This is a genomic window from Phyllobacterium calauticae (assembly GCF_019991125.1).
Taxonomy (GTDB): Bacteria; Pseudomonadota; Alphaproteobacteria; order Rhizobiales; family Rhizobiaceae; genus Phyllobacterium; species Phyllobacterium calauticae.
Window position 1 is genome coordinate 687,057 of sequence record NZ_JAGENB010000002.1, and the last position, 111,709, is coordinate 798,765.

At 58.8% G+C, this 111,709-nt stretch carries 112 protein-coding genes and 4 pseudogenes (2 of these 116 only partly in view); 55 read left to right on the forward strand and 61 right to left on the reverse strand.

Going from position 1 to position 111,709, the window contains the following annotated elements:
- From J1W56_RS09235 to J1W56_RS09245, 3 genes are all read left to right on the forward strand, one after another.
- Positions 1–76 carry the final stretch of an NTP transferase domain-containing protein gene (locus J1W56_RS09235; RefSeq protein ID WP_223612988.1) on the forward strand. 1,544 nt of this gene lie to the left of the window's left edge, so only the last 76 of its 1,620 coding nucleotides appear in the window; the start codon falls outside the window, past its left edge; it ends in the stop codon at positions 74–76.
- 15 nt (positions 77–91) lie between these two features.
- The gene (locus J1W56_RS09240) at positions 92–970 is read left to right on the forward strand and encodes an alpha/beta hydrolase family protein (protein WP_404928113.1); all 879 of its coding nucleotides are present in this window, start codon (positions 92–94) and stop codon (positions 968–970) included.
- 128 nt (positions 971–1,098) lie between these two features.
- A complete protein-coding gene (locus J1W56_RS09245) occupies positions 1,099–1,545 on the forward strand; it encodes a hypothetical protein (protein WP_223612989.1) in 447 nt (148 codons plus the stop codon).
- 47 nt (positions 1,546–1,592) lie between these two features.
- Here the strand turns inward: J1W56_RS09245 and J1W56_RS09250 are convergent, their stop codons facing one another.
- Complete coding sequence (locus J1W56_RS09250) at positions 1,593–2,504, reverse strand: diacylglycerol/lipid kinase family protein (protein WP_223612990.1); 912 nt, start codon at positions 2,502–2,504, stop codon at positions 1,593–1,595.
- Positions 2,505–2,573: 69 nt separating this feature from the next.
- The gene (locus J1W56_RS09255; protein WP_223612991.1) at positions 2,574–3,878 is read right to left on the reverse strand and encodes a glucoamylase family protein; all 1,305 of its coding nucleotides are present in this window, start codon (positions 3,876–3,878) and stop codon (positions 2,574–2,576) included.
- A 154-nt stretch (positions 3,879–4,032) separates the two neighbouring features.
- Between J1W56_RS09255 and J1W56_RS09260 the strand changes: the two genes are divergently transcribed.
- From J1W56_RS09260 to J1W56_RS09285, 6 genes are all read left to right on the forward strand, one after another.
- Positions 4,033–4,728 carry a fumarylacetoacetate hydrolase family protein gene (locus tag J1W56_RS09260; protein ID WP_223612992.1) on the forward strand — a complete coding sequence of 232 codons (696 nt, stop codon included), beginning with the start codon at positions 4,033–4,035 and terminating at the stop codon, positions 4,726–4,728.
- Positions 4,729–5,044: 316 nt separating this feature from the next.
- Positions 5,045–5,527 carry a hypothetical protein gene (locus tag J1W56_RS09265; protein ID WP_223612993.1) on the forward strand — a complete coding sequence of 161 codons (483 nt, stop codon included), beginning with the start codon at positions 5,045–5,047 and terminating at the stop codon, positions 5,525–5,527.
- A 297-nt stretch (positions 5,528–5,824) separates the two neighbouring features.
- The gene (gene mprF / locus J1W56_RS09270) at positions 5,825–8,356 is read left to right on the forward strand and encodes a bifunctional lysylphosphatidylglycerol flippase/synthetase MprF (RefSeq protein ID WP_223612994.1); all 2,532 of its coding nucleotides are present in this window, start codon (positions 5,825–5,827) and stop codon (positions 8,354–8,356) included.
- Positions 8,353–9,747: a virulence factor family protein gene (locus tag J1W56_RS09275; protein ID WP_223612995.1), complete on the forward strand. Its 1,395-nt coding sequence runs from the start codon at positions 8,353–8,355 to the stop codon at positions 9,745–9,747. The genes mprF and J1W56_RS09275 overlap by 4 nt, the downstream gene beginning before the upstream one ends.
- A 146-nt stretch (positions 9,748–9,893) precedes the next feature.
- Entirely contained in the window at positions 9,894–10,778 is an 885-nt protein-coding gene (locus J1W56_RS09280; RefSeq protein ID WP_223612996.1) for a LysR family transcriptional regulator, read from the forward strand.
- A gap of 84 nt (positions 10,779–10,862) precedes the next feature.
- On the forward strand, positions 10,863–12,026 hold the full coding sequence (locus J1W56_RS09285) for a TDT family transporter (protein ID WP_223612997.1): 1,164 nt from the start codon (positions 10,863–10,865) through the stop codon (positions 12,024–12,026).
- Here J1W56_RS09285 and J1W56_RS09290 read toward each other — a convergent pair.
- On the reverse strand, positions 12,023–13,048 hold the full coding sequence (locus J1W56_RS09290) for a bile acid:sodium symporter family protein (RefSeq protein ID WP_223612998.1): 1,026 nt from the start codon (positions 13,046–13,048) through the stop codon (positions 12,023–12,025). The genes J1W56_RS09285 and J1W56_RS09290 overlap by 4 nt on opposite strands.
- Before the next feature lie 92 nt (positions 13,049–13,140).
- On the opposite strand from J1W56_RS09290, the gene J1W56_RS09295 reads away from it, so the two are divergent.
- Positions 13,141–14,001 carry a LysR family transcriptional regulator gene (locus J1W56_RS09295; RefSeq protein ID WP_223612999.1) on the forward strand — a complete coding sequence of 287 codons (861 nt, stop codon included), beginning with the start codon at positions 13,141–13,143 and terminating at the stop codon, positions 13,999–14,001.
- Here the strand turns inward: J1W56_RS09295 and J1W56_RS09300 are convergent.
- From J1W56_RS09300 to J1W56_RS09315, 4 genes and pseudogenes are all read right to left on the reverse strand, one after another.
- Positions 13,998–15,797, reverse strand: a pseudogene (locus J1W56_RS09300) (GGDEF domain-containing protein). The gene J1W56_RS09295 and the pseudogene J1W56_RS09300 sit on opposite strands and share 4 nt — an antisense overlap.
- Before the next feature lie 147 nt (positions 15,798–15,944).
- Complete coding sequence (locus tag J1W56_RS09305) at positions 15,945–17,738, reverse strand: chloride channel protein (protein ID WP_223613000.1); 1,794 nt, start codon at positions 17,736–17,738, stop codon at positions 15,945–15,947.
- A 98-nt stretch (positions 17,739–17,836) separates the two neighbouring features.
- Positions 17,837–18,139, reverse strand: coding sequence for a hypothetical protein (locus tag J1W56_RS09310; RefSeq protein WP_223613001.1), 303 nt, complete (start codon positions 18,137–18,139; stop codon positions 17,837–17,839).
- A gap of 223 nt (positions 18,140–18,362) precedes the next feature.
- Positions 18,363–18,983, reverse strand: a complete 621-nt coding sequence (locus J1W56_RS09315) for a hypothetical protein (RefSeq protein ID WP_223613002.1) — start codon at positions 18,981–18,983, stop codon at positions 18,363–18,365.
- A 293-nt stretch (positions 18,984–19,276) separates the two neighbouring features.
- Here J1W56_RS09315 and J1W56_RS09320 point away from each other — a divergent pair, with 293 nt between their 5' ends.
- Both J1W56_RS09320 and J1W56_RS09325 read left to right on the forward strand, forming a co-directional pair.
- On the forward strand, positions 19,277–20,191 hold the full coding sequence (locus tag J1W56_RS09320) for a GntR family transcriptional regulator (RefSeq protein ID WP_223613003.1): 915 nt from the start codon (positions 19,277–19,279) through the stop codon (positions 20,189–20,191).
- 339 nt (positions 20,192–20,530) lie between these two features.
- Complete coding sequence (locus J1W56_RS09325) at positions 20,531–21,907, forward strand: aminotransferase (protein ID WP_223613004.1); 1,377 nt, start codon at positions 20,531–20,533, stop codon at positions 21,905–21,907.
- A gap of 62 nt (positions 21,908–21,969) precedes the next feature.
- Here J1W56_RS09325 and J1W56_RS09330 read toward each other — a convergent pair whose 3' ends face one another.
- Both J1W56_RS09330 and J1W56_RS09335 read right to left on the reverse strand, forming a co-directional pair.
- A complete protein-coding gene (locus J1W56_RS09330; protein WP_223613005.1) occupies positions 21,970–22,920 on the reverse strand; it encodes a hypothetical protein in 951 nt (316 codons plus the stop codon).
- Positions 22,921–23,059: 139 nt separating this feature from the next.
- Entirely contained in the window at positions 23,060–24,169 is a 1,110-nt protein-coding gene (locus tag J1W56_RS09335; RefSeq protein ID WP_223613006.1) for an OmpA family protein, read from the reverse strand.
- A 245-nt stretch (positions 24,170–24,414) separates the two neighbouring features.
- Between J1W56_RS09335 and J1W56_RS09340 the strand changes: the two genes are divergently transcribed.
- A complete protein-coding gene (locus tag J1W56_RS09340; RefSeq protein ID WP_223613007.1) occupies positions 24,415–25,347 on the forward strand; it encodes a LysR family transcriptional regulator in 933 nt (310 codons plus the stop codon).
- 50 nt (positions 25,348–25,397) lie between these two features.
- On the opposite strand, the gene J1W56_RS09345 is transcribed toward J1W56_RS09340, so the two are convergent.
- Both J1W56_RS09345 and J1W56_RS09350 read right to left on the reverse strand, forming a co-directional pair.
- A complete protein-coding gene (locus J1W56_RS09345) occupies positions 25,398–27,275 on the reverse strand; it encodes a TRAP transporter large permease (RefSeq protein WP_223613008.1) in 1,878 nt (625 codons plus the stop codon).
- Positions 27,276–27,283: 8 nt separating this feature from the next.
- Complete coding sequence (locus J1W56_RS09350) at positions 27,284–28,297, reverse strand: TRAP transporter substrate-binding protein (protein ID WP_223613009.1); 1,014 nt, start codon at positions 28,295–28,297, stop codon at positions 27,284–27,286.
- A gap of 329 nt (positions 28,298–28,626) precedes the next feature.
- Between J1W56_RS09350 and J1W56_RS09355 the strand changes: the two genes are divergently transcribed.
- The gene (locus J1W56_RS09355) at positions 28,627–29,301 is read left to right on the forward strand and encodes a GntR family transcriptional regulator (protein WP_223613010.1); all 675 of its coding nucleotides are present in this window, start codon (positions 28,627–28,629) and stop codon (positions 29,299–29,301) included.
- Positions 29,302–29,304: 3 nt separating this feature from the next.
- On the opposite strand, the gene J1W56_RS09360 is transcribed toward J1W56_RS09355, so the two are convergent.
- Genes J1W56_RS09360 through J1W56_RS09365 form a run of 3 tightly spaced genes read right to left on the reverse strand, consistent with a single transcriptional unit; the run spans position 29,305 to position 31,165 of the window.
- A complete protein-coding gene (locus J1W56_RS09360) occupies positions 29,305–30,597 on the reverse strand; it encodes an MFS transporter (protein ID WP_223613011.1) in 1,293 nt (430 codons plus the stop codon).
- 41 nt (positions 30,598–30,638) lie between these two features.
- The gene (locus J1W56_RS25960; protein WP_264319109.1) at positions 30,639–30,764 is read right to left on the reverse strand and encodes a hypothetical protein; all 126 of its coding nucleotides are present in this window, start codon (positions 30,762–30,764) and stop codon (positions 30,639–30,641) included.
- Positions 30,761–31,165 carry a VOC family protein gene (locus J1W56_RS09365; RefSeq protein ID WP_223613012.1) on the reverse strand — a complete coding sequence of 135 codons (405 nt, stop codon included), beginning with the start codon at positions 31,163–31,165 and terminating at the stop codon, positions 30,761–30,763. The genes J1W56_RS25960 and J1W56_RS09365 overlap by 4 nt, the downstream gene beginning before the upstream one ends.
- A 149-nt stretch (positions 31,166–31,314) precedes the next feature.
- Here J1W56_RS09365 and J1W56_RS09370 point away from each other — a divergent pair, with 149 nt between their 5' ends.
- Positions 31,315–31,986, forward strand: a complete 672-nt coding sequence (locus tag J1W56_RS09370) for an HAD family hydrolase (protein ID WP_264319111.1) — start codon at positions 31,315–31,317, stop codon at positions 31,984–31,986.
- 169 nt (positions 31,987–32,155) lie between these two features.
- Here the strand turns inward: J1W56_RS09370 and J1W56_RS09375 are convergent, their stop codons facing one another.
- The gene (locus tag J1W56_RS09375) at positions 32,156–33,697 is read right to left on the reverse strand and encodes a malonate--CoA ligase (RefSeq protein WP_223613013.1); all 1,542 of its coding nucleotides are present in this window, start codon (positions 33,695–33,697) and stop codon (positions 32,156–32,158) included.
- Between the two features lie 162 nt (positions 33,698–33,859).
- On the reverse strand, positions 33,860–34,168 hold the full coding sequence (locus tag J1W56_RS09380) for a PsiF family protein (RefSeq protein ID WP_223613014.1): 309 nt from the start codon (positions 34,166–34,168) through the stop codon (positions 33,860–33,862).
- 438 nt (positions 34,169–34,606) lie between these two features.
- Between J1W56_RS09380 and cml the strand changes: the two genes are divergently transcribed.
- Positions 34,607–35,812, forward strand: a complete 1,206-nt coding sequence (cml, locus tag J1W56_RS09385; protein WP_223613015.1) for a CmlA/FloR family chloramphenicol efflux MFS transporter — start codon at positions 34,607–34,609, stop codon at positions 35,810–35,812.
- Positions 35,813–35,874: 62 nt separating this feature from the next.
- Here the strand turns inward: cml and J1W56_RS09390 are convergent, their stop codons facing one another.
- Entirely contained in the window at positions 35,875–36,396 is a 522-nt protein-coding gene (locus J1W56_RS09390; protein ID WP_223613016.1) for a hypothetical protein, read from the reverse strand.
- A gap of 304 nt (positions 36,397–36,700) precedes the next feature.
- Here J1W56_RS09390 and J1W56_RS09395 point away from each other — a divergent pair, with 304 nt between their 5' ends.
- The 3 genes from J1W56_RS09395 to J1W56_RS09405 all read left to right on the forward strand — a co-directional run bounded on the left by J1W56_RS09395 (position 36,701) and on the right by J1W56_RS09405 (position 39,384).
- Positions 36,701–37,546, forward strand: a complete 846-nt coding sequence (locus J1W56_RS09395) for a MetQ/NlpA family lipoprotein (RefSeq protein WP_223613017.1) — start codon at positions 36,701–36,703, stop codon at positions 37,544–37,546.
- A 118-nt stretch (positions 37,547–37,664) separates the two neighbouring features.
- Positions 37,665–38,747 (forward strand): methionine ABC transporter ATP-binding protein, encoded by a 1,083-nt coding sequence (locus J1W56_RS09400; RefSeq protein ID WP_223613018.1) that lies wholly within the window; start codon positions 37,665–37,667, stop codon positions 38,745–38,747.
- Positions 38,728–39,384, forward strand: a complete 657-nt coding sequence (locus tag J1W56_RS09405) for a methionine ABC transporter permease (protein ID WP_223613019.1) — start codon at positions 38,728–38,730, stop codon at positions 39,382–39,384. The genes J1W56_RS09400 and J1W56_RS09405 overlap by 20 nt, the downstream gene beginning before the upstream one ends.
- Here the strand turns inward: J1W56_RS09405 and J1W56_RS09410 are convergent.
- The 6 genes from J1W56_RS09410 to trhA all read right to left on the reverse strand — a co-directional run bounded on the left by J1W56_RS09410 (position 39,381) and on the right by trhA (position 45,457).
- Complete coding sequence (locus J1W56_RS09410) at positions 39,381–40,703, reverse strand: LLM class flavin-dependent oxidoreductase (RefSeq protein ID WP_223613020.1); 1,323 nt, start codon at positions 40,701–40,703, stop codon at positions 39,381–39,383. The genes J1W56_RS09405 and J1W56_RS09410 overlap by 4 nt on opposite strands.
- Before the next feature lie 65 nt (positions 40,704–40,768).
- The gene (locus tag J1W56_RS09415; protein ID WP_223613021.1) at positions 40,769–41,521 is read right to left on the reverse strand and encodes an ABC transporter permease; all 753 of its coding nucleotides are present in this window, start codon (positions 41,519–41,521) and stop codon (positions 40,769–40,771) included.
- The gene (locus J1W56_RS09420; RefSeq protein WP_223613022.1) at positions 41,518–42,459 is read right to left on the reverse strand and encodes an ABC transporter ATP-binding protein; all 942 of its coding nucleotides are present in this window, start codon (positions 42,457–42,459) and stop codon (positions 41,518–41,520) included. The genes J1W56_RS09415 and J1W56_RS09420 overlap by 4 nt, the downstream gene beginning before the upstream one ends.
- Positions 42,456–43,613: an ABC transporter permease gene (locus J1W56_RS09425; protein WP_223613023.1), complete on the reverse strand. Its 1,158-nt coding sequence runs from the start codon at positions 43,611–43,613 to the stop codon at positions 42,456–42,458. The genes J1W56_RS09420 and J1W56_RS09425 overlap by 4 nt, the downstream gene beginning before the upstream one ends.
- Positions 43,614–43,684: 71 nt before the next feature.
- Positions 43,685–44,596 (reverse strand): glycine betaine ABC transporter substrate-binding protein OsmF, encoded by a 912-nt coding sequence (gene osmF / locus J1W56_RS09430; RefSeq protein WP_223613024.1) that lies wholly within the window; start codon positions 44,594–44,596, stop codon positions 43,685–43,687.
- Between the two features lie 210 nt (positions 44,597–44,806).
- A complete protein-coding gene (trhA, locus tag J1W56_RS09435; RefSeq protein ID WP_404928124.1) occupies positions 44,807–45,457 on the reverse strand; it encodes a PAQR family membrane homeostasis protein TrhA in 651 nt (216 codons plus the stop codon).
- A gap of 453 nt (positions 45,458–45,910) precedes the next feature.
- Between trhA and J1W56_RS09440 the strand changes: the two genes are divergently transcribed.
- Positions 45,911–46,603: an antifreeze protein gene (locus tag J1W56_RS09440; RefSeq protein ID WP_223613025.1), complete on the forward strand. Its 693-nt coding sequence runs from the start codon at positions 45,911–45,913 to the stop codon at positions 46,601–46,603.
- A gap of 55 nt (positions 46,604–46,658) precedes the next feature.
- Here the strand turns inward: J1W56_RS09440 and J1W56_RS09445 are convergent, their stop codons facing one another.
- The 5 genes from J1W56_RS09445 to J1W56_RS09465 all read right to left on the reverse strand — a co-directional run bounded on the left by J1W56_RS09445 (position 46,659) and on the right by J1W56_RS09465 (position 50,670).
- Positions 46,659–46,964 (reverse strand): hypothetical protein, encoded by a 306-nt coding sequence (locus tag J1W56_RS09445; RefSeq protein ID WP_223613026.1) that lies wholly within the window; start codon positions 46,962–46,964, stop codon positions 46,659–46,661.
- A 339-nt stretch (positions 46,965–47,303) separates the two neighbouring features.
- Positions 47,304–48,047: a GGDEF domain-containing protein gene (locus J1W56_RS09450; RefSeq protein ID WP_223613027.1), complete on the reverse strand. Its 744-nt coding sequence runs from the start codon at positions 48,045–48,047 to the stop codon at positions 47,304–47,306.
- 111 nt (positions 48,048–48,158) lie between these two features.
- On the reverse strand, positions 48,159–49,394 hold the full coding sequence (locus J1W56_RS09455) for a sensor histidine kinase (protein ID WP_223613028.1): 1,236 nt from the start codon (positions 49,392–49,394) through the stop codon (positions 48,159–48,161).
- 2 nt (positions 49,395–49,396) lie between these two features.
- Positions 49,397–50,014 carry a hypothetical protein gene (locus J1W56_RS09460; protein WP_223613029.1) on the reverse strand — a complete coding sequence of 206 codons (618 nt, stop codon included), beginning with the start codon at positions 50,012–50,014 and terminating at the stop codon, positions 49,397–49,399.
- 38 nt (positions 50,015–50,052) lie between these two features.
- Positions 50,053–50,670: a response regulator gene (locus J1W56_RS09465; protein ID WP_223613030.1), complete on the reverse strand. Its 618-nt coding sequence runs from the start codon at positions 50,668–50,670 to the stop codon at positions 50,053–50,055.
- A gap of 219 nt (positions 50,671–50,889) precedes the next feature.
- Between J1W56_RS09465 and J1W56_RS09470 the strand changes: the two genes are divergently transcribed.
- The 4 genes from J1W56_RS09470 (at position 50,890) to J1W56_RS09485 (ending at position 52,806) form a co-directional block, all read left to right on the forward strand.
- On the forward strand, positions 50,890–51,264 hold the full coding sequence (locus J1W56_RS09470; RefSeq protein ID WP_223613031.1) for a hypothetical protein: 375 nt from the start codon (positions 50,890–50,892) through the stop codon (positions 51,262–51,264).
- 110 nt (positions 51,265–51,374) lie between these two features.
- The gene (locus J1W56_RS09475) at positions 51,375–51,869 is read left to right on the forward strand and encodes a hypothetical protein (RefSeq protein WP_223613032.1); all 495 of its coding nucleotides are present in this window, start codon (positions 51,375–51,377) and stop codon (positions 51,867–51,869) included.
- Positions 51,870–51,986: 117 nt separating this feature from the next.
- Positions 51,987–52,577: a TetR/AcrR family transcriptional regulator gene (locus J1W56_RS09480; RefSeq protein WP_223613033.1), complete on the forward strand. Its 591-nt coding sequence runs from the start codon at positions 51,987–51,989 to the stop codon at positions 52,575–52,577.
- A gap of 10 nt (positions 52,578–52,587) precedes the next feature.
- Positions 52,588–52,806: a DUF1127 domain-containing protein gene (locus J1W56_RS09485; protein ID WP_223613034.1), complete on the forward strand. Its 219-nt coding sequence runs from the start codon at positions 52,588–52,590 to the stop codon at positions 52,804–52,806.
- Between the two features lie 86 nt (positions 52,807–52,892).
- Here J1W56_RS09485 and J1W56_RS09490 read toward each other — a convergent pair whose 3' ends face one another.
- Positions 52,893–53,534, reverse strand: coding sequence for a glutathione S-transferase family protein (locus J1W56_RS09490; RefSeq protein WP_223613035.1), 642 nt, complete (start codon positions 53,532–53,534; stop codon positions 52,893–52,895).
- 313 nt (positions 53,535–53,847) lie between these two features.
- Between J1W56_RS09490 and J1W56_RS09495 the strand changes: the two genes are divergently transcribed.
- Entirely contained in the window at positions 53,848–54,456 is a 609-nt protein-coding gene (locus tag J1W56_RS09495; protein ID WP_223613036.1) for a PadR family transcriptional regulator, read from the forward strand.
- Positions 54,457–54,513: 57 nt separating this feature from the next.
- On the opposite strand, the gene ftsZ is transcribed toward J1W56_RS09495, so the two are convergent.
- Positions 54,514–55,548 carry a cell division protein FtsZ gene (ftsZ, locus tag J1W56_RS09500; protein ID WP_223613037.1) on the reverse strand — a complete coding sequence of 345 codons (1,035 nt, stop codon included), beginning with the start codon at positions 55,546–55,548 and terminating at the stop codon, positions 54,514–54,516.
- A gap of 307 nt (positions 55,549–55,855) precedes the next feature.
- On the opposite strand from ftsZ, the gene J1W56_RS09505 reads away from it, so the two are divergent.
- The 4 genes from J1W56_RS09505 to sugE all read left to right on the forward strand — a co-directional run bounded on the left by J1W56_RS09505 (position 55,856) and on the right by sugE (position 58,385).
- Complete coding sequence (locus tag J1W56_RS09505) at positions 55,856–56,680, forward strand: mechanosensitive ion channel family protein (RefSeq protein WP_223613038.1); 825 nt, start codon at positions 55,856–55,858, stop codon at positions 56,678–56,680.
- Positions 56,681–56,753: 73 nt separating this feature from the next.
- Complete coding sequence (locus J1W56_RS09510) at positions 56,754–57,068, forward strand: PepSY domain-containing protein (RefSeq protein ID WP_223613039.1); 315 nt, start codon at positions 56,754–56,756, stop codon at positions 57,066–57,068.
- Between the two features lie 221 nt (positions 57,069–57,289).
- Complete coding sequence (locus J1W56_RS09515) at positions 57,290–58,039, forward strand: F0F1 ATP synthase subunit A (RefSeq protein ID WP_223613040.1); 750 nt, start codon at positions 57,290–57,292, stop codon at positions 58,037–58,039.
- Positions 58,040–58,067: 28 nt separating this feature from the next.
- Positions 58,068–58,385 (forward strand): quaternary ammonium compound efflux SMR transporter SugE, encoded by a 318-nt coding sequence (sugE, locus tag J1W56_RS09520; protein WP_223613041.1) that lies wholly within the window; start codon positions 58,068–58,070, stop codon positions 58,383–58,385.
- Positions 58,386–58,419: 34 nt separating this feature from the next.
- On the opposite strand, the gene J1W56_RS09525 is transcribed toward sugE, so the two are convergent.
- The gene (locus tag J1W56_RS09525; protein ID WP_223613042.1) at positions 58,420–59,352 is read right to left on the reverse strand and encodes a DMT family transporter; all 933 of its coding nucleotides are present in this window, start codon (positions 59,350–59,352) and stop codon (positions 58,420–58,422) included.
- 63 nt (positions 59,353–59,415) lie between these two features.
- Between J1W56_RS09525 and J1W56_RS09530 the strand changes: the two genes are divergently transcribed.
- From J1W56_RS09530 to J1W56_RS09540, 3 genes are all read left to right on the forward strand, one after another.
- Positions 59,416–60,297: a LysR substrate-binding domain-containing protein gene (locus tag J1W56_RS09530; protein ID WP_223613043.1), complete on the forward strand. Its 882-nt coding sequence runs from the start codon at positions 59,416–59,418 to the stop codon at positions 60,295–60,297.
- 72 nt (positions 60,298–60,369) lie between these two features.
- Positions 60,370–61,212 carry an NAD(P)-dependent oxidoreductase gene (locus tag J1W56_RS09535; protein WP_223613044.1) on the forward strand — a complete coding sequence of 281 codons (843 nt, stop codon included), beginning with the start codon at positions 60,370–60,372 and terminating at the stop codon, positions 61,210–61,212.
- 146 nt (positions 61,213–61,358) lie between these two features.
- On the forward strand, positions 61,359–62,207 hold the full coding sequence (locus tag J1W56_RS09540) for a universal stress protein (protein WP_223613045.1): 849 nt from the start codon (positions 61,359–61,361) through the stop codon (positions 62,205–62,207).
- Between the two features lie 39 nt (positions 62,208–62,246).
- Here the strand turns inward: J1W56_RS09540 and J1W56_RS09545 are convergent, their stop codons facing one another.
- The 5 genes from J1W56_RS09545 to J1W56_RS09565 all read right to left on the reverse strand — a co-directional run bounded on the left by J1W56_RS09545 (position 62,247) and on the right by J1W56_RS09565 (position 69,439).
- Positions 62,247–63,389, reverse strand: a complete 1,143-nt coding sequence (locus J1W56_RS09545; protein WP_223613046.1) for a PQQ-dependent sugar dehydrogenase — start codon at positions 63,387–63,389, stop codon at positions 62,247–62,249.
- A 102-nt stretch (positions 63,390–63,491) separates the two neighbouring features.
- The gene (locus tag J1W56_RS09550) at positions 63,492–63,902 is read right to left on the reverse strand and encodes a DUF2147 domain-containing protein (RefSeq protein WP_223613047.1); all 411 of its coding nucleotides are present in this window, start codon (positions 63,900–63,902) and stop codon (positions 63,492–63,494) included.
- Between the two features lie 194 nt (positions 63,903–64,096).
- On the reverse strand, positions 64,097–67,210 hold the full coding sequence (locus J1W56_RS09555) for an efflux RND transporter permease subunit (protein ID WP_223613048.1): 3,114 nt from the start codon (positions 67,208–67,210) through the stop codon (positions 64,097–64,099).
- Positions 67,207–68,448 (reverse strand): efflux RND transporter periplasmic adaptor subunit, encoded by a 1,242-nt coding sequence (locus tag J1W56_RS09560; protein ID WP_223613049.1) that lies wholly within the window; start codon positions 68,446–68,448, stop codon positions 67,207–67,209. The genes J1W56_RS09555 and J1W56_RS09560 overlap by 4 nt, the downstream gene beginning before the upstream one ends.
- Before the next feature lie 289 nt (positions 68,449–68,737).
- Positions 68,738–69,439, reverse strand: coding sequence for a response regulator transcription factor (locus J1W56_RS09565; protein ID WP_223613050.1), 702 nt, complete (start codon positions 69,437–69,439; stop codon positions 68,738–68,740).
- A 131-nt stretch (positions 69,440–69,570) separates the two neighbouring features.
- On the opposite strand from J1W56_RS09565, the gene J1W56_RS09570 reads away from it, so the two are divergent.
- Both J1W56_RS09570 and J1W56_RS09575 read left to right on the forward strand, forming a co-directional pair.
- Complete coding sequence (locus tag J1W56_RS09570; protein WP_223613051.1) at positions 69,571–70,254, forward strand: response regulator transcription factor; 684 nt, start codon at positions 69,571–69,573, stop codon at positions 70,252–70,254.
- Positions 70,241–71,632 (forward strand): sensor histidine kinase, encoded by a 1,392-nt coding sequence (locus tag J1W56_RS09575; protein WP_223613052.1) that lies wholly within the window; start codon positions 70,241–70,243, stop codon positions 71,630–71,632. The genes J1W56_RS09570 and J1W56_RS09575 overlap by 14 nt, the downstream gene beginning before the upstream one ends.
- On the opposite strand, the gene J1W56_RS09580 is transcribed toward J1W56_RS09575, so the two are convergent.
- The 5 genes from J1W56_RS09580 to J1W56_RS09600 form a co-directional block, all read right to left on the reverse strand.
- Positions 71,617–72,357, reverse strand: a complete 741-nt coding sequence (locus tag J1W56_RS09580; protein WP_223613053.1) for a polysaccharide deacetylase family protein — start codon at positions 72,355–72,357, stop codon at positions 71,617–71,619. The two genes, J1W56_RS09575 and J1W56_RS09580, sit on opposite strands and share 16 nt — an antisense overlap.
- Positions 72,358–72,476: 119 nt before the next feature.
- Complete coding sequence (gene bamA / locus J1W56_RS09585; RefSeq protein ID WP_223613054.1) at positions 72,477–74,855, reverse strand: outer membrane protein assembly factor BamA; 2,379 nt, start codon at positions 74,853–74,855, stop codon at positions 72,477–72,479.
- Positions 74,856–75,067: 212 nt separating this feature from the next.
- Entirely contained in the window at positions 75,068–75,625 is a 558-nt protein-coding gene (locus J1W56_RS09590) for an invasion associated locus B family protein (RefSeq protein ID WP_223613055.1), read from the reverse strand.
- Between the two features lie 283 nt (positions 75,626–75,908).
- Positions 75,909–77,168 (reverse strand): ATP-binding protein, encoded by a 1,260-nt coding sequence (locus tag J1W56_RS09595; protein WP_223613056.1) that lies wholly within the window; start codon positions 77,166–77,168, stop codon positions 75,909–75,911.
- The gene (locus J1W56_RS09600) at positions 77,165–77,890 is read right to left on the reverse strand and encodes a response regulator (protein WP_223613057.1); all 726 of its coding nucleotides are present in this window, start codon (positions 77,888–77,890) and stop codon (positions 77,165–77,167) included. Before J1W56_RS09600 ends, J1W56_RS09595 begins: the two co-directional genes overlap by 4 nt.
- Positions 77,891–78,107: 217 nt before the next feature.
- Between J1W56_RS09600 and J1W56_RS09605 the strand changes: the two genes are divergently transcribed.
- Entirely contained in the window at positions 78,108–78,746 is a 639-nt protein-coding gene (locus tag J1W56_RS09605) for a hypothetical protein (protein ID WP_223613058.1), read from the forward strand.
- Positions 78,747–78,792: 46 nt separating this feature from the next.
- Entirely contained in the window at positions 78,793–78,954 is a 162-nt protein-coding gene (locus tag J1W56_RS09610; protein WP_223613059.1) for a hypothetical protein, read from the forward strand.
- A gap of 96 nt (positions 78,955–79,050) precedes the next feature.
- Here J1W56_RS09610 and J1W56_RS09615 read toward each other — a convergent pair whose 3' ends face one another.
- Positions 79,051–79,524, reverse strand: coding sequence for a VOC family protein (locus J1W56_RS09615; RefSeq protein WP_223613060.1), 474 nt, complete (start codon positions 79,522–79,524; stop codon positions 79,051–79,053).
- Between the two features lie 52 nt (positions 79,525–79,576).
- Here J1W56_RS09615 and J1W56_RS09620 point away from each other — a divergent pair, with 52 nt between their 5' ends.
- Complete coding sequence (locus tag J1W56_RS09620; protein WP_223613061.1) at positions 79,577–80,368, forward strand: pentapeptide repeat-containing protein; 792 nt, start codon at positions 79,577–79,579, stop codon at positions 80,366–80,368.
- Between the two features lie 77 nt (positions 80,369–80,445).
- Here the strand turns inward: J1W56_RS09620 and J1W56_RS09625 are convergent, their stop codons facing one another.
- Positions 80,446–81,375: a LysR family transcriptional regulator gene (locus tag J1W56_RS09625; protein WP_223613062.1), complete on the reverse strand. Its 930-nt coding sequence runs from the start codon at positions 81,373–81,375 to the stop codon at positions 80,446–80,448.
- A 134-nt stretch (positions 81,376–81,509) separates the two neighbouring features.
- Between J1W56_RS09625 and J1W56_RS09630 the strand changes: the two genes are divergently transcribed.
- The 8 genes from J1W56_RS09630 (at position 81,510) to J1W56_RS09665 (ending at position 89,211) form a co-directional block, all read left to right on the forward strand.
- On the forward strand, positions 81,510–82,025 hold the full coding sequence (locus J1W56_RS09630; protein WP_223613063.1) for a hypothetical protein: 516 nt from the start codon (positions 81,510–81,512) through the stop codon (positions 82,023–82,025).
- 32 nt (positions 82,026–82,057) lie between these two features.
- Positions 82,058–82,336 (forward strand): metal-sensing transcriptional repressor, encoded by a 279-nt coding sequence (locus J1W56_RS09635; RefSeq protein ID WP_223613064.1) that lies wholly within the window; start codon positions 82,058–82,060, stop codon positions 82,334–82,336.
- A gap of 13 nt (positions 82,337–82,349) precedes the next feature.
- A complete protein-coding gene (locus J1W56_RS09640; protein ID WP_223613065.1) occupies positions 82,350–83,669 on the forward strand; it encodes an MFS transporter in 1,320 nt (439 codons plus the stop codon).
- 162 nt (positions 83,670–83,831) lie between these two features.
- The gene (locus J1W56_RS09645; RefSeq protein ID WP_223613066.1) at positions 83,832–84,650 is read left to right on the forward strand and encodes a chromate resistance protein ChrB domain-containing protein; all 819 of its coding nucleotides are present in this window, start codon (positions 83,832–83,834) and stop codon (positions 84,648–84,650) included.
- Between the two features lies 1 nt (position 84,651).
- Positions 84,652–86,058: a chromate efflux transporter gene (gene chrA / locus J1W56_RS09650; protein WP_223613067.1), complete on the forward strand. Its 1,407-nt coding sequence runs from the start codon at positions 84,652–84,654 to the stop codon at positions 86,056–86,058.
- Positions 86,059–86,149: 91 nt separating this feature from the next.
- Entirely contained in the window at positions 86,150–87,598 is a 1,449-nt protein-coding gene (locus tag J1W56_RS09655) for a metal-dependent hydrolase family protein (protein WP_319025532.1), read from the forward strand.
- Positions 87,599–87,901: 303 nt separating this feature from the next.
- Positions 87,902–88,522: a 3'-5' exonuclease gene (locus J1W56_RS09660; protein ID WP_223613068.1), complete on the forward strand. Its 621-nt coding sequence runs from the start codon at positions 87,902–87,904 to the stop codon at positions 88,520–88,522.
- Positions 88,523–88,938: 416 nt separating this feature from the next.
- The gene (locus J1W56_RS09665; protein WP_223613069.1) at positions 88,939–89,211 is read left to right on the forward strand and encodes an usg protein; all 273 of its coding nucleotides are present in this window, start codon (positions 88,939–88,941) and stop codon (positions 89,209–89,211) included.
- Between the two features lie 40 nt (positions 89,212–89,251).
- On the opposite strand, the gene J1W56_RS09670 is transcribed toward J1W56_RS09665, so the two are convergent.
- Both J1W56_RS09670 and J1W56_RS09675 read right to left on the reverse strand, forming a co-directional pair.
- Entirely contained in the window at positions 89,252–89,458 is a 207-nt protein-coding gene (locus J1W56_RS09670; protein WP_223613070.1) for a hypothetical protein, read from the reverse strand.
- Positions 89,459–89,831: 373 nt separating this feature from the next.
- Complete coding sequence (locus tag J1W56_RS09675; protein ID WP_223613071.1) at positions 89,832–90,485, reverse strand: hydrolase; 654 nt, start codon at positions 90,483–90,485, stop codon at positions 89,832–89,834.
- A gap of 154 nt (positions 90,486–90,639) precedes the next feature.
- On the opposite strand from J1W56_RS09675, the gene J1W56_RS09680 reads away from it, so the two are divergent.
- Positions 90,640–91,527: a LysR family transcriptional regulator gene (locus tag J1W56_RS09680; RefSeq protein WP_223613072.1), complete on the forward strand. Its 888-nt coding sequence runs from the start codon at positions 90,640–90,642 to the stop codon at positions 91,525–91,527.
- 254 nt (positions 91,528–91,781) lie between these two features.
- Here the strand turns inward: J1W56_RS09680 and J1W56_RS09685 are convergent, their stop codons facing one another.
- Positions 91,782–92,144 carry a ribbon-helix-helix domain-containing protein gene (locus tag J1W56_RS09685; RefSeq protein WP_223613073.1) on the reverse strand — a complete coding sequence of 121 codons (363 nt, stop codon included), beginning with the start codon at positions 92,142–92,144 and terminating at the stop codon, positions 91,782–91,784.
- Between the two features lie 26 nt (positions 92,145–92,170).
- Positions 92,171–92,728 (reverse strand): DJ-1/PfpI family protein, encoded by a 558-nt coding sequence (locus J1W56_RS09690; protein ID WP_223613074.1) that lies wholly within the window; start codon positions 92,726–92,728, stop codon positions 92,171–92,173.
- A gap of 854 nt (positions 92,729–93,582) precedes the next feature.
- On the opposite strand from J1W56_RS09690, the pseudogene J1W56_RS09695 reads away from it, so the two are divergent.
- Positions 93,583–93,936, forward strand: a pseudogene (locus tag J1W56_RS09695) (acyl-CoA thioesterase); the annotation flags it as partial.
- 413 nt (positions 93,937–94,349) lie between these two features.
- Positions 94,350–94,763, forward strand: a complete 414-nt coding sequence (locus tag J1W56_RS09700) for a hypothetical protein (protein ID WP_223613075.1) — start codon at positions 94,350–94,352, stop codon at positions 94,761–94,763.
- A 20-nt stretch (positions 94,764–94,783) separates the two neighbouring features.
- Here J1W56_RS09700 and J1W56_RS25965 read toward each other — a convergent pair whose 3' ends face one another.
- The 4 genes and pseudogenes from J1W56_RS25965 to J1W56_RS09715 form a co-directional block, all read right to left on the reverse strand.
- A complete protein-coding gene (locus J1W56_RS25965) occupies positions 94,784–94,906 on the reverse strand; it encodes a hypothetical protein (RefSeq protein WP_264319127.1) in 123 nt (40 codons plus the stop codon).
- A gap of 16 nt (positions 94,907–94,922) precedes the next feature.
- Positions 94,923–95,153: pseudogene (locus J1W56_RS09705) on the reverse strand (transposase domain-containing protein); the annotation flags it as partial.
- A 116-nt stretch (positions 95,154–95,269) separates the two neighbouring features.
- Positions 95,270–96,148 carry an MBL fold metallo-hydrolase gene (locus J1W56_RS09710; RefSeq protein WP_223613076.1) on the reverse strand — a complete coding sequence of 293 codons (879 nt, stop codon included), beginning with the start codon at positions 96,146–96,148 and terminating at the stop codon, positions 95,270–95,272.
- Positions 96,141–97,601, reverse strand: coding sequence for an aminotransferase class V-fold PLP-dependent enzyme (locus J1W56_RS09715; protein ID WP_223613077.1), 1,461 nt, complete (start codon positions 97,599–97,601; stop codon positions 96,141–96,143). The genes J1W56_RS09710 and J1W56_RS09715 overlap by 8 nt, the downstream gene beginning before the upstream one ends.
- A 135-nt stretch (positions 97,602–97,736) precedes the next feature.
- Here J1W56_RS09715 and J1W56_RS09720 point away from each other — a divergent pair, with 135 nt between their 5' ends.
- The gene (locus J1W56_RS09720) at positions 97,737–98,246 is read left to right on the forward strand and encodes an Lrp/AsnC family transcriptional regulator (protein WP_223613078.1); all 510 of its coding nucleotides are present in this window, start codon (positions 97,737–97,739) and stop codon (positions 98,244–98,246) included.
- A gap of 146 nt (positions 98,247–98,392) precedes the next feature.
- Here J1W56_RS09720 and J1W56_RS09725 read toward each other — a convergent pair whose 3' ends face one another.
- Positions 98,393–99,199 carry a YdcF family protein gene (locus J1W56_RS09725; protein WP_223613079.1) on the reverse strand — a complete coding sequence of 269 codons (807 nt, stop codon included), beginning with the start codon at positions 99,197–99,199 and terminating at the stop codon, positions 98,393–98,395.
- Positions 99,200–99,409: 210 nt separating this feature from the next.
- Here J1W56_RS09725 and J1W56_RS09730 point away from each other — a divergent pair, with 210 nt between their 5' ends.
- Both J1W56_RS09730 and J1W56_RS09735 read left to right on the forward strand, forming a co-directional pair.
- On the forward strand, positions 99,410–100,291 hold the full coding sequence (locus tag J1W56_RS09730) for a DMT family transporter (RefSeq protein ID WP_223613080.1): 882 nt from the start codon (positions 99,410–99,412) through the stop codon (positions 100,289–100,291).
- A 253-nt stretch (positions 100,292–100,544) separates the two neighbouring features.
- A complete protein-coding gene (locus J1W56_RS09735) occupies positions 100,545–100,982 on the forward strand; it encodes a VOC family protein (protein ID WP_223613081.1) in 438 nt (145 codons plus the stop codon).
- A 249-nt stretch (positions 100,983–101,231) separates the two neighbouring features.
- On the opposite strand, the gene J1W56_RS09740 is transcribed toward J1W56_RS09735, so the two are convergent.
- The 9 genes from J1W56_RS09740 to J1W56_RS09780 all read right to left on the reverse strand — a co-directional run bounded on the left by J1W56_RS09740 (position 101,232) and on the right by J1W56_RS09780 (position 106,812).
- Positions 101,232–101,954 (reverse strand): cytochrome c biogenesis CcdA family protein, encoded by a 723-nt coding sequence (locus J1W56_RS09740; protein ID WP_223613082.1) that lies wholly within the window; start codon positions 101,952–101,954, stop codon positions 101,232–101,234.
- A 10-nt stretch (positions 101,955–101,964) separates the two neighbouring features.
- Positions 101,965–102,369: a thioredoxin family protein gene (locus tag J1W56_RS09745; RefSeq protein ID WP_223613083.1), complete on the reverse strand. Its 405-nt coding sequence runs from the start codon at positions 102,367–102,369 to the stop codon at positions 101,965–101,967.
- Positions 102,370–102,394: 25 nt separating this feature from the next.
- A complete protein-coding gene (locus J1W56_RS09750) occupies positions 102,395–103,066 on the reverse strand; it encodes an NrsF family protein (RefSeq protein WP_223613084.1) in 672 nt (223 codons plus the stop codon).
- Positions 103,063–103,725 carry a sigma-70 family RNA polymerase sigma factor gene (locus J1W56_RS09755; protein WP_319025533.1) on the reverse strand — a complete coding sequence of 221 codons (663 nt, stop codon included), beginning with the start codon at positions 103,723–103,725 and terminating at the stop codon, positions 103,063–103,065. Before J1W56_RS09755 ends, J1W56_RS09750 begins: the two co-directional genes overlap by 4 nt.
- Positions 103,726–103,804: 79 nt before the next feature.
- A complete protein-coding gene (locus tag J1W56_RS09760) occupies positions 103,805–104,233 on the reverse strand; it encodes a DoxX family protein (RefSeq protein WP_223613085.1) in 429 nt (142 codons plus the stop codon).
- An 83-nt stretch (positions 104,234–104,316) separates the two neighbouring features.
- Positions 104,317–105,120, reverse strand: coding sequence for an HvfC/BufC N-terminal domain-containing protein (locus J1W56_RS09765; RefSeq protein ID WP_223613086.1), 804 nt, complete (start codon positions 105,118–105,120; stop codon positions 104,317–104,319).
- The gene (gene bufB, locus J1W56_RS09770) at positions 105,104–105,994 is read right to left on the reverse strand and encodes an MNIO family bufferin maturase (RefSeq protein ID WP_223613087.1); all 891 of its coding nucleotides are present in this window, start codon (positions 105,992–105,994) and stop codon (positions 105,104–105,106) included. Before bufB ends, J1W56_RS09765 begins: the two co-directional genes overlap by 17 nt.
- A 64-nt stretch (positions 105,995–106,058) precedes the next feature.
- A complete protein-coding gene (locus J1W56_RS09775) occupies positions 106,059–106,403 on the reverse strand; it encodes a BufA1 family periplasmic bufferin-type metallophore (protein ID WP_223613088.1) in 345 nt (114 codons plus the stop codon).
- Between the two features lie 187 nt (positions 106,404–106,590).
- Positions 106,591–106,812, reverse strand: a complete 222-nt coding sequence (locus tag J1W56_RS09780) for a GDCCVxC domain-containing (seleno)protein (protein ID WP_223613089.1) — start codon at positions 106,810–106,812, stop codon at positions 106,591–106,593.
- 164 nt (positions 106,813–106,976) lie between these two features.
- Between J1W56_RS09780 and J1W56_RS09785 the strand changes: the two genes are divergently transcribed.
- From J1W56_RS09785 to J1W56_RS09795, 4 genes and pseudogenes are all read left to right on the forward strand, one after another.
- Positions 106,977–107,378, forward strand: coding sequence for a MerR family transcriptional regulator (locus tag J1W56_RS09785; protein ID WP_223613090.1), 402 nt, complete (start codon positions 106,977–106,979; stop codon positions 107,376–107,378).
- An 11-nt stretch (positions 107,379–107,389) separates the two neighbouring features.
- Positions 107,390–107,602: pseudogene (locus J1W56_RS26135) on the forward strand (Chromate resistance protein ChrB); the annotation flags it as partial.
- A gap of 75 nt (positions 107,603–107,677) precedes the next feature.
- A complete protein-coding gene (locus J1W56_RS09790) occupies positions 107,678–108,496 on the forward strand; it encodes a class I SAM-dependent methyltransferase (RefSeq protein ID WP_223613091.1) in 819 nt (272 codons plus the stop codon).
- Positions 108,497–109,059: 563 nt separating this feature from the next.
- Positions 109,060–111,709, forward strand: the 5' portion of a protein-coding gene (locus J1W56_RS09795; protein WP_223613092.1) for a hypothetical protein. It continues 857 nt past the right edge of the window; 2,650 of the gene's 3,507 nt are visible here — the first part of the coding sequence; the start codon lies at positions 109,060–109,062; its stop codon lies off the right edge, out of view.

The following is a 111,709-nucleotide window of genomic DNA, read 5'->3' on the forward strand; positions in this document are numbered from 1 at the left end:
AGCGGCGGCCATTGACGTCGACACGCCCGATATGCTTCGGCTGGCCGGCGGCACCATCGTGGCAGCGGCACGATAATCAGGGGATTTGCATTTGTTCAGGACTATTTTTCTTGGCGCGCTGGCTGCCATCGGTCTTTCCAGCGCGACATTTGCCGCGCAGCTTGCGCCCTTCAAGGACGACTTGTTTGCCTATCCCGGCATCATGAAGACGGCCGATGGCGGCGACTACACCGTGGTCGATTACAATGAGATGCGCGATATCAATGGCCGCGACGATGTGCCGGAACTGCGGGTCAAACGCCGGTATATCGATCTTGCCGCCAAGCGGATGCAGAAGGATCTGGTGGTGACCACCGCCAGCGGTCCGGTCAAGGTGATGGCTGCCGGGAAAATCGAACCCGGCGCATCCGTGATCACGATCTATCTGCACGGACAGGGCGGCAACCGCCAGCAGGGCATGAACGATTTTACCTTCGGCGGTAATTTCAACCGCATCAAGAACCTGATGGTTCTCAATGACGGGCTCTATCTCACGCCCGATTTCCGCGACTTTGGTGACAAGGGTGTGGCGCAGGTTGCCGGGCTCATTGCCTACTTCAAATCGCAATCGCCGCAGGCAAAGCTGTTCGTCGCCTGCGGTTCCATGGGCGGCTCGCTCTGCTGGGGACTGGCGCAGGATGCGGAAGCAGCGAAAAACATTTCCGGCTTGGTAATGCTGGGTTCCCTGTGGGAGGACAAGTTCATCGGTTCGCCCGCCTACAAGCGGCGCATACCGGTTTTCTTTGGTCACGGCAGCCGCGATCCGGTGTTCGCGATCGACAATCAGGAAGCGTTCTACCAGAAAATACGCAGTACGACGAAAGGTTATCCGGTGCGGTTCGTCCGTTTCGAGACAGGCAACCACGGAACGCCCATCCGCATGTCGGATTGGCGCGGCGTTCTGAACTGGATGCTCACCGTTACACCATAAGGAGCGATCTGGGGATTGTGGCAATAAAGTCCCATTGTGGCGATTGTGCCACTAGACAAATGGGTAAAAGCGAATAGTTTCCGGCCTAAACAGACATCATCCTGCGACGAGACTTTGCGGAGAAAGCCATGCGCCTGCCTACCTCTATTCTAAGCCGGATTGCCCCCCTGGCAGTTCTCATTCCCCTTGCCGCATGTTCCACAACCGGCGAGCCGAGTGCAGGCCCGACATTCGCAACATTCTCTCCGGTCCGCCCGCCCGTCAGTTCGGAACTCGCAGCGCCGTGCATTGCTGCCGCAGCGAGCAAATACGTGCTTTCGGCGAGCAATATCAAGGCCGTCGATGAACGCGCTGTCGGTGGTGGCGTCAACGAAGTCTCCCTGAAAGTCGATATCCGCAATGCGCTGTGCACAGTCACCGACAAGGGCAAAGTCCGCTCCGTCGTCGACACAATGCCGAAAAGCGCCGACCAGGTTGCGGCGGAAGAGGCGGCTGCTGCCAAGAAAGCCGCTGGCGACACGGCCGCTCCAGCCAAGAAGTCGAAGAAGAAGCAGGCGCAACAGCAGGAAGGCTGATTGCCTCCAGCTTTCGTTCAAACGGCGTGGCGAGAGTCACGCCGTTTTCATTTGGGTGAAGGCTCTGCCGGAACCAGCACCCGCAACGCGCCTGCATGCACCTTGATGACGACGTCGCGCTCCAGCGGGATGAGCTCGCCATCTATGGTGGCTCTTTTACGGCCATGAAGATGCGGAAAATGCAGATCGACCTCCCCGGCCAATATCTCGTCCACGTCGTTGTTGTTGCGCCATGACCCCATCAGGACGGTGGCGGCCAATTTGGCGAGGGATGAAAGCGATATCCGGTCGGCGATGTACACGCCAAGCTTCCCCTGATCCAGGCTGTCGGCGATCGGCAGCAAGCCCCGGCCATAGGGGTTGTTGGAGACGGAAATCGCCGAGACTGTCCGCTCGGTTGATGCGCCGTCGATGGTCAGCCGGACGGCAAAGCGGGGCGGCCGCCCTATCACCTTGGCAAATGCCCGCATGCTGGCCAGGCGCTTTCCCCACTGGGAACTGTATTCCAGCGTGTTGCGCAGCTTGATCATCCGCGGTTGAAAGCCGATGGCGAACTGGTGCACGAAAGCGCGCTCATTGGCGGTCGAGATATCGGCTGCGCTAATCACACCGCTGGCGAGGCTCTCGAGCGCCGCATTCAGCTCAAGCGGTATTTTCAGCGACCGGGCGAAAAGGTTCATGGTTCCGGCGGGCAGCACTGCCAGCGGAATTCCGGTCTTCCAGGCGACGGCTGCAGCGGCGGAAATGGTTCCATCGCCGCCACCGGCCATCAGCACGCCGTCCCGATCCCTCGCGGCCGCATTCTCGAGCGCCTTCACGATATCCTTGCCGGCCACAACATCGCTTTGGAAGGCATGCCCGTGCTGTTCGAAGATTTCTTTCGCCTTCAGGGCGAATGCCGCAATGTCGAGGGTGCGAAAGGTGCCGCCATCGCGGTTGAAAACGGCATGAACCTGCATGAATACTCCCCGATGGCTGCCGCGATCCGGCAGAATGTGGCCGGCTGCTCCGCTTGTGGCAATGCACAATCAGCCCAATGGTTCCAAAATTTCCTGCCGGGCAGCGGCGAGATGCGGGCTGGAAAAACCGAGTGTGCGCAACCCGTCCTGAATTTCCGGGGCGCTCATGAACAGGTTCCACAACAGGCCGGTGCGATGGTTCTCGATCATGGCAACCACGGGTCCCTGATCGATACCGAGATAGGTACGGGCAAACCATCCGCTGGTCTGTGAAAACGCATCGACAAAGCCAAAGCGCCCCCATACCTTTGCCTGGGGCAGCTGGAAAAAGTACCGCAAGGCATTCATGGCCTCCTCGGGCAGATAGGGCAGGCTGCAAAGGGCGGCCGTGGGCGCGATCAGGCCGAAATCCGAGGCCGGAGAGCTGACGACATAGCCGGTGGGGCCGTGGCTCGAGGTCAGGCCCCAGCTGTCCGGGCCATAGCCGCGATACCCATGCGGGTTCTCGACGCAGTGCTGGTAATTGATGCGGGCATGGTTGCAGTTCTGCTGCCAGTAATCGGCATAGCGGTCGGAAAGCCCGCGCGGATCGAGGCCGCAGAACGAATAATGGGCGAAGAACAGCGGCCCGCCATAGTCGGGGCCGAGCGGCAGGGTGATACCGTAATAATCCCGCCCGTTGATGAACTGGCTGCCGGTGGCAAAGCCCTCGTGATAGATGTCGGCATCAATGCCGTGCCTGGGGGCACCTGCCGCCAGGACATAGGCGATCAGCGCTTCATTCCAGCCGCGGATCGGTACATTGCGGGCGAAGTGATAGCGGGGGCTGTGATGCCAGTACAGGACCTTTTCGTCATGCTTGAGGTGTGCAGTCCACTCGACGGCGTGCCAGAGATGGTTGATCCGGTCGCGCAGCGCCGTCTCTTCCGGGGCTGGCGCGGCAAAATACTGCCGCACGCAGATCAGACCCTGCAGCAGGAACGCGGTTTCGACCAGATCGCCGCCGTCATCGCGCATGGAAAAGGGGATGGTGGACCCGTCGCCGCCATGGAAGAAATGCGGAAACACGCCGTGATGGCGTTTGGTCTGTTCCAGCGCCGTCAGCATTGTTCCGATCCGGCCGAGGGCCGCTTGCCGCTCGATCCAGCCGCGCTCGGTGGCCACAAGAATGGCCATGAAACCAAACCCGCTCGCCCCTGCGGCAACGAGATCGTTCTTCGGGTCGGCATTTTTACCGGTGCGGTCGCGGGCCAGCCCGCTTCGGGGATGAGCACCATCCCAGAAATACTGGAAGCTCGCATGCTGGACCCGGTCCAGCAACCCCGCGTCATCATCCGTGACGCCTGTTCTTTCATGCACGAATCTTTGATCCATAAAGGCTGAACATTCCTGCTACAGGGCACAATGACGCTGCATTTGCCGGATTGCATTGGACGATTGTCTGACTTCTATACCATGTGTAGCGTGCCAAACAGCTTGCCAAGATCGAATCCGATCACGGTCATCAATCTCAAGTGAAGGGCCCATAATGCCGAACGATCAATTTGTTTTCCAGCCCGTTTCCCAGCCGGTTTTGCATGTGACCGGTTCGGAAAAGCTGTTCCCCGTGCACCGGATTTATTGTGTCGGGCGAAACTACGCCGATCACGCCATCGAAATGGGTCATGATCCGAACCGCGAGCCACCGTTCTTCTTCCAGAAGAATCCGGATGCGCTGGTCACCGGCAATGGCGATTTTCCCTATCCCAGCGGCTCCAGCGATGTTCACTATGAGATGGAAATGGTCATTGCACTGGGGAAGGGCGGAACCGACATCGCCGTCGACAGCGCACTCGATCACGTCTTCGGCTACGCGGTCGGCCTCGATATGACCCGGCGCGACTTGCAGGGGGAAGCCAAGAAACTGGGGCGTCCGTGGGACGTGGCCAAGGCATTCGAGGCTTCTGCACCCTGTTCCGATATTGTTCCGGCTGCAAAAATCGGCCATCCGTCGTCCGGTGCCATCTGGCTCAAGGTGAACGGTCAGGAACGCCAGCGTGGCGATCTCAGGCAGCTGATCTGGAATGTCCCGGAAACCATCGCCTATCTCTCGACATTGTTCACGCTCCAGGCGGGCGACCTGATCTTTTCCGGCACGCCTGCCGGTGTGGGCGCCATCGTCCGCGGCGATGAAATGCATGGCGGCGTCGATGGCATCGGCGAGATTCGGGCGCGGGTCGTCTGATCTCAAGACCCGTTGCGCTGAATTTTGCCAGCGAAGGGAAGTGTTTTCGCGGTGTCAGCAGCGAAAACGTGAAAAATAAATTTTGACGCTGATCTGCGGGGATATCTCGATCAGTTTTATGCGGGTCAGCGTCAAACCGCTCCAAAATGGACCGACAAGCGCTCAAGTTTGACAGTTTTGTGTCTGCGCGTTGATGGTGTTCCGGCTAAACAAATCCGTATAACATTTTTGTTAGAAACGCCCCTGTTGTCTTTGAAATCAAATGGTCTATTGAAGATTCTGATTTCCTCGAACCAGAACTCCAGAGCACCCGTTTATGAACCACCGCATTCTCTTTGGCTCCTATCCGATCCCGCGCTTTGCCGGGATTGCGAGCCATAATTTTGTGGTGTGGACCGACGAGACGGGCAGGCCGCTTTATGAGATCAATGGCGGTGCAGCCAATGCGGACGGCAGTTTCAACTACTGCGCCATTCGCGGCCGGCTGACGGCGGTTGTAACCGACTATTCCAAGCGCGACCTGATCTACTGCCCCGAGTTCTATGTGCGCCCGACATCGCGCACCACACTGCTGCTCGAAGGAAATTATACGGCCATCGCCACAAAATGGCGTGCAGCGGTGGATGTGGCGTCGCGCATCCGCGCATCCGGTCTGGGCTATTCATTCCTGATCCAGAACAGCAACTCGGTGGCAACGGCCATTGCCGAAGGGATGGGGCTTGCTCCGCCATCCGCAGCTGTCGGAAGAGTACGGGCTCCGGGATCGTACCGCCACCTTGCACTGGATCAAGCGGCCTAGCGCAGCAAATCCGACTCCCAGTAGCGCAATTCATCAGAATGCAATAACTAGCACACAATAGTGCACTCGATTTTGGCCCGGCCAAAATCGAGCGTTCCTGTTGTGGCATACTGCCGCCATTATTACATAGCTTATCACGCCTGGCCAAAGTCATGGGGATTTTGGCGCTCTTGGAAAGACGACGCATTGATTTCTGACCCCGCCACGTCTCCGGTTCATAGCAACGAGAAAGCGCTGCAGAGAATTAACGCGCGCTCGCAGCTCAAATTGCCGTGGGGAAAACGGACGAAATCGGCGATGTTCGCCTTCTTCGGCGTCGGCGTGGCTGTCCTCAGCCTGCTGGTCCTGACGCATTTGTCGAGCGAGATTTCGTTCAAGGCCGTCAAGCATTCGATCCATGCGATACCGAACAGCACATTGCTGCTGGCGCTGTTCTTTACCTTTGTCAGTTTTGCCGCGGTCGCGCTCTATGACGTGGTGGCGGTGGAAACCATCGCGCCCAAGCGTGTGCCCTATTATATCTCCGCCATGGCCGGCGGCGCCGGATATGCCATTTCCAACGCGCTCGGATTCTCGCTGCTGACCGGCGGCGCGCTGCGTTACCGGGTCTATGCCGCCGAAGGCATCAACGTGGCCGATATCGGCCGGATCATCGGCACGTCATGGCTGGCGATCTGGTTTGCCTTCACCATCATGATTGCCGTTGCGCTGGTGATCGATCCCACGCGCATTCCCTGGATTGTGTCGTTCGGTCCGGTACTCGACCAGGTGATTGGTGCGTCCGTTCTTCTCGCGGTGGCGGTACTGCTCTACTGGCTGTCACGCCGGGAGCGCACGCTGCGTATCGGCCGTGTTTCCGTGCGCCTGCCATCGTCGCAGGGCGCCATGCTGCAGATCATTGCGGGATTGATCGACGTGGCCGCAGCGGCAGCAACCCTCTATGTCCTGATGCCCCACGGGGCCGTGCCCAGTATCGCCGCCTTTGCGCTGATCTATGTGGTGGCCGTGGCCCTCGGCATCATCAGCCATGCGCCGGGCGGTATCGGCGCGTTTGAAGCCACGATGATTGCCGGTCTGGGGATTGGCACAAATCCCGACGCCATTGCTGCGTTGCTGGCGTACCGGGCGATCTATACCCTCATTCCGTTCCTTGTCGCCATCATCGGCTTCGTCATCTCGGAAATACTGCGCCGCCGTCACCTTATTGCCGGGCCGACCATGCTGGCCGTGCGGGTGTTCGAAACGCTGATACCGCCGCTTTCCGCCGGTATCGCCTTTCTCGGCGGTATTGTCCTTCTGATTTCCTCGGTCACGCCGGACTTCACCCGCCGCCTGGAGGTCCTGTCCGATTTCGTGCCGATGCCGTTCCTGGAAATGTCGCATCTCGGTGCGAGCTTCGTCGGTCTGGCGCTGCTCATCGTGGCGCGGGGACTGGCGCGGCGGCTCTGGCGCGCCTGGGTGATGGCCGTTGTTCTCTTCAGCCTTGGAGCGGTCTTCTCCCTGGCAAAGGGGCTCGATTGGGAAGAAGCACTGGCCCTGACCCTGATGGCAGGCGTCCTCCTGCTGTTCGGCGATTCCTTTTACCGCAAGCCGATGGGGGAAAGCTTCAAGCTGACCTGGGGCTGGCTCGCCAGTATCGGCACGACGGCATTCGCGGTGCTATGGCTCGGCTTCTTCGCCTATCGCCATGTGGAATATGCCAACCAGCTCTGGTGGGAATTTGCCTGGGATGCGCAGGCATCCCGCTTCCTGCGCGGCAGCGTGCTGCTGCTGACCCTGCTGGCGGCGATCACCATCAACACCGTGATCAATGGCGTCGGGCGCGGTAAATTGCGTGCGCAACCCATTCCGGAAGAGGTGCCCGATCTGGTGGCGCAGTCACCGCGCGCCTCCGATGCGCTGGCACTTCTGGGCGACAAACGGTTTTTGATGGATGGCAAGGGGCGTGGCTTCGTGATGTTCGCCCGCTCCGGTGGCAGCCTGGTATCGATGGGCGAACCGGTTGGCGGGGATGACGGGGTCGTCGGGGGGCTTGCCTGGGCATTTCGCGACATGGCGGACCGCACCGGCGCCCGTACCGTCTTCTATGGCGTTGGACCGGAACGCCTGCCATTGTTCCTCGACATGGGCCTGACGGCGCTCAAGCTGGGCGAAGTTGCGCGCGTCGAACTGCGCGATTTTTCGCTGGAGGGTTCAAAACGCCAGCCGCTGCGCTATGCGGCGAGACGGCTGGAAAAGGAAGGCATTTCCTTTGAAATCCTGCCCAAGGAGCAGACGCCGGCGGTCATGGACGAATTGCGCGAGGTGTCCGATGCCTGGCTGGAAATGAAATCAGGTTCCGAAAAGCGTTTCTCGCTCGGCTCGTTCGAAGTGGCGTATCTCTCGCATTTCGACATTGCGGTCCTGCGCAAGGACGGCGCGATCGTCGCCTTTGCCAATGTCTGGCGCGGCGCGGGGCAGAAGGAAATTGCTGTTGACCTGATGCGGCACCGGCCCGATGCGTCGAGCGTCATCATGGATGGCCTGTTTGCCAATCTGCTGATGGCGGCGAAGGCAGAGGGCTATGAGTGGTTCAATCTTGGTGCGGCTCCCTTGTCCGGCCTTTCCGACAGCCATCTTGCGTCCCGCTGGAACCGCATCGGTTCGTTCATCTACCGGCGCGGTGCTGAATTTTATCGATTTGACGGATTGCGCGCGTTCAAGGATAAGTTCGGTCCGAAATGGACACCCTATTATCTGATTTGCCCCCCAGGCCTTGCCACACCACGTTCCCTGATCGATGCAACAAATTTGGTGAGCGGCAGCCCCTTCGAGGTCTTTAAACGATGAAATTTCTACGCAGGCCTTATCTGTATCTTGTTGCTGCGCTTGTGATCATCAGCATCATTCTTTCCGTCACCTATCGCTATGTGCCAAGGCTTGCTTTCTGGACATCCGGACGCATTCTGGTCACGTCCGAACGCCTCAGCGAAGTCCCGCTGCTGCAGCCGAGCATGAAACCAACCGGTATTGCCATCCTCGTGTCGCAGACCGGCGGTATCCGTGCCGATGACGAGGCGCTGTCCAAGCTGCTGCTTGATCGCGGTTTCCTCGTCCTGATGGTCGATCTGGAAAGATGGCGTCAGCAACTCAATCAGGATACGGGCGAATGCACCTATTTCGTCTCCGATCTTGAGGGCCTTGCGAAGGAAGCTCAGCGCATGATTTCTCTTGATACCTATATGCATCCTGTGATGATCGGCATTGGTGAAGGCGGCGTGATGTCCTACGCGTCGGTCGCCAATTCACCGGCAGCAACCCTTGCGGGGGCTGTCGCGCTCGACCCGACCGTTGCGCTCAACACCAAGCTGCCATCCTGTGAAGGTGCGGATTTCGAGCCCGTGGCCGGACAGGGCTACAGCTATTCCTATGATGCCGACCTGCCCAATCCGGCGGTCATCGTGCGGGAAAAGGCCGATCCGGCACCGTCCGGCCCGCCGACCCCCGGCTATTTCAAGGCGCAGGAGAAGCTGGCCGCAGGCAAGCCTGAGCGCATGCAGATGGCGGCCGATGCGGCGGTGGAAATTGCCAAGGAAGATGCCTCGGCCGATACCTTGCCGATCGTCGATATTCCGAGCAGCAACGGCCCGGCGAAATATCTGGCCGTGTTCTTCTCGGGCGATGGCGGCTGGCGTGATATCGACAAATCCGTCGGCGATATCATCGCCAAGGAGGGTGTCCACGTCGTCGGCGTCGATTCCCTGCGCTACTACTGGTCGGTGCGCAAGCCGGAAGACATCGCCAAGGATATCGGCCGCATCATCAAGAAGGCCGATCCGACAGGCAAGCTGCCCGTGGTCCTTCTCGGCTATTCCTTCGGGGCCAACACCGTACCCTTCGCCTGGCCCTTCATTCCCGAGCACCTGCAGCAGCGCATCGCCATGGTCGGTCTGATCGGCACGGAGGAAACCACGCCGTTCCAGGTTTCGGTCGGCGCGTGGCTCGGTCTTGGCGGCGACAACGAGGTGGCACCCGCCGTTGCCAAACTGCCGCCGGCAAAGGTGCTGTGCGTCTATGGCACGCAGGAGGACGACACCGCCTGCAACGACCCGTCGCTCAGCACGGTGCAAAAGATACAGCTGCAGGGCGATCATCATTACGATGAAAAATATGACACCCTGGCTGCCAAGCTGATGGAAGCCATTGCGTCCCGCGTGCAGGCACAGCCTGCGGCGCAGTAATAGGCGGGCCGGGCTGGACGAAACAGGGGCTGCACGGTGTGCGGCCCCTTTGTTCTGTCTGCCGCGCGGAAATTTAGGCCCCGCGCGGCTTGGCAATATGTGTAATCTGGCAAAGCTGTTGCCGAATCCTTGCTGAGAGACTGTTTATGACGCTGGACCAGTTGCGCATCTTCATCGCGGTTGCCGAGCGCGAGCATATCACCCATGCGGCGGCGGCTCTCAACATGACGCAGTCGGCGGTGAGTGCAGCCATCACCGCGCTTGAGACCAGACATGGCGTCACCCTGTTCGACCGGATCGGACGTTCCATCGTTCTCAACCAGACCGGGCGTGTGTTTCTGAAGGAAGCTGTCGCCGTGGTCGCGCGGGCCAAGGCCGCCGAAACCGCATTGACCGATCTGGCCGGTCTGATGCACGGTGAGCTCTCGATCATGGCAAGTCAGACGATTGCCGGCTATTGGCTGCCGGACATGCTGGCCGCCTACAGGAAACTTTATCCCGGCATTACGCTCGATATCCGCATCGGCAACACCCGGCAGGTTGCGGCGGCTGTGGAAGCGGGCGAGGCGGAACTGGGGCTGGTGGAAGGCAAGGTCGAGCATGCGCTGCTGTCGACCAGGGTCGTGGCGACGGATGACATGGTGATCGTGGTTGCTGCCGGTCAGCCCTGGGCCGCGCACCGCACTGTCGACGCGAGGGATTTCCGCGATGTCGCGTGGGTGCTGCGCGAAAAGGGCTCCGGCACCCGCTCGGCTTTTGAACAGTTGCTTGGCGCAGTGAACATGGACGTGACCATGCTTGATATCGCCATGGTGCTGCCGGGCAACGAGGCGGTGATCGGAGCTGTCGAGGCCGGCGTGGGAGCGACGCTGATATCGCGCAGTGTTGCCTCATCCAAGCTTCGCGCCAGACTGTTGCGGGAAGTTGTCTATCCGACCATGCCGCGGCCGTTCTATCTCCTGCATCACCGCGAGCGCTATCGCAGCAAGGCGGCGGATGCCTTTGTTTCCCTTGCGGAAGCGCGGGTATAGGCAATCATTCGATTTAGTCGATTGGTTTGACAAGTTTAATGCGTTGGAATTGATGAGTTGGCGCTTGCTAAGGATGTTCTGCCAATGACGCAGAGATTCATCATGACCACGCTTGACACCTCAACACGCTCCGTTCCCCGTTCGATTGCGCCCAAAAGACTGGGTATTGTCCGTCAGTTCACGCCCAACTGGTTTGCAACGACGATGGGGACGGGCATTCTTTCCATTGCCTTGGGGCAATTCCCCGGCCAAGCTGCGGTGTTCGCCCTGGGGGAAGCGCTGTGGCTGGGCAATATGCTGCTCTTCGCCGCCTGCAGCCTGGCCTATGTCACGCGTTGGCTCCGCTATCGCCAAGAGGCGAAGCGGGTGTTCGATCATCCCGTCATGTCGATGTTCTTCGGCTGCATTCCCATGGGGCTTGCGACCATCGTCAACGGTTTCCTGGTCTTCGGTATTGCCCGGCTGGGTGAAAGTGCCGTTGCCATCGCCTATGCGCTCTGGTGGCTTGACGTGGTCCTTTCCGTCGGAATCGGTCTTGCCATACCGTTCATGATGTTCACCCGGCAATCCCACGCGATGGAGCAGATGACATCCGTCTGGCTTCTGCCGGTGGTTGCCTGCGAAGTTGCGGCGGTCAGTGGCGGCTTGCTCCTGCCGCATATTGCCGATGCCTCAACGCAGCTCTCCGTCCTTCTTGCCAGCTATGTGCTCTGGGCCCTGTCCGTGCCGCTGGCGATGTGCATTCTCGTTGTGCTGTTCCTGCGCATGGCGCTGCACAAGCTGCCGGCGCCGAACATGGCCGCATCGAGCTGGCTTGCTCTCGGACCGATCGGGACCGGCGCGCTCGGCATGTTCGTGCTCAGCGCCAATGCACCCGACATCCTCACCGCCCATGGATTGGGCGCTGTCGCCACCGCTGTCTCCGGCGCGAGCCTGCTTGCCGGCGTGATCCTCTGGGGCTACGGCCTGTGGTGGCTGGCCATGGCCGCGATGATCACCATCCGGTATTTCCATGACGGCATTCCGTTCAACATGGGCTGGTGGGGCTACACATTCCCGCTCGGTGTCTATGCCGTGGCGACCCTGCGCCTGAGCCATATTTTCCCGGTTGCCAGCATTGGCCTGTTTGCGGAAGTACTGGTGATCACCCTTGCCATGGTCTGGCTCGTGGTCAGCGCGCGCACGCTCCGCGGTATCTGGCTCGGTCAGGTGTTTGCCGATCAGAGCCTGGAAACCCGCGCTGCCTAACCGGCAGCGCTGGTTGCAGCCTTTTTATCCCTGGCGGATTGGACCAATGCCTCGGATGCCTGCTTCTTGCGGGCATCCGCATAGCGCTGGGCAATGACGGCACAGGCCATCAGCTGGATCTGGTGAAAGAGCATCAGCGGCAGCACGATGCTGCCGATGTTCTGTCCGGCGAAGATCACCGTGGCGATGGGCACGCCGCTGGCAAGGCTTTTCTTCGAACCGCAGAAGGTGATGGCGATCTCGTCCTCCTTGGAGAAACCCAGCCAGCGGCTGCCATACATGGTCGTGAGCAGCACAAGTGCCAGAAGCACGATGTTGACGGCAATGACCACGCCGAGATCGCGCAGCGACATGGTCTTCCACAGGCCTTCATTCACCGACTCGCTGAAGGCGAGATAGACCACCATCAGAATGGAGCCGCGATCCACCGGCATCAGGATTTTCTTCTTGCTGCGGATGAAATCGCCGATCCATGGCTGCAGCACCTGTCCGAGGATGAAGGGCGCCAGCAATTGCAGCAGAATGGATTGCAGCGCATCCAGCGAGAACCCGGCGTGACCGCTCGCGGAAAACAGCACGCCGGCCAGAAGCGGCGTCAGGAACATGCCGAAAATATTCGAGGCGGATGCCGAGCAGATGGCGGCCGGTACATTGCCGCCGGCAATTGATGTAAAGGCGATGGACGACTGCACCGTCGAAGGCAGCACGCACAGAAACAGGATGCCCGTGTAGAAGGCAGGCGGCAGGATTGTCGGCACAAGCACACCGGCAGCCAGGCCGAAAATCGGGAACAGCACGAAGGTGGCCGCGAGAATCGTCAGATGCAGCTTCCAGTGCAGAAACCCGGCAATGACCACATCCCGCGACAGGCGCGCGCCATGCAGGAAGAACAGAAGCCCGATGGCCACTTTTGTCGCCAGACCGAAATAACCGGCGGCGACGCCGCTGACAGGGAAAAACGATGCCAGCACGACGGTCGCAACAAGCATCAGGGTGAAATTGTCAGGCAGGAAACGGGACATGGCTGTTATTCCGGTACGATAGATTTGCGGCAGCATCCACTATCATGATATAGGATGCAAGGAATAACACTTATCATGATTCAGGATTTCAAATGCTTGATCTCATGCAATTGCGCAGTTTCGTCGCCCTGGAGCAGATGGGCAGCTTTTCCATGGCGGCGAAAAAGCTGGGGCTGGGGCAGTCCACGGTCAGCCAGCACATCCAAAGGTTGGAGACGCAGCTTGGCCGTAGTCTGGTGCAGCGCGATACGCATCGTCTTGCCCTGACGCCGGATGGCGAGGCGCTGCTTGCCCATGCGCGGACCATGCTGACGATCAATGGCGAAGTGCAGGCGCTTTTCGCCGAAAACAGCTTGCGCGGCCATCTGCGCCTTGGCGTCTCCGAGGATTTCGTCACCAGCCGTCTGCCTGACGTGCTGGAGGATTTCGGCCGGGCGCACCCGTCCGTCGACCTGGAACTCACGGTATCCTTGAGCGGTGTCCTCTATGAAATGCTGGACCGGGGCGAGATCGACCTGGTCCTGGCCAAGCGCCGCCTTGGCGATCCGCGTGGCGAGCTGGTCTATCGCGAGCCGCTGGTCTGGCTGGCGCGCGATCCGGCGCGTCTTGGCGGAAAGCAGAAGGCGCTGCCGCTGATCGCCTTTCCGCCGCCGAGCATCACCCGCCGCGTTGCGCTGGAAACCCTGGAAAAGCACCAGATTCCCTGGCGCATCGTCTGCACCTGCGGCAGCCTCAGCGGGCTGATTGCGGCAGCGAGAGCCGGCATGGGCGTTCTGGTGCAACCGCGCAGCATGGTTCCGGCAGGCTTGCAGGAGCTTCCCGCGGGCCGGCTGCCCACACTCGAGGACGTGGAATTCGTGCTGGTTCCGCGCAAGGGCGCCGACGGTGAACTGATCGCGGCGCTGTCGAAGGAAATCCTGTCGAATGTCCGCAATTTCCAGAATGCCAGTTAAACTTCCGTCAGATTGCTGAACACCAGTCCCGACGGATTGGCCTTGGCTGAAGCCTTGATCGCCGCGATGGATGCGCTGACCCGATTGACATCCGCATGCATGAGGCCTTCGGCGATCTCCAGCACGGCAATGCTGCAGCGCATGAGCGGGAAGTGGCGCTCGCCGCCGGATCGGTCGTGGGCGCGGATCGCACCGGCGGCGCGGTCTTCCGGCGTATAGAGATCAAGCACATTGGTCTGGAAATCGCCCAAGAGCGCGGTCAACCGTTCCTCGATTTCCGCCCGGCTGCCGCCGCTCATGCCGATGAAGAAGTCGTCGCCGCCGACATGGCCGAGGAACTTGTCTTCCCCGACAAAATGATGGCGGAGCAGTGAGGCAAACAGGCCAATGGCCAGATCGCCCTTCTGGAAGCCGTAATGGTCGTTGAACGGCTTGAAATTGTCGAAGTCGCAATAGCAGAAGAAGCGGGTCACCGAACTGTCCCGCATGATATCCTGCACGTAGTCGCGGATGGACCGGTTGCCCGGCAGGCCGGTCAGCGGGTTCTGGTCCTGTGCCGTTTTGAGCTGTTTCTCGTTGATGATTTTCAGCAGGGACGAGGCGGAGAGGACACCGGCATAGCGCAGGTTCTCGGTAAGGATCACGCAGTCGCTGCCGTCGATCCCGGCGAAAATCTTGAGCATCTGCTCGGCGGGCGTATCGAGATCAGCGATCGGGGTGCCCGTCACGAAGTGCGAGATGCCGCGCTGATAAATGCGGTTCTTCAGGAGATCGCGGCCGAAGGGATGCTAGATCATCGCCTTGACGTGGTATTCGTGCAAAACACCGCGCGGCTCGTCATTGGCGCTGAGCACCGGAAAAAAGCTCTGCTGGGGGTTTTTGCGGAAAAGCTCGAAGACATTGTCGAGATCGTCGTTCTCGCGCACGGCGGGAAGGCGCTGCACCTGCGCCCGGATGAGAATGCTGTCGAGCGTCGTGGTTTGGCGGCGCCCGCTACCTGCCTGTTCCAGGTGGGGATAGATATCCTGCAGCTCGCCGACATTGGTGGTGGGGCGCGCGATGTAATATCCCTGGACGAGATCGCAGCCGAGTTCGCGGCAGACAATGTATTCCGCTTCGGTCTCGACGCCTTCGGCAATCACCCGGGCGCCCAGCATATGCCCCATCTGCACAATCTGCTTGACGATGTGGCGTTTGCGCGGGCTGGCATCGAGGCCCGAGATGAAGTGGCGGTCGATCTTCACATAGTCGGTCGGATAGTCGCAAAGCAGTTTCAGCCCGTTGAACCCAACGCCGAAATCATCGATGGCAAGCTTGAAGCCGCCATGGCGCAGCTTGTTGATCAGCGCGGTGAACGCCGCATCCTTGGTGTTGTCGAAGCGCTCGGACAGTTCGAAACAGATGGAGGAGGGACGAATGCCGGCCTTGATCAGCTGCTGGGCAAGGCGCTCGATGAAATTGGTGCCCAGGCTGATCAGGCGTGCATCGATATTGATGAACAGCATGCGGTGGGTGAAACCGGGCAGGCCGGAAAACCCGGCAAAGGCCCGGCCATTGATCATCTGTTCCAGCTCGGCCAGCTGGCCGACATCATGCGCCTTGTCGAGCAGTTCGGGCGGCGAACCGAAACCCAGCCGGTCAAACCCGCGCATAAGCGATTCATAGCCGAAGGTCGCTCCCGTTGCCGCCTCGACGATGGGCTGGAAAGCGGTTTCTATGGCCAGCTTGGCGAGGGTCACGAGCTGATCGTCACCAAAACGGCGCAGGACCAGCATTTCGGCAGGTTGGAAGGACATGAGCTACTCCGGCATGGATGCAAATTGCCGCCGGATAATTTCCGCTTATCCTTGAATATTCCGTTTCTGCCAGATGACAGTTTTATGAAGTTTGCTACAGGTATCGGGCCGGGGCGTGCCGGTGGTGGTTTCAGCGCGTTTCCGGCCTCACAGTTCACCCGAAATCTCGCGCCGCCGCTGGTCGAGTTCTTCGCTGTAGCGGCGCAGCGTATGGCTTTCCGTAAGAAGCCCGACCACGTTGCGCTCGATGAGATTGTCGATGACGGCCAGCGCTTCGCTTTCCGTCTTGTCGAAGATGCCGACCGCCTGCTTGGCATTCATCTGCGGGTGCAGATAATCGCTCTGGTATTTCATCAGGCTGCCGATTTCCTGGGTACGGGCCGATTCATCGACGATTTCCGAATGGGCTTCGGGTACGAGAACAATACCGGCATATTTGCCCGCATCGTCGAGAACCACGACGCGCTGGGTGGAGCCGAGGGGGAAATCGTGGCGGAAATCGGCGATGGTCATATGCGTCGATGCGGTGCGCACATCCCGGCGCATCAGACGGTCGACGGTGAGATTGCGGATCCAGCCGACATCGTGTGCGCTGCGGATGCTTTCCCCGCGCAGATGAAAGCGCCACGTGGCGAAGGAATAGCCAAAGGTGTTGCGCACGGTCAGCGATGCGGTGATGACGGCGGCCAGAACCAGCGCGGTGATCGGAAAATCCCCGGTGATTTCCAGAGCCAGGAAGGTCATGGTCAGCGGTCCGCCAATGACGGCGACAGCAAGGGAACTCATGCCGACCACGGCGTAGATCACCGGTGTCAGCGTGGCATGGGCGAAAATGAAGGGAGCGGAATAGGCGAATATCTTGCCGAGCAATGCCCCCATGAACAGCGATGCGAAAAACAGACCGCCGCGAAAGCCAGAGCCGATGGACACTGCCGAGGCCGTCGATTTGAGCAGGAGGATGCCAAGCAGCGAGGCAATGGTTGCGGTATGATCGAGATTGAGGTGCAGGGCGCCATGGCCGCCGGACAGCACCTGCGGCGAAACCAGTGCGAGCGCACCCACGACAGCTCCGCCGATCGCCGGACGGATCGATGATGGAACCGAGCTTTTGCGGGCGAGTTCCTCGACAAAGGAGACGCCCTTCATCAGCAGGATGCCTGCACCGGCACAGAGGATGCCGAGCAGCAGGGCCGGCACATAATCGGCGGTGACGACAGTGCCGAAACTGCCGACGTCAATCATGAAATCGCTGCCGACAAGGGCGCGCGCGACAATGGTGGAGACAAGGGCGGACACGACAACCGGCGCAAGGCTGGTGATGGTGTAGGAACCGATGATCAGCTCGAAGGCGTAGAACGATCCGGTCAGCGGTGCGTTGAAAGCCGCTGAAATGGCGCCCGCTGCGCCGCATCCAACGAGAATGCGCAGTTCAGCCCGGCGCAACTGCAGCGACAGGCCAAGTTTCGAGGCCAGGCCCGATGCCAGCTGGGTATAGCCGGCCTCCAATCCCACGGATGCGCCGAAACCATTGGAAATGACATTCTGCACCGCGACAATGATGCTGTCGTTGAGGGAAAGGCGGCCGCCATGCAACGCGTTGGCTTCGATGGGATCGACCATGGGACGCTTGCGCCAGCGGGCCAGGATCAGCACCAGAATTCCGAGCAGAATGCCACCGGCGAGTGGAGCGGAAAAAACGATCATCTGATCCAGCGCGCTCATGGAACTCAGGCGCTCGCCTTCTTCGATCTTGAAAATGAGCTGATGCATTTCCTGGGTGATCAGGCTCATGCCAGTGACCACGACACCCGCAACCAGACCGATCAGCGCAGCGGCCAGAACAAGCCCGAGCTCGCTGCCGCGCGCAAAGGCCCGGAGCCGGCTGGGTGCCAGAAGAATGGAAAGGACACCGAGGCGGCGAATGTTGAATTTTCGGAGCATTTTAGACTGCAGGGACGAGGAAAGTTGCCCGTGCAGGTTTATACCCAAGGCGCTGCCACGTCAAAACAAGAGGCACGCCAAGCGACCGGATTTTGGCTTCAGCCGCGTGTGTAGCCGGGCCGGTACGGCGCGCTCGGCTCCGGCTTCACCAGGGCAGCCTTGCGGGCCGCCGCCTCGGCCTGTTCGCGGCGCTGCTGATGGGCTCTTGCCGCATCGAGCGTCAGGCGCAGTTCAAAATTCTTGCGGACCGCACGGTCAAGCGAAAGCGCGGCAAGCCGCGTCACATCCGATACACCTGATGTATAGATCTGCAGGATGATGAGGGAGATTTCCTGCGCATAGATCTTTGAGCGCGGGCCAAGATCCAGCATGCGGAAAGCTTCAGCATAAGCCTTTCGCATGATTGCCAGGTCTTGCGGCGAGTAGACCGGTCCCGCTGAATCGCAGAAAATCATTTTTACCCCCGAAACGGCACGCAAAACATGCCGTCACAACCCAATCAGCCCGTCACCAAACTATTGGTAATAGGCGCGGAGAACAACTGGAAATTGCGCTGAGGCATGCAGCCCATTGCAACGACCGTTGATGGGCCGATGCGATGGCGTGAATTCGACGCCTGTGCCGTCAGTTCGGGCAGGTCTGCGGCTGTCCGTTCAAGCCCTGATGCTTGATTTCGAACGTCGATTTTGACGTTTCGCCGTTTCGGGTGATCGTGACGACATAGATGCTGTCAAAATCATCTTTCTGCCATTTCGGCACGGCTCCGGCGTCGCCATTGTTGGCTTCGAGAAGGTCGCTGACGATATTGTCGATTTTCTTGTGTTCCCAGGCGACCAGAATGCGGGCATTGCGCAATTTTTGCTTGCTCAGGGCCTTGGTAAGGTCCTTGCGCTCGGACACGCCGATGCTTGCGTTGACCGGCAGGCCGAACGAGATGGCCGTCGGCTCGATGGTGGCCAGAGGGCGGATGTAGTCATAGTTCTCGCCGCCATCTTCCTTCTGATCGGAGGGGTTCGGTGCGAAAATATAATCGGGCTTGCCCAGTGTTCTGGCAATCACCGGCGGAAGGGCGAGGGCGCGATTCAACCCTTGGCAATTGAGCTGGCCCAGGCCTTTTTCCGGCTTTTCACCATGCCTGATAAAGGCAATCGTCTGGACGCTGTCGCTGCTCCAGGCGGGCGCCGTGCCGGCTGTCAAAGCCAGCATGGCAATTGCGGTGAGTGATCCGATTAAGCGTAGAGCCATGGTTGATTCCTTCCTTTGCCAATTCCTATTCCGGCTAACATGGAAGCGCTACAGGATTCTTCGAGCGGCAACCCGTCAGGGCATGCCTGCATGGACATGGGCCAATGCCATGATCTGGGCGGATGAATGCCGTATCGGCAGACTGGAGATATCCCCATTGCGGTCCGCAATTGAACAAATCTGATGATCTGAAGCAGAAAAGTGCGTTTTTATGTTGGAAATGACCGTATAAGGATTGATAAAAGTTCTTTGTTGGGAAAAAGTACAATTAATATTACAAGGGGTATTGGAACTTGACCAAGCACACACCACTTCAGACACGGATTCGCGATCAATTGCAACGACGGTTCGGTGAGGACCTGCATGTCGGCGACCGGGTGAACGAGGCGGAAATTGCCGATGCCCTGGGGATTTCGCGCACGCCCGTCCGCAAGGTGCTCTGGCAGCTGCAGAATGAAGGTGTCGTCAGCTACGAGCAGCACCGCGGGTTTCGCCTCGCGGATGCAAGCGCCGACGTGTTTGATACGGATGCCGAGAAGAATGAGCTGCTGGATGAAAGGGTGATGCGCGACATGGCGCTCGGCCAGCTCGGCAGCGTGATCAGCGAGCGGGCGCTGATGCAGAAATATGCGGTCCCGCACGGCATTCTCATGTCGACCCTGCGCCGCCTGATGCGCGACCAGCTGGTCGAGCCTTCCGTCGGTCACGGATGGATTTTTGCCGACGTCAGTGCCACCGCCCTGGAGAGCGGATACAAGTTCCGCCAGATTCTTGAACCGGCCACCATTCTGGCCGATCCCTACTTCGTTGATGTCGAGGCCTTTCAGGCGATTGACCGCGACCATGCCAATACAATCGCCAATATCGGAAAGGTTGATCAGCGCCGGCTTTTCGATCTGGATGCCAAATTTCACCGGCTGATTGCGCTCGGCGCCAAGTCTGCGCATCTGGTTGACGCCATCGAGCGCCAGAACAATATCCGGCGGGTCAACGAATATATCGGGTTTGTCCGGCTCGACCGTATCCGGGAATCCCTCGGTGAGCACCGCAACATCATCGCAGCCCTGCTGCGCGGCGAGAGGCAGGTGGCTGCGGCCCTGATGCGGCTGCATCTGCAAATTTCCAGGGATGAGACATTCAAGTACATCGAGGACGATCTGGAGCGGGTCCGGGCAGGGGATTTGCATCTTTCCCTGGAACAGGACTGATACGTCACCTGCCGGTCGCGGCACCGTGCTGATCCGCGGGCAGGATACCGGTGTCCTGCTTGGGTCGTTTCCGTATTTGTCTCAAGTATAGTGCAATAGAGAATTTTCACGCTGGTATCGCCTGATGCCGGGCTAAATCCTTATTTCAAGAAATGTCATGGTGAATATGCCGATAAATGGATGCGTTTACGCCGAATTGAAAAATTCTGTTGTGAGATATGGTTCGTCGAGGTGACGATACCCGCAATAACAAAAAGCATTTTATATTGACAAAATGCAATATGTGAACTCTCATGAAGCGCAGATGCGATCAACGCATCGTTACTTCTGGAGGGATTCATGGACGCAACAGTACAGTCTTGGGAGCGCCGGGAACTTGGTAGCTTCTTTCATACATTCTCGGATCTGGCATCGCTGCGGGAGGATGGACCCGCCATCGTCGAGAAAGGCGATGGCGCCTATATCTTCGATACCGCCGGCAAGCGCTATTTCGAGGGCAACTCCGGCCTTTGGAACATGACGCTGGGATTTTCCGAAACGCGCCTGGCCGACGTTGCCGCCCGGCAATATGCGCAGTTTCCCGGTTATCACACCTTCTTTGGCCGCAACTCGAAACCGACCGTTGCTCTGGCCGAAAGCATGCTTGAACTGGCGCCGGTGCCGATGAGCCGTGTCTTTTTCACAAACTCGGGCTCGGATGCCAATGAATCCGTCATCAAACTCCTGTGGATGATGTGGGCGGCAGAAGGCCAGCCCAGACGGCGCAAGCTGCTGACACGCAAGAACGCCTATCATGGCGCCACCGTCATGGCTTCGGCGTTGACGGGCAAGGATTACGTGCGGGCCTTCGGTCTGCCCAATGCCGAGATCGTTACCCTTGACTGTCCGCATAGCTGGCGCTTTGCGCTGCCGGGTGAAAGCGATGAGGATTATTCCGCCCGGCTTGCCGCCCGGCTCGAACAGCAGATTTTGGCGGAAGGCCCCGAGACCATCGCCGGCATGTTCGCTGAACCCGTGATGGGAGCCGGCGGCGTCATCGTGCCGCCGGATGGGTATTTCCGCATGATCCAGCCGGTTCTGCAGCGTTATGGCATCCCGCTCGTCGCCGATGAGGTGATCTGCGGCTTCGGCCGGACGGGGCATCTGTGGGGTGCGCAGGCGGTCGGCCTGCGGCCGGATATCATCGTGGCATCAAAGAGCATGTCGGCGGGTTATTTCCCGATGGGCGCCGTGATGCTGTCGGCCGACATGGACAAGCGGGCGACCGCCGCCTGCGAACTCTGGGAAGAGTTTCCGCATGGTTATACCACCGGCGGCCATCCCGTCGGATGCGCCATTTCGCTGGAAGCGATCCGCATCATCACGGAGGAGGGCATTCTCGACAATATTTGCGAGGTCGGCCCGGTTTTCCAGGCCGGATTGCGCACGCTGGCCGAACACCCCATGGTTGGCGAGGCGCGCGGCCTTGGCCTGATGGGCGCGCTGGAGATGGTGGCGGACAAGAAAACCAAGACCGCCTATGCGGGGGAGTATCGCGTCGGGGACCGGATCGCCAAGGCGGCGCGCGATCTCGGCTTCATCATTCGTCCGCTCGGCGCCTCCGTGGTTCTGGCGCCGCCATTCATCGCCACGCTTGACCAGATCGGGCAGTTGCTGGATGTGCTGAAGCAGATTCTGGACGATGTTCATGCGGATGTGAGCAGGCATCACGCGTGAGATATTGCGGCCTGCTCCCGGGCATTCCCGTCCGGGAGCAGGCCATGCTGTATCCTGACAGGTTATGCCGCTGCCGCCAGACCGGCATTTTCCTTGAGTATCCGGAATTTGCCGGATATTTGCGACAGCTTGGCTTCCCATTCGGGATTGGGCGATTGACCTTCAATCGTCCGGAAAAACACCTGCATCATGCAGGTGATGGCAAATGGTTCGATGAGGGCGGCCTTGACGGCCCAGGCAAAGATGAGGGCGAGAAGAAAACCGCCCGATGTCCAGCCGCCCGGAATCCAGCAGAGCAGGGCCGCTGCCGGCGCCAGCATCACCAGGAACACGGCGATCGACAGGCCGTAGACGATGACGGTCAGAAACGCGGCGTTGCGCAGCATCGTTCCCGCATTCTGGCCGTAGAGCACCAGTGCCGACTGTGCCGATTGCCAGGGATTGGTGCTGCGGGTCCGGATGATATAGGCAAGCATGACCTCGTCGATGAAGCCGACGGCGATGCGCAGGAATGCCCGGATCAGCGACATGAGCTGGTCCAGGCCGGGAAGGGGCAGAAAGGCCGCGATACCCTGCACCAGCCCGGTGATGGCCGTCAGCACGCCCTTTATCAGCTGGTCGACGGCAAAAAGGACGCTTGCCTCGGCAAACCGGTTTGCGACGATGCCTCTGGCATACTGGATCTGTCCCTGATTGTCCGGCAATGGCCTGCCGTCGAGGAGCTCCACCAGCACGGCAATATGCCCCGCCTTGACGACGTAGAGGATGTATTCCCGCATGAGATAGAGGGCCCCGGCGGTCATGCAGAAGCCCAGCAGCCCGCCGATGAAGATGGAATTGGCCTGGAAACTTTCGTCGCCGAGGCCGCCGATACCCCAGCCGATACCGGCGCCGGTCGATGTGACAAGCACATAGGCGATGACCATGCCGAGATAGATCGCGATTCTAAGCGCGATGAACGGGGCCGTGCGCGCCATGAGGCCGAGTGAACGGCTGATACTGAAGTTCCACATGAGTGTCCTGCTTGATCTTTGAGAATGTGCAACTGCCGGCGTACCTGATTGCCATGTCGGCCATTCACCCGCCTGCGGAGATAAAAGCTCTGAAACACATCGCGTTGGCGGCATTTGCGCCGCCAACGGATTGTGCGTGTTAGCGCATTTTGACGAGTTCAACGCGCCGGTTCTTTGAGCGGTTTTCCTCGGTTGCGTTGCTTGCGGTGGGGGCAGACATGCCCGCACCGAAGGAGCGCAGCCGCCCGATCGCGATACCGTAGCGATCCGCCAGCGTTCTGGTCACCGATGCCGCCCGGCGCTTGGACAGGTCGACATTGTAGTCGAAATTGCCGACGTCATCGGTGTGGCCAACGACCAGAACGTTCAGGTCCTGGTTCGATTTCATCATGTTGGCGATCTCCGCCAATGCAGCGTCGGATTCCGGCTTGATATCGGTCCGGTCCGTGTCGAAGAAAATGCCATAGAGCGCAACGCGGCCGCTGGTGTCGAGGGCCGTTGCCATTTCGCGGGCATTGACGGTGACCATTTTCTGTTCACGCTTTTCCGGTTCCACCACGTTGACAAGGGCGATCGTCCGGTCGGTGAAACGGGCGCAACCATCCGTGAAGCTCTTCGCAATGCGATAGGTGTGGACCGTCGCATAGGCGTCCGCGCCGCCCTGCGGAAAGCTGGCTGCAAAGAAGCGCTGGTCATCGATCTTGTACGGCAGTGCCGAGCAGCCCAATGCATCATCGAATTTCGCCTGCAGCTTGCTCTCGTCGATGAAATACATCATCAGGCTGGTGTCTTCATTGCCGCCCGTGGGGACGCGGGCCGACAGATTGGCGCTGCCGCCGCATTCTTCGCCCTTGCAGGAATAGAGAACCTTGCCGCCCTTCGCGGCGATTTCGTCCTGATAGTTCCGCGTGACCTCAAGCGTGGAGCGGCCTTCGGGGGTGAGATAAATGAGCCGGGTCAGTTCGCCTTCGACCGTCTGTTTCTGCTTGGGCTTGAATATCTCCATATAGCTCTGTTCGATCTTCTCGCCCGTGTCGACCAGCGGAGACAGCGGAAAGGTGAAGTCGGTAAACTTTTGGTGGAGATGGCTTAGGATGAGCGAACCCTCATACCGCTTGAGCGCCGGGCTGTCCGATGCGCCCGCAATATCCTTCTTGGGCAGCGCCGTTTCCTGCGCCCATGCGGCTGTTGCCATCATGGCCACGATCAGGCTGGTGCGGACACATAGTTTCGTGAAGTGGTTGAACATGATTTTTCCTGTCAATGGTCAGTTGAGTTGTATTCGCCAAGGTATGAGCCTGTGCCGCCGGGTGTTCATCGGTGGCTTGGCGATGTGGGGTGCAATCCGCGATTCCTGGGAGACTGTTAGGGATGGCACCGCCTCATTTTGCATTTTACCGGGTTATAATACAAAAAATTGACTTGCCCGGAAACAAGGGGAGCTGATAGATAGGCCATCGAAACATGTAAAATGAAAACTTCTGGACGCGCATCATGAGCAAGATTCATATCAACCTGACCATGCTGAAGGCTTTGATTGCTATCGTGGAAGAAGGTGGCTTTTCCCGCGGCGCCGACCGGATCGGCGTAAGCCAGTCTGCCGTCAGCCACGCCATCCGCGGCCTGGAACGCGCGATAGGCGCACCGCTGATCGAGCGGCAGCGGGGCAATATGGAACTGACGGCGATGGGCCAGAAAGTTGCCGAGGAAGCGCGCGGCGTGCTGCAGGCCATCGAGCGGCTGCGGAAACTCGGCCAGAACCGGAATGTCTGCGGCACGGTGCGCGTCGGCGTTGTCGCCAGCATCGCGTCGCGGATTACGCCGGCGGCCTTGCGCGACCTGCGCCGCAATTTCCCCGATATCCGGCTCGATATCTGGGATGGAACTGATCAGGAAGTGCATGAATGGGTCAGAAATGGCCTGATCGACATCGGCATAGCCGGTATATGCGACGGTCTGAATGCCGAGCACTTCATGGAGGACAAACTGCTTCTCCTCGTTCCGCACGATCATGTCCTGGCCGGGCACGAGACCGTATTCCTGGCCGAATTGCAGGATGCCCGCTTTGTCGTATCGGCAACGGGGTGCGGACCGCAGATCGACGCGATGCTTGAGGAGGCCGGTGTTGCAATCGATGTTGTCGTGCGCGTGAGGGAAAAGGAAACGCTGTTTTCGATGGTCCGGTCCCATGTCGGCGTGGCCATGGTGCCTGAACTGGCGCTGCCGGCCATTGTCGAAGGCTGTGTCGTGCGTCCTCTTGATCCGCCATTTTCCCGGAAGCTGTTTCTGATGCACGGCGATGCCAGCCTGAACTCGTCTGCCCGGGCGGTGGCGGATGCGTTCAGGCGTGCTTCATGCAGCTTTGCTTTTTGTTTGCCTGACGAAGCAATTCAGGACGATGCCAGAATCGAGGAAAGGACGGCCTGACGCCGGGCTCGATCCCTCCCGTAAGGGATCGAGCTTGCCGTGGTTCCCGGCTAATGCACAAAGCCCATATGGCGCGGCAGCGACAATGTGATGTCCGGGATGAACGCGATCAGCAGCAGGCATATGAACAGGATCGCCAGATATTTGGCGATTGGCTTGACCGTCGCTTCCAGGGACACGCCGCCCACCGCACAACTCGTGTAGAGTCCGAGCCCCAATGGCGGCGCGAACAGGCCGAGCCCCATCGCGACGATGAGCACAATGCCGTAATGCAGAGGATGGATGCCAAAGCTCTGCGCCACCGGAATGAGCAGCGGGCCGAAGATGATCAGGGCCGGAGCGCCTTCCAGTGCCGCTCCCATGACGATGAGGATCAGGATGGAGGCGACGATGAACGCCCAGGAGCCTGCGCCGTGGCTGAGGTTGATCATGGCTTCCGCCAGCATGTGCGGCACCTGGTCGATGGTCAGCGAGAAAGCAACGGTCTGGGACGCGGCCACCACGAACAGGATCATACCGGCAAGCGTCGCGGAGCGGATGAACAGGTGTACCGTGCTGCGCCATGTCAGTTCCCGGAACACGAGGCGTCCGACCAGCAGCGCGTAGGCCACTGCGAAGGCGCCGATTTCAGTCGCCGTTGCAAAGCCGGAGCGATAGCCGCCGAAAATGATGACGATGACACCAAGACTGACTGCACCGCTCCATAGGAGATTGTTGAGACTGCGGCCCGAGGTTTCCACCGGGGCGGGTGGCGCTTTCTTGGAGAAGATGATGACGCCAAGGATCAGGGCGCCGGCCATCAGGATCGCCGGATAAATGCCTGCGGCAAACAGGCCGCCGATGGATAGGTTGGCCACATAGCCTAGAATGATGAGGTTGATGCAGGGCGGGATGGTTTCCGCCATGACAGCGCTGGCCGCCAGGAGGGCCACGCCTTCCGACGGATCATGGCCCGACCGGCGCATGGCCGGGATCATGACCGTACCGACGGCGGTCACATCCGCCAGCTTCGAGCCGGAAATGCCTGAAAACAACACCATGCTGAGAATGGTGACGATGTTGAGCCCGCCCTTGCGCTCGCCGACACCCCGGCGCAGCAACTCAATCAGCCGCACCGACATGCCGTTCACCTCCATGGCAAGGCCGGTCAGGACAAAGAAAGGTACGGCAAGCAGCACGAAATTGTCGATTCCGCTGGATGCCTGCTGGGCAAACACCGCGAATGGAATGAAGCCATCGCCGAGAATGTAGAGCAGGGCGCCGACGCACAGTGAAAAGGCGATGGGAATACCGCTGGACAGGCAAATGGCAAACCCGCCGAGCATGAGAACGAGCGGGCTGGGCGCATGATCTGGCAGAAGTGTTGTCCAGAGTGTCACCACACCCGCCAGAACAAGAAGCCCGGCCAGGCCCATTGCGATATCCGCCCTGGGATAGGCCAGCAGCCGTGCCGCGGTGAAAATGGCCATGCAGAAGCCGCCGACAACGAGCGGATACATGAAGAGGTTTTGCGGCAGCCCGGTTGAGGTGACCTGCGTGGAGGCAGACTCGCAATATTCAATGGCGAAAACCGCCACGGCGAGTGTCACGCCGAGTTCGATCCACAAGCCGGCCGCTTCCACGCGGGATGCATGCTGCGGCGCCAGCTTGTCCCGCAGGATACGGATACCGACATGATTGCCCTTGGCGACCGCTGCAGCGCCACCCAGGAAGGCGACGGTGATAAGCAGCATGCGTGCGACTTCATCGGCCCACAGAATGGTGTCGTTGAAGACAAAGCGCCAGAGGACGGCGATGATGACCAGCGCGAGATCGGCGGCCAGGGCGATGGCAGCAAGAATTTCGACGATGCGCAGGAGAGCGCCGACAAACGGCGCCCCCCTGACAGCTGGTGCATGGGCGATGGGCAAGGCGGCCTCGACTGACATGGGCGACCTCAGGCCTTGGTGATGGATTCAAGCACGGGCTTGGTGCTCGGGTAGGCCTTGGCGAACTCGTCCCAGAGCGGCATGACAAGCTGCTTGAAGGCGGCACGGTCGACCTCGTGCGTCGTCACGCCATTGCCGCGCAGTTTTGCCAGCGCGCTGGCTTCGATCTCGTTTGCCTTGCTGCGCTGGAAGGCGGAGGCTTCCGCAGCGGCCTCGCGGAAGGCGGGCAGATGTTCCGCCGGTATCTTGGACAGTGCGCGCCTGCCGATGACGATGGTCTGCGGATTGCAGATATGCTGGGTGAGGGAAATGTGCTTGGCCACCTCGTAGCACTTCAGCGCAAGGACGGTCGGCGCATCATGCTCCAGCCCGTCAATGACGCCCGTCTGCAGGGCGGTGTAGACCTCGCCCAGCGACATTGGCGTGGGCGAAGCCCCCATCGCCTTCAGCGTCGCGACGAAATTGGCAACCGGCAGGACGCGAATCTTCTGTCCCTTCAGCAGTTCGGGCGTGTTGGCGGGCTGGCGCGCCGTCACATTGCGCCCGCCAAGACTATAGGCCCAACTGACCACCTCGACGCCAATCTTGTCGGCAAAAATGCCGTTCAGCACCTTGCCCGCGCTGCCATCGAGCACCGGTCCGGCCGCATCCATCGAATTGAAGAGATAGCCGAGATCGAGAACACCGATTTCCGGCGCGAGCGTGCCCCAGATGGAGGAGCCGGAGATCATCATGTCGACAATGCCGAGCTTCACCTGGCCGACAATGTCGGCTTCCTTGCCAAGCTGATTGTCGGGGAAATATTTGATCTCGACGGCATCGCCGACCTTGTTCTTCAGGCTGCTCTGGAAGCGGTCATACCACAGCCAGTGCGCCGAGTTCGGATCGGCGGGCAGGGACGACGACATGCGCAGGGTCACCGGGGCGGCTTCGGCGCGTGTCGCGCGGCCAAGAATGGCAAGTGTTCCGGCACCGGCAAGGCCAAAGCCAAATGCACGGCGTGTCAGGCGAAAATTCTTCATAGTCTCTCCTCCACATCGGCCACTCCCCGTGGCCTTGATTGTTCCCGACGCCAGACATGATCGGCGTCACCCCATGCTGCCGTTCTTCCTCAGGACGGCTTCGGACACGATGGCGGACTCCTCAATCCGCCTGCCATGTTGCTGGCTCTATGCACGCTTTGCTTGGTTCAGGCGGATTCCTGTGCGAAACAGCATGGGTGCCATCTTTATCCGGCACCGGATTCTGGTTCACAAACAGGCCGTCGCTTGACCGCGGCTGGCACGGCATATACTAGTATGGTAGTATGATATGGTAATCGATGCAATGCAAGCGGATTGGAGGAGCAGGTTTGACGATTGATCTCAGCCGTGGTGGCTCAACGGCGCACCGGCTCGAAAAGGAGCTGCTCAGGGCCATTGTTTCGCTGGAGTTATATCCGGGCGTGCGCTTGTCGGAGCAGGAGATTGCCGAGCGCTACGGCGTGTCGCGCCAACCCGTGCGCGAAGCCCTGATCGCGCTCAGCAAACAGCAGTTTGTCGAAGTGCTGCCGCAGCGGGGCACGATGGTGGTCAAGATTTCCATTGCCAAGATGCGCGAGGCACGGTTTCTGCGCGAGGTGATCGAAAGCGCCGTCGTGCGCCGCGCCTGTGAAGCGTTTGATCCGGCAAGCCGGGAAAAGATCGACGAGGCGCTTGAAGCGCAGGCGCGCGCCGCCGCCCGCACCGACCACAGCGCTTTCCAGAGATTTGACGAGCAGTTCCACATTGCGCTTGCGGAAGGCGCGGGCTGTCCCATGGCGTGGTCGGTCGTCGGCAACCTCAAGGCGCATATGGATCGGGCCTGCCAGCTTACCCTGCTGAATGCGGCGGCTATGCAGCTTCTCATCCAGCAGCATCAGGCAATCGTCACCGCCATCGATGCAGCTGATCCGGAAGCGGCGGAAGCGGCCATGCGCCACCACCTCACCGAAATATTGCGGGCCCTGCCGGAGGTCGAGAAAAACCATCCGGACCTGTTCGAATAAGGGTCAGCTTATCGCATCGTGCCGGCTCGACTTCAGCTCCCGGCCAAGAAACAGGACCATGACTGCTGCCGCGGCAAGGCAGCAGGCAAGCACGCCCATACCGATCTGGAAACTGCCGGTACTCTGCTTGATCCAGCCGACGAGATAGGGGCCGACGAAACCGCCGAGATTGCCGACAGAATTGATCAGCGCGATGCCGCCGGCCGCCGCCGTTCCCTGCAGGAAGACCGGTGGCATGGCCCAGAAGGGTCCGAGGCTCGCATAGATGCCGACGGAGGCGATGCTGAGACAGAGCAGGGCCACCAGATTGGACTGGAGATAGACGCTGCCGATGAAGCCGATGGCGCTGACCGCCGCGGCAATGGCGACATGCCAGACCCGCTCGCCGGTTTTGTCGCTGTGCCTGCCCCAGAGCAGCATGGCGATGGCGCTGACGAGATAGGGGAGCGCGGTGATGAAGCCGACCTGCGTGTTGGAAAAACCCATTGCCTTGATCATTTGCGGCAGCCATAGGCCGATGCCGTAGAGCCCGATCACGATGCCGAAATAGACGAGGCCGAGGAGCAGCACCCGCCTGTCGACCAGGGCAGGCCAGAGCCTGTGCTGGGCGCGGCCGGAATGGGCGAGGTGATCCTTGTCCAGTCTCTCCTGGACGATGCGGCGTTCGGTCAGTGTCAGCCAGGGTGCCTGAGCCGGACCATTGGGCAGCAGGCGCAGCACCGCAAGGCCGAGCAGGCAGGACGGGATGCCCTCGATGATGAACAGCCACTGCCAGCCTTTCAGCCCCGAGGCGTGCTCGATCCCGATGATCAGGCTGGAAAGCGGTGCGCCGACGGCGCTGGCCAGCGGCACCGCCGCCATGAACAGGCCGATGAATTTCGCCCGCTGCGCCGCCGGAAACCAGTAGGTGAGGTAAAGGATCATGCCGGGAAGAAAGCCCGCCTCGGCAAGGCCGAGCAGAAAGCGCAGGATGAAGAAACTCCATGGCCCCTGCACAAAGGCCATCGCGGCGGAGACAAGTCCCCAGGTGATCATGATGCGGGCGATCCACAGCCGCGCCCCGACCTTTTCGAGAATGACGTTGCTGGGCACTTCAAACAGGAAATAGCCGAGAAAGAAGATGCCCGCACCCCATCCATAGACATAGGGCGTCAGGCCGATATCGTCGTTCATGGTGAGGGCAGCAAAGCTGATATTCACCCGGTCGAGAAATGCGACGAGATAGAGCACCATCATGAAAGGAATGATGCGCAGGCTTATTTTACGGTACGGATCTACCGTTTCGTTCAGTGACATGCGTGCCTCCCAACCCACTGTCGTGATCTGCCGCTTCTTTGTCAGGCCAGATCGATCGTCTTGCTCTTGAATTCCTGCAGAATCATCTCATTGATATCAGAAATGATCCCGATCCGGCCATTGTTAGGATCACCGATCCAGAACTGCGCCAGAAGCGTGATGCTCATGCAGGCAGTGCTGGCGCATCGTGGTTGCAAACACAGATTTTGTTGCCGTCCGGATCGCGGAAATAGGCGCCGTAATAATGCGCATGGTAATGCGGCCGAAAGCCGGGCGGGCCCTCGCAACGGCCGCCGCTGGCCAGAGCCAGGGCATGGATGCTGTCGACACTTGCCCGGTCCGGCGCCAGGAACGCAATCATCTGGCCGTTGCCGGATTGGGCCGGTTCCCCGTCAAAAGGCGTTCCGAGGAGAAAGAGCGGGCGCCCGCCATTCCGCGGCTGCCAGCCCGCCCACGGTTTCTGCGGATCGGAAAAACGCAGCCGATTGCCCAATATCTCCATGATCGGGGTGTAGAAGGCGACCGCGCGCGCGAAATCATTGGTGCCGACGTAAACATGCGAAAACATGGATGTCCCCCTTGGTCGCCCTGCGCTCCGGCCGTGAAATCGCACAGCGCTGCCGGATTCGGATTTGCGCCGGAAATTAACACGGCGGGCGTTGCGGGCAAGCGCTGCAATTGTGTATCGGTGGTTTTGCCAATGAAAGGAAATTCAAATTGTCTCCAACCACTTCCGCCGTTTTCAGCAAGCCGTTTGCGGCACTGCTTTTCGACATGGATGGCACGATCCTCAATTCGCTGGCTTCCGCCGAGCGCATATGGGGCAACTGGGCACGCCGCCGGGGCCTTGATGTGGAAACGTTCCTGCCAACCATGCACGGCGTTCGCGGTGTCGACACGATCCGCCGGCTGGCTTTGCCGGGGGTGGACCCGGAAGCGGAGGCAGCGGAGATCGAGCGGGAGGAAATCGACGATGTCGAAGGCATCGTCGCGATTGCCGGGGCGGTGGCGTTTCTGAATTCCCTGCCGCCGCAGAGCTGGGCGATCGTGACCTCAGCGCCCCTTGCATTGGCGCAGCGGCGGCTGGAGGCTGCAGGCATTGCCGTACCCCGGACCATGGTGACGGCCGAGGATGTGTCAGTCGGCAAGCCGAATCCGGAATGCTATCTGCTCGGTGCCGAAAAACTCGGCGTGGATATTGCGGACTGTCTGGTTTTTGAAGACGCGCCAGCCGGTATTCAAGCGGGCGAGACGGCCGGTGCCGAGGTCATCGTGGTGACGGCGACGCAGGTGCACGCGATTGCGACCGCTCACCCGACAATCGCCAGCTACGACACCATTGCCGCCAGTGTCGGCACTGACGGAAAAATCTCCATCGTCAGCCGGTAGGGCGAACGGGACTGGGCGTTCAGGCGTTCACCCGGCTAGTGGAACGAATTTGACATTCGCATCCCATTTCACATGACGCGCAGCATGCGAATGTCAAATTCAAAGTTCCACTAGAATCTTATCGCTGCTAGTGGTCCTTTGATTCTGACATTTGCCTGAACGGCCTGTATCAACGGGATGCAAATGTCAGAATCGGACCACTTGCATAGAGATTGCCGTACTGTTCGCGCAGCACGTTCTTCTGCACCTTGCCCATGGTGTTGCGCGGCAGGTCATCGACGAAAATGATCCGTTTGGGCTGCTTGTAGCGCGCAAGGCGATCCTGCAGCGCGTCGAGAATGGCTTTCTCATCGATATCGGCGCCGGGGTGCCTGACCACGACGGCGGTCACGCCCTCGCCGAAATCCGGATGGACAACGCCGATCACCGCGCTTTCCAAGACGCCTGGAAGTTGATCGATTTCGGTTTCCACTTCCTTGGGATAGATGTTGTAGCCGCCCGATATCACCAGATCCTTGCCGCGGCCGACAATGTGCACATAGCCACCCGCATCGATCTTGCCGAGATCGCCGGTGATGAAGAAGCCGTCATCGCGGAACTCCGCCTTGGTCTTCTCCGGCATGCGCCAATACCCCTTGAACACATTCGGCCCCTTGACCTCGATCATGCCGGTTGCATCGGCCGGGAGCATCGCGCCGGTTTCCGGATGGGTGATACGTACGGCAACGCCTGGAAGCGGGAAACCGACCGTTCCGGCAATCCGCTCGCCGTCATAGGGATTGGAGGTGTTCATATTGGTTTCGGTCATGCCGTAGCGTTCCAGAATGGCATGGCCGGTGCGTTGCTGGAATGCCCGGTGCGTATCGGCAAGCAGAGGTGCCGAGCCGGAGATGAACAGCCGCATTCCCTGGACGGCATCGTGGGTCAGTCCCTCATTCTGCAAAAGCCTGACATAAAAGGTGGGAACACCCATCATGGTGGTGGCGCGCGGCATCAGGGACAGGATTTCCGCCGGGTCGAACTTCGGCAGGAGGAACATCGATGCGCCGGACATCAGGATGACATTGGTGGCGACGAAAAGCCCGTGGGTGTGAAAGATCGGCAGGGCATGGATCAAGCGATCCTTGGCCGTGAACTGCCAGTAGGCCCGCAACGTCAGGGCATTCGACAGGAGATTGTCATGGGTCAGCATCGCGCCTTTGGAACGGCCTGTCGTGCCTGATGTGTAGAGGATGGCGGCGAGATCGTCCGGTGCTCTTGGACTGTCGGGAAAATCCGCCGGTTGACCGCTTGCGATATGCATGAGCGAGCCGCCGCCGTCGTCATCGAGCGTCTCAACCAATGCTCGATATTTCGATGCCACGGCCTTGATGCCATCGGCTGCCTGCGGCGTTGCCACGACGAGACGCGGTTCGGCATCACCGATGAAGTAGTCAAGTTCAGCGAGGGTGTAGGCAGTGTTCAGCGGCAGATAGACCGCACCGCAGCGGATGCAGGCGAGATAGAGCATCAAGGCTTCGGCGCTTTTTTCCACCTGAACGGCCACCCGGTCGCCGGGCACAACGCCCAGGTAGTCAAGGGTGCTCGCGATCTGGCCGGAGCAGCGCAGCATGTCGCCATAGGCCCATGTGCGGCCGTTGCCTGTTTCAATGAACACCGTGTTGCCGGCTGGAATGGCATGCCGGATGGCGTCAAACAGGTGGTTGCTCATGAACTCAGTTCCTCGTCGTCTGCTCTGTTTTTGCCGCGGCACAAACGACTGTAGCAGAACGGAAACGATACCGCCCAAGCGATATCGGGCTGAAAGCCTGACAGGCCGGTATAAATTGGCGGGAGGCGGATTTGCCGCTCCCGCCAGCAGAGAGATCGGGCGTTAGCTCTTGCCGCCGTTCTTCTTGCATTCGGCGCGGAACTTGTGGCGTTCCTTGCCGTGCAGGCCCTTGGCATCAGCCTGAGCCGAGCAAGCCTTGGAGATGGCTGTCTTGGCCGGTGTGGTTGTTGCTGTGGCAGCCGGGGCAGTAGCGGGTTTCTTGGCCATGGAATTGGCCGGCGGCTTCATCGTGGTTGCCGGTGCGGTTGTGGTCGCTGGCGCTGTCGTTGCGGGGGCTGCAGTCTGTGCCATCGCGCTTGTGCCGACAAAGGCAAGGATCGCGGTGGCGGTAAGGGTGGCAACTAGTCTCATGGTCGTTTCCTTTGAGTTACAAACCCGTTTTGTAGCGCGTCATGACGCGAAGTTTTCTCGCGCTACGGTTGCACCTGAGCACTGCTTGCATTTCGCCAAGCCCTTGCAAATCAATGAGATGCGCGGAGCTATACGTCATGCCAACATTGCTCGAGTCACAGAATATTGATCGACCGTGTTTTCTTTGTGTGCATCAACATTAATTTTTTTCCATGAAACGGCCATGTTTTGCAGCTGCTTGACGCTCGCACATCACGGCTCTATATCGGCGCTTCAACCGAGAGCTGCACCCACGATGAAAGCCACCACGCTCGCAACCCGCTAGGCCGTAACAACCGTTTTCAACCGTTGTTGCGGCATTCAAAGCTCTCACCATGCTTCTTGCGTTGGGATCAATGATCGCCGCCGAACTTTCCTGTTCGTGTGGGATTTTTTGTTATGCTTTACCCCAAAATTTGGACTTATTCGCTGCCGGCGGCCTTGCTGCTAATGGCTCCCTTTGACCTGCTCGCTTCGCTGGGCATGGATATCTATCTGCCCGTCGTCGTCCGCATGCCCGCGGTTCTCCGAACCACACCGGCAACAATCCAGCTGACACTCAGCCTGTACATGATCGTTCTTGGCTGCGGGCAGCTGCTGTTCGGCCCGCTGGCGGACCGTATCGGGCGCAGGCCCGTCCTGCTCGGCGGGGCATTCCTGTTCGCGCTTGCCTCCGCCGGATTGGCCATGACCAGTTCCGCCGGTGTTTTCATAGCGCTGCGGGTTCTCCAGTCGGCGGGCGGGGCGGCGGCCTTGGTGGCAACCTTTGCCACTGTCCGTGACGTCTATGCGGCGCGGCCGGAAGGCGCCATCATCTATGGCCTGTTCGGCTCCATGCTGGCCTTCGTCCCGGCTTTCGCACCCATGATCGGCGCGCTGGTTGACCATATGTTCGGTTGGCGGGCCGTTTTCTGGTTGCTTGCCGGCCTCGCTGTTTTGTCCGGGCTGCATGCGTTTCTGCGTTGGCCCGAAACATGTCCGGTACAGACACATCCGGCGACACTCCAAGGCAGTTTTGGCAGGGTGTTCTCCAGCGTCACGTTCTGGACCTATACAATGGGTTTCAGCACGGCCATGGGGACATTCTTCACCTATTTCTCGACGGCGCCGCGCATTCTCATGCAGGCGCTTGGCTTGTCCTCGACCATGTTCAGCCTCGTCTTTGCAACCGTTGCCCTTGTCATGATCGTGTGCAGCCGCTTCGGCGGTGTATTCGTCAGGCGCTGGGGCCAACAGGGATGTCTGGTCAGGGGCATGGCATTGTTCCTGGCCGGCGCGGTGTTGCTGATTGCGGGGCAGATGGTCCTGCCAATCTCCATTGCAACGTTGATGGTGCCGATGTGGATCATGGCGTGCGCCATATCATTGACATCTGCCGTTGCGGCAAACGGGGCTTTGCACGACTTTGGCGATATCGCGGGAACGGCGACAGCCATCTACTATTTCATCCAAAGTGTGATTGTCGGGGCTGCTGGAACGCTGGCTGTGGTCCTGCTTCCCGAGGCGAGCTTTTGGCCTGTTGCGGTGTTTGCAGCCGTCGCGGCCGTTGCCACGCTTGGCCTGGCGAGCCTGTCCGGATGTGATGAAAAACCTGTAACCCCTTAACTCCCAAGATAATTCGCGATCCCGACGGGATGAGTGCCGGGATCGCGGATATGGCAATCGGCTTATGCCCTGTAGGAATGCAGTTCCGGATCGAGCTCCACCTCCACCACATTGGTGAAGACCGCCGTGGCGATCATGATGCCGGCAAAGGCGACCAGGTTGACCAGCGTCGGCTCGTCATAGCGCGCGGCCAGTTTGTTCCACAGCCTCTCGGGTACCGCATTGGCATCGGCAACAATGGCCTTGCCGAAGTCCATCAGCACCGTTTCATCCGCATCCGGGACGACGGTCTCGGGCTGCAGGCCGGAATCGATCAGGGCGCGGCGGAAAAAGGTAACGGGCACATCCGCATGGCTTGCCTGCGCGATGGCGAGCGACAGAAGCCAGATGGCGCGATCCGGCAGGGCCGGGCGCAGCAGGTCGCGCAAGGTGAACCATTCGGCATAGATGCGGTGGGCGACGGGTGAATGCAGCATGATGCGCTTCATATTGGTCATGCGTCCGCGCAACTGCAGCTCCCGGTCATGTTCCGCGCGAACATCCGGTGCAGCGTGTTCATAAACGATCGGGGAAATGCGGCTCATGGGAAATATCCCTCTGTGACAGGTTTGCGGGGGTAGCGGGGCAGGATGTGCAAAGGCATATATTTTCTGGCCGCGGCGCGCCATGCAAAACCCGCTGGCAGATTCATTTCGCGGCAAAACCCGGATGTATTCCACATTGTGGAAAATTCTAGCTCCGGTTGCGGCAATTGTTGAAAGGTTTTTCGCCTGCTGCTCTGCACAAAAGATAGCCATCCCTCGCTCAATCCGTGTGCATTCGCGAATATCCGGGACGAAACAAGACGTTTCTCCTTTCGCTATTCACACTGCCTACGGGGGCCAGCACATGACAAAAACCATAGAAAATCTCGGAAACAACGGGAAAATCACGCGGCGCGCGGGCCTGTTTGCGCTGGTGGCTTCGGCCATCGCCATTGCCAGCTTCACCGCGCCACAGCCATCCCAGGCGGCTGACAAGGCCATCAAGGTCGGCATCATCAGCGGTGAGGACGAAGATGTCTGGAAAGCCGTGACGGCGGAAGCCGCCAAGAACGGCCTGAAAATCCAGACGGTCGTTTTCAATGACTATACCCAGCCGAACGAAGCGCTGGAACGTGGCGATCTCGACGCCAATGCATTCCAGCACAAGCCCTATCTCGACAACCAGATCAAGACGCAGGGCTACCACATTGTTCCGGTCGGCTACACCGGCGTCTGGCCCATCGGCCTTTATTCCAAAAAGTTCAGCAAAATCGCCGAACTGCCGCAAGGCGCCGTGATCGGGGTGCCGAATGATCCATCGAATGAAGGCCGTGCGCTGCGGGTGCTGGAAGACCAGGGCGTCATCAAGCTCAAGCCCGGCACGGGCATTCTCGCTACCATCGCCGACATTGCCGAGAACCCGAAGAAGGTGAAGATCAAGGAACTCGACGCCGGTATCGTCGGCCGTTCGGTCGAAGATCTCGACGCAGCCGTGGTCAATACGGATTGGGCGCTGAAGAGCGGCCTGACACCGGCAAACCGTATCGCCCAGGAAAAGATTGCCGACAATCCTTACCGCAACTTCATTGCCGTGAAGGCCGGACAGGAGAAGGAGCCGTGGGTGAAAGCCCTCGTGTCATCCTATCAGAACGACAAGGTCAAGGCTGAATTCGACAAGGTGTACAAGGGAACAGGTATCAGCGCTTACTGATAACCGGTTGATCTTACAAGCAATCACGACAAAGCGGCTCGCAGCATCGATATATGCCGCGGGTCGCTTTCCCGGTTGAGGCGGGTGTCGTTACGGCATCCCTCCAAGAGGAAAACATATGAACTCGCATGTCTCCGTTCCCGGCCAGACGGGTGCAATCATAGCCGATACGCCGCTTGCCGACGCTGTCGTGCGGCTTGAGAATGTCAAACGGCATTTTGGGGACACACCGGCTTTGGACGGTGTGTCCCTGACCGTCCGCAAGGGTGAAATCCTCGGCATCATCGGCCGCAGCGGCGCGGGGAAGTCGACGCTGATCCGCTGCCTCAACGGGCTGGAACGGCCGGAATCCGGTGCCATTTTTGTCGAGGGCCGGCAGATCATCGGGCTCAGCGAGCGGGAGTTGCAGCCCTTCCGCCGCCGTATCGGCATGATCTTCCAGCACTTCAACCTGCTGTCGGCCAAGACGGTGGAAGAAAATGTGGCGCTGCCGCTGAAGATCGAGGGCCGACCGAGGGCGGAACGTCTCAACCGGGCGCGCGAGCTGCTCGACCTTGTCGGCCTTTCCGACAAGGCAAAGGCCTATCCGTCCTCCCTGTCCGGCGGGCAAAAGCAGCGCGTCGGCATTGCGCGGGCGCTGGCGGCGCGCCCGGCGCTGCTGCTTTCGGACGAAGCGACATCCGCGCTTGATCCCGAGACAACCCGTTCGATTCTTGCGCTGCTGAAGGATATCAACCGCAAGCTCGGCCTCACAATCCTGCTGATTACGCATGAGATGGAAGTGGTCCGCTCCATCGGGGACCGCGTGGCGGTCATCGATGCCGGAAAGATCGTCGAGGAGGGGCCCGTCTGGTCGGTGTTCGCCGATCCGCAGACGGATATCACCAAAAGCCTGCTGGCGGGTATTCGCCCGCAGCTTCCCGCGCATATCGCCGACGCCCTATCGCCGGAACCCGGCGGCGAAGCCGTGCTGGGTGTCGATCTCGCCGGTGCGGCGGCGCAGGGCACCTTGCTGGCCGAGCTGCCACGGCCGTTCCGCCTGCTGCATGGCGGTGTCGATCATGTGCAGGACCAGGCGGTCGCCCGGCTTTATCTTGCAGTTCCGGCAGTGCCTGCCGGTGCTGTCCAGACATTCATTCAATTTCTCGAGGCCCGTTCGGCCCGTGTGGAGGTGCTCGGCTATGTCACCGGTCATGCTTGATCTTCTCGTTCAATCCATCTGGGAAACACTTGTCATGACCGGCGCCTCCGGTCTGATCTCGCTGGCCGCCGGTTTGCCGCTGGGCCTTGCTCTCGTGGCAACGGACCGTGGCGGCATTGCGCCCAATCCCTGGGTCAACAGCGTGCTCGGTGCTGTCATCAACGCCTTCCGGTCCGTGCCCTTCATCATCCTGCTGGTGGCGCTCATCCCGGTGACGCGGCTCATTGTCGGGACGTCCATCGGCACGTGGGCGGCCATCGTGCCGCTGTCCATCGGCGCGACACCCTATTATGCCCGCATTGCCGAGGTCTCGCTGCGGGAAGTCGATCGCGGGCTGATCGAGGCGGTGCGCGCCATGGGTGGCAATCGCTGGGCGATCATCCGTGAAGTGCTGGTGCCCGAAGCGCTGCCGGGCATCGTTGCCGGTTTCACAGTGACGCTGGTCACCCTGATCGGCGCATCGGCCATGGCCGGTGCCATCGGCGCAGGCGGGCTCGGCGATCTGGCCATCCGCTATGGCTACCAGCGCTTTGAAACCTCGATCATGATTGCGGTGGTAATCGTGCTGATTGTCCTCGTCTGCGGCATCCAGTGGGTGGGCGACAGGCTTGTCAAGCGGCTCGATCACCGCATCTAGAAAAAGCGGTTGGCGGGGCGCTGCAGGCCGAGATTTTCGCGCAGCGTCCTGCCTTCATACTCGGTGCGGAAAATACCGCGCCGCTGCAGTTCCGGCACGACCTTTTCGACAAAATCATCAAGACCTTCCGGCAGATAGGGGAACATGACGTTGAAACCGTCGGAGCCTTCCTCCTCAAGCCATTGCTGCATCTCGTCGGCAATGGTTTCCGGCGTGCCGACGAAAGCGAGACCGGCATAGCCGCCCAGCCGCTGCGCCAGCTGGCGCACCGTCAGGTTCTCCCGCCGCGCCAGATTGACCGTGCGTTCGAGGCTGCTCTTGCTGGCATTGGTGTCGGTGATCTCAGGCAACGGCCCATCGGGATCGAAACCCGAGGCATCATGTCCAAGCGCAATCGACAGGGAGCCGACGGCATTGGCATAATGCACAAGACTGTCGAGATGCGCGCGCTTTGCCTTGGCTTCCTCAACCGTATCGCCCACCACGACAAAGGCAGCGGGGAGAATTTTCAACTGATCGCGCGGGCGTCCGATTTTATCCATGCGGGCCCTGATATCGGCATAGAGGCTTTGACCATCGGCAAGACGGGCTGGCGCGGCAAAGACCAGTTCGGCGGTTTCGGCCGCAAGCTGGCGCCCCGGCTCCGATGAGCCCGCCTGCACGATGACCGGCCAACCCTGCACAGGACGGGCAATGTTGAGCGGGCCGCGCACCGAGAGGAATTCGCCCTTGTGGTCGAGCACATGCATGCGCTCCGGGTCGAAATAGATGCCGCTCTCCGAATCGCGGATAAAGGCGTCGTCGGCAAAACTGTCCCACAGCCCCGTAACCACATCGAAGAATTCCCGGGCGCGGCGGTAGCGCTCGTCATGTTCCATGTGGTCCTCCAGCCCGAAATTGAGCGCGGCATCCGGGTTGGAGGTGGTGACGATATTCCAGCCGGCACGTCCGCCGCTGATATGGTCGAGCGAGGCGAAGCGGCGGGCGATGTGATAGGGCTCGTCAAAGGTCGTCGAAGCCGTGGCGATGAGCCCGATATGCTCGGTAGCGCCCGCCAGTGCGGAAAGCAGTGTGAACGGTTCGAAGGATGTCACGGTGTGGCTGCGCTTCAGCGCTTCCACCGGCATGTTCAGCACGGCCAGATGGTCGGCCATGAAGAAGGCGTCAAACTTGCCGCGCTCCAAGGTCTGGGCGAAACGTTTGAGGTGGGTGAAATTGAAGTTGGCATCGGCATAGGCGCCGGGATAACGCCAGGCGCCCGTGTGAATGCTGACGGGCCGCATGAAGGCGCCAAGATGCAGCTTGCGTGTCGTGCTCATCGCATGTCCTTTTACAATCCTGCCTGTGAGGGGAACAGTCTGTGCCTCGTTTGCATATGGGGTGGTCAGCTTTGCTGGAGAAGGCCCATGCGCCGCGAAATGAAACGTTCCATCGCCGACAATCCGTCATAGATCATGACGGCGAGAACACCGACGATCAGACCGCCCTGCAGGACAAAGGAAAGGTTGTTGGATTGCAGCCCGGCAATGATCACTTCGCCCAGCGTTTTGGCGGCAACCGTCGAACCGATGGTGGCCGTCGCCAGATTGATCGTCACGGAGAGGCGTATGCCGGCAAGAATGATCGGCATCGCCAGCGGCAGCTCGACTTTGACAAGCCGCTGCCAGCCGGTCATGCCGACGCCGCGCGCCGCATCGGTGACGGTCGGCGGCAGGGTGGTCAGGCCGGTCAGCGAATTTTCGAAGATCGGCAGCAATCCGTAGAGAAACAGCGCGATCAGTGTGGGTTTTTCACCAAAGCCGACGGCGGGGACAGCAAGGGCGAGCACGGCCACGGGCGGAAATGTCTGGCCGATGTTCACCAGACTGCGGGACAGCGGCAGAAACTCCGCGCCGAAGGGACGCGTGACCAGAATGGCCAGCGCGACGGCCACAATGGTTGCGCCCGCCGTTGCAATGGCAACGGTGCGCAAGTGGAGCAGCGTCAGGGTCAGCAGGCTGCCCTGATTGTAGATCACCGGAGCATTGTTCTGCGTCAGCGGGCGAAAGATGGGTTCAAACCAATCGGGCCGCAGGAGAAACACGATCAGCAGCGCCAGAATGCCGATGCGCAGAATGGTGGGCAGGCGCAGTTTCATGCGGCGGGCCTCGATGCCCGTTTGACCAGGCCATCGACGGTGACCCGGCCGATGGCTTTACCGGCCTCATTGACCACGGGCAGGGCGGGCCGGCCGGACCACAGGAGTTCTGCCAGGGCATCGCGCTGGGTGGCAGAGGCCGGAATGGCTTCGCCCTCGGCTGTGCCGGGTTCCACCGCGTCGCCCGCTGGGCTCAGGGACAGGAAGCGGAACGGCCGGTCGCCGGTGCCGACCAGCGTCGCGACGAAATCCGTTGCGGGATTGGCGAGAATTTCGGCGGGCGTCGCATATTGCAGCAGATTGCCGCCATCCATCACCGCGATCTTGTGGCCGAGATGGATCGCTTCCTCCATGTCATGCGTGACGAGGATGATCGTGGTGCCGAACCGCTTCTGGATGGCGAGCAGGTCCTCCTGCGCCTTCGACCGTATGACGGGATCGAGCGCGCCAAAGGGCTCGTCCATCAACAGGACATTGGGTTCGGCTGCCAGCGCCCGGGCAACGCCGATGCGCTGCTGCTGGCCGCCGGAGAGTTCATGCGGATAGCGCGGGCCGAATGTTTCCGGGTCGAGCTGGAACAGGGCGAGCAGTTCACGCACGCGGGCATCGATTTTGGCCTTGTCCCAGCCGAGAAGTTCAGGAACGACGGCGATATTCTGCGCCACGGTGCGATGCGGGAAAAGGCCATGCCCCTGAATGGCGTAACCGATGCGGCGGCGCAGTTCGTATCCGGGGAGGGTGCGGTTGTCCTCGCCATCGAGCTTGATCACGCCCGCTGTCGGTTCGACCAGCCGGTTGATCATGCGCATCAGCGTTGTCTTGCCCGAGCCCGAAGTGCCGACGATGACGGTGATCGTTCGCGGCTGGACGACCAGCGAGACGTCGTTGACGACCGTTACAGCACCATAGCGCTTGGTGATGTTCTCGATTTCAATCATGCGGATGTCCTCGAGTGAAAGGGGGAACTGAGTTCGACTGCTGCGTCGAGAATGATGGCCGCGGCAAAGGCGAGAAGCACGGTGGGAACGGCCCCGAGCAGAACCAGGTCCATGGCGGTCTGGCCGATGCCCTGAAACACGAAGACACCGAAACCGCCGCCGCCAATCAGCGCAGCTATGGTGGCAAGGCCGATATTCTGCACAAGGACGATGCGCACGCCGGTCAGGATCACGGGAAAGGCCAGGGGAAATTCCACCCGGAACAGGCGCTGCCATTCCGTCATGCCGACACCGCGGGCGGCGTCATTGGCCTGTGGTGGCACGCCGGCCAGACCGACCACGGTGTTGGCCACCACCGGCAGCAGGGAATAGAGAAACAGTGCGACGAAGGCGGGTGCCATGCCGATGCCCTTGATGCCGATTTCCGCAGCACCGGGCACGTGTGCCGCAATCCAGCCGAGCGGGGCGATCAAAATGCCGAACAGAGCGATGGAAGGGATCGTCTGGACGATATTGAGAACGTTCAAAACGACAGCGCGCAGCTTCTGCACCCGGTGACACAGGACGCCAAGCGGTATGCCGACGATCACGGCAGCGGCGAGCGAACCGAGCGCCAGCGTCACATGCTTGCTGGCCTCCGCCCAGAAACTGTCGGCGCGGGCGCTGTATTCCTTGAGAATCGACAACTTGTCCCAGCTTCCGGTGAACAGGACAAAACCGAGGAAGGCCCCGGCCAGAACCAGGACGAGGATGCGGAACGGCGGTGTCGGGCGCAGACGCGTCAGGGCATCCGCCGCAAGCAGGGCGAAGGCAAAGAGCAGCAGCCAGAAGCCCGATGCGGGAGATACGCGCGCGTAGGTGTTGCCAGGCGGTGTCAGATGGTCGGCCGCCGTGCCGATCAGCAGCAGCAGGGCGGCCAGGGCGGCAAAGCTGGCTGCCAGCCGGAGTGTCGAGGGCGTGCGGAACAGTCCAATGAGAACGGCTGCTGCAATGACCGCCAGAAGCGTGGGGCCCGCCCAGGAGGGCAAGGCCGCCAGCAGCGTTTGCGGTTCACCGGCGACGATCCGGTTGGCACGGAACGTGGCGAAGGGTGCCGCCGCCACGGCATATCCGGCGATCAGGGCAATCGCGACACCGAGTTTGTCCAGACGCACGGCATGGCCTCCTTTTCGCCGGAACAGGGTGAGATTCCGATTGGCACACCCTATTCCGGCAAAGAGCGGATTTACTTGAGGAAGCCGTTTTTCTTCAGAAAGTCTTCCGCAACGGCCTTTGCCGGTTCACCGCCAACCTGTACGCGGCCGTTGAGTTCCTGCAGCGTGACAAGATCGAGCTTTTCGAACACTGGCTTCAGCAGGGCTTCGATCTGCGGATGTTCCTTCAGAACCGCTTCGCGAATGATCGGCGCCGGCTGGTAGACCGGTTGAACACCCTTGTCATCCTGAAGAACCACCAGCCCGGATGGCGCAATGCCGCCATCGGTGCCGTAAACCATGGCCGCATTGGCACCGTTGGTCTTGTTGGCCGCAGCAGCAATGGTCGCGGCGGTATCGCCGCCGGAGAGCGTGATCAATTGCTCGGGCTTCAGCTTGAAGCCGTAGGTTGTCTGGAACGCCGGCAGGGCGGCAGCCGAATTGACGAATTCGGAGGAGGCGGCAAGCACCACCGTTCCGCCCTTGGTGACATATTTGCCGAAGTCGGAAAGGGTTGCCAGCTTTTCCGCGTCCGCCACTTCCTTGCGCAGGGCAATGGCCCAGGTATTGTTGGCGGGCGAGGGTGTCAGCCAGACGATCTTGTTGGCATCGTAGTCGAGTTTCTTGGCGGTCTGATAGGCCTTGGCCGCGTCTTTCCAGGCTGGATCATCGGCCTTCTCGAAGAAGAACGCGGCATTGCCGGTATATTCGGGATAGATGTCGATTTCCTTGGCCGTGATCGCCTTGCGCACGATCGGGGTGGCGCCCAGTTGGATTCGATCGGTCGTTGGAATCTTGTTCGCGTTGAGAGCGGCCAGGATAATGTTGCCGAGGACACCGCCTTCGGTATCGATCTTGGAAGAAACAACGACCTGCGCACTGGCAGATCCGAGAGAAAGCGCCAGAGCAAGCGCCACGCCGAGAAAGGTTTTGCTGGTAGACATTCTTTTCGTTCCCTTTGCATATCCCGAGTTGAGGCGACCTTTTAATCACGATTACAGTGATCGGTCCGGGCATTTATTTTCGCGAAAAGATCATGCAACGAAAAATTTGCAGCTTTTCGTTCACCCGTGAGCTTGTCCTATTTCAGGCGATGTCTCAAGCCTGATATGTCAGCATTTATCACCGGAATGGCAGGAGTGTGCCGGGCGGACTCAGGCGACCGCCGTGCATATGGCGGCAAAGTGAATGCTTGCCGCCGTCAGAACGAAGCCGTGCCATATCGCATTGTGAAAGGGCAGCCGTTCCAGCATATGAAAGATGACGCCGAAGGAATAGACGAGGCCGCCGGCGAGGATCAGCCACAAGACCGTGGCGGACAGGGCAATCGTCAGTTCCTGATAGGCGGCAACGCCGCTCCATCCCAGGGCGAGATAGAGAACAATGGAAAGCCTGTCGAACCTGTTGGGCATCAACAGCTTCAACAGGACGCCGGCTATGGCAATCGACCAGACGATGGACAGAAGCCACCACGTGCCGCTCTTGGCCATGAGGGGGGTGTAGGTACCGGCGATCAGCAGATAGATGGCCGAATGGTCAAAGCGCCGCAGAACCCCCTTGGTCGGGGAAATCGGCCATATGTTGTACATCGCCGACAGGGCCATGGAGAGAACGAGGGTCGCCAGATAGATGGCGGTTGCCGCATAGGCGCCGGCGGTTGCTTCCTCCGGAACAAAGGCAAGCAGCAGAATCGATCCGATGATTGCCAGCGTGACACCTGCTATGTGGACGACGCCATCGGCCCACAATTCTGCCACGCTATAGTTGCGGAAGGCGAATACCGGCAGCGGGCGGGGCGAGGAGATGGGCAATGCGGCGTCCTTGATAAAACAGTTTTTCCAGAGATTAGGCGTTTATCCCATATAACAACGAAAGACCGTGCTGCGTAAATGCCGCATAAATGTGTCTCGGCGGCAAGGATCCATTCAGCAACTGCAGATTGATCTGCGCACCTGCGGACGGTTATTCGCAGGCGATTCTTGCGATCTCGTCCGATTGCTTTTTCTCCGGCCATTTTCTTGTTATTTGCCGGACATGTTTGATAAAGTAGTATTTTAACAAAACTCGTTCGTAATCATTTGAAATCTTGTAATAATTTGTCATGTTTGGTGAATATTTTCCCCGAACGATTCTGGTTGGTTACTTCTCAAATTTAAGCCATAATCATTTCATCACATGGGAAGACTATGGGTTCTGGGGAAACCTGTAGTTGGTGACAGTTTCTGAATCTGCACTGTTGAAATTGAGGGAGTTCAAAAATGACTATCACTCGGAATCTCATACTCGCCGGAATTATTGGCGCGGCATCATTTACGGTTGTGCCAGCCTATGCACTGACCGCGAAGGAATGCAGCGTCAAATATCAGGCGGCCAAAACAGCCGGTACGCTCGGCAGCGTGAAGTGGAACGACTTCCGTAAGACCCAGTGCGCCGATGCTTCACCGGCCGCTGCAGCAGCGCCGGCGGCTCCTGCAGCCACGACCAAGCCCGCTGCCAAGGCGACAGCCGCAGCACCCAAGGCCGCCGCTCCAGCCGCTGCAGCCGCACCGGCTGCGACAGGCCTGAGCATGAAAGAGTGCAGTGCCAAGTATCAGGCTGCAAAAACCGCCGGTACACTCGGCAACGTGAAGTGGAATGACTTCCGTAAGACCCAGTGTGCCGCTGGTGCAACGGCAGCTGCTCCTGCCGCTGCCGATGAGACGGCACCAACACCGCAGACGGCGACCTACAAGGATGAACCGCCGGCAGCCACGACCGCTGCTCCAAAGGGCGTCGTTTTCCCGAGCGCCGTTTCCAGCAAATATTCCACCGAAAGCGCCGGCAAGGCCCGCATGCAGACGTGCCTTGAGCAGTATTATGCCAACAAGCAGAACAACACGCTTGGCGGCCTCAAGTGGATCCAGAAGGGCGGCGGCTATTACAGCCTCTGCAATTCCCGCCTGAAGGGCTGATCACGGCAAACCAAAACAGAAAGCGGGATGTATGTCCCGCTTTTTCCTTTTGAGCCTATCGGCTGAAGTCTTTCGCTTTTTCCGTGCCTGCCGGATCGGGCAGGAGCAGTGCGGGACTTTCCTGTGCGCCCGGACTATGCCGGAGAATGTGAACGCGGTTATCCGCATCGCGGTGGATGGAATAGACAAGCTCGCCGTCAAAACGCCTTTCCACCTTCCTGCTCTCGATGCGAAAGCGCAGCGTCAAGGCGACGAGCGCCAGCACGAAGGCGGGCGGGACGATCAGCCACAGAATTTTGAGCCAGTCGGATAGCGACTGGTACGTATCGAACAAATCCTGCCAGAAATTGTAGTTGTCCATGTGCACTCCCTTGTCTCGCGAGGAAAGCGGTCACCCGAGGTTTAGCCTCTGGTGACCGGGGAGTTAGAAAATCGCCAAGAGACGACCGCCACGGCCTTTAAGCCGAAGCTCTGGACATACGCCGGGGCCTCCCCGGCCATAGGGCTGAGGAGGTGCCTTTGCGGTCGACACCGACCGCTCTTGGAAGGAGTTTCTACGCCCCAAGACCGATCCGTTTCGACCGGTCTCATCGCGGACCATAGTGGGAAAATTATGCGGGCGGAAGAGGTTAGGGTGTCTGTTTGTATGTTGATGGCTGCAAAACCTGCACCGGGAACACCTGAACCTGACGAAAATGCCCTAGCCGTAAACCACGCGGTTGCGGCCCTGATGCTTGGCTGAATAGAGATATTTGTCGGCCACCGCCAAGGTTTCCTCGAGCGATTGTCCGGGTTCATGCAGGGCAATGCCGATGCTGACGGTGGTTGGCGTTTTGTCGAGTTCCAGTTCCCGGCCGATGGTGCGGGCTGCAATGAGGATTTTATGCGAGATCCAGTTGGCTCGGCCAAGATCCGCATCGGTCAGAAATACGGTAAATTCCTCGCCGCCGATCCGCGCCGCCAAATCCCGTCCGCCGATGTTCGCCTTGATCACCTGGCCGATCTCATGGATGACCTCGTCGCCGGTGGCATGGCCAAACCGGTCGTTGATTGCTTTGAAATGATCGGCGTCGATGTAGAGGAGGGCCCCGGCACTGTCCATGGGCCTCGATGCGAGAAACAAGCGCTGCGTCTGCAGATAGAATTCCGCCCGGTTGAGAAGCCCGGTCAGATCGTCACGGCGGGATTCCAGATCAAGCTGCGCGGCAAGCTGCTTCAGCTTGAAGTTCAGGCCGATGAGGAATGCACCGAGGGGGAGGCTGACCAGCACAACGATGACGGTGGTGACGCCGACAACGCGATAGGGGGTCTGCAGGCCAATCACGAAAAAGGCCAGGGCAGCCAAAATATCTGACGATATGGTGGCCATGCCAACCATGATCGCGACCTGTCTTAAGGGCGAGAGCGCGCCGAATTTGGTCATCCATAGAGCGTAGATGTTCATCTCATTTGCCGGGCCGGTTGAAAGCAGCCGTATTCAAGCCCGAAACAAATGAAGAAAGCCATGCCCGCTTGTGTTTAATTCGAATTATTCTGTTCGGAAATGCCCAGCATCCTAACTGTCCAGGGCGTAACTGATGCGCACGGTGGTTCCGACATCGGGCGTCGAGGTGATTTTGAACTTGCCGGCCATGGTTTTCACCAGTTCCATGCAGTTGGTCAGTCCGAGACCAAGATGAACGCCTGCCTTGGTTGAAAAGAACGGCTCCTTGGCCTTGGCAAGCGTCGACGGGCTCATGCCGATGCCGTTGTCGGCAACGACCAGTATCAGCCGCGGGCGTTGCAGAAAGCGCCGGTGGATACTGGCCTTGATGGCAATGACGGGGGTGGCGCGGGTGGCGACGGCATTGATCGCATTGCGGACAAGTTCGTCGATGATCAGGTGGAACTGCGATGCCGGAATAAGCGAATTGCGTGCGGCCTGATCGATGTCCAGCTGCAGGTTGACCGCGCTCTTCGACACGATGTCCGCAAGTAATTCGCCCAACGGCACCTTGCGGAACTGCGTCTTGGAGTGCCCGATCATCATCAATCCCTCATTGATGCTTTCAAGCTCGGCAATGGTGTTGCGGGCCGCCGCGGTCATTTCAGAGGACGGAATGGCGTTGTTGCCCACATAGCCGAGAAAGAGGCGCAGGGCGGCAATCCGCGTCCGGGTCATGTGGGCAAACAGGGTGGAGAAAGAGCGGATATGCTGATCCTTGCGCCGCGCCAGAAGGCTGCGCTGATGCATGAGCAATCCCACCAGGATAAGTGCACCGGCGGCGCCCAGGAGCTTGTTTCTGGCGACATCCGCGGCAATTGTTGCGGTTCCCTGAAGGGTGATGCTGTGAGCCAGTGTCGAACCGGCAGTGCGAAAAATGTCCGTTTCGATTGTCTGTATGGTTTTCAGCGCCTTGTCGAACTGGTTTCCCGCCTTGATCTGCGGAACCAGTACGGTGTCCACCGTCGAGATCGTTTTTTGCAGGGCCGCAATATCGGGTGCATCGAGGAACCGGTCGGCATAGTCCAGCTGCTGCAGCGATTTGAGGTTGAAGTTCATGAGCGTGACCTCCGACAGCAGGCGTGGCTCGACTTCACCTGTCCGGGTTGCCAGCGTCAGGTAACCCTTGATGCTGGCAATCTTTTCGCGCGCCTGCGAAGCCCGGACCTGGACCTCGAAGCTCTGGCTCATGATTTCGTTTGACTGGATACGATACGTGTCCGCCCGGATGAATGACCAGCAACACACCAAAGCTGCGCTGATCAGAATGATGTAGAAGAGCGGATCGAGGTATTTATCCAGCTTCATGTTCAGTCAACCGGACGGATCGAGGTAACAAACCAAACCCATATGGTGTTGCGTGCGGGGACGTAAGCTTTCGGAAGCTTGGAGAGTGGCCAGACAATATAAAACGGGCCGCCATCATCGAGCGACAACGGTCTGAAATTCTGATCCTTGGTACAGGCCCCGCTTTGCTTGTCGGCATCGGTACAAGCTCTCTCGATTGCGATGATGGGCGCAAATTCAACAACTTCTTCCATCGTGACTTTTACAATGAAATTGTCGAATGCAGCAACTTCGAGATTGGCTTTGTCGCCGATTTTGTATTTCGCAATCATTTCCTGCAGGGAAGGGCCGCGAAAATGCACCTTTGCCCCGTTGGTCCAAGGCGTTTCCGTGACCAGATCATGCATGGGAAACTGCTGCCTCAGCTGCTCCTGGGTAAAGGTCCCCAGAGGCTTGCCTGACGTGTCCTGCATTTGAATGACCGCAGGGTCGTCATTGGCGAATGCCGTGCCGTACCAGAGCGGCGAACCGATCCACAGTGCCGCGAAAAAGAATGCAAGATATTTCCAGGCGCGCGATGCGCCTTTGTCTTCGTTGGAGATGGCGGCAGGGAAGGGTTCTTCCGACACTGCCTTTGCCATCGATTCTTCAGTTTTTTTAATGTCCAGAGCCAACCCCATTATAACCCCTTTGGTAGGAGCCCGGTTTTTAAAAGCTTTGCGCGTGCTCGCTTGTAGTATTTTTCTGCCGATGCCGCGTCTATATCAAAGCGTTCCCCAAGCTGTTCGTATATTTCCTTGCGGCTGATCCCCGACGGTCTTTGTCGCATCCAGCCGAGTATTTCCTGTTCACGCGGCGTGAGGCCGGAATGGTAAAATTCCGGTGGAGCCGTTGTTTCATTGGACAACCTCACGCTGTAACCCCGTTCTGCAACCTCCTGCAGAACGTCTACGAGGGCTCCCGGCCTTATATTGTTCTTGGCCAGGTAGCCAACCACGCCAAGTTTCTGACAATGCTCCCATTCTTCATCCGTATCGGAACCCGTGACGACAAAATGGATTGCGTCCGGTGAAAGATCGAGGATGACTTGTACAACGTCCAAGCGGTCGTCCTGCGATTTGGGGTCATAGCCGGGCATGCCGGGGTCAATGACCACGAGGTCGAACTGATGCGACTCCAGCAGGTCCAGCGCAATGGTGACATTGGCCGCGCCGTGAACAATGGATGCCGGCAACGCTGCCTGCAATTCATGGATCAGGGCCAGCCTCATGAGGTGTTGATCTTCAATGACCAGCACATGTGTATGCTTGGACGTTTGTTCCGACATCGCTCTCACGCGTACCAACAGTTGCACGCCACTCTGTTCAAATTACAGCAGTTGCGTCTACAGAGTAGTGCGATTTATACAAAGCGCAAAATAGGGACAGGGTTGTCCCTATTTTTCTAAGCACAACCGCATAGTGTTCCGACCGAAACGCGAAACGGTGCATTGAGTTGCATTGAGAGGGTATGCGGCGTGACTTTGGCTATCATTACCATCGATGGTGTCCGGGTTGATCCGACCGAACGCGTTGCTTCGATTGCAACTGTGCTTGAATGGCACAGGCATTCCAGACGTGAATTGCAATGGATTGTCCGGACATGCACCGATCGTGCGGACTCCGAACAGGACAACGCATCGTCAGACCGGCGCCTGGCGGCGGCAACCGACGCGGAACATCGTGCGCGCGTTGCCATGTTGAGGTATCCGGCAAAAACGCTGGAAGAATTTGCGGCGAAGGCACAGCATATCTGTTCTCTTCTGCTGGAGGACGATGACAGTTTGGACAAGTACGAACTGTTTTCAATCCTGCAGAGGCTGATCGCACAACCACAGTCGGAATGCCAGTAAATCGAACCGGTACATGCGGTGCAATTCTGGTCCTGCACGCCTGACAGGACTTCGCATCGCATAGGAAAATGCCTCCTCAAGTGCCTCCATTTTCGAGGGAATTGACCACTATGCCGAGCAATTGGGATAAATCCCAACCTATAGATGCCCATCCGGAAACCGCAAAACTGATCCAGGGTGCGGAAGCGGTCATTCAACAGGAGATCGGACCGCTGGCCGCGCTCTGCGACGCGTTGCGCCTGCGTCTGGATTCGTACCACAGTGCCGCCAATGCGGCTGAGCGTCTCGAGCGATGGCGGCTTGCGGTCGTCCTGCACAGCGAGATCATGGAAGTCTGGAAATCGGCGTTTCTGAATGCACGGGCCGCCGTGGACGCCTATCTCTCCAACTGTGATCTGGGCACTTTTTTCTCCTGCCGCGAAATTCTGGTGGCATCCCTGCATGGGCGCTGCAAGCCATCTGTCGGCATTGCATTGTCGGTGATGCAATTTGAAAGCGAGCGCAACCTGCGCAGATTGGCAGATGCTTCGCCCGATATGGTGACGCACAACGAGCCTGTCGACCGGCGATTCCTTCGGGCGGCGGCTGCGGGCCGGCATCGATAATTTTCGCCCCGATTTCCCCGAGGGGTGCACAAGGCCTGCTGTCCGGCAGGCCTTTTTGCTTTTATGCGCATCATCCGGGTGTTTGACTTTACTAGACGACTGGTCTATTCTTCTGGAATGGGAAAGATCGACACACGCGCCGTACTGATTGAGGAAGGGCTGAAAGCCCTACTTTCGCATGGCTATGAAGGGGCGGGCATCGGCCCCGTGCTCAAATCGGCTGGCGTGCCGAAGGGCTCGTTCTACCATTTCTTCGCCAGCAAGGAGGAATTTGCCTCCGCAGTTCTCGGCTTTTACACCGAGGGCAACCAGATCGTCCGGACGCGGATCCTGGGCGATGAAAGCCAGACGCCGCTTAAACGCCTGCGTGCCTATTTCGAATATTACGAGCAGGAATTCGCCCGGGAGAATCCGATTGGCGGCTGCCTGCTCGGCAACCTCGCCCAATCGATTGCCGCCCACAGCGACGTCCTCCGGCAGGAACTGCACCGGGCTTTTGCCGCGTGGCAACGCGATTTCCAGACGGTTCTGCGGCAGGCGCGCGCGCAGGGCGAATTGCCCGCGCATCTCGATCCCGACGAGACGGCAGCCTTTCTGATCGATGCCTATGAAGGGGCGCTGGTCCGCATGAAGACGGAAGGCAGCATCGCACCGCTCAAGCGGTTCACGACCATGACGCTCGATTGCCTGCTCACAAACCATCCATAGGAGATTTATCATGTCCCATATAGAGACGACTGGTCTACTACAACGGCATAGCGGCGGAGGGTTTGCGGCATTCGTCAAAACCGCTGCGATGGCTATCTGGAACATCTATCTGCGTTATCGCGGAGAACGGGCGGGCGATCCGAGGGTCAGCAAGCTCAGCGATCATCTGCTCGACGATATCGGGATAACGCGGGAGCAAGCCCGGGAAATTGATCGCCGTCGCCGCTGATTGGGCCGTAGCCTCATGGGCCCGCCGGTTATCGACACGCGGTACACCGCCCGTGCGAATCCCTTCCATGGATTCACGACTTGGCTCTACAACGTCGGTGATCGCTCCGCCCAAGCTTTGGTCGCTTGGCAGATATCCATCGCTCGGGCGTATGCGGGACGTGCCGTCGTGCGGGCGAGATAGGCACGCTCGACTGAACCCGGGGTATAGTTGCTGGTTCGCAGACCAAGCAAGAGAGCGTAGCTCACTGAAATGTCAGCAGCGGTAAACTGGTCGCCGGCGAGAAACGGGCGATCTGCGAGACGCCGGATGACCAATCCCAGCCGACTATGAAAGGTCTCCAGTGCCCAGCTTGTGACCCGGGCATTTCGCTCTGCTTCGGGCGCGAGCGCACGACCAACGAAGACGGCATTCATTGGCCCAGCGAGCCCAGCCTCTCCCAAATGGAGGAACTGCAGATACGCGGCGAAAGCCGGATCATCCGGGGCGACGGCGAGCGGGCTCGGGCCGTGGCGGGCGAGCAGGTATTCGAGGATCGCGATCGATTCGACCATGGTCGTCTCGCCGTCCTGTAGCGCCGGGATAAAGCCGGCGGGGTTGATGGCAAGAAAATCGGGATCATTCCCGACAGTGAGCAGATCGACCGGGCGCAACCGATACGCCACTCCCAATTCCTCGAGCAGCCAAACGATACGGAACCCACGACCTTCGCCATAGACAGTGAGCATACTTGAGCGTCCTTACGTTGGCTTAAGCGCTTCATTCGCAGGAGCGAGATTTCCGCATATACTGCTATCGCCCGGCCGCGATATGCGCAAGGCTCGTCACATACGCGGCATCATGCAGCGCCGGTCCTCCGTTCACGGCCTAGCCTGTTTTCGCGGTTTCCAGGCCATTTTGCCGGTTCGCACTGCAATTTTTTCCTCAGCACAATCATACGCGTAGCTCTTCCGACGGAGCAAACACCCGATGCATATTGAAGTTTGTATTTACAGATAGACTCAAAAGATATATCGTTTGTGCATGAAAGGAGAATTTGCAATGTTTGGAAATTGTCATCACGAACGGCACGAACGCGATGAGCGTTTTGTCATATACGGCATGGGACGCGGCTTTGGCCGCCACGGCGGCGGTCATGATGGCCCCGGCGGCGGCGGACGTTTCGGCCGCAGGGGCGGCGGAGGCAGGGTGTTCGCATCGGGCGACCTGCGTCTGGTTCTGCTGGCGCTGGTCGCCGAGCGGCCGCGCCATGGCTATGAGTTGATCAAGGACATCGAAGAGTTGTTCGGCGGCGCCTATGCGCCGAGCCCCGGTTCTGTCTATCCGTCCCTGACTTTCCTCGAGGAAATCGGGCAGGTAACGGCAGCGGCGAGCGAAGGCTCGAAAAAGCTCTATACCATCACGGAGGAGGGGCTTGCCTATCTCGCCGAGAACAAGAACCTGGTGGATGCGGTCCGCACGCGGATGGGCATGGTTGCCCGTTCCATGGCCGGACAGCGCGCACCGGAGGCCATTGCCCACGCGATGGACACGCTGCGCACCGCGCTCCACCTGCACAGTCACGGCTGGGATGCGGAAGAGGCGGACCGGGTTCGCAAGATACTCGAGCAGGCAGCGCTGGATATAGAATCAGGCAAGAAAAAAGACTGATGTCTAAACCCATGCGGCGCCGGAAGCGGCGCCGCTTGGGAGTTCATGCAAGGGAATTCAGGCCTGGCGTCTGGTCATCGACAGGACGGAGCCGGGTGTGCCTGCATCAGACAGTGCGGCAGCGCGGGCAACATCGATGCCGGTTGCAACCACTGATACCCGGAATACGCCTTCCAGCGCATCGTCAAACGTCGCGCCGAGAATGATGTTGGCCTGATCGTCGACTTCTTCGCGGATACGGGTTGCGGCTTCATCGACCTCGAACAGGGTCATGTCGCGTCCGCCGGAAATCGATACCAGGACGCCCTTGGCACCCTTCATCGATTCCACATCGAGAAGCGGATTGGCGATTGCAGCTTCGGCGGCTGCCTGTGCGCGGCCTTCGCCGGTGCCTTCGCCCGTACCCATCATGGCGCGGCCCATGTCGCGCATAACCGAGCGCACGTCGGCAAAATCCAGATTGATCAGGCCTTCGCGGACCATCAGATCCGTGATGCAGGCAACACCGGAATAGAGAACGCGGTCGGCCGTGGCAAAGGCATCGGCAAAGGTCGTGGACGCGTTGGCGACGCGGAAAAGGTTCTGGTTGGGGATGACGATCAGCGTATCGGCGCTGTCGCGCAGTTCTTCCAGACCTTCTTCAGCCATGCGCATCCGGCGTGTGCCTTCAAACGAGAATGGCTTTGTCACGACGCCAACCGTCAGGATGCCGGCCGAGCGGGCTGCGCGGGCAATGACCGGCGCTGCGCCGGTTCCGGTGCCGCCGCCCATGCCTGCCGTCACGAAGCACATGTGCGTGCCGGCAAGATGATCCATGATTTCGTCGATGCTTTCTTCCGCGGCAGCCCGTCCGATTTCCGGATGCGAGCCTGCGCCAAGCCCCTGCGTCACATTGGCGCCGAGCTGGATCAGCCGGCTTGCCTTGGACATGGCCAGTGCCTGGGCATCCGTATTGGCCACAATGAACTGCGTGCCCTGCAGGTTTTCACGGATCATGTTGTTAACCGCATTGCCGCCGCCGCCGCCGACACCGAACACGGTGATATTCGGCTTCATCTCGGAAATTTCCGGCTTCTTGAGGTTAATTGACATCGTGCAATCCTTATTCCCGGCCGATCGTCTGTATCGGCGTGCAGGTACGTAATGTTATGACGGAGCTCACTCGGAGAATCAAAGCCTCTCCGTACCCCAATGTCCGGCAAAGAATCAGACAGCGGGTTTCGGCGCAAGCCCTGAAATGGCATATCGCCCGGATGGGTTGTCAAAAGTATGTCCGGAACGACGGGCGAAAGGACATCGCGGATGCAATGTCCTTGAGATTGACGCAATAGTTCACGAAGGAACCATCCCGACACTCTGATGTTTCCCACCCACAGTTTCTGATCAGGAGAATTGGCCTATGGAACTTGATCCCCAAAACGCTGTCACCGCCATACAGACCGGTATTCACCAGGCAAGCGCGCTTGTTGTCACCTATTCGTTCTCGGTCCTTGGCGCCATATTGCTGCTGGTGATCGGCTACATCGTTGCCGGACTGGTGGAACGCTGGCTTTATGCCGGATTGGGGAAGGTCGGCGGCTTCGACCTGACACTGCGCCGCTTCTTTTCAAAAATTGCCCGCTATGCGGTTCTGGGACTGGTGGCGGTCATGGTGCTCGGCCAGTTCGGCATTCAGACCGCGTCGGTCATTGCCGCCATCGGCGCTGTCGGCCTGGCCATCGGCCTTGCCCTGCAGGGGACCCTGCAGAATATCGCGGCCGGCATCATGCTCCTGGCCTTGCGGCCGCTGCGTATCGGGGAATATGTCGAAGTCGGCAGCATTTCCGGCACGGTAGAGGAAATCGGGCTGTTTGCCACGCGCTTGCGGGCTGCGGACGGCGTCTATGTCCTCGCGCCCAATTCAACCCTTTGGACCCAGCCCGTCAAAAACTACACGCGCAACGGTGTCCGCCGCAATGACATTACACTCGGGGCCGATCATGGCGAGGATATCGACCGGATGCGCAAGAGCCTGATGGCGCTGACCGCCAACGACAAACGCATTTTGCGGGATCCGGCCCCGCAGGTCTTCGCCTCGGATCTCACGGATGAATCCATGGCCATCACCCTGCGATACTGGACATCGGCCAGCGATTTCGCCGCGGTGAAAGCCGATTTGACCATGGGAACGGGAGAACTGTTCTACGACAAGAAGCCGGCAGATCAGCAAGCCGCAGGCATTTGAACGGAACAACATCCCTCGCTTGGCGTTTCCCTTGGTGAGCATGCATTTTAACAATGTTCTTTGGGAGGCTATCATGTTTAAACATTTTGCTATTGCAGCCATTGCGGCGGTGACAGTCCTGTCGGCGGCCCCGTCTTTCGCGCAATCACTCGAAATCGGGCCGGGCGGTGTGCGCCTTGTCGAACCGGGTGCCGAGCGGCCCATGCGGCGCGGCATGGATATCAGCGAGCGTGAAGCAGTGCGGATCGCCCGCGCCGAAGGTTTGCGCAACGTGGATAATATTGACCGGACGAGGTCCCGTTTCATCGTGGAGGGGACAGACCGGCGCGGCAATGATGTTCGCGTCAGCGTCGACCGGCGCACGGGCGAAGTGATTTCCGTCGACTAACCGGCCCTTCGATCTGCATCTGACGATTTGTTGACTTGAATTGCTGCCGGTTGGCGGCTAGGACAGCCATGCACAGGACGACCTGTGTCATGGTTGCGCATGGGGACGGCCCCGTTATCTCGATTGAAGGAGATGATGGTGTCCCACACCGGACTGAATTTTTCCTATTTGACTGTCGCCGTTCCAGCCAGCTCTCATCGTCAGACCGGGCGAGGTCTGTAATGGCTGGCCCTATCGAACAATTCGAAATCAAGCCGCTCGTCCGCCTGACCGAGATCGCGGGCCATGAGATCAGCTTCACCAACTCGGCCGCCTATATGGTTCTGACCGTTGCTGTTTCCAGTGCGTTCCTGATGATTTCCACACGCAAACGCAGGCTCAATCCGGGGCGTCTGCAGTTCACGGCGGAGATGCTGTACGAGTTCGTCGCCGGCCTGCTGCGGCAGAACGCGGGTGAACTGGGGATGCGGTTCTTTCCGTTTGTCTTCTCGCTGTTCATGTTCATCCTCGTGGCAAACCTGATCGGCATGTTTCCGTATGCCTTTACGGTGACCAGCCAGATCATTGTCACCTTTGCCCTGGCAATTCTCGTTTTCCTCACGGTCACCATTTACGGCTTCCGGCGGCACGGCTTGAAATTCCTGCGGCTGTTCATGCCGTCTGGCGTGCCGGTTGTCCTCGCACCGGTGATTATCCCCATCGAGATCATTTCCTACCTGTCACGCCCGCTCAGTCATTCGGTGCGCCTGTTTGCGGTGATGCTGGCAGGACACATCACCCTGAAAGTGTTTTCCGGCTTTGTGGCTGATCTGGTTGATGCGGGCGGCGTCGGGCTTCTGGCCGCCGTTCTGCCGCTGGCCATGGCCGTCGCTCTGACCGGTCTTGAACTGCTGATGTCCTTCATCCAGGCCTACGTCTTCGCCATGCTCACATGCATGTATCTGAACGACGCGCTTCATCCCGGCCACTGAAACCAACACCCCTGTGAAAGGAACGATCATGGCATGGATCTATCTTGCCCTTGCTGGCCTGTTTGAGGTGATTTGGGCTTCCACAATGAAACAGTCCGATGGTTTCACACGGCTTGTGCCGAGTGTTATCACCATCGTCACGATGATCATCAGCTTCGGCTTGCTCGCCGTGGCGATGAAATCCCTGCCGCTCGGCACCGCCTATGCCATCTGGACGGGTATCGGAGCGGTTGGCGCATTCCTCGTCGGCATATTCTTCCTCGGCGAAGCGGTCACGCTTTTCCGGCTTGCAAGCGTCGGCTTCATCGTTGCGGGACTGATTGGTCTGAAACTATCGACGCTGTAGGCAATGTTGCGAAACCCGGCGCAGATGAGCACGATCACGATTTTGCGGTATCGGTCGCCGGTGTTTCGGCGCGGACGTCAACCGGTGTCTGCACAGTCTTGCCGCGCATGTTCACGATCACAACCCCGGCCAGGATGAGCATGCCGCCGAGGACCGTACCCATTTTCGGCGGTTCGCCGGCAATGAGCCAGGCGATCAGCATGGCGATGGGGGCAATGAGGTAGAGAAAGTTTCCGGCCCGGGCGACGCCAAACGTGCCGAGCGCATAGGCCCAGCAAACCAGGCCGATTGCGGTGGGAAAAATGCCGAGGAAGCCGATCCAGCCTCGCACGGCAAGCGATGCATTGCCGGTTTGCGCTATGGCCTGCGACAGCCATGGCGAAAGCGCGAGCGCAGCTGATATAAACATGATGGCCGCCACATGCAGGGCACCATAGCGCGAAACTAGCTGGCGCTGCACCGTGAAGCCCGTTGCCGAGCACAACGCAGCGCCAAGTACAAAGGCGGCACCTGAGTTCAGGGTCAGCCCGCCAGCCTGTGCGCTGGCTATCAAGCCAATGCCGATAATGCACAACAGGGTTCCGCCCCAGGCAATGGGCGGGAACCGCTCCTTCAGGAGCACGACGGCGAATGTCGCCATCCAGAGCGATTCAGTCTTGATGAGGAAACTTGCCGCGCCCGCCGCTACGGTTTGCTGTCCGATATTCAGGAGGACGCTGTAACCGGCGCCGCCCACAATGCCACAGCCGGCACAGAGCAGGAGATGAGGCAGCGGCATGCGGGCAGGGCGCTTCCAGACCAGCCATATCGCCGCCAGCAGTGCGGCGATGGCATAGCGGATCGATGCGAGTGGCAAGGGCTCCAGTTGTGTGAGCGCAAGCTTGATTGCGGGAAAAGCTGTCGCCCAGACGAGAATGGTCGTGGAGATAGCCAGGATCGGTAAAAGTGCGGGGCGGGGTGAGGTCATGGGGAGACTGTAAAACACGTTCCAGACTTGACATAGAGTGCTGATATGGCGTGAGCTGTGAGTATGAAGCACAGCTCAGATCTTCCGTCCTTCGACGCCATACAGGCGGTTCTATCGTCCAATCGCACCGGCTCGTTCTCCAGCGCCGCCGATGAACTCGATTTGACGCATGGAGCTATCAGCAGGCGCGTCGCCATTGTCGAGGCATGGGCCGGGACGGCATTGTTCGAACGGCATGGGCGCGGGGTTCGCCTGACGATTGAAGGGCAACGGCTTGTGCGGTTGTTCGAGCAGGCGCTTGACCTGATCGATAGCGGGGCCGCCGAATGGCGGGAGAACCGCCAGCCTGAAACCGTCAGGATCAGTGTCCTGCCGTCCTTTGCGCGGCTGTGGATTTTGCCGAACCTTGTCAAACTGGAAGGCTCTCCACCCGATCTGCGGATCGAACTGGAGCTTGACCGCCGGTATGCGCCGCTCGGCGAGGTCGACGTGGCGATACGCTATGGCCGTGGTGACTGGAGCGATGGTGTGGCCATGCCGCTCTTCGACGAAGTCCTCCTTCCCGTCGCGTCGCCCGAACTGGCCCTCGTCTTGGGACATGAACCTGAGCCGGGCGATATTCTCCGCCATCCCCTTATCCACGATGCTTATCCCGATGCGTGGCGTATCTGGCTGGCCGAGCGCGGGCACCGGTATCGCCCGCGTCCGCAGGATCGCCGCTATCCGGACTATGATCTGGGTTTGCATGCGGCGGCTGCGGGAAGCGGTGTGGCGCTCCTGCGCGCGCCCTATGGCGAGATATTTGTCCAAAACGGCAGCCTTGTGCCGATTTCCAGCGCTCCGGTAGCCAGCCAATTGAAATTCCATGCCATCACGGAACGGGGGAGCCAACGGCGTGCCGTCCGCACATTGCTGGAACGCATCCGATGGCTTTCGGCGTCTTGATTGCGCCGTTGACAATCGAACGGCGCTTGGCGAGGCTTGGTCAGAGTGTTCAGATCAAGCGAGGACGAACCCATGCCGACAACCATCGCCATCATCGGAGCCGGAGCCATGGGCAGCGCCGTCGGGCAACGCCTGATACAGGGCGGAGCCCGCGTCCTTTCCTTCACCGAAGGGCGAAGCCAGCGGACACTGGACCGCGTCCGGGCGGCGGGCATTGAACCGGCGGCCATCGCCGATATCGCAGCGGCCGACCTGATATTTTCCATTGTTCCACCGGCGGAGGCGGTCGGCGTCGCGCACGGGTTCGCACCGGTTTTGTCTGCAGCGGGTGCCAAAGGCACCTTCATCGATTTCAACGCGATCAATCCGCATTCGATGCGCGAAGTCGGATCAGTTCTGTCCGGGACAGGGTGGGATATACTCGATGGCGCCATTATCGGCCTGCCGCCGAAACCCGATAATGCAGGACCGAAATTCTATGTGAGCGGCGGTGACGATGGGATTGTCAACCGTCTCAAGGCGCTCGGCCTGCGGACGCACCGCGTCGACGGTTCGATCGGTGCAGCCTCCGCCCTGAAGATGGTCTATGCCGGCATCAACAAGGGACTGGTCGGGCTTGGAACGACCATGCTGCTGGCCGCAGCCGGATCGGGTTCCGCGGCAAGCCTGCACGCCGAGATGGCGGAAAGCATGCCGGAGCTTCTCGCCCGTTTTCAACACTCAATACCCGATATGTATCCTAAGGCCTATCGATGGGTTGCCGAGATGGAAGAGATTGCCGAATTCCTTGGGCCTGACGAGCCCGGCGCGGCGCTTTTCCAGGCCATGGCTGAGGTTTTTGCCAGGATCGCCGGTGATCAGAACGGCGATGGACGTCTCGTTTCAACGCTGGATGGTGTGCTTGCCGGGAAGTAAGCCGCAAGGCGGATGACACCCGACGGACAGGTGGTCAAGCATTTCAACCATATCGACAATTTAACACGCCGCACGCCCCATGATGGGTGACAAACGGAAATCCCGATACCATATCTTGAGAAGGACATGGTTCAAGGAGTATTCCGATGCTTTCCGTGTGGCGTGATATCGTCGTTTTCCTGGATGCCTCTCTCCCCGGTGAGAAAGTTGGTGCGCACGCGGCGCGCCTCGCCAAGAAGCATGGGGCTTATCTCGTCGGTGTTTACGGTTTGACGCGGGCCGCCTACGGCTCGGCATCCGAAAATTTTGCGCGTGGGTCGGAAGCAATCCGACAGGTGATCGTTCGCCAAAGAAGCGCTGACGAGAACAAACTGATCAGGTCGGGCCGGCACTTCGCCCGGATAACCGAAGCCGAGGGCATCGGTTCCGAATTTCGTGTTGCATGGCAGGACAGGCTTGATGACCAGAACATGGTCCGCGGCCTGAATGCGGACCTCATCGTTGCCGCGCAACCGCCGCTGGGTGATCTTCCGATGAGCTGGTCGGCCGAACAATTGCTTCTTGCAACGGGAATTCCTGTTCTGGTTGTTCCGCGGGAGTGGGATGGAGGGACTATCGGTGACAAGGTGGTCATTGCCTGGAATGGCAGCCGGGAGGCGCGCCGGGCGGTTTACGATGCCATGCCGTTTATCGTGACGGCAAAGCAGGTCACGATACTGGTCATCGAAAACGGTCGCGCTGCGGCCGATTACAATCATGAGCCGGGCGCGGATCTCCTGAGCCATCTGGCAAGGCACGATGTGTCAGCAACCGTTCTCGTCGTTTCGTCAAATGAACCGGTTGCCCACACGATTGTACGGGAAGCCCGTGGGGTAGGGGCAAATCTGCTGGTCATCGGCGCCTATAGTCACCCCCGCTCCACCGAAATCCTGTTTGGCGGCGTGACGCGATCGCTGTTGTCCAACACCGAACTGCCGATGCTCATATCGCGGTGAGCATTGCGTCAAAGCAACGGCGTTGAAGATGCCATTCTCCTATTTCGGCGTCAGCCGCAGCAGGCGGCCGTTGCTTTCGTCTTCGATCAGCCAAAGCGCGCCGTCCGGTGCCACGGCGACATCGCGGATGCGATGGCCAAGCACCCATCGGTCCGCTTCCCTGGCGCCGCCATTCGCGTCGAAGCTGATCCGCACGAAGCCCTTCTCGACCAATCCGCCGATAAAGGCCGAGCCTTTCCATTGCGGGAAGAGGTCGCCCTGATAAAATGCAAGACCGGCGGGAGCGATGACCGGCGTCCAGTAGACAAGAGGAGCTTCGAATTCCGGGCGGGTATCATGGCGCGGGATGGGTGTCCCATTGTAATTATCGCCGTTGGAGACGATCGGCCAGCCGTAATTCCGTCCCGGCTTCAGGAGGTTGAGTTCATCGCCGCCCTTCGGACCCATTTCATCCAGCCAGAGCCTGCCCTTGGCATCAAAGGCAAGGCCGTAGGGGTTGCGATGCCCCAGGGTCCAGATCTGTGCTCTGATACCGCCTTGCTTGGCCCAGGGATTGTCGGGAGGGGTCGATCCGTCGAGATTGAGCCGCAGCACTTTCCCCAGCGCCTGATCGGGGTCTTGGGCGGTGTCTGGCCGCATGCGATCCCCCGATGTGAGGAACAGGTGCCGACCGTCAGGGGAGAATGCGATGATTCCGCCGGGCTGGCCGCCGCTGCCCTTCGGCATCTGCCGCCAGATGACTTCCAGCCCCTTCAATGCGGCGGTCTTTCCGGCCAGCGACAGTTCGGCGCGGGCGAGGGCGAGACTGCTGCCGCCAGCCCCCGGTTCCACATAAGTCAGGTAAATGACGGGTTTCTTTGCGAAATCCGGCGCGACCGCCACGTCGAGCAAGCCGTTCTGGCCGCTGTAGGCCACGTTGGGAACGCCGCTTATCTCCGTCTTGCTTCCCTCGCGGGTAACCAGAAAAAGCCGGCCGGGCTTTTCCGTAACAAGCATGCGGCTATCGGGGAGGAAGGCTATGGCCCACGGCGTATCAAAACGTGCAGCGGTCGTTACCGTGAAAGGGGTGGTGGTGCTCGGCGCATTCCTGCCCGCATTGACGGATGGGGCAGCCCATGCAATCGAGCTTGAACCGGCAATGCCAAGGATTGCAAGGACGACAGCTACAGCACGACGACTCATGAAAGCCCTCCAGTGAATGCCGGTTAATGCCTCACGTTGCACATAGGTGTGCTGTCGGCGGCATGCAAGCGCTGGCCAGCGGATAGAGGTTGGCGGTGTGACTCAGTCGGCGCGGCGCCAGACCGAGACCTTGCAGATCAATCCGCCAAGGACGCAGCCGGACAGTTCTATGCCCTGATCCGAAACCTTTGCCTTTCCCGTATAGGTCTGGCCATTTTCGGTGTTGTAGAGGGTTCCGGAATAGGTTCCTTCGCCGTTTGGCTTCAACGTTACAGCCTGAATGCCGACAACAGGCCGGTTGCGCTTGGACGCATCGGGATTTTTCACATCGTTGACGGGCGCGCTCATCCAGACGACCGTGCCGCAAATCCCGGCGCCGCAGTCGCTGAGCCGAACCTTCGTGCGGCCGGTATCATTGACGTAGGTTCCGGCGATATCCTGTGTCTCGGCGACGGACTGGCCAGTCAGCGCCGCAAGAAAAAGACACGAGAAAATAGCGTTTCGCACAGTCATCAATGGGTATCTCCTGGCCATCACGGACCGTTGGGTTTGCAAGCCGGTTAACAACCGTATCCTGCGCACCCTTACAGGACAAGTATGGCATTCCTGTGCACACAGGGCGCGCGGCCGCCGCCACGAGGAGAACAAAAACAATCAGGCGTGCTCTGTGGTCATCCCAAGAGCATCACCTGAAAATATATTCTGTATCAATGGGTTAGAACTGTTCCTTTGCTGGGAAGCATATCAGGCGTTGTATCGTCCAGCGCATAATCCTTTTTGCCCGAACCGCCGAGCGCCAGATATATGACCGGCGTCGTAAAGAGCGTGAGGATCTGCGAGACGACAAGTCCGCCGACGATGGCAATGCCAAGCGGCGTGCGCAGTTCCGCGCCGGGGCCTGTGCCGAGCGCCAGGGGCAATGCCCCGAGAAGGGCGGCCATGGTCGTCATCATGATCGGCCGGAAGCGCAGCAGGCAGGCCTGGTGGATCGCCTCGGCCGGGGCCAGACCCTGTTGGCGCTCGGCTTCCAGGGCAAAGTCGATCATCATGATCGCATTCTTCTTCACGATTCCGATCAGGAGAATGATGCCGATCATCCCGACGATGGACAGGTCCTGGCCGAACAGCAGCAGGGCCAGCAAGGCGCCGAGACCGGCCGAGGGCAGGGTGGATATGATCGTCAGAGGATGAATGGCACTTTCATAGAGAACGCCGAGCACGATGTAGACTGCTATGACCGCCGCCAGGATGAGCCATGGCTGGGTGCTCAGGGAACTTTGGAAGGCCTGCGCCGTACCCTGGAACGTGCCGGTGACGGTGATGGGGAGCCCCGCCTTCAACTCCGCGGTGTGGATGGCCGTCACCGCGTCGCCGAGGGCTATGTTGGGCTTCAGATTGAAGGAGAGTGTCGTTGCGGGCATCGACCCCTGGTGATTGATCGTCACCGGCGACACGGTTGTTTTCACGGATGCCAGCAGGCTCAGCGGAACGAGCTGGTTCAGCGTCGACGAGCGCACGAACAGATGATTGAGTGCATCGGTGGACAGGCTGTAGCGCGGGTCGACCTCGAGCACGATGTGGTTCTGGCTGACCTGCGTGAACTGGGTTGCGACCTGACGTTGTCCGAATGCATCGTAGAGCGTGTCATCGATGGCCTGAACACTCACGCCGAGACGCGATGCGGTGGCACGGTCGATGTTCAGTGTTGCGCTCGTGGCTTCGTTCTGCTTGTCGGAGATCACGTCCTGGACCTCGGGCAATGAACCGAGGGCCTTGGACATGACGGCGGCCCATTTGGTCAGTTCGTCCGTATCCTGAGCCTGAAGCGTGTACTGGTATTGCGATGCCGATGAGCGGCCGCCGACCTGAATATCCTGACGTATCCGCATGCCAAGGGTCAGCCCCTCCATGCCCGCGACGGCTTTCTTCAGGCGCGCTATGACCGCCTGGGCGGTGCTGCGCTGGCCGAATGGCTTCAGATTGATCTGGACCTGTCCCACGGCGGTGGAGGGGCTGGGGTTGATCCAGTAGGCCACGTTGTCGACGGCCGGATCACGCATGATGATGTCGCCAAGGTTCTGCATTTTGACAGACATGGCATCGAAGGAAATATCTGTTGCGGCCTGTGCCTGCGCCTGGATGAAACCCGTATCCTGTTCGGGCAGGAACCCCTTGGGAACGATGACATAGAGCCACACCGTCAAAACGAGGGTGATGCAGGTGACGACGAGCGTGATGCTGCGATGCCGGAGAACGAAATCCAGTCCGCGGCCATAGGCGCGCGTGATCGAATTGAACAGTCGCTCGGACCAGTTGAAGATGCGCCCGTGCGATGTGTGTTTCTCGTCGCGGATCAGCCATGCGCACAACATCGGTGTGACGGTCAGGGATATCAGGCCGGACATCAGGATCGCGACGCTGACGGTAACGGCAAATTCGCGGAACAGGCGCCCGACAATGCCGCCCATGAGCAGGATGGGGATGAAAACGGCGACAAGCGATATGGTCATCGAGATGATCGTGAAATTGACTTCACGCGCGCCTTCGATGGCAGCCTGCAGCTTGGATTTTCCGTTTTCGAGGTGGCGCACAATGTTTTCGATGACGACGATGGCATCGTCCACGACAAAGCCGACGGCAATTGTCAGTCCCATCAGCGACAGATTATCCAGACTGTAGCCGAGAAGGTACATGACACAAAACGTGCCGAGCAGCGACAGTGGGATCGTTATGCTCGGAATGAGCGTGGCCCAAAAGTTTCGCAGAAACGAAAAGATGACCATGACGACGAGCGCGACGGTGATCAGCATCGTGATCTGCACGTCGAACACCGATGCGTCGATGATCTGCGTGCGGTCGCCGACGACTGACAGTTTGACGCCAGCTGGAAGCCCGGCTTCCAGTGCGGGCAACCTGGCCTTTATGTTGCTGATGGTTTCGAGAATGTTCGATCCGGCCATTTTGTGAACGTCGATCATGACCGAGCGTTTCGTCTGCAGCCACGCAGCCTGCTTGTTGTCTTCAGGCCCCGCGATCACCTTGCCTACATCCTTGAGATAGATCGGAGCGCCGTTGCGGTAGGCGATGATGGTGTTGCGGTAGGTCGGAACATCGACGATCTGGTCCGTGGCGTCGAGGACGGTGGTGCGGCCGTCGCCGCTGATCGAGCCTTTGGGTGTATTCACTGTCTGGCTGCCAACGATGCTGCGGACATCCTCCAGGGTGAGCCCGCGTGCGGCCAGCCTGTCCGGGTCGATCTGAATGCGCACGGAAGGACGCTGCGGTCCGTGAAAATCCACGAGCCCCACACCGTTCATCTGCGATACCTGCTGCGCAACGATATCTTCGGCGTAGTGGTCGAGTTCGGTGAGCGGAAGGCGGTCGGAGGTCAAGGCCAGCGTCAGCACCGTGGCTTCGGCGGGGTTGGATTTATGATAGGTGGGAGGGCTTGGCAGGCTCTTGGGCAGGCTGCCAGCCGCCGCGCCGATGGCCGCCTGGATATCCTGCGCCGCGGCGTTGATGTCCCGCGACAGATCAAATTCAATGGTGATGTTGGTTCGGCCCGAAGAACTGGTCGAGGTCATCTGATTGACCCCGGAAACATTGGAGAGCTGGTTTTCCAGCGGTGTGGCGACCGATGTTGCCATGGTGTTGGCACTGGCGCCGGGAAGGGTGGCTTCCACCTGAATGGTTGGAAAGTCCACCTGAGGCAGCGAGGCGACGGGAAGCATGAAGTAGGCGACCGCGCCAAGAAGCATCATTCCCAGTGCAAGCAGGCATGTTCCCACGCGGCGGCGGATGAATACCTCGGAGATGCTCATGGCTTGGTCTCCGCTGCGCTTGCAACATTCGGCTTGGCGTTCTTTGCCGAAATCGAAGCGCCGTCGCTCAGGCGGGATTGTCCGCTGACGACGATGTCCTGTTCCGGCCCGAGACCGGATTTCAAGGCGGTAAATCCGCCCGCAGTCACACCCGCTTCGACGGAAACGGTCGCCACCTTGTTATCGGGCTTCACAACGAAGACGTATGGTCCGCTCTGCCCGTTCAGGATCGCCGAGGCGGGAGCGGCGATAACGTTGCGGTCCGTTCGTGTCACCACCCGCGCCGTCACCAGCTCGCCGGGCCACAGGCTCAGGTTTTCATTGGGAAACGTGGCCTTCAGCTTGATCATGCCGGTATTCTGGTCCACCTGGCTGTCAATGGCGGTGATCTTGCCGTCAGCAAGATGCTGCCGTCCGTCACGGCTGTCGACGGCGACCGTCAGCTCGCCGCTGTTCTGGCTGGCCAGGAGATCGGGAAGGTCGTCCTGCTGCAGTGAGAACTGGACTGCAATCGGTTTCATCTTGGTGATGGTCACCAGACCCGCGGCGTCCGATACATGAAGCATCGAGCCTTCGTCGACCAGCTTCAGGCCGGTGCGGCCGCTCACCGGTGCAGTGATCGTCGCAAATTCCAGATTGAGCTTGGCGGCATCGATGGCGGCCTGATCGCCGGCAATCGTTGCTTCCAGAATAGCCACCTGACCTTTGGCAGTATCGGCGATCTGGACTGCACCATAGCCCGAACTCGATAGCTTGGACGCGCGGTCATAATCGGCCTTTGCAACAATCAGCTGGGCGCTGTCCTTGGCCAGTGTGGATTGGGCACGGGCGAGTTCGGCTTCATAAGGGCGCGGATCAATCCGGGCCAGGACGTCGCCGGCTTTGACATCCTGACCTTCCTGAACGGCCAGATTGAGCAGTTGGCCATCGACCTTGGTTCGCACCGTCACGGTGGACAGCGCTGTCACGGTGCCGAGGGCGGAACGCTCAATCGATAGATCGCGAATGTCGGTTTTCCCGGTGGTGACGGGGATAGCAGTCGGCGCGGAAGCTGATTTTACCGGGTGACCGTTCAGAGACGACCAATAGTGCTGTCCGGCGAAACCGGCTGCGGCCAGCACGACAAGGCCGCCGATCACAAAAAACCGGCGGCGGCTGCGGCCACCCGGCTTCGGCTCGGCGGGGTCGTTCAGATGACCATCGTCCTGACGGAATTCATTGGGGCCGCGGTTCAGCATGGGCACGCACCAAGATGGGCAACGGCGCAATCAACCGACAGCGAGCGTGCCGCGTGAGGAACACATGACGGCCCATGGGGTCGTTTTCGGCCAACGTGCCCGATAGGCCAGAACCGGCGGGGGTTCTGTACAGAAACAACAGCGTCTAATTCCATCTTTGGCACCACCGAGGCAAGAAAATGCGGCAATCAATTTTGCTGCTGCCCCGATAATGGATGCCTGGTCATGCTCTCGACTTCGCGCGAACATGAAATGTATTTTAGAAAGTGCGCGCCGGGCCCGTGCGAGGTCAATCGCCGCCGAGCGTACGGTCTTCCGGCATCCGCCCGATGAGATATCCGGCACCGGCGATGGTATGCAGAATGGACTCTTCGAAACCGGCGTTCAGCTTCTTCCGCAACCGGTGAATATGCATGTCGACGATGTTGCCCTTCGGCTCGAAATCATAGTCCCACGCCGCCTCGAGCAGCATGGACCGGGTGACGACCGCATTGGCATGCTGCATGAGCGTGCGCAGAAGAAGAAATTCGCGGTTCTGCAGGTCAATGGGGGAACCGGCGCGCGCGGCCTGCCGCTTCTTCACGTCCAGCGTCAAATCCCCGACGCTCAGTATATCGGCCCCAGCGGTCCGGTCGTTTCGTCGCTGCAATGCCTGGACGCGGGCAAGAATTTCCGAAAATGCATAGGGCTTGCCGAGATAGTCATCGCAACCGCTGCGCAATCCCTCAATCCTGTCCTTGGCGGTGGCGATGCCGCTGAGCATCAGCACTGGCAGGTTGATCTTCAGCCGGCGCAGTTCCGCAACGACGGCCAGGCCGTCCAGGCCCGGAAGGATGCGGTCGATGATGGCTACGTCGTAAATCCCCTCCATTGCAAGGGTCAGCCCGAGTTCACCGCCCGCAGCATGATCGGCCACGTGGCCGCTTTCGTTCAGGCCGCGCGTCAGGAAGCGCGCCGTCTTTTTGTCATCTTCGACGATCAGTATTCGCATGGATGACGTTTCCATTTATAAAATGCATTTAATGTTTTGGCGAAGTCGCATCAGGGTCGCACCAATTATGGTGTATAGCAAAGGCCCGCCTCTCAGATTCAATCTCAATTGGGCGTTTTCATGGAGGTGACGTGTCGACAATTCTTGTAATCGAGGATGATGTCCGGACAGCGTCCGAAATCGAAGCTGCGCTGATCGACAATGGCTGTGCTGTCAAAATAGCAGCCGATGGCCGAGCGGGGCTGCTCGAAGCCGTGACGGGCAAATATGATGCCATCGTTCTTGACCGCATGCTGCCGGGAGAACTGGATGGGCTGGGCGTCCTGTCGACCCTGAGAGCTGCCGGCATCCACACGCCGGTGCTGATCCTGAGTGCGCTTTCCGCCGTGGACGAGCGGGTCAGGGGATTGAAGGCAGGGGGCGATGACTACCTGACCAAGCCGTTCGAATTTCTGGAGTTGACGGCACGCATCGACGTGCTGGCACGGCGGCGGTCGGTCGCCATGCCGGAAACGTCGCTTCGCGCCGGTGATCTGGAAGCCGATCTCCTGACCCATACCGTGAAGCGGGCCGGAAAACTCATCGATCTCCTGCCACGAGAGTACCGGTTGCTGGAATACATGATGCGCCATGCGGGCCAGATCGTGACCCGTACAATGCTGTTTGAAGAAGTCTGGCACTATCGTTATGACGAGCCGACGAATGTCATCGACGTCCATGTCAGCAAGCTTCGCAAGAAGATCGAAGCCACCGGAGCAGCGACGGTGATCAGAACAGTCCGCGGCTCGGGATATGTGCTTGATGCGCCTGATTGAACTCGTACACACAACAAGTTTCCGGCTGGCTATCGCTTTTCTGGTTCTCTTCGCTGTCGCGTCAGGGGCGCTGTTTGCCTTTCTTTCATGGGAAACCCGCGACTTTCTGACAGACCGCACCGATGAGTGGCTGCTGCGGGAAGTCAACACCTTTTCCCCGCTTGACGATCAGGCCATCACGTTGCGATTGGCGACGCGGGAATCCGTGAACGCCGTCAAGGAACGCCCGATTTCCTTGTTCGATCCGCACGGTGTGCTTCTTGCAGGCAGCCCGATGACTTTGCCTGCAGCGGATAAGACCAAACCAGATCCCCACAATTTCGCGACATTGAGGGCTGGCAAACGTGCGCATTTCCGCGGGGTTATGAGGTCATTGCCATCCGGCAACACGCTTCTCATTGCGCAGGATGTCGGGGAGCTGCGCGAATTCAATGATGTCCTCACCAACGCCATGATCCTGGGCGCTGCCGTGACGGCGGCCCTGGGCTTGCTCGGTGCGGCGTTTATCGGTGCCGGTTCCGTCAGGCAGATCCACACGATTTCAGACGCGACCCGCAACATCATGAGCGGAGATCTGACACAGCGGCTGCCCGCCCTGGGTGGCAGCGGCGATGTGCGCCGGCTGGTGAAGGTCGTCAATTCGATGCTGGATGAGATCGAGCGGCTGATGCACGAAGTGAAAGGGGTTTGTGACAATATCGCGCACGATATGCGGACCCCGCTGACGCGCATGCTGGCGGGACTTGAGCGTGCCCGCCGCAGGGCGGTTACGGCGGATGAATATGCCGAATATGTCGATGGCGCGATTGTGGAAACGCAATCAATGTTGAAGACGTTCAGCGCGCTCCTGCGTATTTCGGAGATTGAAGACGGTGCGCGCCGGGCAGGGTTTGTGCCGGTGGATATGAAAACCGTTGTATCGGATGCGGTGGACCTGTACGAGCCGCTTGCCGAGGAGCGCGGGGTCGAACTGTCCGTTGATTTCGGTACGGTTCCCCTCAGCATTCTCGGCGACCCAAGCCTGCTGTTTGAAGCCGTGGGCAATCTTGTCGACAACGCCATCAAATTCACGCCGCGTGGCGGTGCCGTCAAAGTCACCCTCGACGGACATCTGAAACGGCCACGGCTTTCAGTGGGAGACACCGGCCCCGGCATTCCCCCACAGGAAAAGGAACTGGTGCTGCAGCGGTTTCACCGGGGTGAAAGAAGCCGCCATGAACCGGGCAACGGGCTTGGCTTGAGCCTCGTGTCGGCGATCGCGCGCCTGCATGGCATCGACTTGAGCCTTGGGGAGCAGAAAACCGGCTGCAACGTGATACTGGAGTTCAACAGCCATGAGCAGGGGCGCACGCCGGGGCAGGCTCAGCCGGCGTCATAATCCTTGATCCGGCCAAAGGTATAACCCCGGGCCTTCAGTCCTGTAATCAGCGCTTTCAGATTGTCCGCACCGTTGAACGTGTCCTGAAACATCTCGTCATGCATCAGAAGTATCAGCTTGTTGGGCTGGGCCAGTTTGCCGAAGCCGAAGAGATGATCGATTTCACCGAGCAAATGATCGACGGTCTGGACAGGTTTGCCGCTGTTCTCATGGACCCATTCATGGTCCCAACCGTAGAGAAAATAACCGCTCGCCGCGACAAATTCGAAGTCCGGTTCTTCACGCCGGTCTTCCGGCTTGCCAATCGATAAATCGTCCGATGACAGGTCGGGAAGGCGGAAGACGTTGCGTCCCGGCAGGCGCGCATGGATTGGGTTGCCGGTCAGCCCCAGCGACGTGTTGGCGCGCGCCAGGTCGGCCAGCAACTCCTCAACGGAGGAATAGAAAAGGCGGTAGTGATTGTTCGCATGGGTGTAGCTGTGGTTGCCCACCGTGATGAAGGGTATCGACTTGGCCTTTGTCACCAATGCTGCCCGCTCGCTGCTCGCGTCGGCATGCAAGCCCACCATGAACATCGTGGCCGGAACGTTTTGCGCTTGAATGACGTCCAGGATGTTCGACGTTCCCTCAAGCGGGCCATCATCGAAGGTAAGGTATATCGTTCGTTGTGCGAAAGCAGCGGACGAGAATATGCATAGGATCAGGCACAGAAATACGGTCCGCATGGGTTTCTCTGAAACGGCACAAAGTACAATGTGATTGCTTTCAGCAATTGGTACACGGATTTGTTTCATGCGGGGCGGGAGACTGTCAAGCGAGACACCGGCGCATATCAAACGAACCGTCAGAACTTGCTCGACATGTTGAAGCTGAAGTTCTGCACCTGGTCTCCATCGACTTTCAGCACGGGAATGGCGTAGTCAAACCGGAGGGGGCCGAATGGTGATGCCCACATGATGCCGGCGCCAACGGAAGCGCGCCATTGCATGTCCGTGTTGGTGGCGTAGGCATTGTCACTGCCGAACAAGGTGGCGACATCGGAAAAGACTGCGCCCCTGATTCCAACGCTTTCGGGTATCAAAGGCACGGGGAATTGGGTTTCGGCGGTTGCATTGACGTAGGTCGTGCCGCCGACGAAACTGCCGTCCGCATCGGTAACGCGGGAGTCGCGGGGGCCAATTCCGGCATAGCTGAAGCCGCGGATCATGTCGCTGCTGCTCTGGAACGTATCAAAGACGCTCAGCCCGTTGTTGCCGAGCTCCTTGATGTAACCGCCGCCGACGCGAACCAGACCGACAATATCCTGCTGTGCCGACAGCGTCTTGTAGAAGCTGCTTTTGAAGGTTGTTTTGAGAAAGCTGGCATCGCCGCCAAGCCCGGCCGCCTCCTGTTCGAATTTCGCGTAGAGGCCGTCGTGCGGGTTTTTTCCATCATCGATGGTGTTGTAGACGAGTGACCAGCTGACCGACGACTTGATCCACGTCCCCTGACTGGCGGCATCGATATAGGCCTGCGACACCAGTGTCGGGTCAGGAACGCCGCTTGCGGTCAGGGCCGCATCGTCAATCGTTATTTTCTGCTGCGACAAGTTGTATGCCACGCCGGCGGTGAGATCCGTGCTGATCGGCAGGCCGAACCGGATCGATCCGCCCGTTGTGTCCGTCAGGTATTTGTCGGTCACACCCGATTGCCGCTTGTAGATATCAAAGCCAGCTGAAATGCGCTGGCCGAGGAAATAGGGCTCGGTGAAGGACAGGGCATAGGACTGATAATTCTGGCTGTTGAAGAGCGTTGTGCCAGCCGACAGACGCAGATACTGACCGCGCCCGAGAAAGTTCTTCTCGGTAATCGAGCCTTCAACTGAGGGACCGGACTGATCCCCGCTGGTGGTGTAGCCGCCGCCGATCGAAAAATCGCCGGATGATTTCTCGACGACATCGACGATGAGCACGACCTGATCGGGCTGCGAACCGGGTGTCGTCGAGATATTGACGCTCTGGAAAAAGTCGAGCCGCTCCAGGCGCTTCTTGGCGCGCTGGATCAGAACCTGATTGAACGCGTCGCCTTCGCTCACATCGAATTCACGGCGGATGACGTAATCCCGGGTTTTCGCGTTACCGCGGATTTCGATGCGTTCGAGATAGGCGCGCGGACCCTGGTCGATGTTGTAGACGACCGAAATCGTATGGTTCTGGAAGTTGCGGTCACCGCGAGGGTCGATCTTGGCAAAGGCATATCCTTGGCCGGCAACCTGCTCCGACAGCTTGCTGACGGAATCCTCGACTTCCCTGGCGTTGTAGGTCGTACCCTGCGCTGTGTGCACCAAACCGCCAAGTTTCGATGTATCGACACCGTCGACCGAACTCTGGATCTCGACACCGCCGAACGTGTACTTCTCGCCTTCGTCGACCGTAACGGTGATCGTATATTCATTGGTTGCCGCATCGAGATTGGTCGTCGATGAAATCACGCGGAAATCCGCATAGCCGTGCTCGTAGTAGAACCGCTGCAGGATTTCTTCATCCGCCCGCATGCGCTCTTCGCTGTAGACGTCATTGCGCGTCAGCCAGGACAGGAAATTGGATCGGCGTGTCGTCATCAAATCGCGCAGCCGGCGCGTGTTGAAAGCGCGGTTGCCGACAAACACGATGTTGGCGATCTTGGTGCGGTCGCCTTCGTTGATGTCGAAGACAACGTTGACGCGGCCGCCATCCAGATTCATGAGGCGCGAACTGACCGTCGCGTCATTGCGGCCGATATTGTGATAGGCGGCGCGGACAGCCTCGGTGTCGGCATCGAGCGTCTGCTGATCAAACGGGCTGCGCGGCTTCAGCTTTACCGCTTGGGCAAGCTGCGTATCCTTGATTTTCTTGTTGCCCTGAAAAATGACCTGATTGACAATCTGGTGTTCAGACACCGTCACAATCAGCGCACCGCCGGACTGGGTGATGCGCACATCGCTGAACAGGCCGGTATTGAACAGCCGTTTGGTTGCCGCATCGATATCGGTGCTGGAGAATGGCTTGCCCGGCGTGATGCCGAGATTGTCCTTGACCGTTTGGGCATCCACCTGGGCATTCCCGCGCACGTCGATGCGGCTGACGGTTGCCGCCTGCGCCGCCGTCGTCCCCGCGACCGTCGCAATAATCGCTACCGAATTTATCAGAACCGCTGAAATGGCGAGCGCCGACGCTGCACCAGTGAATTTTGAACTTGCCGCCATCAACTATCCAAACTCTGTCTTGTCATTCCGGGAAGGGCACTCAAAAATCGCGGCAACCGGATGCGCGCGTTGGGCTCGACATTCCCTGCGGGCGATGTCCAAAATCAGTCCGTATTGTCTCGAACTTTTGCTACGGGCGGCCGTTTTGTAATCGAACATTGCTGGTGGGCAGGCCGCACCGGAAGCAGTTCTGGCGCGGTGCAGCGAAGGTCCTATGGACGGATGGCCGCGCTCATCTTCTGGAATGCCGATTGAAACCCCTGCAGTGCGAACGGGAAATGCATGGCTTCGCCGGACCTGAGTATGATCGCGATGTCGATCTGCGTGCTGGTTTGCAGCAGCGCCAATTGCTGCTGATTGAAACGGATATCGGCAACGCATCCTTCCGGTATGCACGACATCAGGGGAAATTGCAGGGATGCTGCGCCAATGCGGATGGTGATGCCTTCCTGCAGCAGGAAACCGGATGGCAGCATCACATGTCCGCGCACGCCGTTTTCATCAATGCCGTTGATCTGCAACAGTATTTTGCCGTCGGGTACCCGATTGTCCACAAGGGTCTGCGACAGGAAACAATCATTCCCGGCCTCCATTGCCTGGCAAAGCAGCGACCAGTTCTGGAATGTTTCCTCCTGCGACGGCGACAACAACTTGACGGTAAGCGGATCCTGCCGGCTTGCGTGGGCCTGTCTGGGTCCCGATGCCTGCCTGCGCTCGTTGAGCACCTGATCAAGCAGGGGTTTGTTGTCGACACCCGCTTGAGCGGACATTGGCAACAGTCCGGCAAGGGCGAAGACGAGGCAGGCACCGCGCATGAATCTCGCACTGTTCCGGCATGGATGATCTGGCGTCATGGCGTTCCGCAAATCGCTTTGCGCCGCATTCGAGCGGCCCGTTTAACCTGTACGGGCAACGGCTGGACCCTGTCGGTCCAACGGTGGCCTGCCGGTCAAAAGTTGCAGGATACGATGTTGAGAATGCGTTCCGCCGGTTTCAGAAGATTTCTGGCCGTCGCGGTTTCGTTAACCAGTGTTTCCCGTGCCGCCGGCCAACCTAAGCTTGCGGACGCGTTTCGACGGTGAACAGGATGGTCTGGAGAAGACCCGACGGTTCGCGATTGGCAATGGTGACCGTACCGCCGAAACGCTCGATGATCTCCTTGGCGATTGCCAGCCCGAGACCGGCGCCAAGCACGGTCTTGCGCCGCGAACGGTCCGCACGGAAAAATGGTTCAAACACCTTGTCCAGGAGTTCGGACGGAATTCCGGGCCCATTGTCGCTGATGGTGATCACAGCCGCTTGCTGCCGCTGTTCCATGGCGATGGCAGCACCATTGCCATGGGTTGCGCCATTGATGATGAGATTGCGCAAGGCCCGCTTCAGCGCCAGCGGGCTCGCCGCAATCGACAGCGGCGCAAGGTTCTGGACATTCACCTTCATGTCCAGACCGGAAAGTTCGTCGGCTATCTCCCGCAGGGTGAGATCGAGCCGCGTGCTTGCGAATGTATCCCGGACTGTTTCCTCGCGAACAAGACTGATCGCGCTGTCGGCGATATTGCTGAGTTCCTCCAGGTCATTCAGCCATTTCTGGCGGTCGGGATCATCCGGCAGGAATTCGGCGCGCAGCCGCATGCGGGTCATCGGGGTCCGCATGTCGTGACCGGCCGCCGCAATCAGCCTCATGCGGCTTTCCGTGGCGGTTTTCAGCCTCTCCGACAGCCGGTTGATCGTCTGTGCCGTGGCGCGGACTTCCTGCGAACCGGTCTCCGGAACATGGGGCAGGGTCCCGTCGGCGCTGACCGCCGTCACCGCATTGTCCAGAAGCAGAAGCGGCTTGGTGATTTTCGATGCGGCAAAGATGGATACGGCGGTGCTGCCCAGGGTGATGAGGGTTATCCATGCCGTCAGTATCCACCACATGCGCGGTGTCATATCCGGAACATCGACAACCAGCCACATGCCCGTCCGCAGTCTGACCGAAGCGGCAAGGCCCTGCTGGCCGGCATTGCGGGTGACGATGACTGTCCGGGTAAGCCCGGCTTGGGCAAGCTCGCGCATGAACATGCCGGACAACCGCCTGTCGTCAAAGCCGGGGGCCTGCATGGGTTGTATTGCAAATTCCTGCGACGCAGCGCTGGCCGGATTTGCCTCGATCATGCGGATGACGGGACTGATCTTCTGGATGACCGGCGACAACACGGCTTCGGGCGGCGGCCCGCGCAGCACTGTCACGGCTGTCAGCGTGGCCAGAAGCACCACGGTGACAATCGCCAGAAACAGCAGAAGGGCGATCCGGTTGCGCAGGGAGTTCATGGTTCGGCGGCAATGCGTTTGACGGGAACAGTCAATTGATAACCGCCGTTGCGCACGGTCTTGAACAAGGGATGCTGCTCGCAGTCGCCGAGTTTCTTGCGCAGGCGGCTCATCAGGACATCGATGGACCGGTCGAGCGGATCGCGGTCACGCCCCTGTGTCAGATCAAGCAGCTGGTCGCGGGACAGCAGCTTTCCCGCTCTTTCCAGGAAAACCTTCAAGAGGTCGAATTCCGCGCCGGTCAGATCGACCGCACTATCCGACGGACCGAGCACCCGGCGCAATCGCGGCTCGACGACAAAGCCGGCAAATTCGAACGTGCTGATTTCTTCCGCAGTCGGCTTGTCACCGTTTGACCGGCGCAGCACTGCCTTGATCCGGGCGGTCAGCTCACGCGGGTTGAATGGTTTGCTCATGTAATCATCGGCACCGATTTCGAGGCCGATGATCCGATCGACGTCTTCCTTGAGCGCGGTCAGCAGGATGATCGGAACCTGCTGCCTCTGGCTGCGCATGACCCGGCAGATATCGAGACCGGACCCATCAGGCAAAAGGACATCGAGCACAAGCAGGTCCGGGTTGCGCTCGGCGAAGAGCGCATCGAACTCGCGCCGGTTGGCGGCCACTGAGACACGGAAACCCTGCTCCCTCAGATAGCGCCCGAGAAGCGAACGGATTTCGGCGTCGTCATCGACGACCATGATATGGGCTGCAGTTTGCATCGCTCAACGCATTTCTAATCGCATCGCCGTTCCTAACGGTTTTTCCAAAGGCCCGGCAGAACAATTTTGTAACGAAACATTGCCGGGTATGCGTCCGTTTACGTTCGGTTACAAAAATAAGGCCGCGAGCAAGTTTCCGAAATGATTGAGACGGATTTCCGACGCCCGCACGTTTCATGTTCCAGCAGCAAGACTTTCCCCTGATGCGAGGTGACGAATGACACACACGGTTCTGACTGCGGGATTGGCCGCAGCGATGGTACTTGGCCTTTCAACGGGCTCGAGCGGGGCGGGCCCGATGGCTCGTCCGGACAATGTGATCCCGGATAAAACCGTTGCCCGCATATCCTTCACCCAGCTCGCCCGGTCCATTCTCGGCGACGATGACGATTACAACGGCGAGAACGCGTGCGGCGGGGAGCCGGCAGACAAGTCCGCTGCCCCTCAGCATAATCGCGAGCGGCATGTAGGGCCGCCGAAGGATGGCGCCTTTCCCCTGGCAAGCTGGCTGTCGGCCCAGGAGACCATGGTCGGCATCCAGAGTGCGCAACTGGATGCCTGGAGACGCTATACGTCGACGCTCCTGGCGTTTGTCGATCGGTCACCATCTGGTCCCGGCACTGAATCCTCGCCGGAAAAACCAAGAGACGAACCCGGCAAGCCGCATGAAAGGCCACCATTGGCGGCGGATCGCATGGCTGACCTTGCGATAGAGCGCGGTGCGAAAGCGCAAACGTTCAAGCAAGCCAGAACGGCATTGCTTGAGGTGTTGACGCCGGATCAGCAGGCGATGTTTCTCGATTCCGAGCGGAAATACCCGTGGGCGCCGCATCGTGTGCCGCCGCGGGCGCAATGAGCCGTTTTCCCGGGGCAGCGCCCGATTTTCATAGGATGGTTTGCAAATGGACGCTAATCTGGTTTTAACGGCTTGCAGTCTGGCGATTGCGTTTCTCAAAGCGGCGTGTGCGCCGTATGTCAGGCTGGGACTGGGTGTTTTGCGCATCCGCAGCAAGCGTGCGGATGCGGAGCTCGGCACCGGGACATCCAAAGCCAGGACGCTTTAATCTGGTCTGGTGCAGGATACTGTTTGGCGTGGTGGCAAGCGGATGACGGCAAAGTGGCGCCAGGACATAGGCGTCCCTGGCGGTCGCGTTGGAGCGTCAACCACGCCGCGCTGCTTCGATCGCCGCGACGTCGATTTTCTTCATGCCCATCATTGCATCGAACGCGCGCTTTGCTTCGCTGCCGCCAGCCACCAGCGCGTCGGTCAGCACGCGCGGCGTAATCTGCCAGGAAATCCCCCACTTGTCTTTGCACCAGCCGCAGGCGCTTTCCTCGCCGCCATTGCCAACGATGGCATTCCAGTAGCGGTCGGTTTCCTCCTGATCGTCGGTGGCGATCTGGAACGAGAAGGCTTCGTTATGCTTGAACACAGGGCCCCCGTTGAGACCGAGACAAGGAATGCCGGCAACCGTGAAATCGACCGTCAACACGTCACCCTGTTTGCCGGATGGGTAGTCGCTGGGTGAACGAAACACGGCACGCACCGCGCTGTCAGGAAAGATCCCGGCGTAGAAGCGGGCGGCTTCCTCGGCATCCTTATCGAACCAGAGACAAATCGTATTCTTTGCCATTGCGTGATCCTTTCGCTGTGGAACTAAGTTTTCCGTCTTGTTTGAGCCTTCCATGCGCATAAAAGAGAAGCAGATTTCGCAACGCGGAGCCAAGGGCGCGAATAAAATGACCAATGAAGCTTTAGAGACCGCGTTGCAATCAGCCGGTTTGATCGAAAATCTGAGCTTCAATGGCGATGATGTGAGTGAATATCACATCGTAGAAGCGCAATTCCGCAATTGTCACTTCAAGAATTGCAATTTTGACCTGAGTAAAATCCATTCGTCCGAATTTATCAATTGCCGTTTTGTTCATTGTTCATTTCGCGAGGCTGAATTTCAAAACTGTTCGTTCTACGATGAGGTCAAACAAACGGGATCCCAATGGTCGTTTTGCAATCTGACCGAGGTCAAATTTTCACGCAGCAATTTAAGCCTGAACAAACTCGATAAATGCGACGCTTATCTCCTCGAGTGCATGGAATGCGCAGCCAGCGGCATGTCACTGGAAATTGGGGTCCATCGAGAGGTCGGCAAACGGATACTGACCGGGGGCGTGCGCTTTTCCGATTGCAAAATGCAATATGCCGTTTTTGTACCTGGAAACTACGAGGAGAGCAGGTTTGAACATTGCGATCTCCGCGATGTCTCCCTCGCTGGAAGCAATCTGACCCGAACAAGTTTTATCGGTTCCAGCATCAACAATATCGATCTGTCGGGGGCCACGCTCGACAATGCGGTTCTCGCAAATGCAACTTTTGATGAGATCGACCTCGTGTCGATGTTTTCCTATAAGGCAATGGTTGTGAGCCGCGACCAGCACGAGAATATTCTGGCGTCGATTGGCATCCTGACGCTCAACTGACACCGGGATTGCCGCTTCCTCGGGAAACCGGCCCCCATGTCAGCACTGTCATCTCGTGTGTTGGGCTGTCGTCCCAGTCACTGCGGCTTGTTGCCGGCACCCGGGCGGCTTTTTACGTGATCGATGAAAGCGCGCAGTTTCGGCAGCATTTGATGGCGGCTGGGATAGTAGAGATAGACACCCGGCATCATCGGCGCGAACGGCTCGAGCACCCCGATGAGTTTGCCCGCTTTCACCGCGCTGGAGGCGACGGGCCCGGGCACCTGCGCGAGCCCCAATCCTTCCACCGCCGCACCGAGCACCGTTGGCATGTCGTTGGCGATAAAAGGTCCGGAAACCATGACGTCGACCGGCTCGTTGCCGCTGACAAAGGACCAGGGAGCGATCGAACCGTTCGAGCGGCGCATGCGTATGCAGGCCTGATGGCGCAGATCGTCGATGCGCTCCGGCCGTCCCCGCCGGTACAGATAGTCGGGGCTGCCGACCACGGCCAGCGGGAGCGATGGCGTCAGCTGCACCGCGATCATATCGGCCTGGATGAACTGGCCGAGCCGGATGCCGGCGTCAAATCCCTCCGCAGCGATGTCGACCAGCTCCGCGCCCGTGGCGATCTCCACCTCGACATCGGGATAGGCTTGGCAGAAGGAAGCGATCAGCGGTTCCAGCAGGATCGGCACCACGGCCCGGGGGGCCGCAAGCCGCAGCAATCCGGCCGGCCGCCGCCCAAGATCGCGTGCAATCTCGCTTGCCGCGACAAGCTCCTCGAAGGCCGGTTTTGCGCGCGAGAGGAACCGTTCGCCGACTTCGGTCAAGCCGACACTGCGCGTCGTGCGGATGAAGAGTGCCGCGCCAAGACGCGACTCAAGCGTGCGCACCGCCTGGCTGATCGCAGACGGCGTCACCGCAAGATCCGCGGCCGCCTTGCGGAAATTGCGGTGCTGCGCGACGCTCAGGAACGCCTCGACGCCGTCGAGTGCGCCCTGCCTGACTGTGAAGTTCCGTTTCATAACCCATCAACATTATCGCAAATAGTCGATCGCGGGAAGCAGTCCTATACCGGTATGCAAGTCAGGGCATCACGCAGCGGCCGGTCATGGCCGCCATGTCACCTGACATCCGGCAGAATGGATAGGAACCCAAAATGTCCCCGGCATTCATCTTCAATGTGCATCTGGTTCTCGGTTACATCCCGTGGCTGCTTTGCTTTGGCGCATATGTCTGGCCCAGGCTCAAGTCCATGGACCAGGCCGAGGCGCAACGCGCCATCGCCACGCTGCACAGTTTTCGCTTCTTCGGTCTCGTCTTCATGATTCCGGGCGTTGTTGGCCCCAATCTGCCCTCCGACTTCGCAACAGTCGCCGCCTATGGCGACTTTGCCACCGGCCTGTTGGCCATGCTGGCTCTTCTCAGCGTCAGGACGCGCCCGCTTTTCCAGCTGTTTGTCGTTGCATTCAATCTGGTGGGGGCGGCCGACATCCTCATTGACTATTATCACGGCATCCAGCTCGGTCTTCCCGCGCTCGCGGGGCAGTTGGCCGGCGCGTACTGGATTCCGATCATCTATGTCCCCCTGCTGATGATCACACACGTCGCCGCACTGTATTTGCTGATGCGTTCTCAGCTCAACGTTGTCGGATATCCTGAGCCCCGCACTTGACCATATCCCCCCAGGGGGGATATGGATGCCTGATGAACATCGATCAAAAGCATTCCCACCACAGAGAAATAGCTCTTCGCCTGAAGCGGGCGGATGGCCATTTGAAGAAAGTCATCGAGATGATCGAGACGGGCCGAGCCTGTGTCGACATCGCCCAGCAGTTGCATGCTGTCGAAAGGGCCATCAGCCAGGCCAAAAAGACCCTGATTCAGGACCACATCGATCATTGTCTGGAAGATGCCGTCAGTTCGATTTCGGCTGAACAGCGCGGTTCGATTGATGAGTTCAAGACCATCACCAAATATCTGTAAGGCGTGATCGACGATGCTTTTCGTTCTCTATAACCGGACATACCGCCATTTGTTCGCGGCACAGGTCATTGCCCTTATCGGTACGGGGCTGGCGACGGTTGCCCTCGGACTACTCGCTTATGACCTTGCTGGAAAAGACGCGGGCGCCGTTCTTGGTACCGCCCTGGCCATCAAGATGATTGCCTATGTGGGGGTTGCGCCGATTGCTGCCGCGTTTGCCGAGCGGTTGCCAAGACGTGCCATGCTTGTCAGTCTTGACCTGGTCCGCGCCGCCGTTGCGATGGCCTTGCCGTTTGTCAGCGAGATTTGGCAGGTCTATGTGCTGATTTTCGTGCTTCAGTCGGCATCGGCCGCCTTCACGCCGACATTTCAGGCAACGATCCCCGATGTTCTGCCCGAAGAGAAGGACTACACACGGGCACTCTCGCTGTCGCGGCTCGCCTATGACATGGAAAGTCTTGTCAGTCCGATGCTGGCGGCGGCGCTTCTGACGGTCATCAGTTTCCATAGCCTGTTTGCCGGCACGGTTATCGGGTTTCTGTTTTCGGCTGCACTTGTTGTCTCCGTCACGCTGCCCAGCCCGAAACCATCTGAACGGCGTGGCATCTATGACCGTACAACACGCGGGATGCGCATTTACATGGCAACACCACGCTTGCGTGGACTGCTTGCCATTAATCTGGGTGTTGCTGCTGCCGGGGCGATGGTCATTGTCAACACAGTCGTCATCATCCAATCCGAGTTTGGTCTGACACAACGGTCGACTGCACTGGCGCTTGCAGCCTTTGGCGGCGGTTCCATGCTTGCCGCGCTTCTTCTGCCTCGTCTGCTTGAGACAGTTGCGGATCGCAGGGCGATGCTGGCAGGTGTTGTCGTCTTGTTCGCCGGCCTGCTTGCCGGTGTGGTGACGCCATCATTTGTGCCACTATTGGTGTTGTGGTTTTTGCTCGGTCTTGGCTACTCGGTTGCGCAGACACCATCGGGCCGCCTGCTCAGGCGCTCCGCACACGCCGAGGACAGGCCGGCACTGTTTGCAGCGCAGTTTGCCCTTTCCCACGCGTGCTGGTTGATCACTTATCCCCTGGCAGGATGGCTTGGAGCGGAATTCGGGCTTTCATTCACGTTTGTCGTACTGGCAGGCATCGCTGGCTTCTCTCTCCTGTTAGCCGCCCTGGTTTGGCCCGCAGGCGATCCCGATGTCGTTGAGCACAGTCATGCTGGTCTTGCGCATGATCATCCGCACTGGGAGGAGGGAACCGGCAGAAGGGGTTCCAAACACGCACATGCCTTTGTTATTGACCGCTATCATGACGTGTGGCCGCGTGATTTCTGAACTTGCCACGGAGTGCCTATCCCCGAAACATATGTCCGCTCGGTTATACTTGACATAATTCCGGTTCGTGCCAATTTAATATGCATGGGGATTGCGATCTCCCCACGAGGCGTCAGCCCAAGTATCGCGTCCAATAAACCCGATTTGACGGAAGGACGCGACATGTCTTCGACCACAACCATTACACACGATAAATTGGCACGGCTGATCGGAACACCCGGCAGCCCGGTTCTCATTGACGTGCGGATCGATGAGGACTTTGACCTTGACCCGCGATTGATCCCCGGCGCGCGCCGGCGATCCCATGGGAACGTCGGCACCTGGGCAAATGAGCTTGAGGGCAAACGGTCAATCATCATCTGCCAGCAGGGCAAGAAACTGAGCGAGGGCACCGCCGCCCTGTTGCGGTATCATGGTGTCGCCGCGGAAAATCTGGTCGGCGGCCATGAAGCCTGGAGCAATGCCGGGCTTCCTCTCGTTCCCGTGGCAAAATTGCCTGTTCTCGACCCGAAGGGACGGACGGCATGGGTGACGCGGGCACGGCCGAAGGTGGACAGGATTGCCTGTCCCTGGCTGATCCGGCGTTTCGTTGATCCGGATGCAGTCTTCCTGTTTGTCACGCCCGCGGAAGTGGACGCGGTTGCCGACCGATTCAACGCGGCACCCTTCGACATCGAGAATGTCTTCTGGAGCCATCGTGGCGCGCTGTGCACCTTCGATGTCATGCTCCAAGAATTCGGATTGAACGCCGAACCGCTGTCGCGGCTGGCGGCCATTGTGCGGGGTGCCGATACGGCCTGTCCCGATCTTGCACCGGAAGCACCGGGGCTGCTGGCAGCATCACTTGGTCTGTCGCGCATGTACTCCGACGATCTGGAGCAGCTTGAAGCCGGCATGATACTCTACGACGCGTTTTACCGATGGTGCCGGGATGCCACCGACGAAACACATAACTGGCCCAACAGAAGGCCGGGAGCGTGAGATGGTGCAGATTGTCGGCGCTGAAAGGGAGGTTGCTTCGGCAACCTCCGGGAACCACGATATTTCCTTTGCTGAAGCAGTCCGTGTCTGGGCGCGTATTGCCGCATTGAGCTTTGGCGGGCCAGCCGGGCAGATAGCGGTGATGCACCGCATCCTTGTCGATGAGAAACGATGGATCGGCGAGGGCCGGTTTCTGCATGCGCTCAATTATTGCATGCTGTTGCCCGGGCCTGAAGCCCATCAGCTTGCCATCTACATCGGATGGCTTCTGCACAAGACCAGGGGCGGCCTTGTCGCAGGCATTCTATTTGTGCTGCCGGGTTTCCTGTCGATACTTGCCCTAAGCTACATCTATGTCATCTTTGGCAATGTCGGTGTCATCGAGGGATTGTTCTCCGGCCTGAAGGCAGCTGTCCTGGCCGTCGTGTTGCAGGCGGTCGCAAGGATCGGCAGGCGAGCGCTCAAGAATAGGGTGATGGTGCTTATTGCCGTCGCGGCGTTCTTGGCAATATTTGCATTCCGTGTGCCGTTCCCGCTCATCATTCTGACCGCTGCAATCATTGGATATTTCGGCGGGCATGCAGGATCGCCGTTGTTTCGGGTGGGCGGCGGACATGGACGTTCGGGTCCCGGACTTGCTGATCGGGATTCTGCCCTTGGCGAGGAGACGCCGGCCCACGCGCGTCCAAACCTTCTCTGGTCGTTGAAGATATCGGCCGCCTTCCTGCTCCTGTGGCTCATCCCTGTTGCAGCCCTTTTACTGATCCTCGGGCCGGATAATGTGTTCAGCCAGATCGGTATCTTTTTCAGCAAGATGGCGATGGTGACCTTCGGCGGCGCTTATGCGGTGCTGTCCTATGTGGCACAGGAAGCTGTTCAGAATTACGGCTGGCTCAAGCCGGGCGAAATGCTCGACGGCCTTGGTATGGCTGAAACCACGCCGGGGCCTTTAATACAGGTTGTGCAATTTGTCGGTTTCATCGGCGCATTTCGTGATCCGGGTGTGCTGTCTCCGCTGACCGCTGCCACACTGGCGTCGATCCTGACGACCTGGGTGACCTTTGTTCCGTGCTTTCTCTGGATATTTCTTGGAGCCCCCTTCATCGAAGGCTTGCGCAACAACAAAGCGCTGACGGGAGCCATGTCAGCAATCACGGCGGCAGTTGTTGGTGTGATCATGAACCTGGCAATCTGGTTTGCGCTTCACCTTCTGTTCAGCGAAATCATCCACTGGCAGGCATATGGCATCAATCTGGATGTTCCCGTGGCGCATTCAATCAATGTGCCATCGTTGCTGCTAACGCTTGCTTCCGTCGTTGCCATCTTCCGCCTCAAGCTTGGAATGATCCCGACGCTTTTGATTTCGTCAGCGGCGGGGATTGGGTGGTATTTTGCCACCAAATACTGAAAGGTCTCCTTGTTAGAGGAAGTCAAATCGGCTTAACTGCTTTATCGATCATCGACCGGCTTGAGCCAGGGAACTGGCGGGAGTGTATCGCTTGCTGTTTTGGCTGGGCCAGAAATACCAGCACCTGAGCCATGAGGGGGGCTGCGCCTGCCACAGCCTGCGAGCTCAGCAGCTATTTGCACGCGTCGACAAGGGACTGTCGCGCCGCTCCGTTCTGAAAGGTGTCGCAGCGAGCCTTGCCGCTCCTGTGCTTGGAATGGTCAGCCCTGGCTTCGCGCAGAGTCCCGCCAAACCGATCCTGCTCAGCAATGTGAATATTTTCGACGGGACAAGCGGCAAGCTTGCCCAAGGTCAAAGTGTTCTGGTCGAAGGTAAATTCATCAAGGCTCTGGTCGCGTCCGCAGACACGGTTGCCGATGCCGACGTCGTTGACTGCGGCGGACGGACGCTGATGCCGGGCATGATCGACGCGCACTGGCATTCCATCCTGGCGGGCATTTCACAGATTGCGGCAATGACCGCCGATATCCCCTACGTCCACCTTGTCGCCGCACAAGAGGCAGAGCGCACAGTGCTGCGTGGCTTCACCACGGTCCGGGACGTGGGCGGTCCTTCATTCGCCCTGAAACGCGCCATCGACGAGGGACGCATTGCGGGACCGCGTATCTATCCTTCCGGCGCCATGATCTCGCAGACGTCCGGGCACGGCGACTTTCGCATGCGCACGGATCTGCCGCGAACGGCGCAAAGCGATCTCAGCGTGGCCGAGCAGGCGGGCATTTCGGCTATCGCCGACGGAGAAGCGGAAGTGCTGCGCCGGGTGCGCGAGCAACTCATGCTGGGCGCCAGCCAGATCAAGATCATGGGCGGCGGCGTTGCGTCTGCCTACGACCCGATTGATGCGCTCCAATATACCGAAGCCGAGATGAAGGCGGCAGTGTCTGCGGCGACGGACTGGGGCACCTATGTGTGCATCCACGCTTACACGTCCGCCGCCGTTCAGCGCGCCCTCGCATGCGGCGTCAAATCCATCGAGCACGGCCAACTTGCCGACGAGGACACCGTCAGGCGCATTGCGGATGCGGGCGCATGGTGGAGCATCCAGCCCTTTCTTGCCGATGAGGATGCCAACACCTACGCGTCGCCCGAACAGCGCGCGCAGCAACAAAAGATCGCAGACGGAACGGCCCGGGCGATCGAACTGGGACGCAAGCACGACGTACGGATGGCGCTTGGCACCGACATTTTGTTCAACCCGAAGGGCACCGCCACGCAGGGCAAGCAGCTCGCCAAGTTCGCCCGCTGGTATGATAACGCCGACGTGTTGCGGCTTCTGACCAGCGGCAACGCCGAGCTCGCAGGTCTTTCCGGACCGCGCAATCCCTATCCGGGAAAGCTCGGCCGGATCGAGCCTGGTGCCTATGCCGATATTCTGGTGGTCAACGGCGATCCGCTCAAAGACATCGCCTTGATCGCCGATCCTGAGCGGACGATGCAGCTCATCATGAAGGACGGGCGCATCCACAAGAATACACTGTAAGCGTGAAGGGGGCCTTGAACAGATTTGCCGTTGCCGTTTTATCAATGTGTGGGGGCGTTTCTGGCACATCTCCAACAATGTGACACTCACCATAGGCCTTGGCAGGCTACAAAGTGCTTGATATCGATTACGAGCGTGGCGGCCATGTCTATGATACGCGGTTGTCCGGGCCAGTTCGGGGCTTGACGTACCGGTTTTGAGACACGGCCAATGCCCACGGCGGCTGCAAGGAGATGAATGGGATGTTGTCAGCCGCCGCGACAATCGTAGTCAATCATCCGCTTTAACCGGGAAGCGCTAACCATGCGGACTGCCATCATTTTCGATTGCGAATTTCTTTGCCGCGAAGGGTCCCAGCGTCGATTCTGGTGTGCGGCTGATGATCCTGATCCGGTTATTGCACAAATCGGGGCGGTGAAACTCGGGCTGGAGGGAGATTTCCCTCTTTTGGATACGTACCGATCTCACGTTCTGCCAGTCGACCGATTTGGCAACAGGTATGCACTCGATCCGTTTTTCACCAAGCTGACGGGGATCACCGATGAAACCATGGAAGCGGAGGGCGTATCGCTGCAGGACGCACTGGCAGGCGTCGATCACTTCTCAAATGGTGCGCAATTCTGGTCGTGGGGGAAGGATGAGCTGAACATGGTTGCCATCAGTTGCTATGTCGCCGGCATTCAGCCACCCATTCCGGCTGGCCGGTTCGATAATGCGGTAAAGCTGCTGATTGCGGCTGGGATGCCAATTGAGGATTTGGCCAAGACGCCCAGCAACAGGCTCGCCGATTACTATCGTGTGAAACATCCCCCGTTGCAGGGACACGATGCACTCGATGATGCCCTTTCCGTGGCATACACGCTCCAATATTTATTGAAATCTGGGAAATTGCAGCCAGACTTTTTCGATCGCAGCAAGTCCTGAAAGTCAGCCGCTTGGTGCCCAATCGCATGCGTCAGCTCACGATAGAGACAGGTGGGAGCGCGATCTGTTATGGGCTGCCAAGGAATGACCGGATTGGTTGGGCATCCCAGACCTGAGCCTCGATATAGCCGCTGCCACCGAGAGAGCCTTGCCTTTCAGGTAAGCCGTGGCTGGCAACAATCTCCCTGATACCCGGCAGGGTGAAGACTTGGCCCTGGCATGGAGATTTGACAAGTGAATTGCCATTCAACCGGATAGGCACAACAGGTGGCATTCTCCGGAAATTAGCAATCACCGTCGATCGCTGCTAATATATTGTATTCTAATGATTATTATGTGAATTCCATTGATTTGCCATTGAAGTCGGCAAACAAGTGCGGCACCATATTTCCAATGTGAGAACAACGGAGATTGCGATGCACTTTTCGTCAGAGATGGAACGCCAGCTGAAGGGCTACGGTATCACAACTGCTCATATTCTATACCGCATTCCCCATTTTCAATCCGTTCTGCAGACCTATATCTGGCAGGACTACGATCTTGCTCCGGAATTTCCCGAGATGAGGAAATTCCTGGACTTCTGGCAAAGAAAACTGGATGGCCCGCTGCATTCCGTTCGCTACTGCCATCAACGCCTTATTGGCCCCAGTGAGTGGCGTCATGTCGATGGTGAGTTCAAGTTGAACTGAGTGACCTGAGGGTTTCATTGGCAAAGCGGTCCGCGCCAGCCTACCCGGGCACCAGGCCGTCGAACACTTCGAGCATCGCATCGGCAATCGCCTTGCCCAATGCGGTCCCACATTCTTTAATTCCAGCCTCGTCCATATCACGTGCGGCCAATGCCAGCGCGGATCCCTCGGCCCTGACAATCTCCTGGGCACGCTCGATGGCCCAAAGGGCAAAATCGCTTCGCGTGGTTATTTCGATCGTTTCCATGTTATGTTCCACTTCGGTGAAGGACCCCAATAATGGCGGAGAGACCCGTTGAGGCTGCTCAAAAAGGTTGTCTGTCCGGCTTGCCTTTGTCTCGCCGGGCATCTTTTTACCGCCCATGCAAATGCTGACCAGTTCGTACAGTTTGAAAGTGCGGCTGTGAAGCCTACTGCATTTCAGGAACGCAACGCCCGGGCAAGAGGCGAGGCAGTGAATGCCGTTCCCGGCACCTCATTCTGGAGCACGTCCCAGATCGTGCCGGTCGCCCTGCAGTCAGGCATGGGCAGCTGTGTTGTGGAACGGGGATGACGCAGTTCGATAAGCAGTCAGCGTTTTGGCGCTGGATCGCTCAAGCCTTTCGTCACCCCCGCCCAAATCAGCCGGCGGTGCGCGGCACTGGCGTGTTGAGCAGCTGCTGCTCCCACAGATAGGCGATGCCGCTGCCGCCGGCGTGCTGCTTGAGAACTTCGGTCAGCTCTGCGGCGTGCTCCGTCCTGGCCCAGTCACGTTGCCACTCCGAGGCCACCGCCAACCAGGTCATCATGTTCGCTCCCGCGCGGAGCATGCGCTGGATTGCCACCTCGTGGGCCTCAACCGAAGTGCCGCCCGACGCATCCGTGACCACCGTCACATCCCAGCCTTCGCCCAGCGCCTGGATAGTCGGCATCGCAACACAGATCTCGGTCCACAGGCCGGCGATGATCAGTTGCTTGCGGCCCGTCGCCTTGACCGCATCGACGACCTTCCGATCCTCCCAGGTGTTGATGAAGGTGCGGTCAATCACCTCCTGGCCGGGGAACACGTCAGTGATGTGCGGAAAGATCAAACCGCCTCGCGCCGCGATCACGCTGGTCAGGATGGTGGGGACGCCAAAGGCCTTGGCGGACTTCGCCAGGGCGGTCGTGTTGTTCACCACGGCCTGCGGGTCGTGGCTGTTCAGATTGGCGAGCTGGTAGGGCTGGTGGTCGATAAGAACGAGTACGGAATCTTCGGGACGTAGAAGAGAATCAAGGCCGTTACGAAAGGTCATTATTGCTTCCTTATGCTGCCGTTGTTGGTGAGGTTGGTTTGCGGGAAGACATGCGCCAGCGGCGACGTTGCCTGAAAGGGACATTGCCGTTCCCGGACGCGATGCGGTAGTGTCCTTTTATGGTAAGCTGTGTCGCGAAATGGGGAACGCTGAATTGGATATCGAAGAGCTAGAGACATTCGTCGAAGTTGCTGACGCTGGGGGCGTTTCGCCCGCTGCGCTCCGTCTCGGCGTCTCCAAGTCGATTGTCAGTCGTCGGCTCTTCCGGCTTGAAGCGGAACTTGGCGTCCAGCTTCTTGCGCGAACCACCCGCGGGGCTGCTCTCACGGAAGCCGGGGCCACGTTCCGAGACTATGCAGCAAGAGTGTGCGCCGAGGTCGACGCGGCCAAGGAAGCGGTCCTACCCGCCGGTGACCTTCGCGGTCGCTTGCGGGTTGCTGTGCCGCATTCTTTCGGATCGACCCATTTTGCTCCCATCCTTGCGGAAATGGCGCGACGCCATCCCCAGCTCCAAATCCACACCTGCTACAGCGATCGCTTCGTCGATCTCATCACAGAGGGTTACGATTGTGCGATACGGGTTGGCTATCTTCAGGACTCCAACTTGATCGCAAGACGCGTCGGACCGATCCATGGGAAGTTCGTCGCGAGCCCTGACTATATCAAGGTGCATGGGTCGCCCGAAACGCCGGAGGAACTCGTCGCCCACGAGGCCCTCATGCAGGGCACCGAAGCCTGGCAGCTCATGGATGGCGACAAGATCGTCACGGTTCGTCCGCAGGGGCGCTTTAAGGCCGACAACGGCACTGCTCTGGTCGCCGCCGCGGCGGCGGGACTCGGGATCGCTTACCTGCCCGATTGCCTTACCCATGACTACATTGCCTCCGGCGCGCTCGTGCCGGTCATGACGCATTATCCGCCGCCTCCGGCAGGTGCCTATGTCATTCGCCCGCCAGGTCAGCATCCCGCACGGAAGATACGGGTCCTCACCGAATTGCTGATTGAGTATTGCGAACCTGCTCAGCACCCTGCGGGCGAATGATATAGGCACCCGCCGGCGTGGTGCATTCGACTATAACGGTCTGGATCACGAAGGGGATGACGAATGCCGAGCAAGAAGCATTGGCTGTTTGGCCGCCTCCCGCCAGTTCAAATCATTTAGGCAGGAACTGGCTCCCCGCTGACCGAGGTCAGTGATTTAAGACAGTTGGTGACAAGCTGTACGCGCGCATTTCCTGCTCTTGGCTGCGGCGCTACCAGCCCCATGACGCAATCGGCAAGCGTGTCGTAAGGAGTTCAATTCATGATGGTATTGCGCCGGGCCGTTTCACGGGCAAGGATTTCACGGGCGGCGTGGTCCGCAATTGGGATGTTGAGGTCTTGTGAGATTTCGCCAGCGGCAATCAGGGCATGGTAACGCGCACAGCATACACGCAGGAACGATGTGAAGTTGCCGAGGTCGTGGTCAGCATCCATCGCCTCATGCCAGAGCCTCGTGATGAGTTGCGCGACGGTCATACCGTCGCGCTGGCCGATCTCGGTGAGCGTATCCCAGAAATGGTTTTCGATCCGGATCGAGGTGGCGACCCCGTCAATGCGCAGGCTGTGCGTACGGCTCTGCCACTGACTGGCATCGGCCTTGATGAAGAGCTCGCACATCGTAAGGACCTCCCGTCTTCTGAATGTCAGAGGATCGCCAGAAACTGCTTCAGCCACGCCGGATGGGCAGGCCATGCAGGTGCTGTCACTAGATTGCCATCAGTGACGGCCTCTGTCACCGGAATATCGGCAAAGGTGCCGCCTGATGCCGTCACTTCGTACGCGCAGGCAGGATAGGCCGAGCAGATCCGCCCCTTCAGAACGCCGGCAGCGGCGAGCAATTGCGCACCATGGCAGATGGCGGCAACGGGTTTCCGGGCTTCGAAGAAGTGCTGCACCATCTTGATGACGTCCGGGTTCATGCGCAGATATTCCGGCGCGCGACCGCCGGGAACGACCAGCGCATCATAACGTGCGGGGTCGACGGCATCAAAATCCGCGTTCAGTGCGAAATTGTGGCCGGGTTTTTCCGAATAGGTCTGGTCACCCTCGAAGTCATGAATCGCGGTCTTGACCGTATCGCCGGCCTTCTTGCCGGGGCAAACCGCATCAACGCTGTGGCCGGTTGCAAGCAGCGTCTGGAACGGGACCATGGTTTCATAGTCCTCGGTGAAATCGCCGGTGATCATCAGGATCTTCGCCATCGCATATCCTCCCTTGCTGATGGATGAGGCGGCAAGGATAGGCCGTAAGGCGAGAAGGCAGGTGTTAACCCGATACTACGGCAACACTCGACGTGTCCCGCTCGGCCATTACTGTCGGGCCTCACCAGCCCGAACATGCGATTTTGGTCATTTGAAAGAACAGATGGCGCGCTCCCCGCTACCGCATTTTACGTTGTGGCTGCCCATATATGCGCCGGTAAATGTTCTGCCGATCAACTGGTCCGAAACATGTGACAGCAAGGTTGAAATGTCGCTTGTTGTGCAAAGTTAAAATGTCATCCTGACAGATGCCGAGGCTCGTCGACGGGCAGGGCGGAGACCTCGATATCGCAGCTCTGCCCGGCGACGGAGAATAGATCTGTGGCAGCCTGCTCCCGTAGTCTGCGCTCCCTTCGTTCCTCGACCCAGCTGTTGCGCCGCGACGGTTTGCGTGCGCGTTTTTGATAGGCGATACGAAGAGTACGGCTGGTCGCAAGGCGGTTTCGTTCTGGTTGATCCCACCAGTGGCTCCCTATCATCAGACGAGGCGACCAAATGTGTGCTTGCAGGTTTTGACTACCTGCTCGGTGTGCCCATCGCCAATACTTTTGACTTTCACACTTTCCCATCCCCTGAAGTAAGTGCGGTTTTTCTCGATTTCCTGCGACAATGTTCTTACGAGGGTAAAACTGATGTGTTGCCAAAGCGAACGTCAAGGCACGGCATTACGACATTCCCATCTCTAAGCTGCATACAGGAAGAGATTGATGTAGCGCTCGTCTCGAACCAACGCGGCGACTAGGTATGTTGAGAGGCTGGAGGAGTAAATGACACGCTTCGACGAAGTCCCGATTGCTGCCAAAGGCGTGACATCCGTGGCAGTCCGATATTTCGGTGGTGATGGTCAACCTCTGGGCTTGTGCGAAATTGACCTGCAGACATTCATCCTGGCAGTGGATAGACTTGTGGTAGAGGGGTGCCGACAAATCGCCGTCGTCGGGACGTCCAAGGGGGCCGAAGCTGCGTTGCTGACGGCAATCCATGATCACCGCATCAATACAGTCGTTGCAATCAGCCCATCATCGGTGGTTTGGGGGAACACAGGGCCAGGGCGGGACGGGGATACGTGGCCGCAGCGCTCGTCATGGATTTACAAAGGAAAACCGTTACCGTTCATCGCTAGCGATCCCTATTGGGTGAGGGAGTACGTAGCCACCCGCTGAACACCGCAGAGGTTTTGGCTTCACCGGGAATAATGATCAATCGCTCTGATCGCGATGGATTGTGATGAGTTCCTGCAACTGCTCGATGCCGAAGCGAGACAGAGAGTCCCAAAGCTTCCAAGAAGTCAGTATCGGTCGGCCCCATGCTGGTCACTCTGGTGGATCCCAACACTTCAAGAGAGGTAAGACCAGCATTGTGCATCTTTATGTGTAGATCTGAGGGCAGTTTTGCAAGCCGTTTGACACCCTGACGACAGATATGGAGGATCACGTCGAAAGGCAGATCATGCCGCTGTGGCTCCATGGACAAACCCTGCCCTCGCATTCTACTGTGGCGGTCACGGGCACGCACCACATGAGTCGGACGTGGGCCGCGGTTTCAGTCCAAAGGGAAAAACATGCGCATTCGGTCGATGATGATGGGGGCAGCTGCCTTGGTGGCGGTTGGAGCGTTCGCTGTGCACGCGCAGGCCGAAGGGTTCGAAAACATCGTGCTGTCCGCAAGCAAGGACGCGAACGAGACCCAGGCGACATTTGCGCCGGATACGGCCAAGATCTTTCTCTCCGCCGACCTGACCGACGAGGTGGCCTCGGGATCAAAGCTAACCGTGAGCTGGATTTCGGTGGATTCGGGCGGTGTCGCGCCGGCGAACTACAAGATCGACGAGGCCAGCTTCGAAATCGGCAAGATCGAAAACCATATCGACGCCTCGCTTTCCAAGCCGGACGCCGGCTGGCCGGTCGGCACCTATCAGGTGCAGATCGCCGTTGACGGCACGATGAAGGAAGCGGTCGACTTTTCCGTGAAGTGACCGGCGCGCGCCAGGTGGCCCTACTCCATGAGTAGGGCGTCGCCGCCCGCCATCGACAATGGCGCGAGAAGAACGCGCGCCGGATTTACTTTCAATGCGGGCGCGCCATACTGGCCCAGCCCATTGAAGACAGTATTCATCATGTCGACAACAGCGGCGGGATTTGGCGGGCTGCCATTTCCATGGGAGCAATTGCTCCAGTTTGGTGACGGTGATTTCGGCGATACGCGCCAGGACACCGGCAAGCCAAGCCTGCGGATCGACGTCGTTAAGCTTCGCCGACATGATGAGTGTGGCCATGATGGCGGCGCGATCCACGCCCCGATCGGATCCGGCGACGAGTCATGCTTTTCTGCCGAGAGCGAGGCCGCGCAGCGCTCGCAACGCAGCCATGCCTCGAGCTCGTGGATGTTACCTTTGCCGTAAGGGTTCTTAACAACTCTTCATAGTGGATTGCAGCATAGGACAATTCATCAGCTGTGCCGCCGGCGAGCACGACATGACAGTCAGCCCCATGGTGTGCCTTGAAACGCATTCATCGGCAGCTTGAGATAGCGTATGCCGTTCTCTTCCAACTCTGGAAGTCGGCTGCCGTTGATGTTGACCTGCAAGGCGTGCAGGATGAGTTTTGGCATTGGGAGCGTCCGGTCTCGGTTCTCGCGCATCAAGACAAAGTCCTCTTTGTTTGGTGAGCCTTTGAGATGGATATTCTCAGCTTTCTGACGGTCGACCGTGCTTTCCCATAGGGGTTGCCGTCCACCTGGCTGATAGTCATGCCCGACAAATATGCGCGTGTCTCCGGGCAGGGCGAGGATTTTCTGGATACTCGCCCATAACGTGCCTGCGCTTCCGCCTGGAAAGTCCGCACGGGCTGTGCCGCTGTCGGGCATGAAAATCGTATCGTGCACGAACGCCGCGTCGCCGATCGAATAGGTTATCGATGCAAGCGTGTGGCCCGGCGAGAACATGACGCCGGCTGCGATGCTGCCGATGGAGAAGGTGTCGCCGTCAACGAACAGCCGGTCCCACTGACTTCCATCGATGCGCAAATCCGGCCAATTGTAGATCTGCGACCAGATCTTCTGGACATCGACAATTCTTGCGCCAATGGCGATTGGCGCACCCGTAATCCCTTTGAGATAGGCTGCAGCCGACATGTGGTCGGCATGCGGATGGGTATCGAGAATCCACTGAACATGCAGATCTTGCTCACGGACAAAGTCGAGCAGCAGATCGGCATTGCATGTCGCTGTCGTGCCCGACTTCTCATCGAAGTCGAGGACCGGATCGATGATGGCGCAAGCCCTGGTCTTCGGATCGCTGACTACGTACTGAACCGAAAATGTGCGCGGGTCAAAGAAGGCGGTAACGTCGGGCCTATGCATGGACAGCGTCCTGAAAATCCGGGACACGCGGCGAGAAAATCGCGCGTGCCGGATCGAATGTGTAGAGCGCTTCAAATGAAGGAGCATCGCGCGCCAACTGAGCGACAGATTGCAGGATGAAGGAGACTTTTTCATCTGATAAAAGAACGCTCAGATTGAGTCTGGTAAATCCGGGCTTCTCGATCTCGTTGCCACTGAGGATCGCCAGCCGCATCCGTTGCGAGGTGTCGGCATCAATCGACAGCAATCGGTGCACATAGGGCCCCGCGCAGGCGCATCCTCCCCGGGCCTGGATGCCGAACCGATCACTCAGCAGCCGCGTGATCAATTGCTGGTGGACATACCCGCCTTTAGCGTTTCTGATTCGGAACGAGAATATCGGAAGACGTGGGAGTAGGCAGGAGCCGAGCAGTTCGATCTCTGGAACGTTCTGCCATGCCGCAAATGCCTTTTGCGTCAGCGCATCGTTGAGCCGCTTGATGTCATCCAATCCGATCGCCTGTTTGACCAGAAAAGCAAGTGCCGCTCGAATGTCGCCGATGACGTTGGGCGTGCCCGCTTCCTCGCGCGCTTCAAGGCTGTCGCTGTAATCATGGCCCGTTGGCGAAACGAATTTCACGGTGCCGCCACCTGGCCAAGAGGGCTTGCTTGCGGTAACGGCATCGTGACGAACAATCAGGATACCTGTTGCTCCCGGCCCGCCAATAAATTTATGCAGCGATATGACAATCGCGTCTATCTCGACGTCCGTTTCGGGGCGCATCGAGATTGGCAGGTAAGGTCCGGCACCGGCATAGTCCCAGACGATCTTTGCCCCTGCCGATTTGGCGATCTTCGTGATTGCCGCGACATCGGTCATAATCCCTGTCACGTTGGACGCGGCCGAAAAAGAGCAGACTTTCAGATCTGCCGTGGCGCTCTCCAGCGCTTTTGTCAGAAGCACGGGATCCGGGCCGCCGTCGACACCTTCGGCGATTTCTATGATCTGCGCGCCGCTTTCTCGCCATGGCAGAATATTTGAGTGATGCTCATAAGGTCCGATGATCACGCAAACCCGCTGGCCCGACGCAACTGCCTTGGAGACACCAAGCAAATTGACAAGCCGATTGATGCCGGCAGTTGCTCCGGACCCTGCAAAGATGACTGCGTGGTTGTGGTCTGCATCGCAGCATTCCGCGATCACTGCGCGCGCAGCCCGGCGCAGGCGTGTCATCATGCCTCCGCAGTAGGAGGCCTCGGTATGGCTGTTTGCATAATAGGGCAACACGTCTTCGAGGATAAAATGCTCGACCTGTTTGAGTGCCCGTCCGGAAGCGACGTAATCGGCATAGACGAGATCTTGCAAGCCGAACGGCCCGTCGACTTTGGCCTGCGAACCAATGAGACCCTCGCGTAGCATGACGACGGGATCGGCCACATCGAGGCTACTTCGGAATTTGGCGAGAACTGCCATTGGGACTGCTGATTGGCGAGTATTGACTGGCTCTTGCACTGTCGGTCTCCAGATAGGATTTGACAGAGATTATATTCCCCCTCACTCTTCAAATCCTCACCGATTTTTTGACAACTTGGAGATAATACGGGTAAAATGATCGATAAATCCGAGAAAATTGATGATTTTGATCTGAAAATTCTGACTTGCCTTCAACGAAACGCGGTCGCATCGCAACGTGATTTGGCCGATCAGGTGGGGCTATCGCAAAATGCCTGTTGGCGGAGGCTCCAACGGCTTCACGCTATCGGCATGGTGCGAGGCGCACACGCTGACATCAATCTGGAGGTGCTTGGTTTCGATCTGATCGTGATTGTCATGATCCGCACGCGCCACCACTCCAAGGAATGGTCTGATGATTTTCGCAAACACGTCGACCAGTTGCCAGAGGTTATCGATTTTTACCGAATTGGCGGGGATTGGGACTATTTGATCAAGGTCGCAACCCGTGGGATGTCGGGCTATGACGCTTTTTATCAGAAACTTATTACAAACTTCGATTTGGCGACCGTAACGGGCTATTTTTCGATGGAAGCCATTATCAACAATCGAGCGGTTGATCTAACTCGTGTCCGCCAAAGCGACAAGAGTCGTTTAATTCCGTAAAGCGTCCAGTGAGCCATACATCGGATAATCTGGAAAAACCGCCCCGCGAAGCACATTCGTTCAAGGCCCCATCAGCTTGAATCCAGGAAAAACAGGCGCGGAAGCATAGGTTCCTCTATCGCAGCCAATCGAGACCGCGATCGGATCTACACCGGGTTCCGAGGGGACGGAAATAACTCCTCGGTCAAACCAAGGACACGATAAACAAACAACCCCAGCCATTCATGCATCGCAAGATCAGATGCGGCAAGACCTGTGGCAATGGTCGAAACGGGTCTGAGCCAATCTGCACTTCCGCGGGTGCGATAATCCACGGGATAGGGAGTTATGTTCATACCGGCAGCACGAAAACACGCAACGGCCCGTGGCATGTGGCTCGCCGAAGTCACCAGCAGCCACTGTTCCCCTGGCTCGGCTTGAAACGCCGCGGCGGTTTCCGATCCGTTTTCGCATGTGTTGCGCGAAAGCTCCTCAATGCTGATGCGGGTTTCAGGTAGACCGATAGAGACAAGTACATCTTTGGCAATCTGCGATTCCGTCGGGGAGTTGTCGTGGACAAGATGATTGGCACCGCCGGACAGCAATACACGCGCATCAGGATGAAGCCGGGCGAGTTCGGCCGTTGCCGTCAGCCTTTCGGCTGCCTCGTTCAAAGCGGGGCTATGATGTCCGGCTGTTATGTGTGTGTCGACAGCGCCTCCGAGCATGATGATGCCGGCAACTGGGCCTGTAATGCTGGGTTGTGGAAAGCGGTTCTCAAGAAGCAGTAGGGCTGCTGGTCCTGCAGGAGACCAGCCAAGGATTGCAAGTAGCGCAACTGACATCACGAGAAATGACAGACCTGTCCTGCGAAACCCTAGGATCAGGGCGAATATGCCCGAAATACCGAGAAGCCCGATGATGTTGGACGGCAGGACCAGGTAGCCCGCCACTTTGGAGATCAGGAAGAACATTTAAGGCCCCGGTGTTCACGGCATGATTGCTTGTGTGCGTGATGTGTGCAGCATCATGCGCTTATTGTCCAACGGAACGACGGTGATCGATACGGAGCAAGAGGAAGCCATATTGGGCAACGAGAAATCCAATTTCAAATCTCATTGTTTCCTGACACCAGGATGTCAGCAGTGGGCCTATATTGTTTCTGTTCAATCAAAGGCGGATCGATGAGTGCGGCGGGATATCGACTGGGACTGGTGTTTGTTACAGGCTCTGCGGTGGCTTGGAGCACGGCAGGGTTTTTCACACGGCTTATTCAACTGGATAGCTGGACGATGCTGGCGTGGCGCGGCATCTTCGGCGCGATTGCAATTGCATTGGTGATTTTCGCGTTGGAAGGTCGAAAGAGTTGGCTGGCGTTTCGAACGATGGGTTTGCCGGGATGGATGTTCGCGGCCGTATCCGCCCTTGGAATGATCTTTTTCATCACATCGCTCAGGCACACGACCGTCGCCCATGGCGCGGTCATTTACGCCACGGTTCCGTTCGTTGCCGCGGGTTTGAGCTGGCTCGTTCTGAATGAACAACCCACACGCAGCGCCATCATTGCAAGTTTGTTTGCCCTTGCCGGTGTGGCGCTGATGATGGGATTCGGCGTGGAAGGCGGACTGTTCGGCGACGTCCTGGCATTTGGACTTACCGTCTGTATGGCCATCATGATGGTTATCGCGCGGCGGTATCAGAATATCCCGATCATGCCGGCCGCCTGTCTGTCGGCTTTGCTCAGTGGTTTGGTGTGTTGGCCGCTCGGTGATCCGCTTGTCATTACCAGTCATGAGCTTTTGATCCTGGCTCTGTTTGGTGTTGTTAATTCAGCCATTGGTCTTGCGCTGTTCACACTGGGTGCCCGGCATCTTCCGGCAATCGAGACGGCCTTGATTGGATCGTTGGACGCTCCGCTAGCGCCGCTCTGGGTTTGGCTCGCATTCAATGAAACGCCCGGTGCAAGCACGATAATGGGCGCGCTGATTGTCTTTGCTGCGGTATGCGTGCACCTGATTGCCGGAACACTCAGACGAAAAACGCAACTTGAACCTGCCGTATTTTGAAATCTGTGATCGCTGTTGCTGCCAAGCGGATCGGAATTGCGGATGACGACCGGGGTCCGTTAAAGATACAACAAGACAAAGCGAGGGGAAATCCAATCCAAATGCCGAATTCTGATCTTTCCTGTTGATTTCCACGCGGAACTGAGCCGGGCTTCCGTCAGGATGAACCAGGTACGTTTCCACGTGAGCCATTAAGCCAGCATAATCCGGTGTGCGCTTGCATAAGGGGGGCAGTTATCAGTAGATTGCGCGCATGGCACTCAAACGAATGGACAACATAGGAATCGTCGTCGAAGACCTCGAAGAGGCGATTGATTTCTTTCGCGAGCTCGGCCTCGAATTCGAAGGTCGGGCCACGATTGAAGGGGAATGGGCCGGACGTGTCACTGGACTGGGGGATCAGCGTGTCGAGATTGCCATGATGCGCACACCGGACGGCCACAGCCGGCTCGAACTTTCCCGCTTCCTCACGCCGCCCGTCATCGCGGATCATCGCAATGCTCCGGTCAACGCTCTAGGCTACCTCCGCGTCATGTTCACCGTGGACGATATCGACGACACGCTTGAACGGCTCCGCAAGCGCGGCGCGCGGCTTGCAGGCGAAGTCGTCCAGTACAAAGACGCGTATCGGCTCTGCTACATCCGTGGGCCTGAAGGACTTCTCATCGGACTTGCCCAAGAACTCAGCTGAGCGGGCACGTTGCAATTGTGCACGCCAACCAGGCCATCACCGAAACATTGGTCTTTTTGCACAAAATGTCGGCTCTTGGCGGCGGCATTGCCGCTCAGGCGAAACATCCCGATACGCGTTTTCAGATGCGTTTTTTACCCGGAGGACGCCCGGATTCAATCCACTGTACGCGCGCTGAGGGGCGCTGTGAGTGCGTTCCACCGATATCACCTCAGCTTCGGCCAAGATACAGAGTGGAATGTCCGTCAGTCAGAAATGGGTTGTAAGTTGGGTAAGCCAAACAGGTGATACCTCGACCAGCAGGGTCTCCATCCTCTTGTCCAAGCCACTCAGGATAAGAAATCCGATGGCGAAGAGCAGAGCGCCCAATATGGCTTTCCCTCGTTGACCGGCGTGCAGGAGCTGGTTGCGCCACCGGAGCATGCGATCCCGGGAGACAACTCCGAGAAGAAGCAAAGGCAGGGCCGCACCGATACCAAAGGCTGTCATGACGCTTGCCACCTGTCCGAGATCCTTACCCTGTGCCGCCAGCGCGGATGCAGCACCAAGCGTCGGACCGACGCAGGGTGTCCATACCGCACCGAGCAGCAGACCAAGGGCGAACTGCCCCTTTAACCCGGTTGCAGAAAATCCACCAAAGCGGCGATCGGCCCAGCCGCTAATCGGGCCCCCTGACACGGCGAGTTGAGTCTGGAATTTGGGAACCATGAGGACCAACCCGACTGCCAACAGGAGCAGGGCGGCAAAGTCCTGAAAGGCTCCGGTGTCCAACCCGATTGCGAAACCGATCGTTGCGACAAACAGCCCAATGCCAACGAATGAGATGGCTAGGCCCGCAGCAAGCGCGACCGGACCCAACTTGTGCTGGAAGACAGCTGCGCCAATGACAAGCGGCAAGAGTGGCAGAACGCAAGGCGACAATGTTGAGAGGATACCAGCCAGGAACGCAAACAAGGAGCTGCCAATTCCCATTGCACTATCCTCACTTCATTGCCGTTGACTGAATGAGAGCTTCTATTGAGCCCGGATTCGTGTCGCCGACCGACCGAGCGGTCTCCACCTTTCCTCGGAACGCGATCAAGGTGCTCTGGCTCTGCGCATGAAATTGGCGGACGACCGATTTCTGGCTGTCGAAATCGACCTCGAAAATCACAAGGTCCGTGTTCACCGGCTGCTCTGCAAGCCTGTCGATGATCGGCTTTTGGGCCTTGCAGGTAGGGCACCATGTGGCCGAAATATCCACGAGAATGCGTGCACCGCTTTGCTGCGCCGCTTTGAAGCTTGCTGTATCGTAGGACTTTCGATCAACTGCGCCCGCCACGGATCCAGCGGCCCATGTCGCCAATAACGCCGTGAGCAGGGAAATAAGAAACAGTCGTCTTTTCATGATTATCTCCATCATCTTCCGGGGTTCAATCCTGTGGTGACAAGGTGCGCGGAGCCACCCATCGGAACATTCTTCGACCGAACAGGCCGCCGAGCCCTATCAGCAGGACCGCGGTGCCCAGGTTCCACATCAGGATCATCATGGTGGCATCGATGACGTGAAACAGCGACAAAGCTGTCGCAGTGATCGCAGCCACGGCAAGACTGCCCATCAAGGTCGTGACTGTTGGCCGGAGCGGAGCCGCGTAGCGGAGCATCACGAGCATTGTCAGCGACAAAGGCAAACTGGTCAGGACCAGGGTCGCGAAGCAATCGGCCGCTTCCCCAAGGCTGATGCCATCGGGACTGATGCTGATCCACCGGACGAGACACTGGTATCCAATATTCGACAGCCACAACACCACGGCCGGCAAAGGAAGGAGCAGCCAGAGCCGGGAGCGGTCCGGCAGGCTCAGTTCAAAGGCAGCAATGGCAGCCGATATGCCGGTCAAAAGGGACGCTGCCATACTGACCGCAAAGATAGGGTCCCGAAGACGTTGAACGAGATCGGGCCGAATCCCTTGACTGACAGCAATCAACGCAAGCAACACAGCGGCGAGCAAAAGCCAGCAGGCCGCACGGATCGCCGGCGGCCGCAGTCGCCGGACCGGCGCCATGTTTGATGCTAGTGTCGCGATGAGATCCGGAGTCTTGATCATATGTTCTTCCAATCGGCCAGCTTCTTGCGCAGGTTTTTCAGAGCGCGATGCGTGGCGACCTTCAACGAAGCGATGGACATGCCCGTTACCATCGCGGCCTCTTTCAGCGACATTTCCTTGAGCTTGAGCAGCCGGATGGCCTGCTGTTGCGTTGGGGCGAGAGTGCCGATTGCACTTTCCAATTTATGTCGATCCGGCCTTACGTCCATGTTTGCTCGGGGCTCGGCCAAGGCTTGGTGCGCTGCAGTAAGAGATACCTCGTTGGCCTTTACGCGGCCCTGACGCCTTAGCCGATCGATAAAACGGCGATTGGCGATCGCGACCAGCCACGGTCCAAATGGCCGTGCGGGATCATAAGCATGGCGAATCGAATGCACCGTGAGCAAAACATCCTGAACGGCGTCTTCAATGTCGCTTTGATCGCGATGTCGCCGGGCTGCAAGTGAGCGAAGATACGGTGTTATCGCCTGCAACAGCCGAAGATAGGCAGATGCGTCACCATCCTGGGCGCGCGCCATGAGGATGGTCCAATCGAGGTCAGGGATACTCGGCTCAGCGTGGCTGAAATCAGGCATTCCGTTATCGCTGTTTCCCACATCGTGCTGTCGTCCGGCGACGATTTTCAATGGCTGAAAGTGGCTGCGTGGTTCCTCGGTCATCGCTGCGCTCCACATGAAGACGCGACTATTGGAGTGGAACCAATGTGGTTGTCGGGGCTTCGGAGACTGCGCGGAGACATTAACCGGCACCTCGCGCTTTCCCCGCGTGATTGAACCGGTCGAGCAGATGATCGAGCGAAATCTTGCCCGGTCCAAGAGCAATGAGGGCGATCGCCAGGGCTGCCCAGGGTAGATGAAAGGTTGCCCAGCCATCCGGTACAACGAGTTGGATCACGGCTGTCATCATCAGGAGGCAGAGGGCGCTGAATCGCGTTGCCAGGCCAAGCACAAGCAGGATCGGGAATGTGATCTCGGCGATCCCGACCAGATGTGCGATCAACACCGGCGCTGGAAAACCATAGAGACCGCCGAAAATATGAAGTTGGAACTCTTCCTCGAAGAGATAGAGCGTACTTGGTGAAAGCGAAAGAAAGCCGTCCCATCGGGTAAGGCCGGACCGAAAGAAGGGCACGGCGAGCGCGATGCGAAGCATAGGCGGTGCTGTCATCAAGGCCACTTGGACGAGCCGCCTGGTGATATTTCGGATGGTCCGCCCGATATCGAAACCGTGGAAGGACGTGCTGACCCCGGTCATGATCGTCCTGCCGATTTTTGCAATGTCGTACTGGTCGAGGGGCTGTAGCCGATAAAGACGCCGGTCCTCATAAGTTCTTCCAGGTTGACCGTCAGATCAAAACCGTGGTCGGCAGCCATTGCGATCTTCAGCGCAGCCAGCACCGACATCCCGTCAGCAAGTGCTTGCAGGAAGTCCAAGCCGCCCCTTGCCAGCAACCGGACTTCGACCTCGGCCGCCGGTCGAACGATGAGTACATCCTCACCAAGCGCAAGGTCGACAGGCGCTGGAACCCCGCCGGCAATGTTCATCCGCCAGATCGTAAAGGCCGGGAATTGCGAGCGGACCAAATGCACCGAAGGATGGGGAAGGAGACAGATTTCTGGAAGAGCATCAGGTGCTATTGCGGCGAGAACCAAAGGATCGAGAGGCGAGGCTTCGGCTGCGTGATATGCCTGCGTCCAGAAGTACTCGATGCGGGCGACGTCGCTTAGATAGGGAAGCGTTGCTGCCGGGGCAAAATCACCTATAAAATCCGGGAAACTGGCACCATAGTCGAGAAGGATTGGCGAGCCTGGCGGCTCGGCAATCACGTAGGTGCGCGCCATCGCCTGAAAGAATGCCTGACCAACGATGCGGCAAATGGCTGGGAATGTCGCCTGTATCGTCTCGACCAGACCAGCCGCGACATTGTTGCGATAGACCGCGAACCGTCGCGCGCTCGGCTCGCCGTCTGGCCCGACAAGGCCGAACGGGGCTGGCCGCTCGGGATCGAGCAACGCGGCCGCGAATTCCTGTTGCCGTTCAGCCAGCCGCAGCATGGTAAAATCCCGTTGGCAGCCCGGTGAACATGATTGCCTCGGCGCGCTCAGCTTCTGCCTTGAGCATGGTCCATGCAGGAATATCCGCGTCCCATTCGATCAGCGTGGGTAAAGGACCGACACGTTTCACCGTGTGTTCGAAAAGACCCCAGACGATCTCGTCGACGGGACGATCATGGGTATCGATAAGAAGCGGCCGCCCCTTGTCGTCAGCCTCCTTCGCATAGCCTGCCAGATGGATTTCCCGCACATGGGCGAGGGGATAAGCATTGATATAGGCGATGGGGTCCCATTCCTGATTGGTCGACGCGACGTGCACGTTGTTGACATCAAGGAGGAGACTGCAGCCTGTTCGCCGGACAATCTCGGCAATGAAGTCGATCTCGGAATAGGTGCTTTCGGCGAAGGCGAGATAGGTTGACGGGTTCTCCAGCAACATCTGTTGCTGAAGGTTCTCTTGAACGTCATCAATGTGTTCGCAAACGCGGGTGAGTGCCTCGACCGTGTAAGGCACCGGCAGCAGATCGCTCAGAAAACCTGCATCGTGCGATGACCATGCCAGATGTTCAGAGAACAGCCCGGGTTGGTAACGTTGAATCAGCTCCCTAACGCGTTTGAGGTGATCTTGATCAAGCGGCCGGTCTGCCCCGATCGACAAACCGACGCCGTGGAGGGACAGTGGATAGCGTTCGCGGATGGCCGAGAGATAGCGGTGCGGCGGACCGCCTGCGCCCATATAGTTTTCCGCATGGACTTCGAAAAAGCCAATATCTGGAGCGGTCTCAACGATTAAGTGGTAATGCTCGGGTTTGAGCCCGACGCCGGCACGCGGCGGAATCAAAGCTTGAGTGGCGGACGGCAACTGATTGTACATGGTGACCTCGTCGGAACCGATTGTCCGGACGAGCGGTGCAAATGCCCGTCCGGTTCAGCCTGTTTCAAGCTTTCGGCGTGAGACTTCCGGTACCCTTCGGTGTATGCATGGTTGTACACGTACCCTTGGGCTCAAGCTTGAAAGCATTTCCTTGATAGTCGGTCGTGCTCGTTCCAGCGCAGGTGGTGCCAGCACCGGCGTAGCAGTCATTGTGGCCCTTGAGGGCCACACCAAAACATTTTTCCATCTTGCCGGATTTGACTTCTTTTGCGGTCATGTCACGCATCTTCATCATGTCAGCCTTGCTCATTGGCCTCATCTCCTCCGCGCTTGCAGATGTGACGGCAAACGAACTGAGGGCCGCAGCGAACGCGCCGGCGACCAGAGCGGATAGCATGCGATTGGACATTTCTGTTCCTCCGATTATGGGTTGGCGGTGGACGATGTGCTTTTGCCCAGCGGGGCCATCGCGGCTCGTCTGATAGGAAGTTCGCGCGGCACGCAAAAAGGTTACTGCCAAATTAAACAAACAGTCTTTTTATCCATGTTCGATATCGGGCGCTCTCAGCCGGTGCCAACACGATCAACAGCATTCCTCATAGGCGAAGTGCCGTGTTTTGTGCCCTGCATATCTCTTGAATCGGCGGGCAGGGCACATCACCGTAGGAGCAGAAGACGCAGCAATCGCCCTCGTTAGGTTTGAGCAGCGTTCCGCAGCCCGTGCATTCGTAGAAGTATCGGCAAGCATCGGTGGGCATTGTCTCGGAGGATTGATGTCCACAAAGCGGGCAGGTAAGGGTCGAGATGACCTGTGTCATAGTGATTGTCCCAGCTTGAGTAATCGGATGCGCCAGTCTTGGATCATACCGCGCTTCCCACTCCCTCCCTGAGGCAGGTGAGCGTCAGTCATGGCTGCTTTCCTCGCAAGATAGGTGTATTCTGAACCCTGTAGCCACTACAGGCTCAAGAGGAAACAGAGGCCATGCGTGATCTGACGATCGGCAAAATCGCACGAGCAACAGGCGTCCATCTGGAAACGGTCCGTTATTACGAGCGTATCGGCCTGATGCCTGAGCCTGTACGGACGGCCGGTGGCTATCGCAGCTATGGTTCCGAGCATGTGCGGCGGCTGTCATTCATCCGACGAGCACGTGAGCTCGGCTTTGGGATCAAAGATATCAAGGCACTTCTCGCCCTGGTGCAGCCGAGCGAGGCGTCCTGCGCCACAGTCAAAACACTGACCTCGGCCCATCTTGATGATGTGCGAGCCAAGATTTCCGATCTCCGCAGACTGGAAAGCATCCTCGCCCGAACGGTCGATCAATGTTCGGGCAGCGTGTCTCCGACTTGCCCCGTTTTGGACATGCTTAATCACATCAACTAGACGCCGATCATGTGCGCGTATCATCAGGACAAGTTCGGCAAGCAACAAGAGCGCGGTTAACACAATCGCTCCCAATCTGCTCTGCCTTACGCTGGATTTCTTCAACAGCCGACAAGTTCACCTATGCCGAACCTGAAGAAAACGACGATGACCTTGAGAAGCTTTGCACATGGCTTGGAAAGATAGAGGCGCTCGACGTCTGCCAATCCCCAAAAGGGGCGGAAGCGATGAATAAGCGCAATGAGTGGGCGTGGCGGACATCGCGATCCATGCTAGAATTCGGCACGATGGAGGTCTCGATGAGCGATACCGACTACGCATTGGGACATGCAGAGGCGGAACTGCGCCGCCTCAGTACTCAGGCTCGGTTGATCGATCCGATCACGCGTCGCTTTCTGGAGGCTGCCGGGATCGCAAAAGGTATGCGCATCCTCGATATCGGCAGCGGGGCCGGCGATGTTGCACTTCTCTGCGGCGAACTCGTTGGGCCCACTGGAGAAGTTGTGGGTACCGACCTTGCTCTTGCCGCTGTTGAGCGGGCAGAACGACGCGCCAAGAATGCCGGTTCCTGCAGAATCTCTTTCAGACAGGGCGATCCGGCTGACCTGAATTTTGACGAACCATTCGATGCGATTGTTGGTCGCTATGTTCTGCAGTTCATGCCCGATCCGGCACAGTCGCTTCGACGGATCGTCCGGCATTTGCGGCCGGGTGGGGTCGTCGTATTCCACGAACTTGACTGGGATGGCGCTCGTTCGTCGCCGCCGTCGCCCACATATGATGAAGTATGCGTGTGGCTCAGCCGAACAATTGAGGCGGCGGGGGCGCAAGTGCGCCTAGGTGCGCGACTTGGTTCTTTGTTTGAAGATGCCGGGTTACCTCCGCCGACCCTGAGGTTGGAGGCGGCCATCTCATCGGGACCACGGGCAGTAAACCTTGTGCACCTTGTTACCGATCTCGTGGAGACACTATTGCCGACCATGGAGAGGCTCGGAATTGTGGCAGCGTCTCAGGTCGATCCCCCCACGCTCGTGGACCGTATTCTTTCGGAGGTCGGTATCGGCGGCACGCTGATCGGGCGATCCGAAATAGGTGCCTGGACCGCCAAGCCGCAGTGACCGCACACGTCTCGCGGCGATCGCTCTCCATACCCTTTCCGAAGCACCCTTTGTTGCACTGTGAACGCGGGATTCATGACCACATTCTGAGTTTCGTTTTAGGGCTCCCAACCCCTGGGAAACCCGTTTTCTCAGGAAATAGCTTTTCCGCTAAGCCTTTGACTTTGCTGGCTCGAGCACGGAACTTTGGCACCTAAATGCAGAGCTTTGGGTCTCCCACCAGCTTATTTTATGATTGTCGACCCGATGCAGCAACAGAGGCTGGCTGCAGCATAAAGGTTTATATAAACGCTGTCAGTGAGGGATAGTATTCAGTGAATAGAACGTGACCAACGTGATGCGCAACGCGACGGATTGATTGTTTCGCTGCGTTCAGAAGTAGAACTTGGCGTCCGGTCAATCCTTCACGGTTTTGTAAACTAACTCTATGCGCCGTGGCAGATATTGACGTTTGAGTATTCTGCAAATGGCTTAGCCAATATTTCTTAGCGCTTTCTGTATGGATAACTTGAAGAAAAGAGCGCATGTTTAGGCCAGCAGAACCTCCAGGGGGGAGAGTTTCAATGGCTAGTCAAATCAAAACAGTAAAACTGGTGGAGAGCAATTCTTGGTTGCTTGGCGCTCGTGAGTTGAACCCCATCATCGCGGGGTTGATACCGGGACTGATTGATCCAGTCCCAATTCAACTGCGTTTTTGGCGGGCGGATGATCTCGTTATATTGACGCTTAAGCTGTACAATCTCGCAATCACAAGCGCAGCAGGCGGACGTAGAATTGCTCCGCTTGATGGCAAAAAGCCTGCTTTTCTCGCCGTCTGCCATCAACCGCAAGCGTTTGCGGAAGAAGTATTCGCGGATGTATCGCTTGATGAGACACCAAGCGCGCTCGCACCGAATGATTTGCCAGCAGCGCTCCGGTTGGCAGGACGGAGCCGGGTTGTCTATCAATTCCCGAGCGGAACCACCGACTGGGACGCCTCGGCCGCCGGATTTCTCGATGCCATGACGTCCTGGCCGCTTGCGCGCGTGCCGCTGAGTCCGCCGCGTCTCTCCTTTCTGTCTCCATCGTACCGGGTAGTGCTCTCTTCATTGGCTGCAATAAGTCGAACTGCTCCCGTCATGAAGGCAAAACCCGATTTGGCCATCAATATCGCGCGCACGGTGCGTCGTGCTGCTCAGAACGCCGATGCTCTCACGACGCAATCTGTACGCGAGGCGGCGCTGCATGTCGGTGCCGTTGTCGAGAGCCTGCTATCCGGCCGGGGTATCCGTGCATCCGACGTTCAACAGGCTCAGCATGCGGCGGAGTTACAACTCGTGGATGCGTTCGCAGAACGTTTCGCGGGTTCGAACGATGTCGGTTCCCTGGTCGGAGTCATTCCTGGGCTATTGCTTCTCTTCTATCCCAGGCAACCCGCTTACAATCAGACGGCGCTCGAAATTCCCTATCGGCTGTTGTTGTCGCCGATAGAGGATGATGTTGGCTTCTCTCATGCGCAAAGCCCCGTTGTCAGGGGCGAGAAAAACCGGCGTGTCGAACTGTGGCACAGCCGGCTTGGGGCGACCCAGGGGGCAAAACGCGTTGATGCGACGGAAAACCCCATTTCAATCTCTGCGATCTGGAGCCCCGATTTCCCGAATCCTTCCGCTAGCGAGCCGCCTTTTCAGATGTCACTCTCGGGAGGTGATCGCGCAGACCTCGTTCGGCTGACGGCCGACGAAACGGCTCTGTTGCCCATTTCGAGCAAACCCTATCAACCTATTCCTGCTTCTGCCCATCGCTTGATGCTCACGTCGCTTGGCGGATGGCTGGATGTTGACGGAACCTGGATGACGCGGCCTGTCGGACCGAATGGGTTGCCGCTTTCGCTCATCAAATGGGTGCACCATGCTGCGATGGGGCGCGACTATGCCGTCGAAGTCCTGCGCGTGGGAATGCTGATGCCGCTTGGGCATCGTGCTTCGGTGTTGAAGATTACCGAGCGTAGATTTCAAACGGGCCCTGACGGTGGCCGTATCGCCGTGCTTCGCCAGAGGTTGCGCATTCTGTTGATCGAATCCGTTCGGGCATATCCCCTGCCGGGGCAACCTCACGCAGGACGGGATTTCCCATTCACGTCTGTTGAAATCCTCACCAAACAGACTCCGAATCTCGCGCCCCCTTCGGACCAGGAGGATTTTTGGCCCCAGATTGTGGTCGCTCCCGGGAAACAAGAGGATTTCCGTTTTACAATCAAGGCGGTAGATCTGGGAGGGAACGTTGCCCGCTTTGATCTGCCGCTTCACTTCGTTTCCGAAGCCAAGCCAACTGCTGGCGCAGCAGGTCAATACAATGGCCCCGACCAAGCGGTTCCCGGCCGGACGTCGGCCGATTTGCAGAAACAATTGTTGCAGCTGGCACCTGGTCCAGGGTCGGTTACTTTTCCGATTGATGAATTGCATTTCCGCGTGAAAGACGTGCCCGGCTGGAAGGGTGGCAACGGTCCACGTTGCTATCCCCTGATTGCGACCGTGCGTCTTCAGTCCACCGAAATCGCGCAAATGACCGGCGGTGAAGGGCTTGGAAACTTCGAGTATGCCGATCACTATCTGGGTGCAGGATTTGGCGGCTCCAATGCCGGGAAATTGTTCCTTGCAGCCAAAGACATGTCGTTGGTTGCAGATCTTGGGGGCGGCGGAAGATCGGACAAATCCGGTGGCTTCGTCCAACCGACCTTCGGGGTTGTCGGCCTGTCACAGGAGTTTGGACATGTCGGAGGCACAGCGACGGGAGACTCCGCGACATTTGCCGGCGGCAGTTTTCAGCCGGACAAATGGTTTCCATCAGCCAAAATCTTTGGCGGTATCGATCTGAAGGATCTGCTCGTGCCGCTGGTCATGAGCGAGGCCAGCCATATTCCACAACTCAAAACAACACGCACGAAGGAACAGGTTGAAACCAGCTTCGAGCACCATGTCGCAACGCTTCCCGACAAGGTCCTTGTCTTGAAGATGAATCAACGTGGCACATCCACCTTTGACGTCAAGGCGGCAACCATAACCTATCTGCAAGTCGCAAAACCCAAATCCGCGGCAGATCAGGTGGGTTCGGGGCCAGGCAGTTACGCCCGCGACGCCGGGTTGAAGGACCCCGAGGCCTACGTTGAAGCCAAGCTCACATGGTTCAAATTCGACTTTTTCGGAGCGATTATCGTCAGCTTCGATTCATTCAGCT

Coding starts and splice junctions, on each gene's coding strand:
- J1W56_RS09245 (WP_223612989.1), top strand. CDS start 1,099: ATGCGCCTGCCTACCTCTATTCTAAGCCGGATTGCCCCCCTGGCAGTT.
- J1W56_RS09250 (WP_223612990.1), bottom strand. CDS start 2,504: ATGCAGGTTCATGCCGTTTTCAACCGCGATGGCGGCACCTTTCGCACC.
- J1W56_RS09255 (WP_223612991.1), bottom strand. CDS start 3,878: ATGGATCAAAGATTCGTGCATGAAAGAACAGGCGTCACGGATGATGAC.
- J1W56_RS09260 (WP_223612992.1), top strand. CDS start 4,033: ATGCCGAACGATCAATTTGTTTTCCAGCCCGTTTCCCAGCCGGTTTTG.
- J1W56_RS09265 (WP_223612993.1), top strand. CDS start 5,045: ATGAACCACCGCATTCTCTTTGGCTCCTATCCGATCCCGCGCTTTGCC.
- mprF (WP_223612994.1), top strand. CDS start 5,825: ATGTTCGCCTTCTTCGGCGTCGGCGTGGCTGTCCTCAGCCTGCTGGTC.
- J1W56_RS09275 (WP_223612995.1), top strand. CDS start 8,353: ATGAAATTTCTACGCAGGCCTTATCTGTATCTTGTTGCTGCGCTTGTG.
- J1W56_RS09280 (WP_223612996.1), top strand. CDS start 9,894: ATGACGCTGGACCAGTTGCGCATCTTCATCGCGGTTGCCGAGCGCGAG.
- J1W56_RS09285 (WP_223612997.1), top strand. CDS start 10,863: ATGACGCAGAGATTCATCATGACCACGCTTGACACCTCAACACGCTCC.
- J1W56_RS09290 (WP_223612998.1), bottom strand. CDS start 13,048: ATGTCCCGTTTCCTGCCTGACAATTTCACCCTGATGCTTGTTGCGACC.
- J1W56_RS09295 (WP_223612999.1), top strand. CDS start 13,141: ATGCTTGATCTCATGCAATTGCGCAGTTTCGTCGCCCTGGAGCAGATG.
- J1W56_RS09305 (WP_223613000.1), bottom strand. CDS start 17,738: ATGCTCCGAAAATTCAACATTCGCCGCCTCGGTGTCCTTTCCATTCTT.
- J1W56_RS09310 (WP_223613001.1), bottom strand. CDS start 18,139: ATGCGAAAGGCTTATGCTGAAGCTTTCCGCATGCTGGATCTTGGCCCG.
- J1W56_RS09315 (WP_223613002.1), bottom strand. CDS start 18,983: ATGGCTCTACGCTTAATCGGATCACTCACCGCAATTGCCATGCTGGCT.
- J1W56_RS09325 (WP_223613004.1), top strand. CDS start 20,531: ATGGACGCAACAGTACAGTCTTGGGAGCGCCGGGAACTTGGTAGCTTC.
- J1W56_RS09330 (WP_223613005.1), bottom strand. CDS start 22,920: ATGTGGAACTTCAGTATCAGCCGTTCACTCGGCCTCATGGCGCGCACG.
- J1W56_RS09335 (WP_223613006.1), bottom strand. CDS start 24,169: ATGTTCAACCACTTCACGAAACTATGTGTCCGCACCAGCCTGATCGTG.
- J1W56_RS09340 (WP_223613007.1), top strand. CDS start 24,415: ATGAGCAAGATTCATATCAACCTGACCATGCTGAAGGCTTTGATTGCT.
- J1W56_RS09345 (WP_223613008.1), bottom strand. CDS start 27,275: ATGTCAGTCGAGGCCGCCTTGCCCATCGCCCATGCACCAGCTGTCAGG.
- J1W56_RS09350 (WP_223613009.1), bottom strand. CDS start 28,297: ATGAAGAATTTTCGCCTGACACGCCGTGCATTTGGCTTTGGCCTTGCC.
- J1W56_RS09360 (WP_223613011.1), bottom strand. CDS start 30,597: ATGTCACTGAACGAAACGGTAGATCCGTACCGTAAAATAAGCCTGCGC.
- J1W56_RS25960 (WP_264319109.1), bottom strand. CDS start 30,764: ATGAGCATCACGCTTCTGGCGCAGTTCTGGATCGGTGATCCTAACAAT.
- J1W56_RS09365 (WP_223613012.1), bottom strand. CDS start 31,165: ATGTTTTCGCATGTTTACGTCGGCACCAATGATTTCGCGCGCGCGGTC.
- J1W56_RS09375 (WP_223613013.1), bottom strand. CDS start 33,697: ATGAGCAACCACCTGTTTGACGCCATCCGGCATGCCATTCCAGCCGGC.
- J1W56_RS09380 (WP_223613014.1), bottom strand. CDS start 34,168: ATGAGACTAGTTGCCACCCTTACCGCCACCGCGATCCTTGCCTTTGTC.
- cml (WP_223613015.1), top strand. CDS start 34,607: ATGCTTTACCCCAAAATTTGGACTTATTCGCTGCCGGCGGCCTTGCTG.
- J1W56_RS09390 (WP_223613016.1), bottom strand. CDS start 36,396: ATGAGCCGCATTTCCCCGATCGTTTATGAACACGCTGCACCGGATGTT.
- J1W56_RS09395 (WP_223613017.1), top strand. CDS start 36,701: ATGACAAAAACCATAGAAAATCTCGGAAACAACGGGAAAATCACGCGG.
- J1W56_RS09400 (WP_223613018.1), top strand. CDS start 37,665: ATGAACTCGCATGTCTCCGTTCCCGGCCAGACGGGTGCAATCATAGCC.
- J1W56_RS09405 (WP_223613019.1), top strand. CDS start 38,728: ATGTCACCGGTCATGCTTGATCTTCTCGTTCAATCCATCTGGGAAACA.
- J1W56_RS09410 (WP_223613020.1), bottom strand. CDS start 40,703: ATGAGCACGACACGCAAGCTGCATCTTGGCGCCTTCATGCGGCCCGTC.
- J1W56_RS09415 (WP_223613021.1), bottom strand. CDS start 41,521: ATGAAACTGCGCCTGCCCACCATTCTGCGCATCGGCATTCTGGCGCTG.
- J1W56_RS09420 (WP_223613022.1), bottom strand. CDS start 42,459: ATGATTGAAATCGAGAACATCACCAAGCGCTATGGTGCTGTAACGGTC.
- osmF (WP_223613024.1), bottom strand. CDS start 44,596: ATGTCTACCAGCAAAACCTTTCTCGGCGTGGCGCTTGCTCTGGCGCTT.
- J1W56_RS09440 (WP_223613025.1), top strand. CDS start 45,911: ATGACTATCACTCGGAATCTCATACTCGCCGGAATTATTGGCGCGGCA.
- J1W56_RS09445 (WP_223613026.1), bottom strand. CDS start 46,964: ATGGACAACTACAATTTCTGGCAGGATTTGTTCGATACGTACCAGTCG.
- J1W56_RS09450 (WP_223613027.1), bottom strand. CDS start 48,047: ATGAACATCTACGCTCTATGGATGACCAAATTCGGCGCGCTCTCGCCC.
- J1W56_RS09455 (WP_223613028.1), bottom strand. CDS start 49,394: ATGAAGCTGGATAAATACCTCGATCCGCTCTTCTACATCATTCTGATC.
- J1W56_RS09460 (WP_223613029.1), bottom strand. CDS start 50,014: ATGGCAAAGGCAGTGTCGGAAGAACCCTTCCCTGCCGCCATCTCCAAC.
- J1W56_RS09475 (WP_223613032.1), top strand. CDS start 51,375: ATGCCGAGCAATTGGGATAAATCCCAACCTATAGATGCCCATCCGGAA.
- J1W56_RS09480 (WP_223613033.1), top strand. CDS start 51,987: ATGGGAAAGATCGACACACGCGCCGTACTGATTGAGGAAGGGCTGAAA.
- J1W56_RS09485 (WP_223613034.1), top strand. CDS start 52,588: ATGTCCCATATAGAGACGACTGGTCTACTACAACGGCATAGCGGCGGA.
- J1W56_RS09490 (WP_223613035.1), bottom strand. CDS start 53,534: ATGCTCACTGTCTATGGCGAAGGTCGTGGGTTCCGTATCGTTTGGCTG.
- J1W56_RS09495 (WP_223613036.1), top strand. CDS start 53,848: ATGTTTGGAAATTGTCATCACGAACGGCACGAACGCGATGAGCGTTTT.
- ftsZ (WP_223613037.1), bottom strand. CDS start 55,548: ATGTCAATTAACCTCAAGAAGCCGGAAATTTCCGAGATGAAGCCGAAT.
- J1W56_RS09505 (WP_223613038.1), top strand. CDS start 55,856: ATGGAACTTGATCCCCAAAACGCTGTCACCGCCATACAGACCGGTATT.
- J1W56_RS09510 (WP_223613039.1), top strand. CDS start 56,754: ATGTTTAAACATTTTGCTATTGCAGCCATTGCGGCGGTGACAGTCCTG.
- J1W56_RS09515 (WP_223613040.1), top strand. CDS start 57,290: ATGGCTGGCCCTATCGAACAATTCGAAATCAAGCCGCTCGTCCGCCTG.
- sugE (WP_223613041.1), top strand. CDS start 58,068: ATGGCATGGATCTATCTTGCCCTTGCTGGCCTGTTTGAGGTGATTTGG.
- J1W56_RS09525 (WP_223613042.1), bottom strand. CDS start 59,352: ATGACCTCACCCCGCCCCGCACTTTTACCGATCCTGGCTATCTCCACG.
- J1W56_RS09530 (WP_223613043.1), top strand. CDS start 59,416: ATGAAGCACAGCTCAGATCTTCCGTCCTTCGACGCCATACAGGCGGTT.
- J1W56_RS09535 (WP_223613044.1), top strand. CDS start 60,370: ATGCCGACAACCATCGCCATCATCGGAGCCGGAGCCATGGGCAGCGCC.
- J1W56_RS09540 (WP_223613045.1), top strand. CDS start 61,359: ATGCTTTCCGTGTGGCGTGATATCGTCGTTTTCCTGGATGCCTCTCTC.
- J1W56_RS09545 (WP_223613046.1), bottom strand. CDS start 63,389: ATGAGTCGTCGTGCTGTAGCTGTCGTCCTTGCAATCCTTGGCATTGCC.
- J1W56_RS09550 (WP_223613047.1), bottom strand. CDS start 63,902: ATGACTGTGCGAAACGCTATTTTCTCGTGTCTTTTTCTTGCGGCGCTG.
- J1W56_RS09555 (WP_223613048.1), bottom strand. CDS start 67,210: ATGAGCATCTCCGAGGTATTCATCCGCCGCCGCGTGGGAACATGCCTG.
- J1W56_RS09560 (WP_223613049.1), bottom strand. CDS start 68,448: ATGCTGAACCGCGGCCCCAATGAATTCCGTCAGGACGATGGTCATCTG.
- J1W56_RS09565 (WP_223613050.1), bottom strand. CDS start 69,439: ATGCGAATACTGATCGTCGAAGATGACAAAAAGACGGCGCGCTTCCTG.
- J1W56_RS09575 (WP_223613052.1), top strand. CDS start 70,241: ATGCGCCTGATTGAACTCGTACACACAACAAGTTTCCGGCTGGCTATC.
- J1W56_RS09580 (WP_223613053.1), bottom strand. CDS start 72,357: ATGCGGACCGTATTTCTGTGCCTGATCCTATGCATATTCTCGTCCGCT.
- bamA (WP_223613054.1), bottom strand. CDS start 74,855: ATGGCGGCAAGTTCAAAATTCACTGGTGCAGCGTCGGCGCTCGCCATT.
- J1W56_RS09590 (WP_223613055.1), bottom strand. CDS start 75,625: ATGTCCGCTCAAGCGGGTGTCGACAACAAACCCCTGCTTGATCAGGTG.
- J1W56_RS09595 (WP_223613056.1), bottom strand. CDS start 77,168: ATGAACTCCCTGCGCAACCGGATCGCCCTTCTGCTGTTTCTGGCGATT.
- J1W56_RS09600 (WP_223613057.1), bottom strand. CDS start 77,890: ATGCAAACTGCAGCCCATATCATGGTCGTCGATGACGACGCCGAAATC.
- J1W56_RS09605 (WP_223613058.1), top strand. CDS start 78,108: ATGACACACACGGTTCTGACTGCGGGATTGGCCGCAGCGATGGTACTT.
- J1W56_RS09610 (WP_223613059.1), top strand. CDS start 78,793: ATGGACGCTAATCTGGTTTTAACGGCTTGCAGTCTGGCGATTGCGTTT.
- J1W56_RS09615 (WP_223613060.1), bottom strand. CDS start 79,524: ATGGCAAAGAATACGATTTGTCTCTGGTTCGATAAGGATGCCGAGGAA.
- J1W56_RS09620 (WP_223613061.1), top strand. CDS start 79,577: ATGCGCATAAAAGAGAAGCAGATTTCGCAACGCGGAGCCAAGGGCGCG.
- J1W56_RS09625 (WP_223613062.1), bottom strand. CDS start 81,375: ATGAAACGGAACTTCACAGTCAGGCAGGGCGCACTCGACGGCGTCGAG.
- J1W56_RS09630 (WP_223613063.1), top strand. CDS start 81,510: ATGTCCCCGGCATTCATCTTCAATGTGCATCTGGTTCTCGGTTACATC.
- J1W56_RS09635 (WP_223613064.1), top strand. CDS start 82,058: ATGAACATCGATCAAAAGCATTCCCACCACAGAGAAATAGCTCTTCGC.
- J1W56_RS09640 (WP_223613065.1), top strand. CDS start 82,350: ATGCTTTTCGTTCTCTATAACCGGACATACCGCCATTTGTTCGCGGCA.
- J1W56_RS09645 (WP_223613066.1), top strand. CDS start 83,832: ATGTCTTCGACCACAACCATTACACACGATAAATTGGCACGGCTGATC.
- chrA (WP_223613067.1), top strand. CDS start 84,652: ATGGTGCAGATTGTCGGCGCTGAAAGGGAGGTTGCTTCGGCAACCTCC.
- J1W56_RS09660 (WP_223613068.1), top strand. CDS start 87,902: ATGCGGACTGCCATCATTTTCGATTGCGAATTTCTTTGCCGCGAAGGG.
- J1W56_RS09665 (WP_223613069.1), top strand. CDS start 88,939: ATGCACTTTTCGTCAGAGATGGAACGCCAGCTGAAGGGCTACGGTATC.
- J1W56_RS09670 (WP_223613070.1), bottom strand. CDS start 89,458: ATGGAAACGATCGAAATAACCACGCGAAGCGATTTTGCCCTTTGGGCC.
- J1W56_RS09675 (WP_223613071.1), bottom strand. CDS start 90,485: ATGACCTTTCGTAACGGCCTTGATTCTCTTCTACGTCCCGAAGATTCC.
- J1W56_RS09685 (WP_223613073.1), bottom strand. CDS start 92,144: ATGTGCGAGCTCTTCATCAAGGCCGATGCCAGTCAGTGGCAGAGCCGT.
- J1W56_RS09690 (WP_223613074.1), bottom strand. CDS start 92,728: ATGGCGAAGATCCTGATGATCACCGGCGATTTCACCGAGGACTATGAA.
- J1W56_RS09700 (WP_223613075.1), top strand. CDS start 94,350: ATGCGCATTCGGTCGATGATGATGGGGGCAGCTGCCTTGGTGGCGGTT.
- J1W56_RS25965 (WP_264319127.1), bottom strand. CDS start 94,906: ATGATGAATACTGTCTTCAATGGGCTGGGCCAGTATGGCGCGCCCGCA.
- J1W56_RS09710 (WP_223613076.1), bottom strand. CDS start 96,148: ATGCATAGGCCCGACGTTACCGCCTTCTTTGACCCGCGCACATTTTCG.
- J1W56_RS09715 (WP_223613077.1), bottom strand. CDS start 97,601: ATGGCAGTTCTCGCCAAATTCCGAAGTAGCCTCGATGTGGCCGATCCC.
- J1W56_RS09720 (WP_223613078.1), top strand. CDS start 97,737: ATGATCGATAAATCCGAGAAAATTGATGATTTTGATCTGAAAATTCTG.
- J1W56_RS09725 (WP_223613079.1), bottom strand. CDS start 99,199: ATGTTCTTCCTGATCTCCAAAGTGGCGGGCTACCTGGTCCTGCCGTCC.
- J1W56_RS09730 (WP_223613080.1), top strand. CDS start 99,410: ATGAGTGCGGCGGGATATCGACTGGGACTGGTGTTTGTTACAGGCTCT.
- J1W56_RS09735 (WP_223613081.1), top strand. CDS start 100,545: ATGGCACTCAAACGAATGGACAACATAGGAATCGTCGTCGAAGACCTC.
- J1W56_RS09740 (WP_223613082.1), bottom strand. CDS start 101,954: ATGGGAATTGGCAGCTCCTTGTTTGCGTTCCTGGCTGGTATCCTCTCA.
- J1W56_RS09745 (WP_223613083.1), bottom strand. CDS start 102,369: ATGAAAAGACGACTGTTTCTTATTTCCCTGCTCACGGCGTTATTGGCG.
- J1W56_RS09750 (WP_223613084.1), bottom strand. CDS start 103,066: ATGATCAAGACTCCGGATCTCATCGCGACACTAGCATCAAACATGGCG.
- J1W56_RS09755 (WP_319025533.1), bottom strand. CDS start 103,725: ATGACCGAGGAACCACGCAGCCACTTTCAGCCATTGAAAATCGTCGCC.
- J1W56_RS09760 (WP_223613085.1), bottom strand. CDS start 104,233: ATGACAGCACCGCCTATGCTTCGCATCGCGCTCGCCGTGCCCTTCTTT.
- J1W56_RS09765 (WP_223613086.1), bottom strand. CDS start 105,120: ATGCTGCGGCTGGCTGAACGGCAACAGGAATTCGCGGCCGCGTTGCTC.
- bufB (WP_223613087.1), bottom strand. CDS start 105,994: ATGTACAATCAGTTGCCGTCCGCCACTCAAGCTTTGATTCCGCCGCGT.
- J1W56_RS09775 (WP_223613088.1), bottom strand. CDS start 106,403: ATGTCCAATCGCATGCTATCCGCTCTGGTCGCCGGCGCGTTCGCTGCG.
- J1W56_RS09780 (WP_223613089.1), bottom strand. CDS start 106,812: ATGACACAGGTCATCTCGACCCTTACCTGCCCGCTTTGTGGACATCAA.
- J1W56_RS09785 (WP_223613090.1), top strand. CDS start 106,977: ATGCGTGATCTGACGATCGGCAAAATCGCACGAGCAACAGGCGTCCAT.
- J1W56_RS09790 (WP_223613091.1), top strand. CDS start 107,678: ATGAGCGATACCGACTACGCATTGGGACATGCAGAGGCGGAACTGCGC.